The sequence below is a fragment of the Methylotenera sp. genome (assembly GCF_036401095.1).
Taxonomy (GTDB): Bacteria; Pseudomonadota; Gammaproteobacteria; order Burkholderiales; family Methylophilaceae; genus Methylotenera.
Map to the genome: position 1 here is coordinate 1 of NZ_DASWWA010000012.1, position 115,343 is coordinate 115,343.

Below are 115,343 nucleotides of genomic sequence, written 5' to 3' on the forward strand. Positions count from 1 at the left end.
CGCCAGTGGCGCTGATGTCGCCAAGGTCAAAGCCAACTGGGGCTTGGCTGAAGGTGAAGGTGACGTTAGATACGGTGTCTGCCACGTTGAGGTTGGCGTCAACGATGTTGACCACGACGCTTGGGCTGTTGGTGTCTACGACACTACCAGTGCCAGTCACACCGCCGATTTGATTGAGAGTATCCGCAAAGCTGTTACCGGATAATGCTTGATCATTTGGTGCCGCAGCACCAAACTCGTAAGCAAATCTGAAGTTATTTAGGTCATCGTTAATTCTGAGTAAATCAACAAAGCCGAAACCGTAGCTATTAGAGGAGCCACCGCCCGGACCTGCAGCAGTTTCTTCTAACACATCACTAATATCTTTGCCCTCTTCAATCGCCTTAACCACAGTATCGATGGTAGCAACATTAATTGAGGTATCCAGGGTTGCAGGCACAAACGCCTCTACAAGCTCATCGGCAAAAGCAACCAGTTGCTCAGCGCCAATATGGATAACCTGCCCATTCGCTAATTGCAAGTCGACTTCAACACCAGCACCTGTTTTAATCGTATCTGCAGTCTGTATGTTGTCGCCTAATCTCAAATCACGCTGATTGCCGTTATTTGAGATTAATGACGCAGTACCTGTCATTGCAATGATTTTGCCGATTAATGCCATGTTAATATCCTAAGAAATATTAGATGTTGCCGTTAAACTTTTATGCGTTATTTAGCATTAAACACCTTACGTTAGCTAAAACATATTGTACTAATGGCCAATACAGGTAAACGCTAGCTAAGCAACTATAAAAATCCAAGTCAGTTAGGGTATGATGCCTAAAAACCGATGTCGTAGCGACATTAAATTTGGGAGTATGCGTGGCTGGTAACACCAACAAAACATTAGGCACACTAAGGTTGCAGCTATGCATCGCTGTGCTGATGTCTTTGTCATTGTTTGTCAGCTATATTGCAGCAGAAGGCTACGACTTCAATAAACTTGCTACCCTAGCAAAACAAAAATATGGCGATGAAGCAGCTAACGACTTTTTAGAGCTGCAGCAACTCACCATCACACTCAAAAACGCAAGCGAAGCCGAAAAACTCTCCAAAATTAATAACTTTTTTAACCAAAAAATCATGTTTGCAGACGATGCGAATGTATGGGGACAATCGGATTACTGGGCAACACCACTGGAGTCTTTAGGTTTACATGCAGGCGACTGTGAAGACTTTAGCATTGCCAAATATGTGTTTCTAAAAGCAGTAAATATCCCCAATGACAAACTAAGACTCACCTACGTTAGAGCTGATCTTTTAGAAAATAATAGAAAAGTGGTCAAGGCACATATGGTGCTGAGCTATTATCCAACACCGCAATCAGAACCACTCATTTTAGATAACCTAATACCTCAGATATCCCCAGCATCAAACAGAAAAGATCTATCGCCGGTGTTTAGCTTTAACGATAAGGGGCTGTGGGTGGGCAATAGCGCAAAACCAAAATCAGACTCCCAATCTAACTTATCAAGATGGCGAGATGTGCTAACACGTATGCGCGCAGATGGAATTGAATAAATGAAAGTAAGGATGAATTTATGTCATTAATTAAACAACTATGGTTAGCTATTATTTTAATTTTAGCCTTAGCGTCTAGCGGCAGCTTTGTTTTGAGCACACTATCCAGCAAGCAATATTTAGAAATGCAGCTACAGATGAAAAATAACGATAACGCAGTCACACTCGCGCTATCGATGACGCAACTACCCAAAGATCCAGTCACGCTGGATCTGCTACTTTCTGCACAGTTTGACTCTGGCTACTATCAATACATTGCCCTGCTGGACGCCAACGGCAAGCCGCTAAGCGAACGTGTAAATAAAAACCTTAAAACCCACGCACCACAATGGTTTATCAATGCAATTCCACTGCAAGTGGAACCAGGCATCGCTGATATACAGGAAGGCTGGACACAATTTGGCACACTAAAACTAGAAAGCAACACTACTTTTGCCTACAACAAGCTTTGGGATTCAACCATACAAATTGCACTATGGGTGCTGCTCATCGGCTTAATCAGCTGCTATTTGGGTGGCCAATTACTTAAAAAAATCCTAAAGCCACTGGATGATGTAGTAGACCAAGCACAGGCGATTGGTGAAAGCCGGTTCATTATGATTAATGTGCCTAAAACAAAAGAGTTTAAGTCCGTGGTCAACGCCATGAACACCCTTTCCAACCGTGTGAAAAAGACTGTCACTGAAGAGTCTGCACGCTTGGAAGAACTCAGATTTGATAATAACTATGACCATGTAACCGGCCTAATGAACCATGACTACTTTGTTAAAAAGGTTAACGCCAGCATCAGTCATGAAGAATATTTCAATGAAGGCGTGATGGTGATTACCAGAATACTGAACATCGCTGAAATTGACCAAAAACTGGGTTACAAAGAAACCAACCAACTGCTAAAAACGATTGCGGATGCATTACAGCAATTATGCGAGCAAAATCCTGCGCTATCGGCCAGCCGACTAAGTGGCGCTGATTTTTCAGTATTCTCCAATCAGCCAGCAGACTGCTACAGCCTTGGCGCCAGTATTAACAGCGTGTTTGAGAAAGTAAGCAATATTACCGGCCATGATATCTTGGTCAATTTCCTTACTATTTCAGCGCGCATTACTAGGTCAGACACTGCCGAATACATCATTAACTCGGTACATCACGTACTAGATGACATCGGCACTGAAGGTAGTAACAATTTACATGTCATCAACTCCGGTGAACTTAATCAATATCAAGACCACAACTTACAAGAGTGGAAAAACCTGCTGACTTCAGCGTTGGATAACAAAAGAGTCAAACTAGAAAGCTATGCTGTGGTTAACCAAGTGGGCGATTTAATCCACTACGAATCACCCGTCAGGTTACAGCTTGCAAGCGATGGAAAATGGTTTTGCGCAGGCGAGTTCATCACATGGGCAGACAAGTTAGATTTAATTAATCGGGTAGATGAACTGGTATTACAAACAGCGGTTAACTCGCTAGCGCATGGCGCCATGCCTATCGGGCTTAACATATCGGCCAGCGCTATCTGCAACCCTACCTTTATTGATGCTGCAATGACAACGATTAAGCAGCAAATTCAAATTGCAGATAAGCTGTATTTTGAGGTGCCAGAACAAAGTGCTTTTGATCATTTGCCAGAGTTCAGAAAGTTCTGCATCGCAGTAAAAGCGCTGGGCTGCAAAGTGGGTATCGAACATGTGGGCACACGCATCTCACGCTTGGGTGAGCTACATGACTTAGGCTTGGACTACATTAAAATCGACGCTTCGGTGATTCGCGATATTAATAAAAATGAAGCCAATAAAACCCTACTCAGAGGTCTGTGCATGATTGCACACTCAATTGGCGTCATTGCTATCGCCGAAGGCGTGCAAAACAATGATGAGATTAACGCACTGAAACTGCTGGGGATTGATGGGATGACAGGCCCTGGCATTACCCTCTAGACAAAACGAGCCGAGATTAAAGCAACGCTAGAGTTGGATTACACCTAGTACCTAGTGCTTGGCCTAACCCAGATTTAGTCCAACTCCAAATTGGGCGTTGCTCGGCCACTTCAAAACCAACAGCGGCTAATCTGGCACCAGAGCTAGTGCGTATTGAGCATTAACGCCAATTGCAGCCTATCTTTAGCGCCTAAGCGCTCAAAAGTTGCCGCCAAATGCGCCTTAACGGTGCGTTCAGTTATATTTAGCAGCTTCGCCACCTCTTTATTACTCAAGCCTTTTGCCACCTCAACCGCCACTTCGCGCTCACGGCTGGTCAACTGCTCAAGCAGCCCATTGACGTAAGCCGGCTGGTTCCCTGCCAACTTAGTAGAGGTCTCAATCAGACGTAGCAACAACTCCTGCCCCAACCACAAACCACCATGGCCAATAACAGTCTTGATTTCCTTTAACATCGCAGGCGGTGAATAAGCATGCGCATAACCCACTGCCCCTGCACTTAATGCAGCAAAACAATCAGCTTGATTAGGTGTATTTGCCAACACCACAATCTTTGCGGATGAAAATTGATTGGCAATTTTGGTAATCATGTGACTCAAGCGGTCCGGCTTATCTTCATTCACATGTAACCAAAATACTACCCCGTCATGATCCGCGGTCACGTCATCAAACTTTTGGCTCCCTGCTACAAACTCTTTAACAATTTTTGATTCTGGAAATGCATCAACCCAATGACTAATGCGTTCAGATAAATTAGTAACAAATATATCCCGCATCTATCTCTCACTGAAAGCGTATGACTTTGCTTTTAAAACTGGTTTTAATAAGTAGGAAAGTATGGTTTTTTTACCAGTCATAATATCAACTTGCGCTACCATCCCCGGGATAATCGGCAGACCTTTCCCAAGGCTGGATTTAAGCGTACGCACACGCACTATATAATAGGCATTGCCTTTTTCATCGACTATAGAGTCTGGTGAAATATTTTCTACTACCGCCTCTAATGCTCCATAAATCGTATAGTCATAAGCAGTCAATTTAACTACGGCTGGCTGTAGCAAGCTAATAAAAGCAATGTCCTTAATCTGTATTTTAGTCTCCAAGATTAAAGCATCATCCGTTGGCACCACCTCCAACACCTCTTTACCGGGCTGAATCACCCCACCCACTGTATTATAAAAAAGACGGCTTACTTTACCGTTCACTGGCGATTTCAGGATGGATTGATTGACTTTATCCTTAAGCGAAACACTCACCTCAGAAACACTGTTCAAACGTGCAGTAATATCATTTAACTCAGTACGCACCTTGCTTTGAAAAGTCTGCTGCACTTCAGAAACTTTACGCTTTGCCTCACCAATCGCACTTTCAATTCGGCCAATCTGGGCACGTGCTTGGTCAATATCACCTTTTGCTTTATTCGTTTCTCGTTCCAGTTTTAAAATATCAATCTCAGATACCGCCCCGCTCGCTAACAAAGGCTTATTTGCTGCAAGCTCTCGTTTTGAAGACTCATAATTCTTTTCAGCAATCTCTTTGCGGAACTGCACCTCAAGCAGCTCTTTTTCACGCTGTACCATCTGATCACGCGCAATGGCAATGGCAGACGTCAACTCATCCTTACTGGAGTTATATAGCGCATATTCCTGATCATAAGTTTCAGGCACTTCTTTACGCACCTCATCTGGCGGATTAAAGCTAGTACCCTCAGCCAGTGCTCGCAACCTATATTGCTTAGCTAAGTAAGCCAGATACTGAGATTGATTCTCCCGCAGTGAAGACACTGCACGCGTTTCATCAATACGAATCAATGGCGCACCAACCGCAACCGACTCCCCTTCACTCACTAATATCTCTGAAACGATGCCGCCATCTAATGATTGAATCACCTGCACTTGCTTAGATGGAATCACGCGCCCATCACCGCGCACCACTTCATCTACCCGAGCAAAGAATGCCCACAATACTAGCAACAGCATCATGGCCGCAATCGTATACAGCAGTAGCCTGGCCCTCACTGGTGTCTGCTCCAAAATAACCAAGTCAGCCTCTTCGTGCCAAGGTAAGTCTTCTTTGGTTTCAGTCGGCGTCCATTTATCTAAAAAGTAATAAATAGGCTTAGTCAGCCAAGTTTGGCTCTTAAGAAAATGATTAATCGTCCCTAACTTTTTAAACAAGTCTTCACTCATAGCGCTTTACCAATCTTGCCGTTTCTTAATGCGTCAGTCACTTGTTCTTTTGCCCCATCGGCAACTATCCGTCCGGAGTCAATCACAATGATGCGATTTACCAATGCGTAAAGCGATGAGCGGTGTGAGATTAACAACAATGTCTTGTCCTGACTATTTTCAGCAAGACGCATCTTAATCGCATCCTCACCTGAGTGATCCATGGCACTGGTAGGCTCATCCAATAACAAGATTGCTGGCTTGTTAATAAACGCACGCGCCACCCCAACCCCCTGCCGCTGCCCGCCAGACAGGGTTTCACCACGCTCACCAATCAGCATATCAAAGCCTTTAGGATGAGAGTTTACAAACTCATCAATGCCACCAATCCGCGCGACAGCAATCACTGCAGCATCATCCACATGCGGTGCAGAAATCGTTAAGTTGTCGCGCATAGAGCCGTAAAACAATTGCGTATCCTGCTGCACATAACCAATACTGCGCCGCAACTCCGCCGGATCAATCTGGCGCGCATCTATGCCATCAATCAGCACAGCCCCTTCTGTGGGCTGATACAAGCCAAGAATCAACTTGTGTATGGTTGACTTACCAGAACCCATACGCCCAAGAATCGCAACATGTTCGCCTGCTTTAATTTTGAAGGAAACTTTAGTGAGCGCATTGCTTTCAGCACCCGGGTAACTGAAAGAAACCTCTCTAAATTCAATATCGCCATTAAACCCCGGTCTGGACAAAAATGTACTGTCGGCAGGACGCTCTACTGGCCTTTGCATAACTTCATCAAGAGAATTTAACGAGGTTGCGGCATTATGGTACTGCGTTAACAAACCTGCAGTTTGTGCAATTGGTACCAAGGCACGTGATGCCAGCATGGTAGAGGCAATCAAGCCACCCATGGTCAGTTCACCATTAATCACAAGATAAACACCCAGAATCACCAAGCTAACGGTGATTAATTGCTGCATGGTCGCCGCGCCATTGTTAATTGATGACGACAACAAACGTAACTTGCTAGAAACCTCGGTTAAGAAATGTGCGCTATGCTCCCATTTACGCTGCATATAGCCTTCAATCCCTAAAGCCTTAACCGTCTCCAAGCCCACCAAACTCTCAATCAAAGTAGCGTTTCTGGTGGCACTGGCACGGTACATGGTTTCAGATAAGTCATGCATTTTGGTTTGCACGCTAAATGAGTAAATAAGAATCACCACTGCACCTAGCAGGACAGGAATAATCATCGGCCAGGAAATCCAGGCCATCACCCCGATAAAGATCAAACCAAACGGAATATCAATCAGGGTAGTAATGGTGGCAGAGGTAATGAAATCACGCACAGTTTCAAACGAGCGTAAATTAGAAGCAAAAGACCCTACAGAGTTTGGCCGCTGCTCTAAACGGATGCCCAGCACCTGCTCCATAATACGTGCGGTAAGCTTAATGTCGATTCGGGTACTGGCCCAATCCAGAAAATAACCGCGCATGGTACGCAGTACCAAATCACCAATAAATATCAGTGAAATACCGAGCGCCATCACCCACAGGGTTTCTGTGGCGCGGTTAGGCAACACACGATCATAAACATTCATGGTAAAAAGCGGCATGGCTAATGCAAACATATTGACCACAAATGCTGCCACCATGATATCTCGGTAAATACGGCTATTCTCGGCTAGAGAGCCCCAAAACCAGTGCCTTACAGTTACCTTGCCCACGCTAGGCGCACGCTGATCAAAAGTAAACCTGAGTTTAGCAACAATAAAATAGCCAGCACTTCTGGCCGTTAGTTCGTCCAGCGGCACTAAAACCTCAGCATCACCTAACTCGGGGAAAATAACGCCTGCGGACTTGTTCTCAAGATTTACATTGGTTACCACGCAAGCTTCATCATCTTTTAACAGCAAAATAGCTGGTAAAAACTCTTGCCTGGTTTTATCTAATGATTTTTTTAGAATGGTTGTAGCTAAATGCACACGGCTTGCGGAGCGCTTTACTAATGCTGGCGTCATTTTGCCATCACGTAATGGTAACCCTGCAACTAGTGCATCACGTGAAGTAGCTACACCATGCAAACGACAAACCAAGAATAGGCTCTCTAGTAACGTATCAACAACACCATCGCTAGCTAACTGGCTCACATCATCCTGGCGCATGAATTCACTTTCTTAGAATCAATTTTGATTACATTATGCAACGAATATACATATCGTACTAAGTATTAAGCGCTCACTACAATAGAAATAATGTTAAATATTATTAATTTCCAGAAAAATAAGCACCTATCCATTCGGATAGTTGACAACAAGTAAGCGTATTAATTTGGTCACTACTGGCATTTAGTGCATTTCAATAATGTTATTCAGCATCAGGCAAACGTACGCCAAGTGAGAGTCACACACCCTTTTTTTGCTGCTCAGCCAGTTCTTTCAGAAAATCAGCTATATCCCACTCACAACCACCGCAACCCGAAAGCGCGCCAGTCCATTGAGAGATTGCATCCATATCCATCCCGCGCTCAAAGTACTTTTGCAGTTCACCACGCGTGGTGCCACTGCACTGACACATAACCTCATCTGCGGCGCTTTCATTCGGTGCATTCATAGGTGAATATAGATTCAAAACTTTGTTGATTGCTTAATATTGTAACACTAGGCAGTTTAACGCTGAGTAGGCGTGGAGTGAAGATAGTTGAGCTGATTCAGGATTAAATTCAGAGGCGTAAAAACAAAAACGGCGAATACATGACTGTATTCGCCGTTTTGCAGATGGAGCGGGAAACGAGGCTCGAACTCGCGACCTCAACCTTGGCAAGGTTGCGCTCTACCAGCTGAGCTATTCCCGCGATAAATCTATGCTAAAAATACTGGAGGCGCGAGCCGGAGTCGAACCGGCCTAAACGGCTTTGCAGGCCGCGGCATAACCGCTTTGCTATCGCGCCATTTCTAGCATTATTACTATACATCAAAAGTATTGAGCTTGATTAAACAATCTAAAACCATACTTTTTTAAAACTAAAACGGCGAAGCTATTATGCATTCGCCGTTTAATATTTGGAGCGGGAAACGAGGCTCGAACTCGCGACCTCAACCTTGGCAAGGTTGCGCTCTACCAGCTGAGCTATTCCCGCGTCGTTGTTACGTTGTGTCATCGTTAAGACAGGCGCCATTATAGAGAGTTTGAAGATATCGTCAAGTACTAGTTATGCATTTTTTATTAAATTATTGTCGCTTAATTTTCGGCATGGCTGCACGCAAATAATAAGCCATTGATAGCAATGTTAAAAATGCCGCAACCACGATTAACACCTGCCCAAATAATTTTGTAGGGAATGTGCCTACGTTCGCAATCTCAATACTGTCCCAATACAATAAAAACAAAATTGCTACCATTTGCACGGCTGTTTTCACTTTACCTATCATGGCAACACCCACGCTACTACGCTGCCCTTCGCCCGCCATCCACTCGCGCAATGCGCTAATAGCAATTTCACGGCCAATAATAATCAATGCCACTACCGCGCCCACGCGCTCAAACTCAACCAATACAATTAATGCCGCCGCCACCATTAACTTATCAGCAACCGGATCTAAGAATGCGCCAAATGATGAAGTTTGATTAAGCCTGCGTGCTAGGTAGCCATCAAGCCAGTCGGTAAATGCCGCCACGGCAAAAATAGCAGTCGCGGTCAAATTAACCCAATGTGCAGGAATCGCCCCAAACGCGTGTGGATTGGTAGGCAAATAAAAAATAACCACAAATACTGGTATCAGTAAGATACGAAGCCATGTCAGCATGGTTGGAATATTGCAAATCATATAGTTAATCCCAAAAAATAACGATTTTCAGCGGCAGCTTAATGCAATTCGCCATATATTTTCTCAGCCAAACTTTGGCTAATGCCTTCAACACTGGCAAGTTCATCAATACTAGCATTTTTTACCCCCTCTAAACCGCCAAAACGGGTAAGTAGCGCTTTACGGCGTTTTGCGCCTATCCCTTCAATATCCTCTAGGCTTGAATGCAACCTCGCTTTAGCACGTTTGGCTCTATGCCCAGTGATAGCAAAGCGATGTGCTTCATCGCGAATCTGCTGTAGCAGATGCAGGCCTTTGTTGTCTTTTTCGAGATTAATCATCTCACCGGTATCAGAGAAAATCATAGTCTCCAGACCGGGCTTGCGGTCCTCGCCCTTGGCAATACCTACCAGCAGGATATCATCCAGCCCAACTTCGGCCATGACTTCAATCGCCACGCCAAGTTGCCCCTTGCCACCATCAATAAACACCAAGTCTGGACGCTTACCCTCACCCGCCGCTACTTTTTTGTAGCGCCTGGTCAGTACGTCACGCATCGCCGCGTAATCATCACCCGGGGTAATGCCAGTAATGTTATAGCGGCGGTACTCGCTGTTTTGCATATCGCCGCGGTCAAACACTACACAGCTGGCAACCGTGGCCTCACCCATGGTATGGCTAATATCAAAGCACTCCATCCGCTCGGTACTATCAGGCAGGCGCAATGCCTCACGCAACGCAAGCAGCTTAGCCTCCTGATTGGCAGAAGTCGCGGCACGCTGCCCCAATGCCAGGTCTGCATTGGTCTGTGCCATTTTCAGCCACACGCGCTTGTCCCCGATAGGATTGGTATTGATTTTTACCTTACGGCCAGCTTGCTCGCTTAATACTTCTTCAATCAGTTCGGTTTCGATTTTGACGCCAACCACAATCAATGGCGGCGTGTTTTGGGCAACATAATGCTGCGCCAAAAAGGCTTGTACGGTGGTCTCTAATGTTTCGCCATCGGTGTTTTTGGGCATATAACTGCGGTCACCCAGGTGACGTCCGCCACGAATCATCACCAAATTAACACAGTGTTGCCCTTGTAGCTCAGCCCCGGCAATTACATCTGCATCTGATACGTTAAAGTCACTGACAAACTGCTTAGCCTGCACCTGATGCAGCGCTTGGATCCGGTCTCTAAACACAGCCGCTAGTTCGTAATCTTGCTTAGCCGCAGCAGTATTCATCTGCTCGGCAATGGTGTCGATCACCTCGGTAGTCTTACCTTGCAGAAACATTGCGGCCTGATGCACATCATTACGGTAATCTTCTGCAGAAATCAAGCTTACACATGGCGCCGTGCAGCGCTCTATCTGGTGCTGCAAACATGGGCGGCTACGATTAGCAAATACCGTATTCTCACAAGTGCGCAATTTAAAAACCTTTTGCAGCAATTGAATACTCTCACGCACCGCCACCGAGTTAGGAAATGGCCCAAAATACTGGTTACCTTTGCGTTGCGCGCCACGATGAAATGCCAAGCGAGAATACTCATCACCAGTCAGCGTAATATAGGGGTATGACTTATCATCGCGAAATAACACGTTATAACGCGGCATTAGGCCTTTAATCAGGTTGTTTTCCAGCAACAGCGCTTCTGCTTCACTGCGCGTCACTGTGGTTTCTATACGCGCAATATTGCTTACCATCACGCGTGTGCGTGGGCTAGGTAAGGTCTTATTAAAGTAGGAGGAAACGCGCTTTTTGAGGTCTTTGGCCTTGCCAACATAAATAACCTCATCGCTAGCGTTAATCATGCGATAGACGCCCGGCAGGTTGGGCAAGTTTTTTAGAATGGGCTTAGCATCGAACATGAGCGTATTTTACAGCCCATTAATTGAATTGGATTAATCAATCACGGTAAATATTACAAAATGAATATTTACCGTCATCATCAACCCAGAGGTGAATTACTCTGAGATCTTTTTAATATTTTCTAAACCTGATTTAAAGATATCTAAAATCGCGGCTTTTGCTGCTGCATCATCTTGGCCAGCCGCACCTGGATTTGCTGGGTCTTTACGTTTAAAGTTTGCACTCCAAACCACGGTTGCTTTACCATCGGCACTGGTTTTAACTTTTAAAGTTGCACCATATTCACGTACCGGCAATACGCTTTCTGTGATTTCATACTTCATGGTTTTAGCATCAGCATCAAAGCTAGTCAGTACTTCATTAATTTTGCCGCCATCTTGTGTAGTTAATACACGAGTAGCTCCAACTTCTGTAGCTTTTCCGCTGGTAATTTCAGTTTTTGCAATCGCTGGATGCCAGTGCATATCGGCAAAGCTGCCTACCGTTGCCCATACTTTATCCGCTGACGCATTGATTTCGATACTTTCTTTCACACGGATTGTTTCATCAATCGCAGCAGATGCTTGGTTTGTAAACGCAAACAATGAAACCAACATTGCTGTCATAAATTTACTCATAAAAACCTCGAAATATTATTATTTAAGAATGCGCCCGCCAAAAGCGAGCGCACAAGAATATACATGATTATTAAAACCATGGGGGACACAACATGATTGATGCATACAAAAGCATGCCTGATATGACAAGCAACAGTTGTAGCGACTACCTAACGGAAACAGCTTTAGGCATCTAACAGTTCGCCTGCAATGGCCCAATCTTCATAAGCAACCTCTTCAAACGTGATATAGGTATAAGATTTTGGTTTATGTGCAACGCGTTCTAATGTTTCGGTGATTTCTTTAGCGATTTGCGCTTTTTGCTCACGTGTAACTTCACCAGCTAATTTGATGTTCACATATGGCATGCTTCATTCTCCTTTATTTGATAAAAGTTTAGTGCACTTACTAATAATTTTTACGAGAACTACCTACAAAAAACCACGAGCTACTGAAAACATGCGCGCCGGTTGCGACTAAGGTCACGCAATCAATTTAATGCTCGTGATCGTGATGATGTTCGTGGTCATGTGCGTGTTGATGATATTTAGTCAGCTGACCTTTTAAGGTTAACCAAATATCTCGCAATAAATTTAAAGTCAGTATCAATAACAACAATGAAATTAATAATGACAAGATAGGGTCAATCAACATCCAGCCCGTAAAATAAATCACCACCCCCGCGGCCACTGCCGCAACAGAGCCTAGCAAGTCGCCTAAAACATGCAGAAAGGCAGCGCTATTATTCAAGCTCTCGCCATGATGATGCGCTTGATGATGCAACTGTTTGGCCACCACCAGATTAACGATTAAACCAATACTGGCAATAACGATTAAACCAAAACCCTGCACTTGATGAGGCTGCTGGAATCTAGTGATTGCCTCAATCACAATAAAAATCACTACCAGCAACATAGCAACGGCATTGATGATGGACACAACCAGCTCTGCATAGCTCACACCAGAGCGGTGGCGCGCAACATTGGCACGCTTACTCATTACCGATGCTATCCAAGCCAAGCCAAGTGCGGCAACATCAGAAAACATATGCCCGGCATCACTTAATAGCGCTAGTGAGCCGGTATACCAGCTACCAACAGCCTCTACGATTGCAAAAATGAGAATAAGTAAAAATGGGACGAAGTAATGATCGTGATCATCGTGGTTGTGGTGTGTAGATGTATTCATAAGCTAAATGCTAACCCAAAAATCTGGGATAATGTCGCCTTATCACAATTTTTCATGATTCTATGCTCAGTTACCGCCACGCATTTCATGCAGGCAACCACGCCGATGTACTTAAGCATTACGTACTAGGTTTAGTGCTTGCCCATACCGCACAAAAAGATAAACCGTTTTGGTATATAGACAGCCATGCCGGTGCAGGCATGTACAGCCTGCACCAGGGGTACGCCACCCAAAATGCAGAGTTTGAAGCAGGTATCAGCAAACTCCTGTCTGCGCCAAACCTGCCGCACAGCCTTGCTGATTACGTTGCTAAGATTAAATCATTTAATACCAGCAATACGCTGGAGTTTTACCCAGGCTCGCCCATGGTGGCTGAATCACACATGCGAGCAGATGACAAAATGCGCCTGTTTGAACTGCACCCTAGCGATTATGAATTATTGTCAGATAACTTTGAAGGCTTTGGCAGACAAGTAAAAGTAGAAATGCAAAATGGCTTCAAAGGTCTAAAGTCATGCTTGCCACCACCGCCGCGCCGCGCGGTAGTATTGATAGACCCGCCTTATGAAGATAAGCAGGATTATCTATACGTTGTAGACGCAATTAAAGACAGCGTGAAGCGTTTTCCTACTGGCACTTACATTATCTGGTACCCGTTATTGCAGCGCCCGGAGCCCGCAGAGATGTTAGATAGCCTACTAGCATTGAACTTACCTAACTGGCTACATGTCACTCTCTCGATTGAGGCGCCCTCAGCTGAAGGCTTTGGCATGTATGGCAGCGGTTTATTTGTGATTAACCCACCATGGACCCTACCTAACACTTTGGCAGAAAGTATGCCGGTTTTAACTGAACTACTGGCACTGGATGCGACCGCCAATTTCACGCTAGACAGCCAGATTGAGTAAATTTATCCTTAATCTAACTGCTACAATACATCCACGTTTTAAGTAATTAATTTAAAGGCTTTTACTAATGCAAGAAAAAACAAAACAACATGCGACCGCCTACAAACAAGGCAGCATTATGACTAATATTTTATTTGGTAGCCGCTGGCTACAATTACCGCTGTATTTGGGCTTAATTGTGGCACAGGCGGTATATGTGTTCTTTTTTGGTGTAGAACTTATTCACTTGGTAGCAAGCGCAAATAAAATCGTTGAAGCAGATATTATGCTAATCGTATTGGGTTTGATTGACGTAGTGATGATTTCAAACCTGCTGATTATGGTGATTGTTGGCGGTTATGAAACCTTTGTGTCGCGCCTTAACTTGGAAGGCCACCCGGATGAACCAGATTGGCTATCTCACGTAAATGCTAACTTATTAAAAGTAAAACTGGCGACTGCTATCATCGGCATTTCATCCATTCACTTACTCAAGACCTTTATCAATGCGCAGAACCTGTCTGATAAGGTTTTGATTGCACAAACCGTGATTCACATGACGTTTGTGCTTTCTGCGGTGGCAATTGCTTATATCGACAAGCTCATGGCGCATCCGCAACCAGCCGAGCACTAAATCACTAATAGAGCAGCACCACTCTCTGTGGTGCTGTTTCTACCTGCTGTACAGTAAACTTGTGTACGGTAATCGTTTTCTCATTTTCAGTTTCCACGCTAACTCGCCACTCACCCGGGGCTAAATTGCTCTTGTAGGTGTAACCTCTAAAACCCTGGTAACGTCCCCCTGACAAATCAAAACCAATGCGTGACTGCGTCACCCAGCCTAGTTTTTTATCATAATGTTGCCAGCGGTGATACAGCTTTGCCTGCAAGCCAGGCGGCGCAAATATAGAAGAAAAACAATACACGCGCTGCCCTGCTACCATTTCTAAATCATTGCTGGTTTTACGCCAGAACACCCACCATGGGGATGCCTGCTGCGATAAGCGATATTGACCATTAGCTTTTTCTAACTCAAATGCCACCGCCACATCACGCTTGACCAAAGGCACGGGCGGAATCATATCCACCGCATAAGCCAACATAAGTAAGGCTGCAATTGCGCCAACAGGCTTGATGCTACCCAAATGATTAGGCGTTTTTTTATACAGCCAAAACGCCAAGCTGGCACCAAGTAGCGTACTTAAGTAAAACCAGATTGCATGTATGCTGCCCAATATAAACGGCAAGGCAAAGTTAAACAGCAGCATGGCACACAAGCCAAACATAGACCAACTCAGTGTGAAACGCTTGTATTCACTTTCTAAAAACTCATTGGCTACCAGCAATGCAGCCAGCGCCAATGACATCAGCCATGCAAGCCAATGACTAGAGCTTTTAAAATACAAAATAAATAAAGCACTGAACAAGCTACCAAATAAAAACTGCAACAAAAAGTAAGGTAGGCGTGGTGAATAATGCTTTTTAAATACAGATACAAGCTTACTCGAGCTATTTTCAAGTGGGATCGGGCGGCCAATCAGGTACAGAATCACCGCTGCGCAAAACAGGTAGCCAGCAAATATCCATAAATCCAAGGCGGCGACATTACGGCCTATGGTTAAGGCATCCCAGGCGAAACCACCCACAAAGAATACGGCAGGCATGATATCGGCAACTTTACGCACATGGCGCATGGCAGTCTGTACCCAAGCTATATTGGTTAATTGACTAAACATATAAAAAATATCAGAAAAAAACGAATAGACTTACAGAAAATGGCCGATTACATAGCCAATAATAATACCAATGATTAACGCTATGGTTAACCCACGGTAGGTGAGTACATCTTTTGAATAGCCGCGTTTAATTGCGACAAATGAAACAATATAACCAATAGCATTCAGTAGCCAAATGATGGAGAGGCTTAGCACCTTGACAATCAAGGGGCCGACGACAGGTACCAAGCCAATAACACCTATAATCCAAACAAATACGTTAGACACTACACCAAACAGCAGGACACCAGCCGCCACCGCTTTTGCGTCCCAGCCAAAATACCAGGCAGCACAGATAACAGCCACCAGCAACAAACTTAGCGGCAACATGCGCTTCCATGCGCCACGTTGAGGTGGCGGCGTGATGGTCTTCGGGTCAAAAATCACCCGGTTATCCTGCGGCAGCGGCTTAGTCATGCGAGTAGTTTAGTCATGTAGCGGTGATTATTGCTGAACCAACTGAAACAAGCAACCTAGTATCTTAGCTATCACTTAAACTTGCTCAGTGATAGGAATAACTTTTTTACCATTAGAAAGTGCTTCTAAAGATGGCGTGTAATCTGTCATTTGGTCAAAATTCAGGTATTTGTAAATTTCAGCCGTGTTAGCTAGTTTGTTGCCTACGGTGTCTAAATACTCTGCATGTGTCGGCATACGGCCTAGCTTGGCACAAACCGCAGCCAATTCAGCAGAACCCAAGTACACGCGAGCACCTCTACCCATACGGTTGTCAAAATTACGCGTACTGGTTGAAAACACCGTGGCTTTATCTGCCACACGCGCTTGGTTACCCATGCATAATGAGCAGCCTGGCACTTCTGTCCTGGCACCGGCAACGCCAAACACAGAGTAAACACCTTCATCACGTAATTGCGCTTCATCCATCCGGGTTGGTGGTGCAATCCATAAACGCGTAGGAATACCGCCTGAACCTTCTAATACTTTAGCCGCAGCACGATAGTGACCAATATTCGTCATGCAACTGCCGATGAACACTTCATCAATTTTATCGCCCACCACAGCAGTTAGTGGCTTAATGTCGTCCGGGTCGTTAGGGCAAGCGACTAATGGCTCAGTAATGGTGTTGAGGTCAATTTCAATCACGTGTGCGTATTCAGCATCTTTATCAGCCTCTAATAACTCAGGCTTAGCCAACCAAGCTTGCATGCTGGCGATACGGCGTTGCAATGTGCGTGGATCTTGATAACCATTTTCAATCATGTTTTGTAGCAACACGATATTTGAAGTCAGGAACTCAATCACTGGCTCTTTGTTTAATTTCACGGTACAACCGTTAGCGGAGCGCTCGGCTGAAGCATCTGCAAACTCAAACGCTTGCTCTACTTTTAAATCTGGCAAACCTTCAATTTCCAAGATACGGCCGTTAAATACGTTCTTCTTACCTTGTTTACCAACCGTTAAAGTACCTTCTTGAATCGCAGCGTAAGGAATCGCATTCACTAAGTCGCGCAAGGTAATGCCAGGCTGCATTTCACCTTTAAAACGCACTAATACAGACTCAGGCATATCTAATGGCATCACGCCCATAGCTGCAGCAAAAGCTACCAAACCAGAACCTGCCGGGAATGAAATACCGATTGGGAAACGTGTATGTGAGTCGCCGCCGGTACCAACAGTATCAGGCAACACCATACGGTTTAACCATGAGTGGATCACGCCATCGCCCGGGCGTAAACTAACGCCACCGCGGCTGCTCATAAATTCTGGCAAGCTGTGCTGTAATTTAATATCCACTGGTTTTGGATAAGCTGCTGTATGACAGAAGCTTTGCATAACTAAATCTGCACTAAAGCCCAAGCACGCTAGTTCTTTAAGCTCGTCACGTGTCATACCGCCAGTAGTATCTTGTGAACCAACCGTTGTTGCCTTAGGCTCACAATAAGCACCTGGGCGCACGCCTGTACCTTCAGGCAAGCCACATGCTCTACCCACCATTTTTTGCGCCAGCGTATAGCCTTTGCCGGTATCTTTTGGTGCGATTGACTGAATAAACAAATCTGATGCTGGCAAACCTAGCGCATGGCGCGCATTGGTGGTTAAGCCACGGCCAATAATCAATGGAATACGACCACCGGCACGCACTTCATCCGGCATGGTGGTTGGTGCTAATTCAAATGTGCTAATCACTTCACCTTGCGCATTTAATACCTGACCTGCGTAAGGTTTAATCGTGATGACATCGCCTGTTTGCATTTTTGACACATCACATTGAATCGGCATCGCGCCTGAGTCTTCTGCAGTGTTAAAGAAAATTGGCGCAATTTTAGTACCTAGAATCACACCGCCAGTGCGTTTGTTCGGGATGTTAGGAATATCATTACCCATAAACCACTGTACGGAGTTAATGGCTGATTTACGTGATGAACCGGTACCGACCACGTCACCCACATAGGCTAGTGGCAAACCTTTTTGTTTTAAGGTCTCAATCGTTTTTAAGCCATCAGGCATTTTAGTCACTAGCATCGCTTTTGCGTGCAGTGGAATATCCGGGCGGCTCCATGCTTCTTGGGCTGGGCTTAAATCGTCGGTGTTGGTTTCACCATCCACTTTAAATACAACCACTTTAATTTCGTCAGCCAATTTTGGCACATTGGTAAACCACTCTGCATTTGCCCAAGACTCGATGAGTTTTTTAGCATGCACATTGCCTGCCTTCATTTTTTCATCAACATCATGGAATGCATCAAACATTAAAATCGTTTGCGACAAGGCTTTAACCGCAGCATCTGCCATAGCTGGGTTAGTCGCAGATAAGTCTAACAAACAGACCAAAGCCTGCACATTGTAGCCACCCAGCATTGTGCCCAATAAGGCCACCGCTGCTTCAGCGCTAACTAAAGGTGATACAGCTTTACCGTGCGCAATGTCTGACAAAAATGCTGCTTTCACATAGGCAGCCTGATCCACACCTGCTGGCACACGATTTTCAAGCAAATCAACCAACAGTTTTTCTTCACCCGCTGGCGGGTTTTTGAGCAGTTCTACAAGTTGTGCGACTTGTTCAGCTGTTAATGGTAATGGAGGAAGTTGTTGTGAAGAACGTTCTTGTACGTGCGCTGCATAGGCTTTTAACATAACGATTTTCTGCTTAGATTCTAGTTAAATAAAATTGTGTTTATTATAAACTAGCTTAACTTAATGTTGATTGATGCATGTGTGATGATTCATGCATTTGTAATGATTAGCGCACTTTCACCGTGCCTGTCACATACAAAATCAAACTATCCGCCAAACTAGTTCGTTAATTGCGATGCCCCTGCGAAAGGGGTAGCGCAGCTCGTGCCTTTAAGCGAAGCTTCAAATCTTTCTAAAACTTCACTTTCATAGCCCTTGCCATGCTTGAGCTCTAAAAAAGCACGCACCTCGCTGGCATCGGCGAATCCGTTTTTATCGGTATCCATCGACACTACGTTTTCTTCAACGGTGGGGCCTGTATAGCGGCCCTGGGTGTCGGTCAACACATCAAGGACAGTAGCGGCATGCGTAGGCATTGCCGCCGCTAAACCAAACATCAAGCCAGCTATAACACCAGCCAAGGTCATCGGTCTCAAGGTAAACAGCCTAATTTTATGTGATTTCATCAACTTACTCCTCGTACACGAGTTAAGAGTAAAAATTTAGAGAATAATTCACTCAGTCTATCACCTAACTAATTATTCACCACTGGCAATTGCTCATTAGGCTGGATGAACCGTAATCACCTCACCAGACATTTTGCGCTGTGCTATTTTTTGCTGCCACTCGGCAGGGCCGGTGGTATGTACTGAGCCGCCACGGCTATCAACCGCAACCGTTACCGGCATGTCTTGCACGGTAAATTCGTAAATGGCTTCCATGCCCAAATCGGCAAATGCCAGCACTTCGGCTTTCTTAATCGCTTTGCTTACCAAGTAAGCTGCACCGCCCACTGCCGTTAAATAAACCGAGCGATGCTTAGCGATAGTTGCAATCGTTTCTTCGCCGCGCTCAGCCTTACCCACCATGCCTAACAGCCCGGTTTGGCTGAGCATGGTTTCTGTAAAGTCATCCATACGCGTAGCCGTGGTTGGGCCTGCTGGCCCTACGGCCTCATTACCCACTGCATCCACAGGACCCACGTAATAAATAAAGCGATTGATAAAGTCTATTGGTAGCTTTTCACCATTACTCAGCATGGTCACCATACGTTTATGCGCAGCGTCCCTACCAGTGAGTAACTTACCGCTTAGCAGCAAGGTTTGCCCTGGCTGCCATGCTTCAATTTCTTGCTGCGTAATCGTATCAAGGTTAACCCTTAACGATTGTGCACTTGGCGCCCAATGCACATCTGGCCAATCATCCAAACTTGGGGCTTCCAGCACGGCTGGGCCGCTGCCATCCAGTTCAAAATGCACATGTCGTGTAGCCGCACAGTTAGGAATAATCGCCACCGGCAAGCTGGCCGCATGCGTTGGATAATCTAGTATTTTCACATCCAGCACGGTAGTTAATCCACCTAAGCCTTGTGCGCCAATCCCCAGATTGTTGACCTTTTCATAGATTTCCAGCCTTAAAGCATCAATTTTATTCTGCGCGCCGTTTGCTTTCAGCTCGTGCATATCAATCGGCGCCATCAGTGATTCTTTAGCCAATAACATCGCTTTTTCAGCGGTACCGCCAATACCAATACCTAACATACCAGGCGGGCACCAACCGGCGCCCATGGTTGGCACTACCTCTAATATCCAATCAACAATGCTGTCGTTCGGATTAAGCATGGCTAATTTTGCTTTATTCTCACTACCGCCGCCCTTAGCCGCGATGCTCACTTCAACTTTATCACCAGCCACCAGCTCTACATGTACTACAGCTGGGGTGTTGTCTTTAGTATTGGCACGCTTACCAGCCGGGTCGCTCACAATTGAGGCGCGCAGCTTATTTTCAGGTAACAAATAAGCACGACGCACGCCCTCATTTACCATCTGCTCCAATGAAAGCTCAGCATCAAAACGTGCATTCATCCCTACTTTAACAAACGCCACCACGATGCCGGTATCCTGGCACAAGGGGCGCTTACCCTCAGCACACATGCGTGAGTTAGTGAGAATCTGCGCAATCGCGTCTTTTGCGGCTGGAGATTCTTCCTGCGCATACGCTGCGGCTAACGCATGGATAAAATCGGCTGGGTGGTAATAAGAAATATATTGCAAAGCATCTGCAATGCTCGCAATAAAGTCCTCTTGTTTAATCGTAGTCATCGTGTTGATTTTGCTGTGGCAATGGTTGAGTTGATATCTTTACGTAAGATTTTACCATTCTTAGTGCGTGGAAAATCTTTTGCCAGATAAACCGTTTTGGGCGATTTGTAAGCCGCCAGGTGCTGCTTACCAAAATGCAATAAATCATCCGGTGTGATGCTGGCCTCTGGTTTCAATATCACATAAATCACCACCAGCAGCTTATCTTTCTCGATTTCCTCACCAATGGCAGCGCAATCCGCCACATCCGGATGGCCTTTATACACGCGCTCAATTTCATAAGGTGAAACACGGTAGCCAAAGCTTTTAATAATGTCGTCTTTGCGCCCTAAGAACCAGATGTAACCATCCGCGTCATATTTCGCATAATCTCCGGTAAAGAAGTAGCCATCATGCTTGTATTTAGCGGTTTCTTCATCCAGATTCCAGTAACGTAAAAACAAGCCGGGGTCGGTATCCGTTACGCAAATCATGCCCTCTTCACCCGCTGCTACAGGCTCGCGCGTATCTGGATTTAATAATTGAATATCGTGGCCAGGCTGCGGAAACCCAGCAGAACCAGCGCGGATAGGACGGTACTTGCTTTGTGATAAGTAGTATGAAAACTCACTCATACCAACCGCTTCGTAGATATCCAAACCAAAACGCGCACGCCATTGGGTTAGCACTTCATCAGACAAGTGCTCACCTGCGCTCATATAGTGGCGCATACTAGGCAACTGCTCTTTGGCTGTGGTCGTTTTTTGTAAAATCTGGCGGTAAATAGTAGGCACGCCAATAAAGATAGTCGCTTGATGTTTTTGGATTAAATCCAGCCATTTTTGCGCATCGTTTTTACCCTCATGCACAATCACAGTTTTACCTAAATACAAAGGATCCATCAAACCGGTACCTAGCACATAGGTCCAGTTAAACTTACCTGAGTGCATGATTCTATCTTGAATCTGCTCACTATAATTAAACCAATACTGCGCTGCGGGCTGACGTCCTAATAAGGCACGATGTGCGTGCAGCACCCCCTTAGGGTAACCAGTGGTCCCTGAGGTATAGACCAAATAAGCAGGATCTTCCGCTTTAGTGATGGGCATATCTTCTACTGCGCCTACACCTGCCATCGTCAGCTCAAGGTCATGCACCGCCAGTTTACTAGGTGCAATTGCCTGTGTTAGTTGCGTTAAAAGTACATGTTTTAAGTTTGGCGTACTACCCAAAGCACCTTCTAGCTGCGACTGCATCGCACTCCATGCGGTAGCATCTGTCACCAACACCGCAGCCCCTGAATCTTTAGCCAAATAGGCCACTTCTTCAGCAGTGAGTAAAGTAGATGTAGGCACTGAAATGGCGCCCATCTTCATAGCGCCCAAAAAGGCGATTGGATAATCTAAACTATTGGGCAAACGAATTAATACACGATCGCCAACTTTAACACCTAAATCGCGCAAAACTTGTGCAAATAGGTTAGTTTTAAGCGCCAGTTCTGCAAAAGTAATGGTTGAGGTACCTAACGCATCATCTTCTACAATCATGGCAATTTCATTGGCTTGCGCAGTGCCTAGATGCTTATCAGAACAAGCGACACCAATATTAAAATACTCTGGAATTTGCCAATCCCACTTTGGAAAGTCAGTCAACATTATAAAAGCACTCCATATGGCCAGTTTTCTCGCACAACCTGTGCAGGTAGTAGTTGTAAAACATGTAAAGCAAATTCCATATCGCTGGATTTCAGCGCGCGTAATGCATGCGCCCTTAATAATGTTTGCAAGGCTTTACCAAACATTGGCGGATCCAACATCTCGCCTTCAAACTTAATCGCGCCGCCCAGTAAGGCATCCGCCTCAATCGCCGCCTTCAAAATACAGACTTTTTGTGCAATTTCAGTTGGGGATGGCGTGTAGGCAGTTTTACAAAGATGTATATGTCCCGGGTGTATCACTTGCTTGCCAGTTAAGCCCATTGCAGCCTCTTTACAGGCATGTTTGTAAACTACGCGCGACTCATTATCGCCATGCAAATCAAGCCAGCGGCGCACATCATGCGGCTCAAGATATTTCTCCGGCATAGGGCTGGCGCCGATTAAAGTTTCCACGCCACCAATCACTCCCTTACCGGCGATACGCGCTTCAAACATCAATGTGTTCATGTAGAACTGCAACTCTTCAATCCAGTTTTCAGGCGTAATTTGTATACCCATCGCTTTTGAGAAGTCATGAATACCAAACACCACATGTTTAACCGTGCTGTACTGCATTAAATCTGGTGCTATTTTTAGCGACTTAGGGTGCTCAATAATAGGCTGAATCGTAATATGCGGATTAACACTCAATAGGAAACTGGATAAATCACGCACCTCTGCCGCACCATACGCCTCACCTGCTTTGGCCAACATCACAACATCAATATAGTCGCCCATGTCACGCACCAATTGCATATCTTGCTCGTACTCATCGGTTCTAAACGAGTTTGCGCGGATAGCCACCGTGACACGCTCATTAGTTTTGCGCAGCAATGGCAGCTCTTTGCGCAACAGATCACGGCTCATGGCCTTTTGTCGGCAACCGTCTTCTAAGTCAAAAATGAGTGTGTGCGCTTGTGTAAAGTGCGCATGTTTTTTCATGCGCGCAGCAGCCTGCTCCATGTCTTCATAAATACCCAGACTAGGCGCGTACTTCACCGGCGGATAATATAGCTGGATGCCAGGCCAATAGTCGCCCAGCGCTTTGGCGTCAAAAGTGATTGGCTCTTCACCTATATGCATCATCATCTTATTCAGCCTCCTGTAGTTTGCTTGATTCTGGTTTATTTAATCGGGCAGTTTTAATTTTATAAATCATGGCGTTTCTTGCAGTCTCCTGTGCCCCCAGTGCCTTACCCATGGCACTGGTATTATTAATCAGCATCCAAAAGTCATTGTCTGGCAACGCGAGTAGCGCATCGAACACTTGCAGCTCTTCTAAGGTCAATGCGTCGTAGTGATGTTGTACAAAGTCTTGCAGCACAATATCCAGCTCTAGCAAGCCCCTTCTGCAGCGCCATGCAAAGCGTCTTTGTTCTGCATCTCTCAGGTTTTCTGCATTCATCATCATGCCACCTCAAATCGCCTTAATCGACACCGTTTTTTTCGTGGCTTTTGCCTCTTTTGCCCGCTCAATTTTTAAATCTTTAATGCTGGCAATTGCTGCATTAGGGTTAAGTTTTTTCGGGCAAACGTCTACACAGTTCATAATGTTGTGGCAACGATACAAGCGGTATGGGTCTTCCAAGTTCTCCAAGCGCTCAGCCTCTGCCTGATCGCGTGAATCGACGATAAAGCGATAAGCCTGCATCAAGCCGGACGGCCCGACAAACTTGTCAGGATTCCACCAAAAACTAGGACAAGCCGTGGTACAGGCGCCACACATAATGCATTCGTACAAACCATCTAGTTTTGCGCGGTCTTCTGGGCTTTGCAGGCGCTCGGTTTCAGGCAGTGGGTCATCGTTAATCAAATAAGGTTTGACTGAGTTGTAATGCTCAAAAAACTGCGTCATATCCACTACTAAATCACGAATCACCGGCAAACCTGGCATCGGCCTAAGCACCACAGGCTGCTCAAGTTCAGATAACTTAGTAGTACAGGCAAGGCCATTCTTACCATTGATGTTCATGGCATCACTGCCACACACACCTTCGCGGCATGATTTACGCAAAGACAAAGTATCGTCGTGCTGCTTGATGCGAATCAGTGCATCCAGCAGCATTTGGTCCTCATCTTGCAAGTCAATGTCATAGTCTTGCATGTAAGGCTTTTTATCCGTGTCCGGGTTGTATCTGTAAATAGAGAACTTCATATCAATAAACCCTCGCTTTAGGTATAAATGGCTCTACAGTTAATGGTTGCAAACGCACCGGCTTATAAAGCAGTTGATGGTCTTTTTTATAGTAAAGTGAATGTGCTAACCAATTTTCATCATCACGCTCAGAGAAGTCCTCACGCGCATGCGCACCGCGGCTTTCTTTACGGTTGTTGGCAGCATGCATAGTTGCTACTGCCACTTCTATCAGGTTATCCAGCTCCAAAGCCTCGATGCGCGCGGTGTTGAACACTTGGCTCTTATCTTTAATTTCAATACGCTTAACACGTTCGGCAATCTCATTGATTTTAGCCACACCATCTTGCAGCAAGTCAGGAAACCTAAATACGCCACAATGCGTTTGCATGGCACTACGCATAGCTGCGCCTACCTCGGCCACATTTTCACCATTGGTTTGCTGGTTTAAGCGGTTAACCCGAGCTAAAGTTTTTTCAGCCGCATCGCTAGGCAACGGCTTGTGCGCTTGGTTTAAAGCAATCTGCTTCACCATTTGGTCGCCAGCGACTTTACCAAACACCACTAAATCCAATAATGAGTTAGACCCCAGGCGGTTTGCACCGTGCACGGAAACACAGGCACACTCACCCACAGCGTACAAACCGTTCACAACCTTCTCGCCGCCATCAACCGGCTCAACCACCTGCCCGTCTAAATTGGTGGGAATACCGCCCATCATGTAATGCGCTGTCGGCACAATCGGAATCGGGGCAACCACTGGGTCCACATTGGCAAAGGTTTTAGCAATTTCACGGATACCCGGCAGACGTTTGTTAATCAACTCTTCGCCCAGATGGTCAAGTTTTAAGTACACGGCATCTTTATTTTTACCTACACCGCGGCCAGCTTTGATTTCCGTAGCAATTGAGCGTGAAATCACATCGCGGCTTGCCAGGTCTTTGGCATTAGGCGCATAGCGCTCCATAAAGCGCTCACCTTCTGAGTTCACCAAATAGCCGCCTTCACCGCGCACGCCTTCGGTAATCAACACGCCAGCATGCAGTACGCCCGTAGGGTGAAATTGCCAGAACTCCATATCCTGCAATGGTAGGCCGGCACGTATCGCCATACCCAAACCATCGCCGGTGTTAATAAAGGCATTGGTACTGGCTTGGAATATGCGCCCTGCGCCACCTGTAGCTAACAGCGTTGTTTTAGCCTGTATCACATGAATATCGCCAGTTTCAATTTCCAGCGCAATCACACCCAGCACGTCGCCATCAGCGTCGCGAATTAAGTCCAGTGCAAACCACTCTACAAAAAACTGCGTATTTGCACGAATATTGCGTTGATACAAAGTATGCAGCATGGCATGGCCGGTTCTATCAGCCACCGCACAGGTGCGTGAAATAGGTTTTTCACCAAAGTTTTGCGTCATGCCGCCAAATGGGCGCTGAAAAATCTTGCCGTTTTCTAAACGGTCAAACGGCATGCCAAAATGCTCAAGCTCAATAATCGCTTTTGCAGCGTTTTTACACATAAACTCAATCGCATCCTGATCGCCCAAGTAATCAGAACCTTTAATCGTGTCGTACATATGCCAAAGCCAGTTATCACCGGACACATTACCCAAAGCAGCTGCGACTCCGCCCTGCGCCGCCACCGTGTGTGAGCGCGTAGGAAATACTTTGGATAGCACGGCAACCTTGACGCCAGCTTCTGCCAACTGCAATGAAGCACGTAAGCCTGCGCCGCCGCCGCCGACAATCACTGCGTCAAACTGATGATTTTGTATATTCATATGAGACTTAAAGCTTCCATAAAATAATGCATACCCAGCACAGGTAAGCAATCAACAATATATCTACCGTCACTTGCAAAACCGCGCGCAACTTCAGGTTAAACACGTAATCTTTGAATACATCACGCACCCCAAGCCAAGCATGTGTAAACAAGCTGGCAAAAAACACTAGGGTTAACAGGCGCCACCACCAAGGTGACATTAAATTCAGCCATGATGCATAGTCGTGTGGCTGCTTGATTGCCAACATGAGCAACATCAGCATTAAGTAAATCACCATCATCACCGCCGAAATACGCTGCGTTAGCCATAAACGCATGCCCGGATATTTTTTTGTTAGTAGTTCTATCAACATAGCAGTGATTGTTACCAAATATAATATGCAAAACCAAGCACAGAACAGGCGCCTAATACCAATACAATGCGACTAGAAAATTTGGCTTTATTCAATGTAGTCATCCAGTGCACGTCTTGCCCCAAATGCCTTAACCCTGCATACAAGTGGTGAAAGAATGGCCAGGAAAAACCAATTAAAATCAGCTTTAACGTCCAGTGCCTAAACATTGCACCCAACTTATCAAAATTTGACTCGCTACTCAGTGAAGTTTGCAGCGCCCAAATCAATGCTGGAATCAACAAAAATAGCACCATGCCACTCATACGATGCAAAATCGACACCACAGCATTGATAGGCAAGCGAATCGTAAATAGATTAAGATTCTTGGGCCGATTGCGAATTGGAGTTTTCTTAGCCACTTATGCTGCCTCAGCTACTGCTTTTGATACACGCGCTAACAAGCGCGGATCAAAGGGTTTAGGAATAATATAATCTTTGCCAAACGCAAGTGACTGCAGATTGTAAGCAGCTAACACCTCGGCGGGTATCGGCTCACGTGCAAGCTCACTTAAGGCATGTGCTGCGGCAATTTTCATCGCCTCTGTAATTTGTTTAGCCTTGGCATCTAAAGCACCTCTAAACAAATAAGGGAAGCACAGCGCATTATTGACCTGATTAGGAAAGTCACTGCGCCCGGTTGCCATCAATACATCACCACGTATGGCATGCGCTACGCTTGGCAGCACTTCTGGGTCTGGGTTTGCCAAAGCAAAAATAATCGGGTTCGCCGCCATATCATTGATTAAGTTGGCATCGAGTGCATTTTTAGCGGAAACACCAATAAATACATCCGCGCCCTGCATGGCATCTGCCAGTGTTTTTACTGCGCTCGGCGCAATGGCAAGTTCTCGATTATTGTCATGCAGGTCTGGTCGATTCGTGTCTAAAACGCCGGTTCTATCCACCATGGTAATATGGTTAGCGCCCATGCTTTTCATCAATTTGGCACAAGAACAGCCGGCAGCACCCGCACCGAGGAATACGATTTTTGCCGTTTCTATGGCTTTACCTTGCAAGGTCAGCGCATTAAGTAGCGCTGCAGCAACGATCACTGCTGTCCCGTGTTGATCATCATGAAACACCGGGATATCCAAGCGTTTTTTCAGCTCATTTTCTATATAAAAACAGTGTGGTGCAGCAATGTCTTCTAAATTAATACCACCAAAGGTCGGGGAAATATTCACTACGGTTTCAATAAACTCATCAGGTGTTTTTGCATTCACCTCAATATCAAACACATCAATACCGGCAAAGCGTTTAAACAATACCGCTTTACCTTCCATTACCGGCTTGCTCGCCAACGCACCCATATTACCGAGACCCAACACCGCAGTACCATCGGTAATCACCGCAACTAAATTACCTTTATTCGTGTACTTATAAGCATTGCTTGCATCCGCATGAATTTCACGTACTGGCTCGGCAACACCTGGCGTATAAGCAAGCGACAAATCATCTTGAGTAGTACAAGATTTAGACGACTCCACACTCAACTTCCCTGGCTTGGGAAATTGGTGGTAATCCAGCGCGCGTTTTTTTAGGTCATCCATTTTTTGCCTTTTTACAACTCACAGTTGTCTAAATTCACAATTATTAAAACACTTACTCAAGCTCACTCATGTAGTGATGATCATCGGTCAAACACAAGCCCAGGCGCCATTCCATAGGTTTATCACCATAGGTAAATGAAACGCGCTCTATACTGAGTAAGGGGTAACCTTCTTTTAAACCCAAGGCTTTTGCCACCTCTTGATTTGCGGCAACCGCTTTAAGGCGCTCTTCCGCACGAATCATGCGCACACCAAATTGTGACTCATACATGCTGTACATAGAGCCGTTGCACTCTTCCACCTTATTGCCATTAAGCCCTTTAAACGGCACGGCAGGCACAATTAGGTGATCGTAAATCAATGGTCGACCAGAGAAAGTGAGCAGACGCTTTACTTCTATCGTGGCCGCACCAGCTTTAATCTCTAATATCTTAGCGATATAGGCATCTGCTTTTGATTTCACACACGAAATCAACTCGTTCTGTAGCAACTCTTTCTTACCATCAACTGCTGTCAACCTTAAAAATCTAAGCTTAGTCACCTCTTCACTGTGCGTAGCAACAAAAGTACCCTTACCTTGTCTGCGAATTAAAATATTTTCAGCAGACAAGCTATCAATTGCCTTACGCACCGTGCCTTGACTTACCTTATAACGTGCAGCCAATTCCACTTCACTAGGAATCACATCCCCTGGCTTCCACTCCCCGCCAATCAAACCCTGCGTGATTAAGACTTTAATTTGATCATATAAAGGTCTATAGCTTGGTGAACTCAATTGCTTATCCATAATTTCACAACCTATGTATTTTAGTTAACAGCAATATGCTTAATTTCCATGGTTGAATTTATATCATGTCAAATAAAATTAGTCTAGCATTTTATATCTTATATAAGACATAAGATAAATGTTGACACTTATTTAATTTCATCTATATAATCAAATCAACATTTTTATAAAGTCATATTGATTATGGAACATCTCATCCGTCCAAGGCGCTCCGTGCTATATGTACCGGGCTGTAATCAACATTATCTTGATCGCGCACGTACATTGGCAGCTGATTCTGTCATATTGGATTTGGGTGACCCTATCCTGATCGATGCCAAAGAGCAATCTAGAGCTAATGTAGTTGCCGCAATTAAACAAGGCGGCTATGGCTCTAGAGAAGTAGTCGTGCGCGTGAACAACCTTGATTCAATCTGGGGTCACGATGATATTCGTGCAGTAGCAAATATCGGTGCTGATGCGATTTTGTTCCCTAATATTGAGTCACGCGAAGACGTATTAAAAGCACAACAATTACTGGATGATGCAGGCGGACATAATGTGCCGATGATGGTGATGATAGAAAGCCCGATTGCAGTGCTAAATGCAAAAGAAATTGCCGCGGCATCCGATCGCGTCATCTGTATTGTGATGGCAACTTCAGACCTTATCTCACAGCTGCACGCCCATGTTACCCATGAGCGCGTGGCGATTTTAACCTCATTATCCTTGGTGATTTTAGCCGCACGTGCTTATGGTAAAGCCGTGATTGACGGCATTACCAGCGACTTTAAAAACATGCATTCTTTTGAATACGCATGCAGAATTGGCCGCGATATGGGCATGGATGGAAAGTCCTTGGTACACCCTGCACAAATTGCCTACTGCAATGACGCATATACACCAAAAGCGACAGAGGTAGCCAACGCAAGGCTCATTATCACAGCGCTAAAAGAAGCGAATGAAGCTGGCCGCGGCACTGTGGTAGTTAACGACAAATTAGTAGAACATCACCACATTAAAGCAGCACAACGCTTAATTAAGCTACATGAAGCAATTATCGAGCTTGAAGAAGAATACATATAAATGGCGACTATTATGCAATCAAATAAAACATCATCAGGCCGTTTTTTTGAGCACTTCACGCTCAATGAAGTGATTAATCACGCCACGCCGCGCACCATTACTGCAGGCGATGTAGCACTCTATATCGCACTCACAGGTAGCCGCAATCCATTGCATTGCAGCGAACCTTTTGCGCAGAACTTGGGGTATCAATCCGCACCAATTGATGATTTACTCACGTTCCATATTGCTTTTGGTAAAACCGTCCCCGATGTTTCCGTAAACGCGGTAGCAAACCTAGGCTATGCCGATGTGCGCTTTTTACAGCCAGTATATGTGGGTGACACACTAAGCACATCTAGCCAAGTGATAGGGCTTAAACAAAACTCTAACGGTAAAAATGGCGTGGTTTATGTACACTCCACCTCTGTTAACCAGCACCAACAGCCGGTTTTGAGCTGGGTACGCTGGGTAATGGTGCATAAAAACGACACTAATGCACCAGCACCGGAAACCACAATTCCGGAGTTGCCGGCATTTGTAACAGCAGAGCAGCTAAGCATACCCGCACACTTAACAGCTAACCGCTTTGACCAACAAGCGACCAACGGCCAGTTTTACTGGGAGGACTATCAAGCAGGCGAACGCATCAACCACGCGGCCGGTATGACCATTAACGTCAGCGACCACTCACTGGCGACGCGCCTGTATCAGAATAATGCACGCCTGCATTTTGATGCACACCTAATGCAAAGCTCAACCTTTGGCAAACGCCTGGTATATGGTGGCATTGTGATTTCAGCATGCCGCGCACTGTGCTACGAAGGCCTGGAAAATGCCATCAGCATTGCGGCGATTAACGCAGGCACTCACGCGAACCCAAGCTTTGCTGGCGACACCATCTACACTTTCACTGAAGTGCTTGATAGCTGGGAGCTACCTAACAGAAGCGACATTGGTGCGCTACGACTGCGCATGGTTGGCATTAAAAATATGAATTCAGCAGATTTAGCAGAAACCAAGCAATTTAACAGTTACCACCCCAATGTAGTACTTGATCTTGACTACACCGTACTCATGCCTCGCAAAGGAAACAAATAATGGCTGTGACTTACAAAAAACACCCGAATGAAGCACTATTTGGCGGAGAAAAACCATTTCCGCTAATTCCTGCCTGCGAGCATTTTGCTGGCAGCGAGAAGCTCATTTTAAAAGCACTATCACTACAAGATAGCATAGGCGCGGTATTTGATATCACTTGCGACTGTGAAGACGGCGCTGCATCAGGCCAAGAGCGCGATCACGCAGAGATGATTGTGCGTGTATTAAATTCAGACGCCAACAAACACAAAATGGCTGGCGCGCGTATCCATGACTACACCCACCCTGCATGGAAACTAGATATAGACATTCTAGTGGCAGGCGCAGGCAAGGTTCTGTCATATATCACCATCCCTAAATGCACCAGCATTGAACAAGCACGTGAAATGATTGAATACGTTCAGGCAGTAGCTAAAGAGAACCATATCAACCGTGTGATTCCTATCCATATACTGATTGAAACCCATGGCGCACTCAAACAAGTGCATGAAATCGCCGCCCTGCCTTGGCTACAAGTATTAGATTTCGGCCTGATGGACTTTGTGAGCGCACACCATGGCGCCATCCCAGCCAGCGCGATGCGCAGCCCGGGCCAGTTCGAACACAGGCTGTTAGCACGCGCAAAATCTGAGGTCGTCGCCGCCGCACTCGCCAATGGCGTGGTGCCAGCGCACAACGTCACGCTGGATTTAAAAAATGTAGAAACAACATTGAGCGATGCCAGCCGCGCACGCAATGAGTTTGGCTTTATGCGGATGTGGAGCATATACCCGACACAAATTCAGGCGATTGTCGATGCAATGAAACCTAATTTTGATGAAGTAATTGATGCAGCCAATATCCTGCTTGCCGCACAGCAAGTGGAATGGGGCCCAATTCAATACGCTGGCGAATTACACGACCGTGCAACCTACCGATACTTCTGGGAAGTACTGCAAAAAGCCAGATTAACCAAGGTTGAGATTCCAGCAACGGCGGTTGAAGCATTTTTTTAACGAACCTCAGCCTCTCAAACATCCACAAAACAGCTATCAGCAGCTACCCAAGCTGATAGCTGGGGCTTGAATACCACCTCACGCCAGCATGGTAATACTGCGTGATTAAATGAACTGAAGGAAATCAGCAACATGAATAAACAAGCAACTGCAGGTACACGTTTTAGAGCCGCCTTAAGCGCAGAGTCACCTTTACAAATCATCGGTGCCATCAACGCTTACCACGCCCTGCTCGCCACGCAAACTGGTTACAAGGCTTTATATTTATCCGGTGGCGGAGTTGCTGCAGGCTCACTAGGTATTCCGGATTTAGGCATTTCGACCCTTGAAGATGTGCTGATTGATGTGCGTAGAATTACTGATGTTACTGAGACACCATTACTGGTGGATATCGACACCGGTTTTGGCGGCGCATTCAACATTGCACGCAGCATTAAAAGCATCATTAAAGCCGGCGCAGGCGCAGTGCATATTGAAGACCAAGTGCAGGCCAAGCGCTGCGGCCACCGCCCCAACAAAGCGATTGTCAGCCAAGCGGAAATGGTAGACCGCATTAAAGCCGCTGTTGATGCAAAAACTGACCCAGATTTCGTGATTATGGCACGTACCGATGCGCTAGCCGTAGAAGGCCTGCAATCCGCAATTGACCGTGCCTGTGCCTGTGTTGAAGCTGGTGCAGATATGATTTTCCCGGAAGCAATTACTGAACTCAGCATGTACCAACAGTTTGCAGATGCAGTGAAAGTGCCGGTACTCGCCAACATTACCGAGTTTGGCTCCACGCCACTATTCACCGTAGACGAGTTACGCAGCGCGCACGTGAGCATGGTGCTCTACCCACTTTCAGCATTCAGAGCCATGAATCAGGCTGCGCTAAATGTGTACCAAGCCGTACGCAAAGACGGCACACAAGCCAACGTAGTCAACACTATGCAAACGCGTGCAGCACTGTATGAACACCTGAACTATCACGCTTACGAGCAAAAGCTGGACGCATTATTTAAGGGAGAAAAGTAGCATGACACAAGCCACCACTACTCAAGAACCTAAAAAGAAAAAAGGCGTAGCACTTGCCGGCATTTCAGCTGGCACCACTGCTATCTGTACCGTTGGTCACACCGGTAACGACCTGCATTACCGCGGTTACGACATTATCGAATTAGCTAAATCTGCGACGTTTGAAGAAGTCGCCCACTTACTGATACATGGCGCACTACCTAACAAAGCAGAGCTAGCGGCATACCACCAAAAGCTGAAGAAGTTACGCGGCCTACCGAATGACTTAAAAAAAGTATTGGAACATATACCAGCTAATGCACACCCTATGGATGTGATGCGCACCGGCTGCTCTATGCTAGGTACACTAGAGCCTGAAGCAAGCGACCGTAATACTGAGGGCGCAAAAGATTTGGGCGATAGGCTAATTGCCTGTTTTGGCTCAATTTTGATTTACTGGTACCACTTCAGCCACAACCAAAAACGTATAGAAGTAGAAACTGACGAAGATTCGATTGCCGCGCATTTCTTACATTTACTACATGGCAAAAAACCTTCAGATTTACACATCAGCGCCATGAATACATCGCTCGTGCTGTATGCAGAACACGAATTTAACGCTTCTACCTTTACAGCACGCGTAGTGGCGGGTACTTTATCCGACATGTATTCATGCATTACCGGAGCAATTGGCGCACTACGTGGCCCTAAACACGGCGGTGCCAATGAGGCTGCGATGGAAATCATTGAGCGCTACAAAACTGCAGATGAAGCCGAAGCCGACATCATGCAACGCATGGCACGCAAAGAAATCATCATTGGCTTTGGTCATCCGGTATATACCATTGCCGACCCTAGAAACGAATCTATCAAAGCTGTTAGCCGCAAGTTATGTGAAGATAACGGCAATATGACGCTATTTGATGTTTCCGCGCGTATTGAAGAAACCATGTGGCGCGAGAAAAAAATGTTCCCTAACTTGGATTGGTACAGTGCATCCAGCTATCACATGATGGGCATCCCTACCGGCATGTTCACCCCAATTTTTGTAATCTCACGCACCACAGGCTGGGTTGCGCATGTGATTGAGCAGCGCATAGATAACAAAATTATCCGTCCAAACGCTGAATATATTGGACCTGAGAATCGCCCCTATGTGCCGCTGGAGCAACGCTAACCCTTAACTCTGTCATTTCCGCGAAAGCAAAATCCATATTTTTATCCTCCGTTTAAATATGGACTCTACTTTGGTGGAAATGGCGAACCCAATTAAATTACTTTCATATTAAAGGTCCTAAAACATGTCGTCGCACATCTCAAACGCCCGTCCCGCACCAGACCAAGTCATTGTTGACATTGCTAATTACGTTGCAGATTTTGAAATCAATAGCGACGAGGCATACGACACCGCACGCAATTGCCTGATGGACACCTTAGGCTGTGGATTTGAAGCTTTGGATTACCCAGCTTGTACCAAATTGCTCGGCCCAGTTATTGCTGGCACTGTGGTGCCTAATGGCGCAAAAGTGCCAGGCACTAACTTCCAGCTTGACCCTATCCTGGCCGCATTCAATATCGGCGCCATGATCCGCTGGTTAGACTTTAACGATACTTGGTTAGCTGCGGAATGGGGCCACCCATCTGATAACCTAGGTGGCATTTTGGCGGTAGCAGATTATATGTCGCGCAAAAACATTACTGAAGGCAAAGCACCGCTCACGGTAAAAGACGTGCTCACAGCCATGATTAAAGCGCATGAAATTCAAGGCGTACTCGCACTTGAAAACAGCTTTAACCGTGTGGGTTTGGACCATGTAATTTTAGTAAAAATCGCCTCTACCGCAGTGGTGACCAAGCTACTAGGCGGTAATAAAGAAGATATCATTAACGCTGTTTCTAACGCGTTTGTTGACGGCCAAAGCCTACGTACTTATCGCCACAGCCCGAATACCGGCTCACGTAAATCTTGGGCGGCAGGCGATGCCACCTCACGTGCGGTCAGACTGGCGTGGATGACGATGCAAGGTGAAATGGGTTACCCATCAGCGCTCACCGCAAAAACCTGGGGTTTCTATGACGTATTATTCAAAGGCAATGCGTTTAAATTCCAACGCGCTTACGGTTCTTATGTGATGGAACAAGTACTCTTCAAAATTTCGTTCCCAGCAGAGTTCCACGCACAAACAGCGGTGGAATGCGCATTACAGCTGAATGGCGAAGTAGGTAGCCGCTTACAAACACTAGAGCAGATTGCTGAGATTGATAAGATTGTGATTACCACTCACGAGTCTGCAATCCGCATCATTGATAAAACTGGCCCGTTAGATAACCCAGCTGATCGCGACCATTGCATTCAGTACATGGCAGCCATCGGCCTATTAAAAGGCAACCTGACAGCGCAAGACTATGAAGATGAAGCCGCGGCAGACCCACGCATTGACGCGATTCGCAGCAAAATGAGCTGTGTAGAAAAAGCAGAATACACGCGCGACTACCTGGACCCGGAGAAACGCTCGATTGCTAACGCGATTCAAATCTTCTTTAAAGACGGTACCAGCTCAAGCAACATTGCAGTCGAGTACCCTATCGGGCACCGCCGTCGCCGTGGTGAGGGCATCCCTGAGTTGGTGAAAAAATTCAAAATCAATCTAGCACGTAGATTTGATGCGAAGAAACAAGCAGAAATTTTAGAGTTATGCTTAGCGCAAAACACACTAGAAACCATGCCTGTGAATCAGTTTGTAGATATGCTCTGGCAGGGTTAATTCAAGGTTAATAATAGATAGGCGGGCGAAATCACCAATTTTGCCCGCTCTACCTTAAACTTGCCAATCAATCGGCTCTTCACCGCGTTTTTTCAGGTATTCATTGATACTCGAGAATTGGTGATTACCAAAAAAACCTCGATGCGCCGACAACGGTGATGGATGCACAGACTTCAGCACCAAATGTTTTTTCGGGTCTATCATCTCACCTTTTTTCTGCGCATAACTGCCCCACAGTACAAACACTAAACCTTCCCGATGTAGGTTTAAAGCCGCAATTGCCGCATCAGTAAACGCTTCCCAGCCGCGCTTCTGGTGCGAGCCAGCATTTGCCATTTCTACCGTCAGTGTTGCATTTAATAGCAGTACACCTTGGTTTGCCCAAGACGTTAAATCACCTTTGCCCCGCATTTTAATGCCAAGGTCACTTTCAATTTCTTTGAAAATATTAAGTAACGAAGGTGGTAATGCGACGCCTTCCGGCACTGAAAAGCTCAAGCCATGCGCCTGCCCCACTCCGTGGTAAGGGTCTTGCCCGATAATCACCACGCGCACCTTGTCAAACGGCGTGTGATTGAAGGCATTAAAAATCAATGGGCTAGGTGGAAATATGGTCTTACCAGCGGCTTTTTCCTGCTTTAAAAAAGCACGCAGTGATTGCATGTAGGGCTTATCGAGCTCGTCACCTATCATAGATTGCCATGAAGGGTGAAGTTGGCCAGGTTTTTCTTGAGACATGTGTTAAGTGTGAGGATTGATGGAGATTAGCCCATTATAGACCGAAATTTACGTGCATTTTGCATGACCGATACAAGCTGGTTTACACACCACACGACTAATCAATTGATACAGGAAGCACGGAATAAGTCGCTGGGTGGGACTATGTACAAGGTGCACATAACACTGCAACCTAGATAGTATGCGCTATACAGCTAGATTGCGAATACTGTGCAATAAAGCAACTCGCCCGAGTAGATACTTATTGCCTTGTTTGCTATGAAAATAAAAACTTTTTGCCCCACTCTACTACTAAGGTAAAATAGCACTTTTATAAAACGCTCATTTCTTTTTGCTATGTCACTTACAACACTAAACGCACTCTCTCCCCTTGATGGCCGCTACCAATCTAAACTTGACGCTTTGCGTCCTTATTTTAGTGAATATGCGCTGATTAAACACCGCGCATGGGTAGAAATTGAGTGGCTGAAAGCACTGGCGGGCGCACCGGCATTGGCAGAAATCGCTCCATTTAGCGCTGAAACCATCCAAGAGTTAGATGCTGCTATTACCAATTTCAGTGAAGCAGATGCTTCACAAGTGAAAGCGATTGAAGCGCGTACCAACCACGATGTAAAAGCATTGGAGTACTGGCTAAAAGAGAAGTTTGACAGCAACACTGAAGTAAAAAAAGCCAGTGAGTTTATTCACTTTGCCTGTACCTCAGAAGACATCAATAACCTATCGCACGGCTTGATGCTTAAAACCGCGCGTGACAGCGTGATGTTACCATTTTTGAATAATCTGATTGCTCGTTTAACTGAATTAGCTGAGCAATTGGCTGACCAACCGATGCTATCACGCACGCACGGCCAAACTGCATCACCAACCACCATGGGTAAAGAGTTAGCCAACGTGGTATATCGCTTACAACGTCAGCAAAAACAATTAGCTAGCAATGAAATTCTTGGCAAAATCAACGGTGCCGTTGGTAACTTTAATGCACACTTATCTGCTTACCCGGATTTCGACTGGGAAAGCTTCGCAGAACGTTTTGTATCATCATTGGGTCTGACCTATAACCCAATGACCATACAAATTGAGCCACATGACTACATGGCAGAGCTATACGATACCTTAGCCCGTATCAATACCATCTTGATTGATATCAACCGTGACATCTGGGGTTATATCTCTGTAGGTTACTTCAAGCAAAAAGTAAAAGCGGGCGAAATTGGTTCATCCACCATGCCGCATAAAGTTAACCCGATTGACTTTGAAAACAGTGAAGGTAACTTAGGTTTAGCGAATGCAGTGTTGCGCCATATGGCAGAAAAGCTACCAATTTCACGCTGGCAGCGCGATTTAACTGACTCTACAGTATTGCGTAATATGGGCGTGGCTTTTGGCTACGCCTTATTAGGTTACGACTCTTGCTTACGTGGTTTAAACAAGCTTGAAGTTAACACTGCACGTTTGGATGAAGACTTAAACAACAGCTGGGAAGTTCTAGCCGAGCCGATTCAAACGGTAATGCGTCGCTATGGTATTGAAAATCCGTACGAGCAGCTAAAAGAACTGACTCGCGGCAAAGGCGGCATTAACCAAACGTCATTACACGCGTTTATCAGTGAATTGGCTATCCCAGCGGATGCAAAACAAGCCTTATTAGCACTAACACCTGCGAGCTACACAGGTAAAGCAGCGGAGCTTGTAAAAACCATTAAGTGAGTTTAAATGCATGTAAATATTAATGATAAAAGGGCTTCTGAATTTGACTAGAAGCCTGATCATCTACATAGCGTTATTGTGTTGGGGGGTGCTTGCGTATGCTGATAACGCAAGCTACCAGATAGAAATCGAAGCCCCTAGCCCGTTAAAAACTCTGTTAGAAAATCATCTCGATATCATTAAGTGGCGTACCAATCCACGCATGTCGCCCAACGAGTGGAAGCGGCTGTCAGCTGAAGCGCCTAAGCAAATCAAAGAGCTCCTAGCAACCGAGGGCTACTTTTCACCGCAAGTGAGTGTTAAGTCTACGCAAAACCAACTTGAAAGCCTCACCGTACTTTCAGTTAACCCTGGTACGCCTACCCTAGTTGGCAGCGTCAATATCAAGTTTTTGGGTGACATCACACAGGCGCACCGAGGCCTGCCCAATGAGCAACAGCTGCGTGAAGAATGGCCGCTACCGGCTGGCGCACAGTTTCAACAGGACGCTTGGACCGCGGCAAAGCGAAGCCTACTAACCAAGTTATTAGTCAACCGTTACCCAAACGCGATCATTACTGACACCAAAGCCAGTATTGATATACAGCAAAATACTGCAGCACTAGAGATTACGGTAGATAGCGGCAACACTGTACATTTTGGTGAACTACAAATCGAAGGCCTGCAACGCTATCCGGAAAGTATCATTCACAACCTAAACCCGATTAAACCTGATGAGGTGTATAGCCAGTCACAACTGCTCACTTTTCAAACCCGCCTGCAAGAAAGTGGCTATTTCCGCACAGTAGAGGTCACCGCTGATAGCAAGGCGGCACTTGCTAGCCAACAGCAGGCGCCTATTAAAATTAAAGTAGATGAAAATAAATCGATTAAGGTCAGCACCGGCGCCGGCTTTAGTACCAACACAGGCGCGCGTACACAGCTGACGGTAGAGCACCTAAACGTATTTGACCGTAACTGGCGCATGACATCCAGCCTCAGGTTAGAACAAAAACTACAATCATTATCCGGTACGATACGGCTACCCACCACGGCAACCGGCTATCGCGACAGTGCTAATATCGCAACCACCAGAACCGAGATTGAAGGGCAAACAACCACGGTTACGCAAGCCGGCGTGAAGCGCGCATGGGGCTCACTCAAACGCGAGCAATACGTTGGTGCCAATCTGTTAGCAGAGCACGTTAATCTGGATAATGCCGATTCCTCTGACAATTACGCGGCCACCTTAGGTTATGGCATTACACTGAGACGCACAGACAATAACCTCAATCCTACGCGTGGTTATTTATTCAATGCGCAGTTTAATGGTGCCCCCTTGGCATCACTTGCTAGCGGTACTTTTTTGCAAAGCTACTTAAAAACACAAGCCTATTACCCTATCACTAAAAGCACACAGTTAATCGCCCGTGCCGAACTCGGCATGGTGCATGGGAAAAACAGCGCACCCGCTACTTTCCTATTTCGTGCGGGCGGCGACCAGTCGGTACGTGGCTATGGCTACCAGAGCTTAGGCGTAACTGAGGGCGATGCAATCGTCGGTGCACGCTACCTTGCCACAGGCAGCATTGAAGTGATTCAATGGCTAACGCCAGAATGGGGCGCGGCAATCTTTACCGACTTTGGTAATGCAGCAAACAGCCTTAAAGACCTAAAACCAGTGTACGGCTATGGCTTAGGTGCAAGGTGGAAAAGCCCTGTAGGCCCGATTGGTGCTGACATTGCCTATGGTCAGGAAACTAACGACTACCGCATGCATTTTAATATCGGGGTGATATTCTAATGGCACGCCGTTACTTACATATTTTGCTGCTTAGCATCAGCTTACTGCTGTTTTCACCCGCGCATAGCGAGATGCCCATTAGCGTTAGCACCAGCTTAGATAGCTTCAGCCACGATTTAGATAATATCCACCTGAAACTGGAAAAACTCAGTGCTCACTGGCAGCTTTCACCCTTTGGCGATGGCAAACTGGTGGTTGAGCAATTAAAAGCCAAACGCCTAGTCATCACCATTAAAAACAACGATGGTGAATCTGAGCAATCGCCACTGCCCAAGCGCATTAATCTGCCATTTCCTATCTCGGTACTACAATCCGAAATCAGCGAAGTAGTGATTGTCTCGCAAGATGAGCGACAAACCTTTCACAACGTAAAATTAGCATTTGAGGGTAACGCTAACTCGCTAAAACTCAACGTGCCGCATGCACAAACCCCCTGGGGAAATGCCTCAGCACGCATTAATATCAATGCCAGCAGACCCTTTACACTAAAAGGTGACCTCTCACTAAAAAACGCCGAGGCGCCCAACCCTTATGACTTGAGCGCACAACTAAGTGGTGACCTTAACAAGCTCAACATTGATACCAGCGCTTGGTTGACTTCACAAAATGGCAAACTCAGTCTGTCAAAATCTGAGAGTGAACAAGCGGCGGCCAAACTCCTGATACATGGCCAAGTTGAGCTGAATCATGATTATGCAATCCATGTACATAGCCAGCTTTTAGAGTTACGTCCCGAACGCTTAGGCAACTACCCTGCAGCCAAGCTTAATTTAGATTTAACGCTAGCGGGAGCACTTAAACCCACGCCTAATGCAACGCTCAACCTCAGCAGCCATGACAGCAATTGGCAAGCCCAGCCTGTTTCTGTCTCCGCCAATGCGCAACTCACAGCCAGCGCGCTAGAGCAGCTCACATTCGAGCTGGGTGTTGCCGCCAATAAAGTTAAAGGCACTGGCAACATTAATACACAAAACACCCACTTAAACTGGCAGGCAGACTTGCCAGACCTTGCGATATTTTCCCCAACATTGGCCGGGAAAATTAGCGCGAATGGTGCAATTGATGGTGCACTGGATAGCCCCTCGCTTAATATCAAATTGCTTGGTGAGAAACTACGCTTGGCAGATGACTTGCGGATAAATGAGTTAACAGGTGATGCCACCATGATGACTGGTGATAGCGGCACTATGGCTGCAAAATTTCTAGCAAATACCATTCAATACGGTAGTAATGCGCCATTTAATGGCAACATCACCCTAAATGGCACACAGGCAAACCATACAATCACCATTAACGCTGATAGCAAAGATGCTAAATTACAAAGCACGCTAAAAGGCGGGCTTGCTTTAAATGCACTTTCACTAAAAAGACAGTGGCAAGGCTTATTGCAGCAACTGGATTACTCTGGGCTAACCCCAGTTAAACTCAAAGCACCGGCAACCCTTAGTGCGGATGCTGACAGCATCACCCTCACACAAGCTAAGCTGATGCTAAATCATGGCGACATTAATATCGAGCAGCTCGCGCTAGGCAACGGAAAACTGGCCAGCAAAGGCACGTTAACGCAATTAAGCCTGAGCGACTTACCACCCGAGCTATTACCATTACCTAGCACGCTACAAGGCAGCCCAAGTTTTTCAGGAGAATGGGTGATAGAGACGCAAAGTACAATTAATGCTCAGCTTGCATTATGGCGCGACAGCGGTGACTTCACATTAACAAAGCCAGATGGCAGCACACAACCATTGGGGCTATCAACCGCAAAACTGACGCTTAATGTGGTGAATAATGCACTGCGTATCGAAACGGATATTGATGGTAAAAACTTGGGCATAATCAGCGCAAAACTTGCAAGCCAGCTCACAAAAACAGAAGCAGGCTTTAGCCTACTGAACAACGCGCCACTGCAATTTTCTGCCAGTGCCAAACTCAACACATTAGCCTGGCTACCCATGCCCACAACCCTAATGGATGCAGACCTAGATGGGCAAATCACACTAGCCGTATCTGCTTACGGTACCATGGCACAGCCTAACCTGAGCGGCACGCTCAATGGCAACAATATCAACTTCAACCTACCATCAGAAGGCATTCAGCTCAACAACGGTTTTTTCCAAGCGCACTTTGAAAATAATCAATTGCAAATCGAACAAGCCATCTGGCAAGGTGGCGCAGGCAAACTGAGTGCTAATGGCTGGATACGCTTTGAACAGGGGCAACCCAAAGCAGAACTCAGCTGGAATGCAGATCAATTTAGCATATTCTCCAGAGCGGACCGTCTGCTAGTCATTAGCGGCACAGGCAAAACCATCCTTGCTGACAACCTGCTTAGCATTTTAGGTGACTTCACGGTCAACAATGGCCTAATAGAAATGGCGCAAGAAGATACCCCTACGCTAAGCGATGACGTGATTATCTTAGGTGAAGCCACGGCTAAAAAAGAGCCGTTATTACAAATATTGCTGAACGGACTACGTATTCAACTCGGTGATGACTTTACCTTACGCGGGCGTGGTCTGGACGCAAAATTGACTGGGGCGTTAACACTGACCGGCCGTACCGAATACAGGCCACACACAGAAGGCAGTATTGCCGTTTCTAAAGGTACGTTCATGGCTTACGGCCAAATACTCAATATAGAGCGCGGCATATTAAACTTTAACGGCGTGATGGATAACCCTGGTCTAAACATCCGCGCCATGCGCGATAGCAAGCCCGTCAATGCAGGCGTTGAAATTACAGGGAGCGCATTAATCCCTGAAATTAAACTGGTTTCAGACCCTAATGTGCCGGATACCGACAAGCTAGCATGGCTAGTGCTAGGCCATGGCACGGAGCAGGCAGGTAAAACTGACTTTGCAATACTCTCGCTAGCAGCAGGTGCCTTATTCTCACAAGGGCAATCCGTTCCATTACAAAGCCAGATAGCCCGTGCTGCTGGGCTGGATGAATTCAGCTTTGCTGGCGGCGATGCAGAAAACGCCTCTGTCACCCTGGGCAAGCGACTCAGCTCGCAGCTTTACTTAAGCTATGCCAAAAGCATTAGCGGCCTACAAGACATTGCCAGACTCACCTTCAATATCACACCGCGCTGGGCACTACGCGCCGAAGCCGGCAATGAAAGTGCTGTCGATGTGTTATATACTTTCAGCTTCAAATAATCAGATTAATCTCATGAGCGAAATCCTAGTCCTATACTATTCTCAAGGTGGCGCAGTACGCGAAATGGCGCAGCTGATTGCTCGCGGTGTGCAAAGCGTAGATGGCGTTAAAGCACGCATCCGCACCGTCCCTAAAGTATCAGCAAATTGCGAAGCAACCGAATCTGACATTCCAAGCACAGGTGACCCGTACGCAGAACTGCAAGATTTAGAAGAATGCATAGGCGTAGCGTTGGGCAGCCCTACCCGTTTTGGCAATATGGCAGCACCGATGAAGTATTTTTTAGATGGCACCACCAGCTTATGGTTAAAAGGTGCACTATCGAACAAAGCGGCAGCTGTATTTACCTCTACAGGCTCGATGCATGGCGGCAACGAAACCACACTCCTCACCATGATGCTGCCGTTAATGCACCATGGCATGATCATGGTAGGTTTACCGTACTCAGAACCTGCGCTGTCTGCCACCACAACTGGCGGCACACCTTACGGTGCAAGCCATATTGGTGGCACTATGGATGACAAACCTATCAGCGATGATGAAAAAAAGCTATGTATCGCTTTGGGTAAGCGCCTTGCGGAAACCGCGCTAAAACTAGCGAGAAAACTTTAAACCATGAGCCAGCTACCGCTAGAAGCAAGACAGTTTTTAAGAAGTACTCGCACTGCCATACTATCAACCCATTCAGCAAAGCTTGAAGGCTACCCGTTCGGCTCGGTTGCACCATTTGTGTTAGACCACCAATGTCAACCCATCATATTGATCAGCAACATTGCAGAGCACACCAAAAATATCGCAGCCAACCCTAAAGTATCACTACTGGTATTTGCAGGGGCTGAAGACCTACAGGCAAATGCTAGACTTACCCTACTCGGTACTGCGCATGTCATCAATAAAAATGAAGATGCTGACTTACGCGCGCGCTATTTGCGCTACCTGCCGCAAGCCAGCGGTTACTTTGATATGCATGATTTTGCTTTTTATCGCATCCAAATTGAAACCTGCCGCTATATTGCAGGTTTTGGCAAAATGGGCTGGCTATCCGGCAGCGACCTGATGACAGACATGCCGGCTAATTCACAATTGGCAAGTCAGGAAGCACACATCCTCAACCACATGAATACAGACCATTCTGATAGCCTGATTGCCTATTGTCGGCACGTGCACGGCGTAGAGGCCACGCAAGCAACCATGCTAGGGATTGATTGTGACGGATTTGATGTTGCCGCGATTGTTAACAACCAAACCATGACATTGCGCTTAGCATTTGCAACACCCATCCATGACGCACAATCCGCACGCGCCGCCTTGGTCAGCCTTTCAAAATCAATCAACGCTTAATTCAAACCTGAATCAACCTTAACGTAAGTAAACTCCAACGTGAATAAACCTCAAATGATACAAAGACTCCAGCTAGGCGCTTCTGTTAGCCTTATCGCGCTCATCCTATTAACCCTAGCCTGGGAGGCTGTATTAGCGCCATTAAAACCGGGCGGCTCATTACTGATATTCAAAGTGCTACCGCTACTACTGCCTTTATTCGGCATTTTAAGGGGCAAGCGCTACACCTACCAATGGTCATGTATGTTCATTTTGTTTTACTTCACTGAAGGCGTAGTGCGCGCATGGGCTGATGTGGGAATCTCCGCCCAACTTGCGTTAGCAGAAGTCATCCTGACTATCTTATTTTTTACGTGCACGATTTTTTATGCCAGGCTGACACGCCAGGCGCCACAAAACAGTGTAAAAAACCCATAAACACACATAAGTTTTTACATAGATACCGCGCCAAACATACTGTCTTCTACTATAATTTAGCCATGAAAATACGATTTATAAGCTACGCATGAAAATACTGCTCTCAAACGATGATGGTTATTTCGCACCAGGATTAAATATCCTAGCAGAACATATTGCAAAAATTGCAGATATTACCGTGGTTGCCCCTGAAAGAAATCGCAGCGGTGCCAGCAACTCACTTACGCTTGACCGCCCGTTAAGCGTAAAAAAAGCATCTAACGGTTTTTTCTATGTAAATGGCACACCAACTGATTGCGTGCATATTGCACTTACAGGTTTGATGGATACCATGCCGGACATGGTCATCAGCGGCATTAATGATGGCGCTAATATGGGCGACGACACCATCTACTCAGGCACTGTAGCTGCGGCGATGGAGGGCTACCTGCTTGGCATCCCTTCTATTGCGGTTTCCATGTCACAGCATAACTCTACCCACTTTGAAACGGCAGCACGCGTTGCCGTGGAGCTGATTCAGCATTATCAAAAAAACGGGTTCAGTGCGCCTACACTGCTTAATGTAAATGTACCGGATATTCCTTACGATGCATTGCAAGGACGCACAGTAACGCGTCTGGGTAAACGTCATAAGGCGGAGCCCGTGGTACAGCTTAAAACACCACGTAATGAGACAGTTTACTGGGTTGGCGCTGCAGGGCAACCTAATGATGGCGGTTTAGGTACTGATTTTCATGCTGTTGCAAATCAGCAAGTTTCGATTTCACCCATTCAAGTTGATTTAACCTGCCACGCACAGCTGAATGACATCAAACAATGGTTATCTAGCTAATAATACTGGAAATAAAATCGTGGCATTAATCAAATCATCGCAAGCTGGCATCGGCATGACATCGCAACGCACGCGTGACCGCATGCTTAATCGACTGCGTGAGCAAGGTATTAAAGATGAGGTGGTGCTCGCAGCCATTGGCAGCACAGCGCGCCATATTTTTGTTGACGAAGCCCTTTCGATTCGCGCCTATGAAGACGTATCTCTGCCAATTGGCTTTGGCCAAACCATCTCGCAACCGTATATCGTTGCCCGCATGTCTGAACTACTACGCAACGGCCAGCCTTTAGAAAAAGTGCTGGAAATTGGCACGGGCTGCGGCTATCAAACAGCCGTATTATCTAAACTGGCTAAAGAAGTTTACTCTGTAGAACGCATCCGCCCTTTACTGTTAAAAGCGCGCGATCATCTACGCAAGCTTAAATGCATTAACGTGAAGTTAGACCATGCAGACGGCAATATGGGCTTAGTGCAGCTAGCACCATTTGATGCCATTATCGTCACCGCTGCGGCAAGTCACATTCCGCCAGATTTGCTAACACAGCTAGCAGTTGGCGGCCGTTTAGTTATCCCAGTTGGCACTGATGAACAAATCTTGTACCTAGTAGAGCGTGTGTCTACAAATGACTACCGTCAAACGCAGCTGGAGCCTGTAAAGTTTGTTCCCTTACTCGGCGGCACCACCTCACAATGAATGCATCACGCTGTTTTATCATCTTATTGATTTCATTGCTGAACTTTGCATGCAGCACAACCCAAGCACCGGTGATTGACCGCATACCGCAAGCAAAATCGAATAAACCACAAACCAAAGCTGCTACCCACAAAGCAGGTACAGACTGGCGTCCAGCAAATTACGTGGTCAAAAAAGGCGACACCCTGTATAGCATAGGCCTGGAGCATGGTTACGACTATAAAGAAATTGCTCAGGTTAATAATATCAGTGCACCCTACGTGATTAAAATTGGGCAAACCCTTAAGTTTGCACCTTTAAATGAATCTGCAGTCACGACAGAACCTAGTGCACAGCGTAGCGCAGCACAAGATAATAACAATGGTGTGATCACTTACGGGATTGGCGCTGATAATGCTCCAGAAGCAAGCAGCAACACGCAAGCACCTCCTGTAGCAATCAGCATTAGCGAGCCCAAAGCACTACGGGAGCCATATAGTGATGCAGCTTACAAACAGCCGCCCCCAGTTGCAAAGACCATTGCCAGTACGCCTGCCTCCACTGCTAATACCGTTAAAAAACCTATTGCAGAAAAAGTAGCGGATAAACCAGTAGTCGAATCAAAACCTGAAGTTAAGCCAAGCGAGCCAGTTGCCGAAGCAAAACCTAAGCTGGAGCCCACAGGCACATTTACCTGGGCGTGGCCTACCAAAGGCAAGGTGATTGCCAACTTTAACGATGCAGGCAATAAAGGGATAGATATCTCAGGCAAAATGGGGCAAGCCGTGCAGGCTGCTGCGCCTGGCAAAGTCATTTATAGCGGCTCCGACTTACGCGGCTATGGTAAGTTAGTGATCGTAAAACACAGCGCCACCTATTTGTCTGTGTACGCAAATAACAGCCTGATTTTGGTCAAAGAAGGCCAACAAGTGACTAGCGGCCAAAAAATTGCAGAAATGGGCGATACTGACAGCAATACAGTAAAACTACATTTTGAAATCAGGCAGCAAGGTAAATCTGTAGACCCAATGAAGTTTCTCAGTGCAGACTAAATAAGCGTCTTAGGAGCAAAAAATGGCAAAGCAAGAGCCTAACAAGTATCTTAAAAATAAAGATATTAAACCGGAGAGCAAGGCCAGTGTACTGACTGCAACGGTACGCATGGGCCTTATGCTTGTGGGCATTATTGGCCTAGCTTTGGAGCTGTTTCGTGAAGATGGCTGGCTTTCCACCATAACGAGCAAGCTGTTTGAATCCACCACCAGTATGCTGATGATTCCGGTCATCATTTTGGCATTATGGCTACTGAACAAGTGGGTCAGCTCTCCGAATAAATCAGAAACCAAAAAAAGCGGTGACTTGCCTATGTACTTCATGATGGCAGTTGGTGTATTTTACTTAGTCAGGTTATATACAACAGGCTCTTTTTAACGCCATGCCCATAATTAAGGTGACAACACAATAAAAAAGCGGCTCTAGAGCCGCTTTTTTATTGTAACTGCCAAGATGCTAGCGATTAGTTAGCTGCCTGCGCCTGTTGTTTGTAGTACTCACGCACAGGTGTCATATCAAAATCACGTGCCCATTTGATAATTTCATCAAATGCAGGAGCGCCAATTTCACCCACTTGCGCGTGGATACCAGCTTGTTCGCGAATCACTAAAATGCCTGGAATTTGCGTTACTTCAAAATACTCGCCGATTTCAGGGTCGGCTTCAGTATTGACCATACCAAATACGATGTCTGGGTTTTTCTCTGCCGCAGCTTCAAAAGTAGGCGTGAAAGCAACACATGGATCACACCACTGTGCCCAAAAATCAACAATCACAAAAGGATTGTTTTCTATTGTTTCTTTAAAATTAGCTTTGGTAAGTACAATAACTGCCATAATTTTGCCTTTAATTGAGTAAGGTAACGCCTAAAAATAGCAGTTTATCAGAAGCCATATCTTTCGTTAAGTTTTAGATTCGCAATGCGACTATTCACTCAAACCTGGTACTGGCTTACCCCATGTTGCACCAAAAAACAGCTCAGACAGAGGCTTTCTAGTACGCGGTGCGGTTTCCCTTGCCAAAGTATCACCTTCTAGAGTGGCAATATCCGCTTGGTAACCAACAGACATCATTGCCATCAAAGTGTACTGCTCTGGGATATTGAACGTAGCGCGTGCTTTATCAGGGTCAAAACCACCCATCTGGTGCGCCATTAAGCCCATGCTTGATGCTTGTAAACATACGTTCTCTGCTGCCGCACCGGTATCGTATTGCGCCCAGCGATTAGGCTTTTGGTTATGGCCAAACAAGGTATCGGCACATATCAACAATAGTAATGGCGCATCTTTCACCCAAGCCTGATTGCCTGGCACCAGACACTCAAACGCTTGCTGCCAACTGGCAGCATCTGTATTTTTATCCCAAACCACAAAACGCCAAGGCTGATCACCAAAGCAAGAAGGTGCCCATCTTGCAGCCTCTAGCAAAGCAATCACTTGCTCCTGCGTCACGCCTTTAGTTGCATCATAGGCGCGCCCGCTCCATCGGTTTGCTAGCGTGTTATCAATGGTTACTTGTGTAATGGCCGGGTTATGCATATTTAATTTATTCCTCAATAAATGGGTAGTCGGTGTAGCCTTTTTCGGCACCACCATAAAATGATGATGAATCCGCTTCATTTAGTGGCGCATCTAGTTTAAAACGCGCAACTAAATCAGGATTTGCGATAAATGGTACACCATATGCCACTACATCTGCATGACCATTTGCAATCACCGCATTGCCTCGAGCTTTATCGTAAGCTAAATTAGCCATGTATCCGCCTTTAAATAGCTTGCGTAACGCAGCAAAATCAAACGGATCAGATAAACCACCACCGTGAATACCACCCTCGACCACGTGTAAATACGCGAGGTTAAATTGATTTAGCGCCTCTGCTACATAATTAAACAGCGCTTGCGGGTTGCTGTCTTGCATATCGTTAAATGGATTAACAGGTGAAATACGCACTCCAACTTTATCTGCACCAGCTACATCCACCACAGCCTTAGTGACTTCTAATAGAAGCCGTGCGCGATTTTCATAACTGCCGCCGTACTGATCTGTGCGCTTATTAGTGCCATCACGCAGGAACTGATCCAGTAAATAACCGTTAGCCGCATGTATCTCTACACCATCAAACCCTGCGGCCAGCGCTGCTTTCGTCGCATGCACATAATCAACAATGATGCCTGGAAGCTCGTTCAGTGCCAATGCGCGCGGCTCTACATAATCTACCAAACCTTGATAGGTAAAAGCCTGCCCTGCTGGTTTAATGGCAGATGGCGCAACTGGTAGCGCACCATCTGGCAGCAGGCTAGGATGAGAAATGCGGCCTACGTGCCAGAGTTGAATCACAATCTTGCCGCCTTTGGCGTGAACCGCGTCGGTAATCTTTTTCCATCCGGCAACTTGCGCATCGGTATAAATACCAGGCAATGCTGGGTAGCCGTGTGCCATGGCTGAAATTGGCGTAGCTTCTGTGACAATCAGCCCAGCGCTAGCGCGCTGCTCGTAATAAGTAACGTTTATAGGCTGAGGCACACCCTGCGCTCCTGCTCTGTTACGCGTAAGCGGTGCCATTACAATACGGTTGCTCAATTGTATACTGCCCAGTTTTACTGGGCTAAATAGATCTAATGCCATGCTTTACTCCTAGCTAATGTTAAATATCTCAATTATTTTTTTGGCTTATCGGCTGCAGGTTTTACCGCTTCGATCAATAAGGTAATCTCAATGTCGTCACCGACTGGGCTGTTAGGTTTTACCCCCCAGCCAAAACCGTAATCAGAGGCTTTCAGTGATGTTTTTGCCTCAAAACCACTACGCTCGCCACCCCAAGGGTCGTTACCAAAACCTAACACTTTAAACGGCAAAGAAATTTCTTTAGTCACCCCATGCATGGTGAACTTACCCGTTATCACGCCTTCAGTTGCGCTTTTGGCCTCAATTTTGGTGCTAACAAAACTCATTTCAGCAAACTTCTCTACATTCAGATAATCTTTTTCTTTAATGTGTGCGTCACGCTTGGCAAGCCCGCTATTCACGCTCAGCACATTAATTTTGGCATCTACAGATGAATTGGCTAAGTTATCAGCGTCAATCAAGATATTGCCTGTAACATCGTTAAAAGTACCGGACGCCTTTGCTACCACATGGCGTACACTCCAGTTAGCAAAGCTATGTGCTGCATCAATCTTATAAGCAACCGGTGCCGCAATCGCTGCACTCATCCCTGAAAATAGCGCACCCAGTAATAATGCAGTCGTTTTTACATGTATGTATTTCATATGCTACCCTTTGTTTGAATCTGGTTTGTTAATTTAATCTTGGTTTGTTATCACAATATTTATTGACACCAGTTACTTCAATTGATATTCAAATACCACTTAAGCCCAGACCTAATTTCAGCCTAAAGATTCACATTAACACGATGTTAATGTTATATGCCAAGTTAATATTCAAGTTTATTGAATAATTAACAGCATGTTATTACTAATATCTTTATACTAATAGCTAATAATTTTGCACGTCTTATTCAAATAATCTGACCAAGATTGAGTACCAGTTATGTCCACTAAATTATCGCTAGAGTCGCTTGAGGTATTAGATGCTATTGCGCGCAAAGGCAGCTTTGCTGCCGCTGCAGAATCACTGTTCCGTGTACCCTCAGCCGTTACCTATACAGTCAGAAAATTAGAAGAAGACTTAAACGTTCAGCTCTTTAACCGTAGCGGGCACCGGGCGGAGCTCACTTTAGCCGGCGCAGAGTTACTTAAAGAGGGACGCAACCTACTCAATGCCGCGAGTGAGTTGGAGTCAAGGGTAAAACGGGTGGCAAAAGGTGTAGAAACCGAGCTCACCATCGCCGTCAGTGATTTATTTGACATCACCAGCATTTACCCAATATTAGATAAGTTCTACAGCCAGAATTTCGGCACCAGAATCAAACTCACACAAGAGGTATTTGGCGGTGGCTGGGATGCACTGATTAGCGGCCGCGCTGATATCACTTTAGGCAGCCCAGGTGACACACCGCCGGTCAACGGCTTTACCACAAAGCCCATCGGCTCGATGGAGTTTAGTTACGCTGTTGCACCGCACCATCCACTAGCCACGATACCAGACCCGCTACAAGACCAGGACATTATTCGCCACCGTTCTATTTCAGCTGCAGATAGCTCGCGTAACTTACCGCCAAGAACTGCAGGTATATTATCCGGACAAGATGTGCTGACTCTGCCCAACATGCACTTCAAACTACAGGCACAAATCGCGGGGCTAGGTGCTGGTTATATCCCCAGAAAAATTGCAGAACATTATGCAAGTAAAGGTCAACTCATTATCAAGCAAGTGGCAAAGCCCAAGCATGAGGTTATGGTCTTTCTTGCCTGGCGTAGTGATGGTGGCAAAGCGCAGCAGTGGTTTATTAAACAATTCCAATTACTGAACATAAATGATATTTTATTATCACCAGCACAATGAGAGACATAAAGATGTCACAAGAACAACTGCCAAAGAATTTCGCGCGCATCAACAGCTTTGCAATCAAAGCCATGCAATGGCTTAACGGATTTGCCCATATCATTATTGGCTTAGCACTCGCCACTTCAGTCATTATGTTTACCTGGCTATTTTTTAAAGATGTGTTTGCAGCGGCTAATGCGCATAACTTGGTACATGGCTTTTTACATGCGCTTGGTACCCTGATGCTGCTATGGTCGATCTCTGCACTTATCTCTGCAGAAATACGCTACTTGCAAGGCAGCAAACTGCAGGTAGAAACTTTTGTTGAAGTTGTACTCGTATTGTTCTTACGTAAGCTCATTGTTATGCCGGTGCAAGACGCCTCACCAACCACAGAAGAGATTACGGTATGGGTGGGTGGTGCATTTGTTTTAGGCTTGGTTTACGTATTAGTGCGCTGGGCTCAAAAACAGCAAGACTAAGCACCTGTGACCACCTGAAAAAATTAATCAACATGACAACTAGTATCATAAACACGACCGAACAAGACCAAGCCTTCATGAACATCGCGCTCAGTTTGGCAAAAGAAGCCGCCCTAGCCGGTGAAGTGCCAGTGGGCGCAATCGTAGTGAAAGATGGGGTAATTATCGGGCGCGGCAGCAACGCGCCTATAACACTGCATGACCCAAGCGCACATGCAGAGATTCAAGCCATGCGCGACGCCGCTCAGCACTTGGGTAACTATCGCTTAGTAGACTGCACACTGTATGTCACATTAGAGCCGTGCGCGATGTGTGCCGGCGCAATACAGCACGCACGCATCGCCAAACTGGTATATGGTGCCAGTGACCAGAAAACAGGCGCTTGCGGCAGTGTAATCAACCTGATGGCTGAGCAAAAGCTCAACCATCACACTACGGTCGCTAGCGGCTTACTGGCGGATGAATGCGGCATGATGTTATCTAACTTTTTTTCTGAACGCCGCAAACAAGCAAAACTGCAGCGCCAATAAAAAAACCCGCCGAAGCGGGTTTTTTAAAATCTAAACGTATGTACTAACGCAAAACGTATTAATCGTTACTGCCCATCAAGCCCATTAACAATTGCAACAAGCTAGTGAACAAGTTGTAAATGCTTAAGTACAAACCTAATGTTGCCATCACGTAGTTAGTTTCACCGCCGTTAACGATACGGCTAACGTCATAAAGAATAAAACCTGAAAACAGAACCACACCAACTGCAGACATCGCAAGCGCCATTGCCGGGATTTGTAAAAAGATATTAGCTAATGAAGCAACAATCATTAATACAATACCCACCATTAAAAACTTGCCCATAAAGCTAAAGTCTTTTTTGGTAGTGGTAGCAATACCAGCCAAGGTCATTAAGATGATGCCTGTGCCGCCAGCAGCTAAGCCTACGATTTGTGCGCCATTGCTTAAATGCAGTGCATGCTGAAGGATAGGGCCAAGCAACATACCCATTAAGAATGTTAAGCCTAATAAAATCACCACACCTACACTGCTATTACGGTTAGCTGCAATCGCTGCAAACAAGCCGTACATTACTGCCATTGCGCCAATCGCGAACATAAATGGATGCTGTTGTGCAATAGAAAAATTAATACTCATACCAATAAAGGCACCAATCACTGTTGGGATCATGGTCAAACCCAACAACGCGTATGTATTACGCAGAACTCGATTAGTAGCTAACTCGGTCGATTCTGAACGACCTAGTACTGGAGTGTTATCTAACATTGTTTATTTCCTTATAATTAAAAATACACCTGAAGCTAAGATACCGATTTACGCATTAAGTTTCAAGGCTTTTGTTAAGCGAACAATTCACCTTCTACAACACCCACCTGCGCAACTTGATGTAGCGCGCGTACGAAATCTGCACTTTCATGCAAGGCATCCATAGATAACGGGTGTTTATGTCCATGCATACGTGCCAAGCGGCTCAGGCTTTGTGCAGAAATAGTCCAGCTAAGGTTATCTAACAACTCATCTGCCATGGCAGGCTGGTTACACAGCAGCACCATATCGCAGCCAGCAGTAAGTGCCGCCAATGCTCGCGTAGTTACATCACCGCCTGCTGTAGCAGCCTCCATGCTTAAATCATCACTAAAAATCACACCATTAAAGCCTAGGCGTTCACGCAGTATTTTTTGCAACCAGCGCGGGGAAAAACCTGCAGGCTTGTTATCCACTTTAGGGTAAATCACATGCGCTGGCATAATTGCCTGAATGCCATCATCAATCAACATTCTGAACGGCTGCATATCGTGTTGTGCGATTTGGTCAAACTCACGTTCATCTACTGGCATACTCACGTGAGAGTCAGCCACCACAAAGCCATGCCCAGGGAAATGCTTACCTACTGCCGGCATCCCGCCTTTTTTCAAGCCTTGCATCAATGCATAGGCTAAATCGCTAATTGCTTGCGGGTTTAGGTGAAAGGCACGGTCACCAATCACTAGGCTATCGCCATAATCCATATCCAGCACTGGGGTGAAGCTAAAGTCCACGCCATGTGCTCGTAATTCTGCGGCCAGAATCCAGCCAGCTTCAGTGGCTAACTCTTTAGCCTTTTTAGGGTTTTTATCCCAGATTTTGCCAAACTCACGCATCGGCGGGATTTTGGTAAAACCATCTCTAAAACGCTGCACACGGCCACCTTCATGGTCCACCGCAATCAGCAACGGCGGCTGACGCACCGCGTGTATGCTTGCAGTCAGCGCCTTAAGCTGGGCATTATTTTCGTAATTACGCTTAAATAGAATCACACCACCAACCAGTGGATGCTTTAAACGCCGAATGTCGTCATCGGTTAACTCTGTGCCGACCACATCTATCATCACTGGACCTAAACTCATGCTACCTCTTTCTTAATCGGTTTTTCTAACATCTAAAGCGTCACGCAGATAGTCTCCGCCTAGATTAATCGCTAAAATCAAACTCATCAAGCATCCACCTACAATCAACACATAATGTGGCGCTATCAGCATATAACGTACGGCATCTCTCAACATCGCGCCCCAAGAGGCATCCGGCGCCTGAATCCCTAGGCCCAAAAACGACAGACTCGCCTCGGCAATCATCACACTCGCTAAACTGTAAGTGGCTTCTACCACCAAAATTGAGGCCAATAACGGCAATATATGCCGAAACAGCAAACGTGGCACACCTACCCCCAATGACTCAGCCGCGAGTACGTGCTGACGATGGCGCAAACTCAATGTTTGCCCGCGGGTCAGCCGCGCGTAGCTCACCCAGCCAGTCAAGCACAGCACTATCATTAAATTACCTAACCCTGGCCCCAGCACCGCTGCAAACGCAATCGCCAGCAAAATACCGGGGAATGCCAAAAAGATGTCGGTAATCTGCATTAAGATTGCATCTACCCTACCGCCGTAAAAGCCAGCCAGTAAGCCGATAAACACACCTATCGCCATGGTCACCGCAGTCACAACCAGCGCCACCCAAAGTGACACCTCAACACCGCTCAACACTCGTGCAAAAATATCACGACCCAAATCATCGGCACCGAACCAGTGCTGCATGCTTGGCGCTTGTAAAATCACATTCAGGTCAATCGTATTGGCATCAAGCTGCAGCAGGTTCTTCGCCAGCACAGCAAGTAGCCATAGCGCTAAAATCGAGTAGGATAGAAATTTCATCGAGTTAACTTACCCTTTAGTTCTGCTACGCATGACGCACTCTAGGGTCGGCTAGTCTGTATAAAATATCGGTAAACAGGTTCACCAGCACATAGCTTAAGGCCACAATCAGCACGCATGCCTGCGTAACAGGGTAATCACGCTTTTCTATACTCTCGACCAGCAAGCGGCCAATGCCATCCCAGCTAAAGATAGTTTCAGTAATCACAGTGCCGGCAAGCAAGCTACCCATCTGCAAACCCACAATGGTAATAATCGGCAATAAAGCAGCGCGCAAGGCATGGCGCAAAATCACGGTTTGCTCACTTAAGCCTTTAGCACGCGCAGTGCGTATGTAATCATCGTTTAACACTTCCAGTAAGCTGGTACGTGTCATCCGCGTCAAAATAGCGCTTAACCCAAACCCTAAGGTAATGGCTGGCAAAATAATAGATGTACCTGTATCCATACCACTCACTGGCAGCCAACCTAACCATACTGCAAAAATCAGCATTAGCACTGGTCCCAGCCAAAACGCAGGCATTGCAGATAGACGTACAGAAACAATAGTCACCACAAAGTCTTGCCAGTGCCCGGCTTTAAGTGCTGCAAACACGCCCAGTGGCACACCTATCACAATGCCAATCAGCAAAGACAACAATGCCAACTTTACGGTTGCCGGATAGCGCGCCTTGATTAACTCAACAATCGGTGTGTGCGTATGTATGGACTGCCCAAAATCTCCCTGTATCAGCTTTGCCACATAGAGACCAAACTGCTGAATCAACGGCTGATTCAACCCCAAGTCTGCACGTAATGCTGCGCGGTCTGCCATATTTGCAGACTCACCTAACATCACATCGACAGGGTCACCAGGCACCAGATGAATCAATAAGAAAGTAAGCAGCAACACGCCAAAAATGACGGTCAACAGACTGGCTAAACGTTGGACGATACCCATCAGGACTTCTCGTCAAACCAATGGGGATAACTCATGAGCGACAGACACACTAAACTGGACATATGCATTAATCAGTAATCAGCACGCTGGTGCCAACTTCAACCAAATCGAACAGCTCGATGATATCTACGTTGCGCATACGGATGCACCCATGCGACTCTGGCTTGCCTACGGCAACACTATCAGGCGTGCCGTGGATATAAATATAACGCTGCATGGTATCTACATTACCTAAGCGGTTTTTGCCAACTTCGCGGCCAGACAGCCACAAAATACGTGTCAGTATCCAGTCCCGGTCGGGGGACTCCGCCATCAATGCAGGAGTGCAAATTTCACCAGTGGGCCTACGCCCAACAAACACAGTATTTACGGGTTGATGACTACCAATTTTAGCGCGAATCACATGCGCGCCGATAGGCGTGCAGCCGCTATTTTTCTCGCAGCCTACGCCATTAGCCGCACTGGAGATCACGTAGCTCGCTTTAACTGTGCCTAGTGCATCCAGCAACGTCAAGCGCTGCTGCGAAATAGAAATATTAATCTGCATAAGCGCTTATTGTAGCTAAATCATCCCAATTACCATCTGGTTTTGGCGCGTAGTTGCTAATTTTTTTATTCAGCACCGCAAACTGCCCCTCATACCATAATGGAATGTACGGTAGCTGCGCGTGTACCCGTTGCGTAGCGCCTTGCCAATCTTCTTTTTCCAGCAGGCTATCTAATTTCATATCAGAGAATCTGCCGCGATTAAATCCATTTGGCGGCACGCTATTGGTATTAAACGCCTTAGCGTAGATTTCAGGGGTTTTAATGCCAACCCAAGTTAAGCCATATAGCTGAAAATTACCATGCTGCACATCTTCAAAGAAGGTACCCCAGTCTAAGCTACGAATTTCCAGCGCAATCCCCGCGGGGCGCATCTGCGCCTGCAGTATCGTTGCAATCCGCACGCGCTGTGCATCGGTAGAGGTTTTATAAACCAACTTTAGCGGCAAGCTGACCCCTGCCTCACGCAGTAGCTGCTGAGATAACGCAGGGTTGTAATCATAAGCAGTAAGGCTGGCATTACCTGCATAATGCTCAGGCGGCAAAATTGCACCTGCAATACGCGTGTGGTTAACCATCACCTTCTCAATCAATGCGGGGCGATTAATCGCATGCGCAATGGCTTGCCTTACTTTAAGCTGACTTAATATCGGGTCTTGCGTGTTTAAACCTAAATATGAATAGTTAACACCGACGCTGGTCTTTACCGTGACTTCCGGCTTGGTTTGCAAATACTTGACCAACTCTGCCGGTAGCTCGCCCTGTAGCAAATCAGTCTCGCCACGCAGCAACTTCAACACGCGCACGGTCGGGTCTTTTACTTCACTCAGTGTGATGATTTGGCCATCGGCAACTCTACGCAGTACCAGTTTGTTATTTTTCTCAACAAACGCCAGCGGCCCATTGCCTATTGGGTGACTTGCAAAGTCATGCTGCTGCTCAAGTAGCGGTTTAGGCATAATCCCAATAATCAACTTGGCTGCAAAGTGCGGGTCCGGCTGTTTAAGATAAAAAGTTAAGCGGTCTTGGTCATGCACCACGATACTTTTGATATTCGCATATTCAGCACTGAGTGGGGACTTTGCTAATTGCGTAATGGCATCATAAGTGGCTTTCACATCATCGGCATTGAGCGGTAGTTGGTTATGAAATGGCGCACGCGGAGATTTTAACGTGATGAGATATTCAGTAGTGCTCAGCATCTGCCAAGTAGCCAGTTTAGGGCTAGGCTTAAAGTGCTGATCAAAATCCACCAGAGGTTGGTAAATCAAGCGAATCACGCGTTCAGAGGCAGCATCGGTAGCAATGCGAGGATCTAAATTCAATGGCGCTTGAGACAGCGCAAAATGAATAGGCTGACGGGTATTACCATGCTTATTTTCATGCTTGCTTTCAAACCCACAGGCACTCAACTGCAAAACGCAAATTAGCAATAAAACGTTAAAAAATCTCATGCGCATCAGTTTACTTGATTTATAAAAATTAGGATTCAAGCACACGCTAAAAAGGCAGACTTTAATGTAGGGTCGATCAGAAAATATTGCATTTTTAGCCCCTCAATCACCGCCGATTTGATTTGCATCAAATGCCATTGCCTCAAGCTGCGACAAAATGCCACGTGTAAAACTAGCACTAAATTATCAATAGCACCTTGGGGGAGAACTAAATGCAAGTCTCGCATTCGCAATCAAATACGTACAACGACTCAGTTGTACGGCAATTTTCTATCATGGCCGTGGTTTGGGGCGTGGTCGGCATGTTGGTGGGCGTAATTATCGCCGCACAACTTGTTTGGCCTGAACTTAACCTGGGCTTACCTTGGACCAGCTTTGGCCGCTTGCGTCCACTTCACACCAATGCAGTTATTTTTGCATTTGGCGGCTGTACTTTATTTGCTACCTCATACTATGTGGTGCAAAGAACCTGCCACACCACACTATTTTTACCATCATTGGCTAAATTTACATTCTGGGGTTGGCAAGCAGTGATTGTAGCAGCGGCTATTTCATTACCTTTAGGTTTTACCCAAGGTAAAGAATACGCAGAGCTAGAGTGGCCAATTGACTTACTGATTGCAGTGGTTTGGGTTTCTTACGCGATTGTGTTCTTTGGCACTATCGGTACACGTAAAGTAAAACACATTTACGTAGCAAACTGGTTCTTTGGCGCATTTATCCTGACAGTTGCTTTATTGCACATCGTTAATAGTGCTGCAATGCCTGCCAGCTGGATGAAATCATACTCAGCTTACGCTGGCGTACAAGATGCAATGGTGCAATGGTGGTATGGCCATAACGCGGTTGGCTTCTTCTTGACTGCCGGCTTCTTGGGCATTATGTACTACTTCATTCCTAAGCAAGCTGACCGTCCTGTGTACTCATACAGCTTATCTATCGTGCACTTTTGGGCATTGATTTTCACTTACATGTGGGCGGGTCCTCACCACTTACATTACACAGCGCTACCTGACTGGACACAATCATTAGGTATGGCGTTCTCCTTGATTTTATTAGCACCAAGCTGGGGTGGCATGATCAACGGCATGATGACTTTATCTGGCGCATGGCACAAATTGCGTACAGACCCTATCTTGCGCTTCTTAATCGTTTCATTGTCTTTCTACGGCATGAGTACGTTTGAAGGCCCAATGATGGCGATTAAAACCGTTAACTCACTTTCACACTACACAGACTGGACCGTGGGCCACGTGCACTCAGGTGCTTTAGGCTGGGTTGGCTTGGTTTCTATGGGCGCGCTCTACTACATGGTGCCACGCTTGTTTGGTCAAAAACAAATGCACAGCATCAAGGCAATTGAGCTGCACTTCTGGCTGGCAACAGTGGGCATTGTGCTTTACATCGCAGCGCTTTGGATTTCTGGCGTGATGGAAGGCTTAATGTGGCGTGCTATCAACACTGACGGCACATTGACTTACACCTTTGTTGAATCAGTTAAAGCCAAACATCCTTACTACATTATCCGTATGTTAGGCGGCCTACTATACCTCAGCGGCATGACCATCATGTTGTGGAACGTTATTAAAACAGCAACCAATGGCAAAGCTGCTACGGCGACCATTCCTGCCGTTGCTGCTCACGCTTAAGGAACCAATCATGTCAAATCAAGATACAAATACTGGCTTCAGCCACGAAAAAATTGAGACCAACAACTTCCTGATGATCGTACTGATCTTGGTGGTAGTTGCCTTTGGTGGCTTGGTGGAAATTGTACCGTTGTTCTTTCAAAAATCTACCACAGAACCTATCAAGGGTTTAGAGCCGTACTCAGCGGTACAGCTGGCCGGCCGTGACATTTACATTCGTGAGGGCTGCTACAACTGCCACTCACAAATGATTCGTCCATTCCGTGCCGAGACCTTGCGTTATGGCCACTACTCAGTAGCTGGTGAGTTTGTTTACGACCACCCATTCCAATGGGGTAGTAAACGTACCGGCCCAGATTTGCACCGTGTTGGCGGCAAATATAGCAATGAATGGCAACGCATACATTTAATCAACCCACGCGACTTAGTGCCGGAATCTATCATGCCGGCCTACCCTTGGCTTGAAACCAACAAAGTGGATGCTAACTCGCTAGCGCCTAATATGCGGGCATTACGTGCAGTAGGTGTGCCATACACAGATGCGCAAATCTCTAGCGCAGCGGATGAAGCAAAAGGCGTTTCAGAATTAGATGCAGTGATTGCCTATTTGCAAGTGCTGGGCACGCACCTTAAATAGTCTAAAAATTTTAATGAATAAGGAGCTATACCATGGATATCAATACGTTACGAATTATTGCCACGATTGCTAGCTTTGCCGTGTTTCTAGGCATCATGGTATGGGCTTGGAAACGCCGCAATACATCAGAATTTAAAGATGCAGCTAACCTGCCCTTTACTCATGATTAAAGTTTAAACGTCTAAATAAAAACTTTTTAAAACTTCATCACAGAAGTTTAGAGGAAAACAAAATGAGTGACTTTACCAATAGTTTTTGGCCAATATTTATTACGGTAATCTCTTTGGCCGGCGTATTTGGTTGTGCATTATTACTATGGCTGACCAGCAAAATTAAAGCGAGCAGCCCTAATGGTGACAATACAAATGGCCATGTATGGGATGAAAACCTACGTGAAATGAACAACCCGTTACCACGCTGGTGGGTATGGATGTTTATTATCACCATCGTGTTCTCATTGTTTTACTTTGTGTCTTACCCTTCACTGGGTGCGAATCCAGGCAAGCTAGGCTGGACACAAACAAAACAATACGAGCAGGAAATGGCAGTAGCCAACGCAAAAATCGCCCCGCTTTATGCAAAATTTGCGGCAATGCCGATTGATCAGTTAGCCAATAACAAAGAAGCCAAAGCCATCGGCGAACGCTTGTTTATGAACAATTGTGCGCAATGCCACGGCTCTGACGCACACGGTAGCAAGGGTTTTCCTAACTTAACGGATAACGATTGGATTCATGGCGGCAGCCCTGAAAAAATCACCGAAACCATCACCAATGGCCGTATTGGCATGATGCCGCCAATGGCAGCTGCCGTAGGCAATGAAGAAGACGTGAAAAATGTTGCCAATTATGTGCTGAGCATTTCAGGCAGCAAGCATGACAGTGCACGCGCTGCATTAGGTAAAGAAAAATTTGCAGCTTGTGCTGCCTGCCACGGCGCAGAAGGTAAAGGCAACCAAGCGATTGGTTCTCTAAACTTAACCGATGGTATCTGGTTACATGGTGCTGGTGAAGAGGCAATTATTAAACGCATTAATCATGGCATTACCAACCAAATGCCGGCACAGTCAGCTAAGTTCTCACCTGAGCAAATTCATGTATTAACTGCTTATGTGTGGGGATTATCTAACAACGCTAATCACCAATAAAAGCTCTATTTATTCACATGAAAAGCGCAACTAACCCGAAGGCCTTACCAACTGCAGATGCCAAAAAACAGGCCACTGTGATTCATTTGTATGCTGCGGCGGAAAAAATATATCCGCGCAGCACCTTCGGGTTTTTTACCAAATGGCGCTGGGCCATGATATGGCTCACCCAAATTGTTTTTTACGGCATGCCCTGGTTAGAATGGGGTAACCGCCAAGCCTTATTATTTGATTTAGAAGCTAAACGCTTCTATATATTCAACCTAGTGCTATACCCGCAAGATCTGATTTACCTCACTGCGATTCTTATTATCGCTGCACTATCGTTGTTTCTGTTTACGGCGATTGCCGGCCGCCTATGGTGTGGCTACGCCTGCCCACAAACCGTTTATACCGAGATGTTTCTCTGGATTGAAGCAAAAATTGAAGGCGACCGTGCCGCCCGCATCAAGTTAGATAACGCCAGTTTATCAAGCCGCAAGCTGCTCAAAAAAGGCAGCAAACATTTTGTATGGATAGCGCTGTCACTATGGACAGGCTTCACCTTTGTTGGATACTTTTCCCCCATCCGTGAATTAGGCTCTGCCGTTGTTAACCTAGGCCTAGGGCCATGGGAAACATTCTGGATTGGCTTTTATGGCTTTGCCACCTATGGCAATGCCGGTTTTATGCGTGAGCAAGTATGTAAATATATGTGCCCTTACGCCCGCTTTCAAAGCGCCATGTTTGATGATGACACTTTGGTTGTCACATACGATGAAGCACGCGGCGAGCCGCGTGGCAGCCGCTCACGTAAAGCAGATTTAACCAACCAAAACATAGGCTCCTGTATCGATTGCAGCATGTGCGTACAGGTATGCCCTACCGGCATTGATATACGCAAAGGCTTACAGTACGAGTGCATTGGCTGCGGTGCGTGCGCCGACGTATGCGACACTGTCATGGACAAGATGGGCTATGCCCGTGGCTTAATAAAATACTCTACGCAGACCGCCATCGTTAAAGGCTGGTCACATACGCAGATGCTAAAGCGTATTTTACGCCCACGTGTAATGATTTATGCGGCAGCGCTAGTGCTGCTAGTAATCACGTTATGCACCAGCTTATGGTTACGCGCACCATTTAAGGTAGATGTGATTCGTGACCGTGGCGTCATGGCACGCTTAGCTGAAGGTGGCATGCTGGAAAATGTATACCGCCTGCAAATTATGAATGCCACTGAATCTGCACAGCACTATCAATTGAGCGCCACTGGGCTAGATGGTCTTGTAGTGCAGTCTGATGTACTTGATGCCAACCATACTGTAGTGGTCAATGCAGCTGAGACTCGCGGAGTACCGGTAAGACTGCAAATTCCAGATGGTTCAGTCAAATCTGGGTCACATGCAGTGACATTCAGCATCCATGCGGTAGAGGATGACGCCACCGTTACCGAAAAATCCATATTCCTAGTACCTAGATAATGCACATCGCAATCACGCATGTTATTTACAGCAAGCAGAGGCAATCATGAACTACATCAACAGCAATGACTTAGATACTGAAGCGCCATCCAAAGCATGGTGGCATTATGGCCACATGTGGTTAGTGGTAGGTGGGCCACTAACCGTGGTGGTAGCATCATTTGTCACCCTCTACTTTGCCGTTAAATTGCCAGACCCGGTAGTTGATGCAGATTACTACCGCAAAGGGATTGAAATTAACAAAACATTAGAAGGAAGGCACGATGGCTTAGTGCCAGCCATTCAAGGGCGCAACCATGCGGCTACTGGCATAAAGCCAAATCAACCTTAATGCCGATATAGCTTAAGCTCAAGCTATCAAAAAAACTAGCGCAACAATCCAGCTCGCCACGCTGATGGTTATGTAAGCTTACACCCAAAATTTCCAGTAATTACTTGTGTTTCTTTTTGTAACTATGCTGCAAAAAGAGCACAATAATAAAAACGGCAAATTAAATATACGCAATGTGTTTAGGTCATGAAGAAACCGCTTAATTGGGGAGAACAACATGCAAGCCATTAGCCATATCGTTGTAGGCACTGACTTCTCTGCAGAAGCAGACTTAGCGGTGCATCGCGCAGCCTCAATCAGCAAAGCACTCGGCGCCAAACTACACCTGATCCATGTCGTGCACCCACTAGATTTATACGCTGGCTCTGAGCTCTCGTTCAGCTTTCAAACTCACTATCAACAAGCACAGCAAGAAATAGTGAAAAACCAAATTGATACAATGGCATTTAAACTCCGAGAGCAATTTAATATCACCGTAGAAGCCGCAACCCGCATAGGTCGTGCACATACTGAAATCTCCAACTATGCAGAGCAAGTTCATGCCGGGCTGATTGTGGCAGGCGCGCAAGGACAGCACACCTTAGTCGATAAGCTATTGGGTTCCACCAGCGCTCGGCTCATGGCAGTTTCAAAAAGCGCTATATTGATAGTTAAGAACAAAGATATCACTACACCACCATACCGTCATGTGATCGCCGCGGTAAACTTCCTGGCTGGTGCAGAAAATGTACCAGCAATGACCCGCACGATTGCGCCGGATGCCCAAATTGAAGGCTTGCTGATATTTGACACCAATCAGGAAGCACATATGTATAAAGCTGGCATGAACGAAACCCTGTTGCAGCAATACCGTACTCAGGCACTGGCAGATGCAGACCATAAGTTAAGTGCTATTTTTAATGAACAAACACTTGGTAAAAAAGCATCAAGAACCATACTTTCGGGCTACCCATCACAAAGCATTTGCAACCATGCAGAAGCACAACATTCGGACTTGATCGCGCTAGGTAAAAATGAAAAAAGTGGCCTTGAAAACTGGCTGCTGGGCAGTGTGAGCAAGGGCGTTGCTTACGCTGCAGAGTGTGATGTGCTGTTGGCAAACTAAAGTACAGCTACATGCAATCTAGGGTTGAAATTCAACTTAAGTAGATAGTGCTTAACTTGTTCTTTGTGCACAAAACTTGGTTGGGTTAAGAACGGGAGTTATGTATTCTCAGTAAATAAAACCACCAAAAGTGTACTAAATTTAAAACAAGTTGCGTCCGCACTTGCAGTTCATTACTATACGAGCAGAGCAATGCTTAACTATAAGATTTAAAAAGAAAAATAACATGTCAAAATCAACATCCACAATATTATTATACGGATGCGTGTGTCCGTATAATAACTGTTAGGCAAATATGAATAAATCTCTGCGCGTTTTGCTCTGTGTCCCAATTGCCTTGATGGCTGGCTGTAACTCCGAAAGTGAGTCATTCACGCTCTATCGTAATAGCATCATGGACGAAAACATGCGAATCCATGTTGCATCTTTCAACGCTACAGACGGAGAAATTTATAACAAAGGCAATTGCGAACAAGCTCAGCTGTTATTCCAAGCTCAACCGGGTGTAAAGACCAAGTTTTGGTGTGAAAAGGGAGCGTTTAGAAAATGAGCGCGTTGCCTAACCCATCCATCAAGCGGGACGTGCTAAAGCGCGCCCCTTATGTCAAACGTTAGGCCCGAGGTTGGCACTCATCGGAGAGGTAAGTCATGATCATTCAACAATCTAAAGCAACGTTAGCAACATCGGTAACGGACAATCTTTTGTTCAAACGGCAAACTGTCGCCTCTCCGGTGGAAAAAACTACCGACACAACGACTATTTCACAAGCAGCCCAGGAGCGCCTCGCCGCTGAAAACGCGAGTGACCTCAACAATCCCAACTCCACCAATCTGTATCGAGTGGAGGGGCCGGTCTATAGCATTGAAGAAATGGTGAATAGCAAAGGTAGGCCGCTGATTGCCGTAAAAATGACGGAAGCCCAAGTCAACGAGGTCAAGCTCAGGGAACAACAAGAGAAGGCACGCGAGAACGTCAATTTCAATTACGCCCAAGCTCATCAATATCAGCCCATTGGCCAGGTGATCGTCAATGGAAAACTCATTGCAACGGTTTCTGACGCTGGTACCGTCGAGTCGCCTCAGGTGATACCCAACCTGAGTGAGCAGTCCTTAAGCCCAGCGGACAGACTTACCGAAATTGCTCGCGCTGTAAAAGGGGAAATCATCTACTCCAACTTTTTGCCTACCATGGGCGGCTGGATGGGACCATCAGCCCCAGAATCGGCGCTTCCTCCTATCACTGCACGGAGTATGAGCGAAATACTTGAACAGGAAATCGCTCCGGCCATGGAAAAAAAGATTGCTGAATGGGAAGCACAGACTGGGAAAACATATCCTCGTCCCACTTAGAGATGGGACGGTATATTGATCACTACGTTGAGGTGCCCAACTCATCGCTCAACCTCACTTCCTTCGGTCTCTGAACGCTCCGCGATAAAGCCGCGTAGCACCGGTTAGCTCTACATTAGGCCATTAAGTATGCATCTTGCTTCAATCTACTGGTTGGTAACTTTTTGTTTCATTTTGTCTCTCACGGCAAGCGCCGAGAGTTTTCAACCTTACGAAGCCGGCGCATACCCCATTAAATCTCGGATTCAAACTATTAATAATTTAATCAAGGCCATAGATGCGCGCTTAGCAGCTCAAGATATTTCATCAGAGGAGAAGCAACTGCGTTTGAACTGCTTGGAACAATACTCTGCTGAAAAAGAGCAACTGGAAGCAGGCCTTGAAGCCGGGAAGAAAATTAGTCAATTACCTGGGATTACATACCTCAGTGAGGCTGCCGAGCATGAGTGTGCCAAAGGCCTAACCCGTCATTCAAGCTAGGCTGTGGGCTTGCCCTAAAGAAGTAACACATCACTCCAACTTTGGGCTGCCCATGCATGTTACACAGACAAGATATCTGTGATGGTACTTTTGCACGACTTCATAGGCTATATGAATTGAGCTAAGGGCTCACATACACAGTGATACCACACTCTCTGATACGCTGCGCCACGGCTTCTAGCCACTCAGCAGGTAAGCGTGATAGTCTATCCACTTCAGCCTGCTCTGAACGCCGCGCCAACCCATAAAGATGCACACCTTTAATCACGTCCTTTGCCTGGCTGATCAAGACCAAATAATCGCTTATATCGGCTTCGCTTGGTGGCACGCCATCTAACGAGAACATGCAGGTTTGTATAAAGGTTGGGCAAGCCTCTGCACATTGCCTCAAACGCTCTAAGTGGCTTTCTGGGTTCAAATTCACGTCATTCACACGTGCAATAGCAGCTTTAGAGCCACCATCCACCTTAAACCAAACTTCGCCATTCAGTTGTGCCAGATGCTTCATGCTCTCCAGCACTAAAGGCTTATCCATCAAACTGCCGTTGGTGATCAGTCGCACTTTAATTTTGCCTAGCAGGTCAAAATCCCGCAGTACGTTTTCTACCAATGTCAGCACTTGTGGAAACTCTTTCGCGCTAGTGGGCTCGCCATTACCAGAGAATGCAATGTCTTTAAGCTGACGGTCGCCTTCTTGGACATGGCGCTGCATAAAGTCACCATGCAGCAGGTCATGCAAAAAGCCTCGCAGTTCTTGCTCTAATACATCCAACTCGATTGGCGGCGGTGACCCACGGGTCAGGTTAGGCACATTGCAGTAGATACAACGCCAGTTACAGGCATTGTTGACATTCAGGTTAACGCCGACAGACACGCCACCAGCGCGCCGTGAAATCACCGGGTAAATATACTTAAGCCCGACGACATCACGGTTATGATCGGTGGTGGTTAGATGAATTTTTGTGGTCATGCAGGAATTATTACTTTTAAATTGCAAATGACTTAAAGCGCGTCATTAAAATACGTGAGGCTTTACAATAAAGTCTGCGGATTGAATATTTTTTTCAGCGCGTCTGGCGCCAAAATCTTAACGTAACGCTGTTTTACTTCAATAATGCCATCTTCACTAAACTTAGAAAAAGCACGGCTCACTGTTTCTAATTTAAGGCCCAGATAACTGCCGATTTCTTCGCGCGTCATCCGCAGCACTAATTCAGATTGTGATAAACCGCGGGCATGCAAGCGCTGCAAAAGGTTGAGCAAAAATGCTGCTAAACGCTCTTCCGCACGCATATTGCCTAGCAACATCATCACGCTATTCTCACGCACAATTTCACGGCTCATAATTTTGTGTACATGTCTTTGTAACGCAGGTAACTCGCGCGACAGGTCTTCTACCGTGGCAAATGGCATCACGCAGACTTCTGCATCTTCTAGCGCCACCGCGTTGCAGTTATGGCGGTCACTCACAATACCGTCCATGCCAATAATTTCACCCGCCATTTGGAAGCCAGTCACTTGCTCACGGCCATCTTCACTGGTCACACAAGTTTTAAAAAAACCAGTCCGTATCGCATATAGCGAAGTAAACGTATCGCCGCTATTAAACAGCAACTCCCCCTGCTTAACTCGGCGGCGCTTTTCAACCACTTCATCAAGCCTTTTCATTTCTTCGACATCAAAGCCCACAGGCATGCACAGCTCGCGCAGATTGCAGTTAGAACAAGCGACTTTAATGGCTTCTAGATTTAAAACAGGTTGCATACTGTGCCCACTCATACGATTTCATTAAATATACCGCTTTCGGCAGTTTGCCGCCAGTGAATTAAATAATCGTCACTTCATAATTATCTTTTGATGTGCATCAAAGGCTTTTGCTTACAGTGATGGCAAAGTATAGGCCTGTAGTTTGCCCTGTAAATATTAGGTTTTCATCGTAAAAAGAATGCGCTGTAGCTAGGCGAACTGCAGCAAAGCACCTCATTTTAGGGTTCAATTAAACGCCATAGTGCGGAGTGCATTTTATATTTACAGGATAAACCAAACGGTTTAGGAGTCACAATCATGGTTGCCAACAATACAATCAACTTTCCTAGCAATCAGCCAGCCAATAAACAGGCTGAAGCAAAAAGCACGGTGCCGACGCTAACCCCAGAAACCTTACAAAAGTTTGACGTTTCCGGGCCTAGATACACATCTTACCCCACGGCAGACCGCTTTGTTGAGGCGTTTACCGAGGATTCTTATAAGCAGACACTGGCACAGCGCAGAATTGGCGGCTTAACACTGCCGCTCTCTATTTATGTGCATATTCCATTTTGTGAGTCACTGTGCTTTTTCTGTGCATGCAACAAAATAGTGACCAAGCATCACGAGCGTAGCGTAGAGTATTTAAGATACTTAAGCCGTGAAATAGATTTACATATTGAACACTTGGGCGCAGGTCAAACCATCTCACAACTGCATTTAGGTGGCGGCTCACCTACATTTTTCAGTGATGAGGAACTGAGTGAACTGATGGCGATGATACGCCGCAGCTTTGTGTTAGCCCCGAATGGCGAGTATTCAATCGAGGTTGACCCTCGCACCGTGAACGAACAGCGCTTGGCACATTTAGCCTCACTTGGTTTTAATCGCCTAAGTTTTGGGGTGCAGGATTTTGACCCGGAAGTGCAAAAAGCCGTGCATCGCATCCAGCCGGCAGAACAAGTATTTTCATTAGTTGAGTCTGCACGACGCTTGCAGTTTGATTCAGTCAATGTGGATTTGATTTATGGCTTACCTAAGCAATCACCGGAGTCATTCTCAAAAACATTGGCACAAATTGTAGAACTTAGACCAGAAAGAATTGCACTGTATGCTTACGCGCATTTACCAGAGCGCTTCAAACCACAACGCAGAATAGACACTTACGAGCTACCTGCAGCATCTGCAAAAATCGCGATGCTATCCAATGCCATTGCTACATTCCTTAACGCAGGTTACGTGTATGTAGGCATGGATCACTTTGCCCTACCTACTGACGCACTGGCAATCGCAAAGCGCCAAGGTAGACTGCATAGAAACTTCCAAGGCTATAGCACACAACCAGATTGCGACTTAATAAGCCTGGGTGTTTCTGCCATTGGCCGCGTAGGCGCAACTTACAGCCAAAATGCAAAAACATTAGAAGAGTATTACGACTACCTTAATCAAGGCAGATTTCCTATCGTGCATGGACTGGCATTAACCCGCGACGACCTAGTGCGCCGTGCGGTCATCATGGCCATTATGTGCCAAGGCGAGTTGCAATATGAGGCTATCGAGCTTGCCTACATGATTAACTTTAAACAATACTTTGCGAATGAACTAGAAGCTCTTAAAGAGCTGGAAAAAACTGGCATGGTCACGTTAGATGAAAACAGCCTGCAAGTGACCGATTTTGGCTGGTTCTTTGTACGTGCTGTAGGCATGGTGTTTGACCGCTACCTGCAAACCGACCGCAATCGCGCCAGATTCTCAAAAATCATCTAAATTATTATCTAGCTTAACTATTTAAATCTCCAAAACAAAAGCCTAGCTAAAGTAGCTAGGCTTTTGTTTCTCAAGCATTTGTAATCCATAGCAAACTACAAGCTGCATATTAATTTTCACTGCAAACTTAAGAGCCAACTTACTCATAACGCACACCATACTGCCGTAAATATGCATCGATGGCAAAGCCTACCTGCAATAAAAAAAGCCCCTGCTACATGTAACAGGGGCAAACGTGGAGGCTTACAAACTTGTTATATGACTGAGATTAACTCATCACTATAATTTTAGAATTTTTTACCGATACCGATACCAAATACCCATGGGTTGATGTCTAGTGAGTCAATTTTTGTCCAGCCACTTGCTGTCTTCAATTTAACTGTTGTATCAATCGTCACGTATTTAACGTCCGCATTGATCAACCAGCCGTCTTTCAAGTTAACATCAACACCCGCTTGTAATGCATAACCCCAGCTATCGTTATCCACTTTGATTTTTGAGCCAGCTAGAGCACCTTGTCTAATGTTAAGTTTTTTATCCAAGAAGTTAGTGTAGTTAATACCAGCACCTACGTATGGATCAATGGTTTGGTCAGGATTAAAGTGCCATTGTGCAGTCAATGTTGGTGGCAAAGCATCTACGCTACCCAATAATTGATTACCAACGGTTGCGTTGGCATCACCCTTGATACTCACATCATGTTTAGAGCCAGTCGCCAAGATTAATTCAGCCGCGATGTTTTTTGTGATGTAGTAAGAAATATCCAACTCAGGAATCGTGTGGCTATCTACAGACAACTCAGCGCCTGGTGACATTACGTTAGCTACGTTTTTGTTAACAGTTTTACCCAACTTACTATCTTCATTTGGGCTAACATTAGCAGCACGTACACGCACTACCCAGTCACCTGCCTCTGCTTGCGCTAACATTGGGGCAAATACAGCAGCGATTGCTAACACTAATACTGACTTTTTCATCTTTTACTCTCCACTTAAATTAAATTAACTAATGCAAATTCGATGGACGAATTATATTGAGCTAATTTCAGAGGCATTTTGATTTGCATCAAGTGAAGCGCTGCTAGTAAGAAATTGTTGCCGTTTTACAACGGCAACTTGAGATGTATATCAGTGTTTAAGCGTAAATAAAGCGATAGACTCAACATGCGCTGTGTGCGGAAACATATTAATGACGCCAGCTGCCTTTAATTGGTAGCCTTTTTCATTAACCAACACACCCGCATCCCGTGCCAAAGTGGCAGGGTTACAAGAGACATAAACGATAGACTCCGGTTGATTGCTAGTATCTAGTGCTTTAACCAATTCAAACGCACCATCACGCGGTGGGTCAACCAGCCACTTATCAAAGCGCCCTAAACCAGTTAAGGCTTCCGGTGTCATTTTAAACAAGTCAGCTACGCCAAACTTAACGTGATTAATCGCATTTAACTGCGCGCTCTCATTGGCACGCTCAACCAGATTAGCCAAGCCTTCTAAGCCCAACACCTGCGCACCGCTGCGTGCGATAGGTAGCGTAAAGTTACCGATACCACAGAAAAAGTCGGCAATCTTCTCATGTGCCTGTGGTGCAAGTAACTGCATGGCGCGGCGTATCATCACTTGATTAATTTGCGGGTTCACTTGCGTAAACTCGTTCGGCTTGAACGGATAAGTTAAATCAAATTCCGGCAGGCTATATTGCAACTGACTGCCGCCTGATGGATAAAACGGCTTGATAGTATCTGGGCCTTTAGTTTGCGTCCAAACCTGCACGCTATGCTCATCTGCAAATGCTTTAAGCCGTGTTTCATCCTGTTCGGTTAACGGCCCCATAATGCGCAGAATCAAGACCACCACAGACTTGCCGGTCTGCACATTTATGTCTGGCTCACCCACCGCTAATTCGATTTGCGGTAATTTATCTCGAATGCTTAGTTGCACGATCAAATCTTGCAGTGGAGCGATTAATGCAGAAACTTCTGGCACCAATACTTCACAGCTGTTCATATCTGCAACAAAGCGAGTTGATTTTTCATTAAAACCAACCAATACACGCTGTTTTTTCTCTACATACTTAACGCTTAAACGTGCCTTGTGGCGATAACCCCAAGTTGGGCCATAGAGTGGCGGCAGCATATTTTCAGCTTTTACTTTGCCGATATGCCATAAATCGCTCTCTAGCAAGCGCTGTTTGGTAGCCACCTGGGCGGCAAAATCCAAATGTTGCAATTTACACCCACCACACACGCCAAAGTGCGGACACTTGGGCGTTACACGCTGGTTGGACTGTTTTAACACTTCCACCACATTCGCTACTTCGTAGCTAGGTTTAATGCGTTGTGATTGGAAAGTGACTTTCTCGCCTGGCAGTGCGCCATCCACAAAAATCGTTTTACCCTCAAAATGGGTAACGCCACGTCCTTCTTGGTCTAGTGATTCAATCACAGCAGTTAGGATTGGTGCTGGTACATTTTCAGCTTGCGCCTTATTTCTTCGTTTTCTCATAGGTTAAATTTTACCGCAGAGCTTGTATTAGAGGAAATTATCTTATTTTGCTAAACTAGAATCGGATACGCAAAGTAGCGCTCATCCTAAAAAAATGAAGTCACAATAAAAAACGTTCCGCTTAATGCACCAACAATAAAAATAAGGAAATCAACATGCTTCCAGTTAGATCTACCCTGCGACTCTCAGCACTAATCTCGTCTTTAGTACTCATCGGCTGTTTTTCACCGCAGACACGCGCACCCAGCGTCAACAACGCAACCACCGACGCTGAAACAAAAAAGCAGCAGGAACTCGTTGTTGAAGACTACATGAGCAACTATAAAAAACTGCAAAATGTTTCTTCACGCATTATCACTAACGGCACGGATTTATGTGGCGAAAAAACATCCGGCTACTATGGGTTTAACTATTGGAATCAAGATGGCTTTAAACCCGCTTGGAAAGAAATCACCAAGTCTAAATACAACTTGGATGAAAAATTTAAGATTCTGCACATCGTAGAAAAGTCTCCCGCTGAAAAAGCTGCTCTTAAAGAAGGTGATGTTTTAGTTTCTATTAACCACTGGCTAGTACCGGTAGGAAAAGATGCAGACAAACAGCTAGCGCAAAAACTTGCTGAGCAAGCGAAGAGCCTAGGCCCTGTAGAACTCGCCGTGTTAAGAGATGGTGCAGAGCAAAAAGTATCCATCACACCTGTGAAATCGTGCGACTTTCAAGTGCACCTATCCCCTGATGACACCAAGAACGCTTATGCCGATGGCAACAATATTGTAATGTACAAAGGCATGATGGATTTCTTCAAAACCGATGAAGAAATGGCACTAGTACTCAGCCATGAGCTTGCGCACAATGCGATGAAGCACATCGATGCCAAAAAGAAAAATGCAACCACCGGTGGAGTTCTAGGCTTGCTACTGGATATTGCCGCGGCGACTGCAGGCGTAAATACCAATGGTGACTTTAGCCGCATGGGTGCTGGCATTGCTGGTAATGCGTACTCGGTTGAGTTTGAGCAAGAGGCAGACTATGTAGGCCTATACATCATGCAAAAATCCGGCTTTAACATTGATAACGCAGCCGGTTTCTGGCGCAGAATGGCAGTGAATAACTCGCAAGCCATTACCATTAAATCGTCGCACCCTACTACACCACAACGTTTTGTAGCTATTGAAGAAACCGTAAAAGAAATTAAAGGGAAAATTGAAAAGGGTGCAGCACTGACCCCTGAACTTAAGAAATAGCGATTAAAGCAATAACCACCAAATAACGACAAAAGAGCTAATAGGTATGGTCCTATTAGCTCTTTACTGTTTACTCTTGGGCACTCTATTACAGACTATTTCCAAGCAGCCAAAAACTCTGGCCAATGCGGTGCGGTGTAGCTTGATAAAGTATCGCGCACTAGCTCGATTTCTGCGGCATAAGCCTCAGGTGTCAAATGGCCGCGCATCAATTGGAACCTCAAATAAACCAGATGTGTGTTGGCCACATCAGTTTCACAATAATCTCTGATTTCAGCAATCTTGCCTGCTTTATACGCATCCCAGACTTTGCTGCCATCCATGCCTAATTTACCTGGAAAGCCACACAGCTTGGCTAAATCGTCTAACGGCGCATTGGCACGCGCATTAAATATCGCCATCACATCCATCAAGTCTAAATGACGGGTGTGATAGCGGCTGATATAGTTGTTCCACTTAAACTCTTTATCGTCTTCGCCCAAATCCCAATAGCGACTGGCATTGATGCCATGAATCAAGGCACGGTAATGCAGCACCGGCAAATCGAAGCCACCACCGTTCCAAGAGATAATTTGCGGCGTATATTTTTCTATGCCATCAAAGAAGCGTTGAATAATTTCAGCTTCTGTTGAGTCCGGGTCACCCAGTGTCCATACTTTAAAATGTTTACCTTCACGCAACGCGCATGAAATCGCGCAAATACGATGCTGATGTAAAGGTAAAAACTCCGTGCCATTTTGTTGCCGGCGTTGATGCAAGGCAATATTCGCTACATCTTCATCCGAAATGTCAGTGGGTAAATCCAATAAGCTGCGGATACCATCGGTATCAGGAATAGTCTCAATATCAAAAACTAAGGTAGGGGTCATGTCTGGGCTTTATTAAAATCGTAAGAAAACTCGGGGTAAAGCAAACGCGAAATAAATGAATCTCGATTACTTTTTGGTCCAGCCGCCTGCACCCTGCACCCACCATCCGCCTTGCGCTTTATCAATCCAACGGCTTGCAAAAGTGTTTTGAATTTCAGCCTGCCATTCTGGATGACCGTTTGCTGTCGCAATTTCCTGGTACAGCTTAGCGCGGTCTGCATTCTCCGCCGCTACTACCCCATTTAAGCCTGCACGCTCTTTAAGCGGCACAGCATTGGCATCGCGCACTGCAATCAAACCATCTTTGGTCAGGCCAATAGCGCCACTTGCATAGTGTGAAGCCAGCTGGGCGTGACGCGCTTGCATACTGCCCTTAATCGCTGAAATTGCCGGGGTGTTTACTTCTAAATCTGCGGCAGCTACCACCACTTGGCTTGCAATCATCACCACTAACAACAAAGCGCTGAATAATATTTTTTTCATCATCATTCCTTCAATTCAATCTTTTATTTGCTTAAATTTAAGCCGTGCTTCAATTTACTTAGGCTCTACCGTATTGGTGTTTGGTTTCTCGGCGCCATTTTTAAGCTGCCATACATCGTCAATAATTTTATCGGCGGCTTTTTCTGCGGCGGCTGCCGGGAAATAAATGTTAATGGTGACGCAAGCGGGTAAAACACATGCCAGTACCAAGGCGATCGACCAGTTTTTCATTACCTATCCTTTATCATTGATATATGTTGCGTTAAAACTATTTAAATTCACTGAGCTTTTGATTGTGCATCACATTTATTGCAGCATATATACACGATGCTAACTTACTACTTTATCGTATCACTTTAACGCACAACGGCCTTACTGTTGCCATCAATCACGCGTTCAATACGCGCTAACAGCTCGCTCCAGCCTACGGTCTGATTGTACCCCATCACTGTAATCGCAGGGATACCACTTCCTTTAACGATGATGTACCCATGTGCGGTTGACTCCACGCCGCCCATTTCACACACATCATTGCGCAAGCGGCAGCTCAGGCCCATCTTGCCGTAATTAAACTGCTGAAAAAAACGTAAAAAACTACGCTGTACCGCAGCAGCCGCGCCACCGCCACCTAATGCCGAAATATTCTCTACCGCGCGTTGTGAAATCTTCTTTGGATATTTGCCCGGGCTACTCTGTATCCGCGCATCAAAAGTCACCGGCTTCCAGTTTTGCAGTTCCAGGCCTTTAATATCCCCATCCAATTTACCTTCAATCGCACCAAATGAAAATGTGCGGGTAAGCTCGCCTAGCTCTAAATTCCTTAGGGCAATATCCGCATTCAATTTAGGTGCAATACCCAAGGGCGTATGCATAGTTAGTTGCGTGACCGTGGCTGTACCATTAAACACATTGAGCACTACGCTACCATCCGTCGTGAGTATGCCGCCGCTATAGGTCACCAAAGGGATTTGCGCTGACGCCTTACCCAACATCCGTGGCAGTTTAAGCTGCGTACTAAAATCCTCCATCGAGATTGGCTCCAACTTGGCGCTCAAATGCCAGAACCATTCATTGTGCAGACGCGTTGCCGATAGATTAGACAAACTTAACGCACCATCTAACACCGGCAAGCGGATGCTAGGCGCAGTAATTGCGTAACGATTCACCTCTGCATTAATTTCAGTTTTGCCTAACGGCAAATTGAGCAAACTGCCGCGTGCATAACTCAAGCGTACCGAGTTTGATGCCTCGTAACTCCATGGGATATTTGCATTGAGCTGATAAAACGCAAACTTATTATTAATATCCACCACATCGACATCATTCAGCTGCAAATTGAAGGATTGCAACTCTGTGTTTTTCACTTTAAGTTGCAATGATGCGCTGCCATCGATCGTGGCGTTATTAAATGCGGTATTGCCTAGCAATGGTTTAAACAGTAACGGGTAAGCCGCGCCAAGATCTAGTTTCGGCAATTTGGCATTTAAATCCAGTAATTTAAAGTCACTGAGGCGCAGCGCACCATCCGCATCCAGCTCGCCCACACGGTTAATTTTCAAATGCGCTTGATTCACCTCTAGCACATCATCCCTTAACGTGCCGGTTGCCTGTAACGCATGGCCACCGCTTTCAATATAAAAAGGCTGCCAGTACACTTCGCCAGTTTGCCAATCCACAAAGGTCTGCCATTGCCAGCCTTGCGCCTCGCGTTTTAATGCTATCGTCATTGCACCGCTCAGCTTTTCAGCGGCATGTAACCCCGCTTCATCACTAAAACTACCGCCCTTGAGGTACAGCGCGGCATCAACATCTAATTGATTACGATGAAATAAGCGGTTGATATCCAGATTAAAAGGTAAATCCACACGTGCGCTTTTTAAGCGTCCATTGTCACAGCGCACAGCCTCAATGCTGCGGCGCTTTGGCAGATTGCAGCTAAGGTCTAACTGCGTCCACTCATTCTGTTTGCCCTGCGCATCTGCTGGTTTTATTGCCGCATGCAGCGTAACACTAGGTTGAGGCTGACTCAGCTGAAGCTTTAACGCAATATCTTTAGCATCGCCCATCGCATGTTCAAGGTGCCCAACACTGATAGAAACCTCAGAAACGGCATGTGCAGTAATGCTATAGCAGATTAAACAGCAAATACCGACAATGCGACCAAGCGCGCTCATATCGGGTAAGCTACGACGGATAAACACCTGTAGAGAGGTAACGATCACCTCTGTCACACACAATGCTCACAATCACAGCATTTTCCACACGCTTAGATAACTGCAAGGCAGCATACAAAGCACCGCCGGATGAAATACCGGCAAATATACCTTCCATCGTGGCTAATTTACGTGTGGTATCTTCTGCATGCTTCTGGCTCACGTAAATCAGTTCATCTACCGCGCTGGCATTGTAAATACTAGGGAGATACGCTTCTGGCCATTTACGGATACCAGGGATTTGCGCCCCTTCTTCAGGCTGTACGCCCACAATTTGAATGTTAGGGTTCTGCTCTTTCAAAAAACGTGAGGTACCCATGATGGTGCCGGTTGTGCCCATGCTAGACACAAAATGTGTAACTTTACCTTCAGTATCGCGCCAGATTTCAGGGCCAGTACCTTCATAATGTGCCAATGGATTGTCGGCATTGCCAAACTGGTCCAGCACTATGCCTTCGCCTTCTGCCTGCATTTTCATGGCAACATCGCGCGCTAATTCCATACTGCCGTCTTTAGGGGTCAGCACTAGCTCTGCACCATAGGCCTTCATGCTTTGGCGGCGCTCTACGCTTTGGTTATCCGGCATCACCAATATCATTTTATAACCACGCATTGCCGCGACCATTGCCAGCGCAATCCCGGTATTGCCACTTGTGGCTTCAATTAAAGTGTCGCCCGGTTTAATCTCACCGCGGGCTTCTGCACGCGTAATCATTGAGTATGCAGGTCTGTCTTTCACTGAACCGGCTGGGTTATTACCTTCCAGCTTCAATAAAATAGTATTACTGGTTTTTCCCGCCATGCGTTGCAATTTCACTAATGGCGTATTGCCGACGAAGTTGTCTATCGTTTTGTACATTCAATAAATTCTCTGCTATTTCACATCTGTTGTAATTTAGATTTACTTTTTGCTATTTAATTTAAGCAAATACACGGCATACGCGCCAAAACCAATAAAAGCGATAAGTGACATCTGCGGAATGGTCAGCCCTAAAAAGGTCCAGTCAATCGCGGCGCAATCACCAGTGCCTTTAAACACCAGCGTCAATGCTTTTTGTAACGGGAAGTTTTCAAACATGTAATCAAAGCCCACGCCACAGTCTGCAATCATTTCTTCTTTATGCGCTTGTATCCACCAATGGCGAATTGCCACCCCCGCGCCGCCCAATGCCGCTAACACCTGAAACATTGATTGCAACTTCAAGCACTTAGGCACCAACGCCGCCACTAAAAACAAAACGCCTAGCGACATAAACACTATGCGCTGTGAGATGCACAACGGACAGGGCTCCAGGCCAAATTTCGTTTGTATCCACAGTGCCAGCCCAACCAATGCAAAGCAGCCCACAAAACCAATGAAATAACCTGTTCGACCAATAAGAATTTTATTTAGCATGATGTCCGTCACGATATAATCTCAAAAAATCATTTTAACGGATTAAGCCCATTTTGACAGACTTCGCAGCAAATTTATCTCAGGAAGGCAGCTCCAACGCTAAAGTGCTGTCTGTCAGCGAACTTAACCGTATGGCAAAAAACATTTTGGAACAAAGCTTTCCACTGTTTTGGGTTTCCGGCGAGGTATCTAACTTTACGCGCGCGGCCAGTGGCCATTGGTATTTTTCACTCAAAGATGCTGGTGCACAGGTGCGCTGCGTTATGTTCAAGGGCCGTAATAGTTACGTTGATTTCACCCCACGCGAAGGCGATAAAATCGAAGCGCGCGCGACTGTCACTTTATACGAGGCTCGTGGCGACTTTCAGCTTACGGTAGAGTTTGTGCAACGTGCAGGGCTAGGCGCATTATTTGAAGCGTTTGAAAAACTTAAAAGAAAGCTCAGCGCCGAAGGGCTGTTTGATGCCAGCATCAAGCGCGCCATCCCCAAACACCCCAAACAAATTGGCGTGGTAACCTCTGCCGATGCCGCCGCGTTAAGAGATGTGCTCACCACACTTAAACGCCGCATGCCTAATATCCCGGTTATTATTTACCCTACCCCAGTACAAGGCAAAGGCGCTGCACAGCTTATTGCCAATGCAATCAGCACCGCGCATGAGCGCGCCGAGTGTGATGTACTTATTATTTGCCGCGGCGGTGGCAGTATTGAAGACTTATGGCAGTTTAATGAAGAAATCGTCGCACGTGCAGTTGCCAACTGCAGCATCCCAACCATTAGCGGTGTTGGGCATGAAACCGACTTTACCATCTGCGACTTTGTGGCCGACATTCGCGCGGCAACGCCTACTGCTGCCGCAGAACTGGCAACGCCATCACGTGAAGATATGTTGAATAAAACCAATCAGTTAAAGTTACAACTGGCAAAAAATATGCAATTTGTGCTTAATCAGAAATCTCAAGCTTTAGACTACCTGGCGCGCAGGCTGATTTCACCATCACAGCAAATAGCACAGCAAAAAACTCAAATCACGCAGTTGGCTTCCCGTTTAAATAACAGTATCAATCAGCAGTTGCGAGGCAAACAACAAACCTTGTTACGCCTACAGCAGAATCTTCAACATCTAAACCCTAAAGCAGTACTCACCAGAGGGTATGCGCTAGTGCAAACTAAAACCGGGGCGATTGTCAGCTCTAGCTCACAACTAAAAAGTGGAGATGAAGTGATGTTAACCCTAGGTGTTGGCTCAGCCGAAGCAACGATTCAAACAATTAGAAACGAATAAGGTATTCGCTAATACATAATGCATAAACGCACAAAATTTCACCTCTGTGCGTTTTAAGTTGTCGCTAGTTACTAGCGAAATTGATAATAGATTATTTGCCAATCTGATTGCCGATTACACCACCAACTGCTGCACCACCGACTGTGCCTAATGCACTACCTCCAGTAAGTACAGCGCCTGCAACGCCACCGACGCCAGCACCAATTGCCGTACTTTTATCACGAGCGGACATACTGCTACAGCCGACCGTGCTTAATACAACAAAGGCGATCATTAAATTGGCTACATACTTATGTGTTGTGTTCATCACTTAGCCTCTTTTCTTACATTTCTAACAAGAATTATTGTTATAAAAATACTATTAGAATGTGTGACTAAATGAGATTCCACTCAAACAGTGTCACTAAAATCTTAATTAAATCAAACAATCACTGAACGCACGATAGTTTGTACCAACTCAGCTTACTGAGTATCAAACATTAACGATGTGGCGTCTGTACGCTAAAGCGCATTGCGTAAAATAACCGCATGGCACACACCGCGTCAGTCCATGGTTGAAGCAACCACGCACGTAACATCTTGTGAGGCTCACTCAATACGTCCGTAGAATACTATTAAGACTAATCAAGCCTGGACTACGAATTGATGAGCACCATCAGGCTGTTAAGAGTGAGTTTGGTAGACTACTTCCATTAATGATGCGACTGCAAAACAATGCATCCTTAATGGAGTAACTGTTTGTTTATTCAGAATTAGTTAACGACGCCCCATGAGCAAACCAACCACTACTCCTAGACTAGCGGCAAACCCAATAACGCGCCAAGGATTTTCATGTACATAAACGTCCGTAGCTTTAGTAGCGGCTTTTACATTTAGTAAAACATCGGTTTGCAGATCGTCCAACCTAGCCCGTACTCGTTTTAGTGATTTTTCTGATTTATCACGTATTTCTGCGAGCTTTTTATCGCCTGTGTCTACTGTTGCGGCCAATAAGGCCTCAGCATCAAGCATCACCTCTTTAATCTCGCCGACCAATTGATTTGAATGAAACTGATTAGAAAAATTATCCATATAGCACCCCATTAATATTCAAAGATCATCTGCATAAGCCCAGCAAGACAACACCGGACACCCTAGAAAACTGCTAAACCAGCGCAAAACAGCTATGATTAGCGACTAGCAGGTTAGTCACCTTCGTTTAATTGCTAGCAATTTAGAGATGCATGATTAAAACCAGACTTAAAAATAAATAGCATGGAATTAGTTGCTCACGTTTATTAAAGCTGTTTTTTTGAAGATGCCGCACAACCAGCACGGCGACAGCAATCAAGAGCAGCCAAGACTATCGCAATCTTTTCAAGCACTCTGATACTCCTAACTCCAATCTTAAAGTTAAGCTCTCATCAGTTAGTTAGTTTTTAAGTGCATATCATTTTTTACTGACTTCACACCATTCACTTTTCTTGCAACATCAACGGCTTTGCAAATGTCTGACTCAGAACTCACAAAACCACTTAGTTGAACAACACCTTTAAAAGTCCCCACATTAATCTCAGCTGATTTTAGAGCTTCATCATTCAATACGGCAGCTTTTACCTTAGCAGTAATCACACTATCATCGATATACTCGCCTGTTCCCTCATTTTTAGCGGTCGATGCACAACCTACCAAAGCTAGCAGTGCTGCTGCAAGAATTATGTTCACTATATATTTCAGTTGTTTCATCGCTTATATCTCCATGTTAATTAAACATCGCCATACACGCCCAGTTGAATCAACTAAAGATTAATAACCTAACATGCAAAAACTCAGCGCTGACACTATCAAAATCAAGTTACTCACTTCAGTTCACTAAAGTATTTAAATCATCCACTTATTCATTGATGATTCTCTGTGCATTAGCACACACAACACCTCTTAGCCTTTTTAAAATGCGTGCTACCCACCAAAAACCTATTGCATCTCAGATAATTATTGGTTTCATACGAGAATTGACTGATAATAGCCACCTCAATTATTAGCATGCAATCAAACGACAATGTCATCAGCTTCTGGTAGTAACACCAATCGCTCTGCACTTACGCTTGCAGCACTAGGCGTAGTTTTTGGCGATATTGGCACAAGCCCACTCTATACCATCAAAGAAGTGTTTTCAGTTGGCGTACACCCGGTACCTCTGACTGAAACCAATATGTTTGGTATTTTATCGCTCATTGTATGGGCGCTAATTATGGTGGTATCGGTGAAATATGTCGCATTTGTGATGCGAGCTGATAACCGCGGCGAAGGCGGCATTATGGCGCTGCTAGCACTTGCCAGCCGCAACGTCGCAAACAATCCAAAAAAACAGCGCAACATCATGCTATTAGGCATTTTAGGTGCTTGTATGTTTTATGCTGATGGCATTATTACACCGGCCATTTCAGTACTATCAGCAGTAGAAGGTTTGGAAGTTTCCGCACCGATTCTGCACCCGCTTATCCTCCCGATTACCCTTGTCGTATTATTTCTTTTATTCTGGGCACAAAATAAAGGTACCGCACTGGTAGGTGCCTTCTTTGGCCCCATCATGTTGATATGGTTTAGCACCCTTGCCGTATTAGGCATTCATGGCATTATGCAATACCCGGCCATCATCAATGCGCTCAACCCGATTTACGCTATTCATTTCTTCCAGTTAAGCCCTTGGATCGCCTTTGTGGCATTAGGCGCAGTCGTGCTGGCGGTAACCGGCGCTGAAGCACTCTATGCCGACATGGGGCACTTTGGGCGCTTTCCGATTCGTATGGCATGGTTTGGCTTTGTATTGCCGGCACTTATTCTGAACTATTTCGGACAAGGCGCACTTGTACTTAAAAACCCAGCCGCAGTAAAAAATCCTTTTTACTTGCTTGCACCTGAGTGGATGCTATTTCCGCTCATCATCTTAGCCACTATGGCTGCTGTGATCGCTTCGCAAGCAGTAATTACCGGCGCATTTTCCGTATCGCGCCAAGCATTGCAGTTGGGATTTTTGCCGCGCATGCACGTATCGCACACCTCTGAAAGCCAGCAAGGGCAAATCTACATGCCACGTGTCAACTGGGGGCTAATGATTGCGGTGATGGTGCTGGTCATCGGCTTTGGCTCATCAGGCAACTTGGCAGCAGCCTACGGTATTGCCGTGACCGGTGATATGGTGATTACAACCCTACTGGCTGGCATCGTGTTCCACAACCTATGGGGCTGGAGCAAACTACGCACCGGTGCATTGGTTGCATTATTCTTAACGGTTGATATTGCTTTCTTTAGTGCCAACGTACTTAAGATTCCTGATGGCGGCTGGGTGCCGTTAATCATCGGCGTGGTCATTTTCACTTTGATGATTACCTGGAAAACTGGCCGCAACATGCTATACAAGCATCTTAAAAATGAAGCCATGGCGTTAGACCCTTTTATTGAAGCGATTAGCGCACATCCGCCGATGCGCGTTGCAGGCACTGCATTGTTCATGACCCCTAACCCAGAGGGCGTGCCACATGCCATGCTGCATAACCTGAAACACAATAAAGTACTGCATGAGAAAGTTGTGATTCTGACAGTGAAGTTCTTAGACTTCCCGCGCACCGTACCTAGCGACCGCGTTAGCGTTGAAGTATTACCGCATGAGTTTTACCGTGTGACTGTGCAGTACGGGTTTAAAGACGAGCCAGACTTACCAAGAGACCTAGCACTGTGCGCAGAAAAGGGCTTGGTACTGGAGGCAATGGATACCTCTTACTTTATCGGTAAAGAAATTTTAATTGCGCATGAATCACCAGAAATGGCTTACTGGCGCAAAAAAATATTTATTGGGCTATTCCGCAGCGCAGAAACCATTACCAATCAGTTTAAGCTGCCGCCCAACCGTGTGGTTGAACTTGGGACGCAAGTCACCTTCTAACGTTAGTCAAGATGTACTATTGTTTACTTTAGCGCATTGCATTCAACCAAACTGCATGCAATGCGTTACTGCTTAGACCCACGCAAACGGATTAATAAAAATGACACATCTATTCAGATTCAAACAGTCCAGCCTTATTATCTCAGCAGTATTCATGGCTTATTTAAGCGGCTGCGCCACCACCACCCAAGACAGCGTATCAGGGGTAAAACGCACCCAATTACTGCTACTGCCTGAATCACAAGTCACCACCATGTCGACCCAGGCTTACACCCAAACATTACAAGAGGCTGAAAAGAAAAAAACGCTCAATGCCAATAAAACTCAGCTTGATCGTGTACGTAAAATCTCCAATCGGCTCATTGTACAGGTAGGCGTGTTTAGGCCAGATGCAACCCAGTGGAAATGGGAAGTCAATGTAGAACACAATGACGAGCTTAACGCGTACTGCATGCCTGGCGGAAAAATCATGGTATATACCGGCCTGATGGATAAGCTAAAAGCGACAGATGATGAGTTAGCTGCCGTGATCGGCCACGAAATCGCCCATGCACTGCGTGAGCATGGGCGTGAGCGTATGTCGCAAGCATACGTGCAGCAGTTTGGCTTACAGGCACTAGGTGCGGTGCTATCTTCCAGCACTGGCGCTGTTGTTGGCAATGCATCGATGCAGGCTGCCAGCATGGGCTCACAACTATTTTTTGCGCTACCTAACGGACGCGAACAAGAGCGAGAGGCTGATAAAATTGGTCTAGAGCTTGCCGCCCGCGCTGGTTACAACCCAGATGCAGCCGTCACTTTGTGGCAAAAAATGGAAGCGCAAGCTGGTTCTACCCCGCCAGAATTTCTTAGCACCCACCCTGCCAGTTCAAGCCGCATTGCAGAGTTACGCGCGCTAGCGCCTAAAGTTAGACCGCTATACAACGCAGCAAAAACTGGCAAGTAAGCAACAGAAATAGCGATTATTTAGAGCGCACAGCGTCAGTTGTGCGCTTTATTTTTGGGCTATTCTCCTGTTTGAGTTAAAATGTCGCATTAATTAATTTACCAACTTATTCAAAATCAATAGAGACTTTTATGGATCCACGTCAAAGCATTATCGAAGCAGCGTTTGAAGACCGCGCTAACATCAACCCAGGCAATGCATCTGCTGAAATCAAATCTACTGTAGCTTCTGTGCTTGCAGATTTAGATAGCGGCAAACTACGTGTAGCTAGCCGTGTAGCTGATACACAACAATGGGAAACACACCAATGGTTGAAAAAAGCCGTATTGCTTTCATTCCGTCTAAAAGACAATGAGTTAATGGACGATGGCGTAACCAAATATTTTGACAAAGTGCCACCTAAATTTGCAGATTACACAGAAGAAGACTTTAAAGCTGGTGGGTTCCGCGTAGTACCTAACGCGATTGTACGCCGTGGTTCGTTCATTGGTAAAAATGCAGTATTGATGCCTTCATACGTGAACATCGGCGCTTACGTTGGCGAAGGCACAATGGTAGACACATGGGCGACTGTAGGTTCATGCGCTCAAATCGGTAAAAACGTACACTTGTCAGGTGGCGTTGGTATTGGTGGCGTATTAGAGCCAGTACAAGCTGGCCCAACCATCATTGGTGACAACTGTTTTATCGGCGCTCGCTCTGAAGTGGTTGAAGGCGTGATTGTTGAAGACAACTGCGTAATCTCTATGGGTGTGTACATTGGCCAATCAACTAAAATCTACGACCGCGAAACAGGCGAAGTATTCTACGGCCGCGTACCAGCTGGTTCAGTAGTAGTTTCAGGTAACTTGCCATCAAAAGACGGCAGCTACAGCCTTTACTGTGCAGTGATTGTGAAAAAAGTAGATGCTAAAACACTAGGCAAAGTTGGCATTAACGAATTACTTCGTGGTATTTAAGCTTTTAAGAGAGCCCAAAATACAATGCTCACGCTTTATGGCATTCCCAATTGCAACACCGTAAAAAAAGCCCGCACTTGGCTGGATGAAAACGGTGTTGCCTATACGTTTCATGATTTCAAAAAGTCAGGCATTGATGCAGTAACGATTCAGCAATGGCTGACACAATACCCTTGGGAAAAACTTATCAACCGCGCTGGTCTTACTTGGCGCGGGCTTGATGATGCAACCAAATCCAGCATTACTGACAACACGGCCGCCACGGCACTCATGCAAGCTAAAACCTCAGTGATCAAACGACCTATTTTAGTCAACGATAATAAAATCGTAGGCTTAGGCTTTGATGAAACTTTATACAGAGAAACCTTCCTACCATGAGCACTACTTTAGAGTTAGCCATCGACCTCCTGCAACGTCAATCTAACACGCCGCTAGATGCTGGCTGCCAAGAACTGATGATTTCACGTTTAGAACCATTAGGTTTCAAAATCGAGCGTATGCGCTTTGGTGACGTTGATAACTTTTATGCACGCCGCGGTACAACCGCTCCATTGCTAGTATTTGCTGGGCACACCGATGTAGTACCGACAGGCCCATTAGATAAATGGCATACACCGCCGTTTGAGCCAACTATTAAAGACGGCATGCTCTACGCGCGCGGCGCGGCTGACATGAAAACCTCTTTAGCTGCGTTTATCACCAGCATTGAAGCGTTTGTGGCAGAAAACCCAAACCACCAAGGCTCTATCGGCTTGCTGATTACTTCTGATGAAGAAGGTATTGCGGTTAACGGTACGGTCAAAGTGATTGAAGCACTAAAAGCGCGCGGTGAGTTGATTGATTACTGTATCGTTGGCGAGCCAACCAGCAACAAAAAAGTCGGTGACATGATTAAAAATGGTCGCCGCGGCTCACTCTCTGGCAATTTGGTGGTTAAAGGTATACAAGGCCACATTGCTTACCCGCACTTGGTCAAGAATCCGATTCACCTAGTAGCACCTGCCATTAAAGATATGGTGGAAACAGTATGGGACAACGGTAACGAGTACTTTCCGCCCACCTCTTGGCAAATATCCAACATGAATGGCGGCACTGGTGCTACTAACGTGGTACCAGGCGAAGTAGAGATTTTATTCAACTTCAGGTTCTGCCCAGAACTTGATGGCGCAGGTAGCACAGATCAAAACCTAAGAAGTCGCGTACACGCGATTTTAGACAAGCACGCACTAGAGTACAGTTTAGAGTGGGAATACTCTCCACCTTACATTACGCCACGCGGCAACCTTGTAGAGGCCATTTCTGGTGCGATTGAGCAGGCTTACGGCATTACGCCTGAGCTCTCAACCACAGGCGGCACCTCGGATGGACGCTTTATTGCAGACATCTGCAAACAAGTGATTGAGTTCGGGCCGCTCAATGCCACTATCCATAAACTCAATGAATGTGTAGGCGTTGCAGATATAGAGCCACTGAAACAAACTTATCAATTAACCATGGAAAAGCTTTTGAAATAGCCCACTAACATGGCAGCTTAATCAAAGCCTACCTGTTTAAACGTGCTATACAATGGCTGACAAAACAATGACCTACAATCAAGAAACTACCGAACTGCAAACGATCCGTGACTGGCTCAGATTTGCCGTGAGCCAATTTGAAGTCTCCGATATTTTTTACGGGCACGGTACAGATAACAGTTACGATGAAGCGGTATGGCTCATCATGGGGGCACTACACTTGCCGCTAGATACACTTGATAACTTCCTGGATGCAAAGCTCACTAACAGTGAACGCAGTAAACTCGCCAGCTTTGTAGAACAACGCATCACCAAACACACACCCACCGCCTACCTGCTGAAAGAAGCTTGGTTGCAGGGCTTCAAGTTCTTTGTTGATGAACGCGTACTGATCCCACGCTCATTCATCGCTGAATTATTAGTAAGCAACGGCCTAGCACCTTGGATCGAGTTCCCAGAGCTTATCAACAATGCGGCTGACATTTGCACGGGTAGCGGATGCTTAGGCGTACTATTAGCCGAGGCATACCCAGATGCAGCAGTAGATGTGATTGATATTTCACAAGATGCGATTGATGTATGCAATATCAACATCAATAGTTACGGTTTACAAGACCGCATTACCGCCATTAAATCTGATATGTTCAGCCAACTTAAAGGCAAAAAGTACGACTTAATCATTAGCAACCCGCCATACGTGGATGCACCATCTATGGCAGCGCTACCAGCAGAATATCGTAACGAGCCACAGTTGGCGCTTGGCAGCGGCGATGCAGGCCTAGACCATACGCATACCATTTTGCGTGAAGCGGCAAACTACCTGACTGAAGATGGAGTACTGGTTGTTGAAATCGGCCACAACCGTGATGCAGTGCTAGATGCTTACCCAGACTTGCCATTTACATGGCTAGAGGTATCCTCAGGTGATGCTTTTGTATTCTTACTCACTCGAGATCAATTAGTAGCGCTGTAGCAACTGCGGCTAAATGCCTATCCAAGAATCGGCGGCAAGCAAAAGTATACTTGCCGCCGCATTAATCTACCTTCTGCCGCACACCGCGCGAATATAACAAACACTTCTGTAATTAGAGGCTAGATTCAGAATAAATACAGCCAGTCGCACATTGCGATTATAATTCGGCAGTATTCGCACTCACCGTAACATAAAAATGTGGCGTAATGCGAGTGCCAGTCGCAATCTCGACTCAACAAACTAACTATATATACAATTACCAGCAAGGTTAACCCATTTTGAACGACACCCCAACAATCAGCTGGCAAGAAGCTAGCAAAACAAAAACCAGCGTATGGCACTCTGAAAATGCAACGCCTGCTCCAAAAAAAGTACAGGTTGCAGACGATACCATTAAAGCTGATGCTGCTTACAAGCTATGCTGCGAAGGCACAGCACTGCTATGGCGTGGTGACTTTCAAAATGCAAAACAGTTGATGCAGGCCATCTCGCGCAGAATTGATCGCCCAGGTAAAAAACCTAAAAAAGCACCGACCAATATGACTGAGGCGTTTCACTTGCATCGCCAAGCTCAATCGCAAAAAGCCCGCATCTTAGGTATGCTATTGCTGGAAGTCAGCGTTGGCTACCATATCAACCTACGCCGTGCGCCAGATATCAAAGCCGCTTGCGAACATGCCTATGGTAAAAGCACGCAATCATTTGTGGTGTCTTTACGTGAGATTCTAGGTTTAATCGGCGCCTATGAGTGGAGCAAAAATGGCGTGGAAATTAACGTTATCAACAATAAAATCCACCCGAGCTACGGTGTGTTTTCACCGATTCGTGGTGAATACCTAACGCTAGTAGATACCGCACCATTACCTACCCCATGCACTACAGCATTTGACATCGGTACTGGTACCGGCGTACTGGCAGCGATACTGGCAAACCGTGGTGTAAAAACTGTTATCGCAACCGATAACGCACAACGCGCCCTAGACTGCGCGCAAAAGAACATCAATCAACTAGAGATGAAAAATGCAGTGACAGTGCTCAATGCAAACCTATTTCCAGATGAGTCATACGGCAAAGCTGATTTAATTGTATGTAATCCACCATGGTTACCGGCAAGGCCAAGCTCAGCGCTGGAGTCTGCAATCTACGATGAAAACAGCCAAATGCTAAAAGGTTTCTTAAATGGTCTTAAAGCGCATTTAAACGATGCTGGTGAGGGCTGGCTGATACTTTCAGACTTTGCTGAACAATTAGGCTTAAGAACACGTGATGAACTACTGGCATGGATAAGTGCAGCAGATTTTAAAGTAATTGATAAAATGGACACCAAAGCATCGCACAACAAAACACTGGATGCCAGCGATCCATTACACGCTGCAAGGAAAGCAGAAGTGACCTCATTGTGGCGCTTAGGTAAAGCTTAAAGGCAACTTATACTACTGCAAACATATTGCGCCCTAGTGCGCATTAGTACTCTAAAAAAATGGCTAAAGAACAAATCTTTAGCCATTTTTTATGCTTACAATCAAACCAGACAAACAAATATTATTAAAGTGCTGCCTATAATTTGAATAGTTAAAAGTTCAATAGTTAAAAATCAAACTAACCGCGCCCGCGATTCCTATCACTTTTCTTCTGCATCTGTGGCGCGTTTAAATCACTGGTCTGGCGCACACGACGATTAGCTGCTGGTTTTCTTGGTGCAGGTTTCTTAGCAGCTGTGCCACGTGCTGAATCCGGTTTACCTCGATAGCCTTTAGCCTCACCTTCAGCGGCATCACGCGGCGGTCTATCCAACGCACTCACACGTTGCTTGCGTACTTTTGGCGTAAACACTGCGGTTGATTTTAATTTTTCACGTTGCGTTAATTGGCGTAACGGTGCTTTTGGCACTGGCAAGTCTGCCCACTCCAATAAACCTACAACCTCTTTTTGCTCTAGCTTCAGCATTTTGCCGCGTTTAACACGTGGTGGTAGATTTACTGGACCAAAACGCACGCGCATCAAGCGGCTTACTGGTAGTTGGAATGCCTCAAACAGCCTACGCACTTCACGGTTACGGCCTTCACGCAAAATTACCTGATACCAGTGGTTTGCGCCCTCGCCGCCTTGCGGGATGATGCTGTCAAAGTTTGCAGGACCATCTTCCAGCTCGATACCCTCTTTAAGCTGAGCGATCTGGCCTTCTGTCAGTTCACCAAAAATACGTACCGCATACTCACGCTCTACTTCATAGCGTGGGTGCATAAATCTGTTTGCAAGTTCACCTGATGTTGTGAATATCAATAAGCCACTGGTATTCATATCCAAACGGCCAATGGCAATCCATTTACCATGCTTCACTTTTGGCAATTTATCAAACACGCTGGCGCGACCTTCCGGGTCGTCCTGGCTCACGATTTCACCTTCTGGCTTATGGTAAATCAATACTTGTGGTAACTCAGGCTCGAACGGTAAGCGTAACGGGCGGCTATCCAAGCGCACCACATCATGCTCAGTCACGCCAGCGCCTACCTCGGCAACTTTACCGTTAACGGTCACACGTCCGCTCGCAATCAGCTCTTCCATATCGCGGCGTGAACCCAAGCCAGCCAATGCCAATAGCTTGTGCAAGCGTTGCGTTGGTGCGGCAGGCGCATCTGGGTCAACGGCAAGCGGTGTGAAATTGGTGGTTGGTCTGCGTACGGGACGTTGCGGATCGCGTTGTTGCTTAAAAGGACGTGCCATGATTATTCGCTAATTTGATTGAATAATGCAATTTTACCGCAGATAAAGTAAATCGCAGTGGATAAAATAGATTTATCACCAGTGATGACAGTGATAGCCACACTTAGGGTTGCGCTATTGTGATTATTTTATTGAGATTTAGTTACTTAATCTGCTAGCTTTAGGTTTACTAGCTCTAGGTTTGCCGACTGTTTTATTTGCAATCCAATCTCAAAACCCAATGGTATCGGGCAAGTTTACTTAGACACGACTGTTATGCCTCAGGCTGCGCAAATACTTCCATCGGCGGCAACTCATCTAAAGAACGCAAGTTAAAGTCATTCAAAAAATGCTTAGTAGTTGCGTATAAAGACGGGCGCCCCGGTACCTCACGTTGACCAACTACATCCACCCAGTCACGCTCCTGTAGTTGACGCATGACATTAGGGTTAACTGCCACGCCGCGAATCTCTTCAATATCGCCGCGTGTTACCGGTTGACGATAAGCAATAATAGCGAGAGTTTCCATCACTGCACGCGAATATTTCGCCTGCTTTTCCGGGTGCAAGCGCATTAAATATGTCGTATATTTTTCACGTGCCTGAAAACGGTAGCCAGAAGCCACCTGCACCAACTCCATGGTGCGCTCTGCCCAGTCCTGCTTTAGTTCATCGAGCAGCATACGCAACGTTGCACGTTCCATGCGCTCAGTAAATAAGCGTAGCATGTCATCTAAAGACAATGGCTGGTGTGATGTGAGTAAAGCTGCCTCCAGCACATTTTTTAATTCACGAATATTACTGGCTTCAGTCATCGCTGTTGATTTGTACATATATCGGTGAAAAAGCCTGCTGCTGCGTAATGCGTAACAAACCTTCGCGCGCAAGCTCCAGTATTGCCAGAAAACATACCACTAATTTTGGAATGCCATCATGGGCAATATCAAACAGCTCGCTAAATTCCAGCATACGTGCAGATTGTAGGCGGCGCAGAATCAGGCTCATATGCTCACGTACCGAAAGCTCTGCACGCCCTACCTTATGATGCTGAAAATGGCTAGCCCGCTTCAACACATTGCGCCATGCCTCAGTTAGGTCATCCAAACTGACTTCAGGTGGCTTCACTAAACTAATTTGCTCAAAATAGGCGCTAGCAACGCTAATGCCATCACCAACTTTGGGCATTTCATCCAGCCGCTGTGCCGCAAGTTTAATGGCCTCATACTCCATCAAGCGTCTCACCAACTCAGCACGCGGGTCATCTTCTTCTGCGATTTCTGCCGGTTTAGGCAATAACATGCGTGATTTGATTTCAATCAGCATCGCCGACATCAGCAAATAGTCCGCGGCCAGTTCTAGCTTGATGGCACGCATTTTTTCTACATATTCCACGTACTGACGGGTTAAGTCCGCCATCGGAATGTCTAGAATATCTAAATTATGCTTACGAATTAAATATAGCAACAAATCCAGCGGGCCTTCAAAGGCATCTAGATAAACCTCCAACGCATCGGGCGGAATATATAAATCCTTAGGCAGGGTTGTGAATTCCTCACCCTTAATCTTTGCATTGCGCTGGGTTTCTATCACAATATCGCGCTAGCTATAATTCAACCCCATCGCATCACGCACATCACGCATGGTTTCACGTGCTAGCTTTCTTGCACGCTCGCAACCATCGGCAACGATGCTTTTCACTAGCGTTGGGTCTTCTGCATACTCTGCAGCGCGCTCTTGAATCGGTTTTAGCTCTTTAAGCACGCCCTCAATGACTGGGCCCTTGCACTCGATACAGCCGATACTCGCACCTCTGCAGCCAGTCTGCACCCAATCTTGGGTAGATTTGTCTGAGTAAATTTCATGCAATTGCCATACTGGGCACTTTGCAGGGTCACCCGGGTCAGTACGACGGATACGCGCAGGGTCTGTCGGCATGGTTTTGATTTTTTTCGCAACGCTATCTACATCTTCACGCAATGAAATCGTGTTGTTGTAAGATTTAGACATTTTCTGGCCATCTAAGCCCGGCATTTTTGATGCAGGGGTTAACTTGTAGTCTGGCTCAATCAGAATCATCTTGCCGCCTCCCTCAAGGTAACCCAGTAGGCGCTCTTTATCGCCCATGCTCATGCCTTGCTGTTCTTGAATCATCGCACGGGCTGTTTCCAAAGCTTCTTCATCGCCGCTTTGTTGGTAGGCGGTACGCATTTCTTGGTACAGTGAACCACGCTTACTGCCTAGTTTTTTAATGGCGGCTTCTGCTTTTTCTTCAAAGCCTTTTTCTTTGCCATAAATATGGTTAAAGCGACGCGCAATCTCGCGTGTAAATTCAATATGCGGGATTTGGTCTTCGCCTACAGGCACTTGTGTTGCCTTGTAGATTAAGATATCGGCACTTTGCAGTAATGGATAACCTAAAAAGCCATAGGTTGACAGATCTTTACTAGATAGTTTTTCTTGCTGGTCTTTATAGGTAGGTACGCGCTCTAACCAGCTTAATGGGGTAATCATTGAGAGCAATGTATGCAACTCGGCATGCTCAGGCACACGAGACTGGATAAAGATAGTCGCACTTGCTGGGTCTACCCCGGCCGCTAACCAGTCAATCACCATTTCCCACACGCTTTCTTCAATCACTTCCGGCGTATCGTAATGCGTAGTTAACGCATGCCAGTCGGCAACAAAAAACAAACATTCGTGCTCATGCTGCAAGCGTATCCAGTTTTTCAACACACCGTTGTAGTGCCCTAAATGCAGATTGCCTGTAGGGCGCATGCCCGATAAAACGCGTTCTATTGCCATGTGATGAAAAACCCTAAATTAAATATGTGCTTATTATACTAACTATGCTGGCAAAGCCAATCACCCAGTGCTTACAAAAGATTACTCAACAACCCGCCTACTAGGCTAATTAATGGCTGCAGAATATTACCGAGCACACCAGTAAATAAAAGTACGATCAAAATAACAAAACCATACGGCTCTATTTGGGCAAACGGACGCGCCAAACGGTAAGGTAGCAAACTCACGGCAATGCGCCCGCCATCCAATGGCGGCAACGGCAATAAATTAAGTACCATTAAAACCAGATTAATCTTGATACCAGCCTCAGCCATTAGCGACAAAGGGTAAGCCATCGAATCAGGTGCAAACGCAGCATATTTAAGCGCCAACACCCAGAATACAGCCATCACAAAGTTTGAAGCCGGCCCAGCCGCGGCCACCCAGAGCATGTCTTTTTTAGGGTTACGCAAGCGCCCAAAATCTACAGGCACAGGTTTAGCCCAGCCAAATAAAATACCACCAAGCATGATTGTTAATGCAGGCAGCACAACTGTACCAAACGGATCAATATGCTTTAACGGGTTGAGCGTGATGCGCCCGGCATTAAAAGCGGTCATATCGCCAAAGTATTTTGCCACATAGCCGTGCGCCGCTTCGTGCACAGTAATGGCAAAAATCACAGGCAATGCATAAACTGCTATTTTTTGTATGATGGTTAGTTCCATATATCGCTCTACTATAGGTATGTTCTTGGTCTATCTTACGGGTATGTATTTTGGGCGGATGATTAACCCAATCAATCAAAATCTTATTTGCCCACTTGAACTTACCACGGTTAAAAAGAAAACGGGCTTAAATCACCCAAGCCTTCACGCACCAGCACCGGCGTATCACCAGTTAAATCAATCACAGTAGTTGCGCCAACCTCGCAATGCTCTACTTCAATCACTAAATCCACCACATGCTCCAAGCGCTCACGAATTTCCCACGGCGCCATCAAAGACACATCTTCTTCATGCGGTAGACTCAAAGTCATGCTAAGTAGCGGTGTATCAATTGCCTCTAACAAGGCCTGCACCACAGGATGCTGCGGCACGCGGATGCCGATGGTACTGCGTTTAGGATGCTGCAATTTGCGTGGCACTTCACGCGTAGCATTTAAAATAAAAGTGTAAGCACCCGGAGTGTTGGCTTTAAGTAAACGGAACTGGCTATTACTCACCACCGCGTAATTACCTAGCTCACCCAAGTTACGGCACATTAAACTGAACAAATGTTTATCATCCACCGCCCGTATCTGGCGAATCCGTGCCTGAGCATCTGCATACCCAAGCATGCAACCCAAGGCGTAGCCTGAGTCTGTAGGGTATATAATCACACCGCCTTTACGTAAAATATCCGCGGTTTGTGCAATTAGACGTGCTTGAGGATTATTTAAATTAATATTAAAAAATTGCGACATGTATGCCTATTTTTCTATTGGTATTGATCTGATGGCAATTGCACATGAGGCCAATCTTGCCATACGGGGATACAGCCACTAGGTAACGCTGGCAACCGCCCCATTTCCATAAAGCTGATGCCTTTACCGTGATAATCAGACCCTTGCGATGCCTTTAACCCAAACAGTTGTGCATATTTTGCATATTCAACATACTGCGCACCGGTGTGGCTGCCAGTCACCACCTCAATCGCGGTGCCGCCCAGCCCCCTAAACTCCTCAAGCAGCAATAACATATTGGTACGGCGTATATCATAACGCCCAGGATGCGCCAAAACCGCCTCGCCACCGCTATTCACAATCAAACTCACGGCTGACTCCAAATCCATCCATTGATGATCAACAAAACCAGGCTTACCTTTGACTAGAAATTTTTTAAATACTGATTTTGTATCTTTGGCATACTGATGCTCCACCAGAAACCGTGCAAAATGCATACGCGTCAATATACTTTGCCCCGCTTTGGCAGAAGCCCACTCAAAGCTGCCATGAATACCAGATTTCTCTAACCCGGCCGCCATCTGCTTGGCTCTCTCTAAGCGGCCTTGCCGCACTGCAGCCAATCCAGTCTTGAGCACCTCATTCTCCACATCGACATTTAAACCGACGATATGCAAAGTGCGTTTTTTCCAAGTCACTGAAATTTCCACACCGTGGATTAATTGAATACCATGCAAGCTAGCCGCTTGCTTTGCTTCAGGCAAGCCGCTTATATCATCATGGTCAGTCAGCGCAAGCACACTCACCCCATGCTGCGCCGCATGTGCAACAAGCTCGGTTGGAGAAAGTAAACCATCAGAAATATTGGAGTGTGAATGTAAATCTATCATTAAACCATTGGTCATTAACAGCTTGCGCCAGTTCAACCCCTAAGAAAACACCTGATTAAACTAATCATGTATTTCACATCAACTAAAATTACGCCTTGCAGGCGAGTAACTATAATAGCAAAATAGCACATCGAGCCAAAGAATTGTTTGGCGCCTGTAGGCCGTAAGTTTTTATTTACAAAGAGTGAATATGAAGTTTCTGTTTGATTTGTTCCCCGTTATTTTGTTTTTTGTTGCTTTCAAATTTTTTGGTATTTTCACCGCAACCGCCGTGGCCATCGTTGCCACAATCGCGCAGATTGTTTATGTCAAAATCAAACATGGCGTGGTTGAAAAAATGCTGTTAATCAGCGGCGTAATTATCACCGTGTTTGGCGGCGCTACTTTATTACTTAAAGATCCAACCTTTATACAATGGAAGCCCAGTATTTTATACTGGCTATTTGCAGCGGGCTTGCTGAGTTCCCAGCTCTTTTTTAAGAAAAATCCAATGCGCAGCCTCATGGAAAAACAGGTTAAGTTGCCGGATAACGTTTGGTCTGCCCTTAACGTTGCCTGGGCTTTACTGTTCACCGCTCTAGGCTTTATCAACCTTTATGTGGCGTTTAACTACTCACAAGATACTTGGGTAAACTTCAAGCTGTTCGGCATTACCGGCATTATGTTTGGCTTTATTATTTTGCAAACCATTATGATCAGTAAATACCTACCAAAAGAAGACGATAAAGGGGATGCTCAATAATGTGGTACGCAATCATGGCCGAAGATACACCTAACAGCTTAGAAAAACGTTTAGCAGCACGACCCGAACACCTAAGTCGCCTGCAAGACTTGCAAAATGCAGGCCGCCTCCTGCTTGCGGGCCCGTTCCCAAGCATAGACAGTGAAGACCCCGGCCCAGCAGGGTTCTCAGGCAGTTTAATTGTGGCCGAATTTACAAGCCTAGAAGAAGCTACCACTTGGGCAAACAAAGACCCATTTGTCACCGCTGGTGTTTATCATCAAGTGACAGTGAAACCTTTTAGAAAAACACTACCCTAAGTAGCACTTACTGAGCATTAATAATCTAAAAATGATTGACCAAATCAAAACACGTTTACAGGCGTTAGACCCGATCGCACTGGATTTAATAGACGAAAGCGCGCTACATGCAGGCCACCAAGGTAATGGCGGTGGCGGGCATTACAAGCTCAATATCACTAGCTCGCATTTTTGCGGCAAATCACAGATAATGCGTCATCGCCTTGTGTATCAGGCGCTGGCAGATTTAATGCCACATAAGATTCACGCACTCAGCATTCATGCAATTGCAACAGATGAAGTTTAAAATACGTCACAAATTTATTACCTAAATTTAATACTTAAGGATGTTTTACTAATGAAATTCACACAAACATTAATTGCCGTTGCTATTTTATCGATGACTCCATCAGCATTTGCCGCTGATGCGCTAGCAACAGTGAATGGCAAGCCTGTGAAACAATCACTCTATGATGTAATCGTCAAAGATGTGACTGCTAACGGCCAAAAAATTGATGCCAACACCAAAGCAGCAATTATTGATGAGCTTGTCAGCTCCGAGTTGGTGTACCAAGAAGCGCAAAAATTAGGCCTGGATAAACAACCTGACTTCCAAGCACGTGAGGAACTAGGCAGCCGCAAACTACTAACTAGCGTTTTCCTGCAAGACTACGTTAAAAAACATCCGGTTTCAGATGCAGATACAAAAGCTGCTTACGAGAAATACAAAACCGCATACGGCGACAAAGAATACAGCGCGCGCCATATTTTAGTTAAAACCGAGGCAGAAGCTAAAGACATCATTGCCCAACTAGGCAAAAGTGGCGATTTTGCAAAACTTGCCAAAGAAAAATCATTAGATCCTGGCTCTAAAGAAAAAGGCGGCGATTTAGGCTGGTTCTCACCAGCGACAATGGTAAAACCATTTAGCGATGTAGTAGCTAACCTACAAAAAGGCGCAACATCAAATAGCCCTGTGCAAACCCAATTCGGCTGGCATGTAATTAAACTTGTAGACACACGCCCTGCGCAGCCACTGCCTTACGAGAAACTAAAAGATGGCTTACAAAAGAATCTGCAACAACGTAATCTAGAAAAACTAATGAGCGACTTACGCGCTAAAGCGAAAATCGACATTAGCAAGTAATTAAAAGGCTGTAAAAAAGGCTCCAGTAATGGGGCCTTTTTCATCTGTAACTGCCGCCATCTGTACTAAAAGTTATTGTTCACTAGGCGTTATTTTTCGACGACTGCCTGCACTTTCTTTTAAATTATGCGATAATAAGAATTGTTATCATCTGTAAAATGCATCCTTTAATCTATATGCAATTTTTATCACAATTAAAAGCTGGTCAACGTGCGGTTATCTCAGCGATAGAAGCTGAAGACTCTTTGTTTCACCGCCTCACGGCGCTGGGATTTCGCGTAGGCAAGCCTTTAAGCATTATGCGCCGCGCCAGTTTTAACGGCCCGATCCATGTGCGCCTTGGCACAACAGATGTCATTCTGCGTGTCACTGAAGCTGACCGTATTCAAATCAACGCAATATAAAGTTAATTAAATGAAGCGTATTGCGTTACTCGGTATGCCAAATACTGGAAAATCCACGCTATTCAATCGCATTAGCGGTGCCTCTGCGCGCGTAGGCAACTGGCCAGGCATTACAGTCGATTTGCTAAGTGCCAAAATTCTGCTCGGTGGCAATATTGTAGAGCTAATTGATTTACCAGGTATTTATGACCTGCATGGTTTCTCAGAGGATGAACAAGTCGTTAGACATTTCATCACTAACAACCCAGTCAACTTACTGGTGGTACTACTCAATAGTACGCAAATTGACCGCCAGCTATCGCTACTGCTACAAATTAAAAAACTGGGCTTTCCTATTGTGCTTGCGCTCAACATGGCTGACGAGGCAAAACGCGCAGGAATTACTATTGATGCAGATGGCTTAAGTCAGACCTTAGGCTTACCTGTTATTCAGATTAGTGCAAAATATGGCGACGGCCTGCCAAAAGCCTTAGCTGCCGCAACTGCCATTATTAATCAGCAAGACACTACAACTAACCCGCAAAGCATCAGCCTGATGCTAAAAGAAGAGCATGAGATTGAGGATGAGATGCATGAGCTGATTCAGCACCATGTACAGATTCCCACCACGCTTACGGACGATGTGACCGATAAAATAGACAAAGTGTTATTGCACAAATGGTTGGGTTTACCGCTATTTTTTGCTGCAATGTTTTTACTGTTTCAATTTATCTTTGCAGTGGGTGCGCCGATACAGGACGGCTTAGCATGGCTATTAGACCTACTACGCACTGAGTTGCTTAACCCACTATTTACCAATGCACCTACATGGTTAAGCGGTCTGATGCTAGATGGTATTTACAATGGCGTAGCCACTGTTGCCGCATTTGTACCTATTATTATCTTATTTTTCTTAGTCATGTCGATGGTAGAAGACAGCGGCTATCTATCTCGTGCAGCGTTTCTTATGGATGCCATCATGGCAAAAATGGGGCTGGACGGGCGCAGCTTTGTCATGATGCTGATGGGCTTTGGCTGTAACGTGCCAGCCATTATGGGTACGCGTATTATGCGCTCACGCAGCATGCGCCTACTCACTATGCTGGTTATACCGCTGTCATTATGCTCAGCCAGAATGCAAGTGTTTATCTTTATGATTGCAGCGCTGTTCAGCCCTAGCCAAGCACCGTTAATCTTATTCTCGCTATACGTGATGAGCTTTTTCACCATGTTTTTAACTGCGCTCTTATTTCAAAACCAATATAAAAATACCGAGCCGTTTATTTTAGAGTTACCGCCTTATCGCTTCCCTACCCCGCGTCAGATTGTGTTGCGCGGCTGGCACGAGGTAAAACACTTTTTAAACCGTGCAAGCAAGTTTATTGTACTGGGCGTAGTGCTAGTATGGCTATTGACCAACTTCCCAAGCAATGTAGCTCCTGCAAGCATCGACACCTACGCAGGGCAAATCGGTGTATTCTTCACGCCGATACTAGACCCTATCGGCATTAATCACGAGCTTGCCATTGCCTTAATTTTTGGCTTTGTGGCTAAAGAAATTGTGGTGGGTGCACTGGCAGTCATTTACGGCCTGCAAGGCGATGCACTCATGGCGCAAATGGCAACGCAAATCGACTGGGTACAAGCATTAAGCTTTATGCTATTCACTTTGATTTACACACCATGCCTATCTACGATTGCCACGATTAAAAATGAATCGAAAAGCACCGCATTTATGTGGCTATCAATTGCATGGTCTTTAGGTCTGGCATGGGTGATTAGCTTTATCTTCTACCAAAGCGCACGCTTGCTAGGGTACTAACCCTGCTTGCTCTCTCAGCTTTGGCTTAAAAACAGCTACACTCTCAATCAGTCATCCTATTGATAGCTGATTGAGAAACTCACACCCCATAAAACTAAACAAGCTTACAATGTGAAATTAGCCATTTAGCCTAACCTTCAGCTGCATTGAGTCGTGAAAAATCCATCTAAAATTGTAAAGTCGCCTAAAGTTGCCATTATCGGCGGCGGCCCTGCTGGGCTGATGGCAGCTGAAACTTTAAGCTTAGCGGGCATCCATGTAGATTTATACGATGCAATGCCAAGCGTAGGCCGAAAATTCCTGATGGCAGGCAAAGGTGGTATGAACATCACTCATTCTGAGGCGCCAGTACCGTTTCTCTCACGTTATGGCGCGCGCCAAGCACCAATTGCCCCTCTATTAGATGCAATGAGCCCACAAGCGCTGCGTGAATGGATACACGCACTGGGCATTAATACTTTTGTCGGTACTTCTGGGCGCGTATTTCCAACAGAAATGAAAGCCGCACCGCTATTACGTGCATGGTTACATCGCCTACGTGAGGCTGGGGTTAATTTTCATATGCGTCACCGCTGGACAGGCTGGGACAATGGCAAACTAAAGTTCAGCACGCCTGACGGAAGCGTTACCTGTGAGGCGGATGCAGTTATATTTGCCCTAGGTGGCGGCAGTTGGGCACGACTAGGCTCCGATGGCGCTTGGGTTAATTTATTTAGCAATCATGGCATAGCCGTATCTCCATTAAAGCCAGCCAATTGTGGCTTTAACACAGATTGGAGCGAGCACTTCACCTCTCGCTTCGCTGGCTCTCCGCTTAAGACTATCGCAATATCAATGCTAGATAAAGATGATCAGACCCAGCGCAAGCAAGGCGAATGCATGATTACGGAAAATGGGATAGAAGGCGGCTTGATTTATGCACTTTCTGCCAATATCCGTAACATGATAGACACCTGCGGTGAAGCCACCATCCATTTAGATTTATTACCTGACATATCACTGGATCAGGTGCTTGCTAACGTAAGTCACCCGCGCGGCTCACGCTCGCTATCTAGCCACCTCCAAAGCCGACTTGGCATCAAAGGTATCAAGGCTGGTTTATTGCGTGAGTTAGTATCGGCGCAAGACTATACAGACCCTGTTAAGCTTAGTAACGCCATTAAAACGCTGCCGCTCAGGCTAACCTCAGCACGCCCAATTGATGAAGCGATTAGTAGTGCTGGTGGGGTTGATTTTGAAGGCTTAAACGAACAGCTGATGATAAAGAACTTGCCTGGTGTGTTCTGTGCCGGAGAAATGCTGGACTGGGAAGCGCCTACTGGCGGCTACCTGCTAACGGCGTGTTTTGCATCTGGCCGCAGTGCAGGACTCGGGGTAATAGACTGGCTAAACGCCAAGCGCTCACATTGATTGGCTAAAAGCAATGACATGTTTAGACGGCATATTTAGCATAAAGTCCATATCATGCCCGAAACATGAAATAAACTGCCCCCATCAAACAAAGCCCAGCCCATAAGAAATCAAGCTTCATCGGCTGCTGCATATAGAAAACCGCAAATGGGACGAATACCGCTAATGTAATTACCTCTTGCAGTATCTTCAGCTGCGCGAGTGACATCAGGGTGAAACCAATGCGGTTTGCCGGTACCTGAAATAAATACTCCAACAGTGCAACACCCCAGCTTAGCAGTGCGGCAATGATCCAGGGTTTATTATTGAGATTTTTTAAATGAGCATACCAGGCAAACGTCATAAATACGTTAGAAATGGTAAGTAGCAGGATAGTTTTAAAAATGACAGGCATAAAACCAGTTGAGCGTAAGTAAGGCTAAAGTAATCAAATAACGATTACACGATGTGCCAGATTGCAGGGCAAGCTTAGCAACCAGAGCAAAACATGCCCCCACGCTCTACATTGCCCAGCTTAGTACTAAACAGCTGCCTCGCCTGTTTCACCAGTTCTGATACGTACCACTTGCTCTACGTTACTTACAAAAATCTTACCATCACCGATTTTGCCAGTATGTGCAGCATTAATAATGGCATCAACCGCAGACTCAACAATGGCATCAGCAACTACTAACTCTAATTTAATCTTAGGCAGGAAATCAACCACATACTCAGCACCGCGGTATAGCTCTGTATGTCCTTTTTGACGACCGAAGCCTTTAACCTCTGTCACGGTTAAACCATTTACACCAATTTCAGATAAAGCTTCACGTACTTCATCTAATTTGAATGGCTTAATAATCGCTTCGATTTTTTTCATACCGGCAAACTCCTAATAGTATTTAACTTTTATAATTTTATTGACGACTGCTTTGATGCATTTGCTTTAAATTCTTCAGTGACGCTACCAACATCAATCGATGCTGATTTCATATTAGCCTAGTTTAATCTAGTTTTCCAATATTCGTTCAGCTTTGCAGTGATCGGGTAACGTCTGTCCTTACCAAACCCTTTGTCTGTAATACGCACACCCACTGGCGACTGCCTGCGTTTATACTCATTACGATCAATCATCGCAATCACCCGATTAATATCGGCAATCGGGTAGCCTAGCGCAACAATATCAGCTCGAGACAAATCATCTTCGACATAAGCTTCAATAATGCCATCTAACACGTCATAAGGCGGCAAGCTATCCTGATCGACCTGATTAGCCCTCAGCTCTGCAGAAGGTGGGCGTGTAATGATACGCTCAGGAATCACTCTGGAGAGCTCATTACGATACGCACATAAACGATAAACCAAGGTTTTAGGCACATCTTTCAACAAAGCAAACCCACCTGCCATGTCGCCATACAGCGTGCAGTAGCCAACGGCCATTTCACTTTTATTGCCGGTTGTCACCACGATACTGCCAAATTTATTGGATATTGCCATCAGCAGCATGCCACGTATACGCGCCTGCAGGTTCTCTTCTGTAGCATCAAACGGCATATCACCAAACTGCGGCGATAATACGCTTAAATAATTATCGTACAGTGGCTTAATTGCAATCTCGCTGTACTCTACACCTACCAGGTCAGCCATTTCGCGCGCATCATTCACGCTCATATCGGCAGTAAACTCAGATGGCATCATCACCGCATGCACTTTATCTGCGCCTATAGCATCTACCGCCAACGCCAAGGTTAAAGCAGAGTCTACGCCACCGGACAGGCCAATGACCACACCCGGAAACCCATTTTTATTAATATAATCGGCCAATCCTAATTTTAATGCGTTATACACCATGGCTTCAAGTGACAGGCTTTGCGTAACTTCCCCATAGATGGGCTGTGCATGTTCAAACTCAATCACTTCAAGCTGGGACTCAAATGCATCTAACTCGGCAACGAGCTCGCCCTGCGCATTTAATACGAAAGACGCGCCATCAAACACCAGCTCATCTTGGCCACCAACCATGTTGACATAAACCACTGGCAAGTTATTTTCTAATGCACGTTGTCTTAACACCTCAAATCGGGTGCTTTGTTTTTTCATGTGGTAGGGTGAGCCATTCATTGCAATTAATAACTCTGCGCCTGCCACCTTCGCCAATAATGCTGGCTTTTGTTCCCACACATCGGCACAAATTAAAAGGCCGACTTTAACACCGCAATGATTAAACACCAGAGGCTCTGAGCCAGGCGTGAAATATCGCTTCTCATCAAACACGCCATAATTGGGCAATGCTTGTTTATGATAAGTGGCAACAATGCTACCACCTTCCAAGATAGAGGCCGCGTTAAAACACTGATCACCTTGCTGATGCGGATGCCCCACAATTACTGTAATGTCCGGCAGTTGCTTGGCAAGTGCAGCAAGCACATCCTCGCAGGCCAACAGAAAGTCTGGGCGTAATAGTAAATCTTCTGGAGAGTAACCACATAAGGAAAGCTCGGGCGTTACCACTAAAGTTGCGCCCTGCTCTTTGGCCATAGCAGCATAAGAAACGATTTTTTTTGCATTGCCGGCTAAATCTCCGACAATACAGTTGATTTGCGCAATTGCAATTTTCATTGATGAATGACTACTTTAATTAGATAAAAACAAATCGCCTAGGCATCAGTAGCTACCGCCAGCATCTTTAATCAACTTAACGATTTCAGTATGTTGCCCTTTAAGCGCGTACACCAAAGCCGTTAATCCATACTGATCTTTAGCTTTCACTTTTGCCTGATGATCAAGCAGCAATTTCACCATTTCAGCATCACCATTATCAACTGCGATATGCAGCAACGGGGTACCTTGTGAATCAAGATTATTCACATTGGCGCCAGCCATCACCAACACTCTTACCACCTCAATTTTTGCCTTTTTAACCGCCCAAGTGAGCGCAGTCCACTTGGTTGAATCTTTCTGATTTACATGCGCGCCATGTTTAAGTAAAAAATCCACGACTGGAGCATGCCCTTCGCGTGCAGCAATCATCATTGCAGTAACGCCAAAGCCATCTTGCATACTGACATCGGCTTTGTTCTCCAACAATACTCGCACTGTTTCAACATCACCGCTTTTGGCCGCATGCATTAATACCGTTTTGCCATCATCGCTTTTAATATTGACATCGGCACCGTACTTAACCAGCAAAGCTACAGTTGCAGAATAGCCAGAAGAAGCAGCTAAGCCAAAAGCACTCCAGCCTGCGCCATCTCTTGCGGCCGAATTAGCACCTAGCTCCAGTAGTTTTTTAACTGTAGCAACGTGATTCTTTTTCGCTGCATACATTAAAGCAGTCCAGGCATCGTTGTCCTTAGCGTTAATATCGGCACCTTTGGCAACAAGCGCAGCAACCACATCCGCATTATCTTTACGAGCGGCATACATCAAAGCAGTAATGCCCTCTTCGTCTTTGATATTAGGATTAGCGCCACTCGCCAGCAACGCATTGACCGTGGCAACATCACCCTTTGAGGCTGCTGTCAGCAAATAAGCAATATCCTCTGCTGCATAAGCCAGCGGCAGTGCCAACAAGCCTGTGAGCAATAGGGTAAATAAGCGTATAGCCAATGTTTGCATAGGTTTCACTAAGTAATCGCTCTCTTAACTTAAAGATTTTTCTGACACATCGCTGCCAGCACAGCCTCACCCAAACCTGCAGGTGAGCTTGCAACTACCGCACCTGCAATTTCCAAGGCGCGAATCTTATCTGCTGCTTTACCGCTACCGCCAGAAATAATCGCACCGGCATGACCCATGCGTTTACCCGCTGGCGCAGTTTGGCCTGCAATATACGCAGCTACTGGCTTACGCACATTGCTTTTAATAAACTCGGCCGCGGCCTCTTCATCAGAGCCACCGATTTCACCCACCATAATAATGGCTTCGGTTTCAGGGTCGGCTTCAAACATCTCTAAGCACTCAATAAAGTTAAGCCCTTTGATAGGATCGCCACCAATACCCACACAAGTGCTTTGACCCAAGTTCAATGCAGTGGTTTGATGCACCGCCTCATAGGTAAGCGTACCTGAACGTGACACCACGCCCACTTTGCCGCGCAAGTGGATGCTACCTGGCATAATGCCGATTTTGCATTCATCCGGTGTAATCACGCCTGGGCAGTTTGGCCCGATTAAACGCGTACCATTAGCTTTCAATGCTGCTTTTACATTCAGCATATCTAAAACTGGGATACCTTCAGTAATACAGATAATAAGCTCAATACCTGCATCGCTAGCTTCTAAAATAGAGTCCGCCGCAAATGCCGGTGGTACATAAATAACACTAGCATTAGCGCCCGTAGTACGCACAGCATCACGCATGGTGTTAAATACTGGTAGGCCCAAATGTAACTGCCCGCCCTTACCTGGAGTAACACCACCCACCATTTGCGTGCCGTAAGCCAGAGCCTGTTCAGAGTGGAATGTACCTTGTTTACCGGTAAAGCCTTGGCATAGCACTTTGGTATTTTTATTGACTAAGATACTCATGCTACCACCGCCTTCACTGCTTGCTGTGCAGCATCAGTTAAACCTTCAGCCGAAATAATATTAAGCCCGCTTGTTTGTAACATTTTTTTACCTAAATCCACATTCGTACCTTCTAAACGCACAATCACAGGAATTTGCATACCGACTTCACGTACCGCGGTAATAATGCCCTCCGCGATAATATCGCAGCGCATAATGCCACCGAAAATATTCACCAAGATGGCTTTTACATTGCTGTCAGCCAAAATAATTTTGAACGCCTTGGCCACGGTTTCGGCAGTAGCACCACCACCCACATCCAAAAAGTTTGCAGGCATGCCGCCATGCAACTTAATCAAATCCATAGTCGCCATTGCTAAGCCAGCACCGTTCACCATACAGCCGATATTGCCGTTAAGCGCGATATAGTTTAAGCCGGCATGGTGCGCAACAGCTTCTTTACTGTCTTCTTGGCTCCAATCGCGTTGCTCAGCTAACGCTTTTTGGCGATACAAAGCATTGTCATCTACGCTCATTTTGCAATCTAGCGCATACAGTTTACCGTCAGTCGTCACCACTAATGGGTTAATTTCCAACAAGGCTAAATCATTGTCTTTAAACAAGCGATACAGGCCTTTTAACAGCTTGGTGAAAGCCCCAATTTGATCACCACTTAAATCGAGCTTAAACGCTAAATTACGTGCTTGGAAATCCACTAGACCATTGAGTGGATCACAGACCTCTTGCAAGATTTTCTCTGGGCTAGTGTGCGCAATTTCTTCAATATCCATGCCACCTGCCACTGACGCCACCACCACCACGCGCTCTAATGTTCTATCTACCAGCATAGACAAATAAAGCTCGCGTGCAATAGGCAGTGTTTCCTCAACCAACACTTGATTTACTGGTTGCCCATCTGGCGCATTTTGATAAGTAACTAGCGTTTTGCCTAACAACTCACCCGCAACGTTCTGTGCTTCAGCAGCAGACTTCACCACTTTAACGCCGCCTGCTTTACCACGGCCACCGGCATGTACTTGTGCTTTTACTACCCAGCCATCACTGGCGATTTCAGTAGTGACACCTACCGTTTCTTTCGCAACTGCAACAACTTGACCGCGAGGCACAGGAATGCCGTATTTTTGAAGCAGCGTTTTCGCTTGATACTCATGCAAATTCATAAAAATAACTCGATTTAAAGGTTATGCACATTTTCTCGCAATTCAGAGAAATGCGCTAGCAAAGTAATGTAAGTTGATGCCATTAATGAAGTGGATAGTCGAGTGTATAATAAAACTTTACGTTCAGATTGTTTACTTATGCGTTTAGTTGTTCAAGGCAAGGCCATTACTTTTGCACATTTAGCTCATATTCACCAACTCTGCGCCTCTAGCGTGCAATTTGTTCAAATCGCGCAACATGGCTACTACCTGGCCAACCAGTCTGAAATAAATCCATCCGTTCAGCAGTTTTGTGCAGAGCAAAAAATAGACTGCGCATATGTACAAAACGACCAGCTGATTCAACATTATGGCTTGTGCGTGATGGATATGGATTCCACGCTTATCAGCATTGAGTGCATTGATGAAATTGCCGATATGGTTGGCTTAAAACCGCAAGTGGCCGCCATTACCGAGCGTGCCATGCAAGGCGAGTTAGATTTTGCACAAAGCCTGCGTGAGCGTGTGGCATTACTCAAAGGCTTGCAAGAGTCTGACCTGATGCGCGTGCTGAACGAGCGCTTGCAACTTAACCCGGGTGCACAGCAGTGGATAGATAACTGCAAGGCGAACAATATCACCACACTATTGGTATCTGGTGGCTTTAACTTCTTTGCAGACCGCGTCAAGGCGATGCTAGGGCTGGATTACGCCGTTGCCAACACCTTGGAAATTATTGATGGCAAGCTCACTGGTAAGATTTTAGGCAATATTGTAGACGCGCAAACCAAGGCGGATGAGTTAGTGAAACTGCGTGACCGTTTAGGCCTAAGCGCAACACAAACTATTGCGATTGGCGATGGTGCAAATGACCTTAAAATGATGTCTGCAGCCGGTGTTGGGATTGCTTACCATGCAAAACCAGTGGTGCAGACACAGGCTAGCTATGCTCTTAACTATATGGGCTTAGACGGCGTGATTAATTTATTCGCCAGCTAAACATCACAACAGCGCCAGCTCGGCTTCGGTAAAGCCAGCTTTGCGCCTAGCTTCTAAATTAAAAGGCTTACGCAAAGTTGGTGCGCTGTACTGCTGCGCCAGTGTTGCATAAGTGGCTATTGGCTCTAATTCACGTTTGTTACACAGCCAATTAAACCAAACATTCCCTATCGCAACATGGCCAATCTCGTCGCGCAGGATAATATCCAGAATTCCCGCCATATCAATATCACCAATTTGCGCAAACTTATTTCTCAACGATGGGCTGGCATCTAAGCCACGTGCCTCCATGGTGCGCGGCACCAATGCCATTCTTGCCAACACGTCATCTTGCGTGCGTGCCACCATTTCCCACAGGCTGTCATGGCCAGTAAAATCGCCATACTGGTAACCTAATGTTTGCAGATGTGCATTGAGCAAACCAAAATGATAGGCTTCTTCAGCTGCCACTTTTAACCAATCTGCGTAATACTGCTGCGGCATACCTGCAAAGCGCCAAACTGCATCCAGAGCTAGATTGATCGCATTAAACTCAATATGCGCCAAGGCGTGAATCAATCCAGCGCGCCCCTCCGCGGTGCGCATGGAGCGCTTACCTACCTCTAGTGGAGACACCAACACTGGGCGCTCAGGACGACCCGGAATTGGCTGGCTGGACATCAGCTCACGCTCGGCATCCAACTCTAAAGCGCCCAACTGCCATGATTGATACAGCGCGGTAACTGCGCTGGTTTTGTGTATAAGCTGACATTCAGCCAAGCAGTTAAGTGCCGCCTGCCTTAACTCTTGCATTGAAACGTTCCGTTCATAAAGCTTGTGGTCATGAGGCTTGTGGCCTGTTAGTAATGATGCGATGTTGCTGCTGCTTTAGCGTGATCCAAGGGAATAAAGTCCAACTCACCCGCCTTCATATCAGGTACCAATAAATAACGCTCATCCTTGGTAATCGCGATATCTGCCGCAGACTGATAGCCGGCTTTGAGCAGATGCACATCCCCCATTAAATTCACGCTAAAAACTTTGCCATTTTTCCAATCACTCACAAACATCACACCGCTAGAGTGATGCACCACGCCATCGCCGCCACCAAAGCCTTCTGCTAGGTCTGATAGTTCTGCAGTAGATGTGTTCAAGCTATATAGCACGCCAGAAGTAAAATCCACATAAATCAGGTTGTTGCCAGTATCGTCTGCCAGTAAGCCATTGGGTGCTTTTACACGTGCATCCTGAGTGTCTTTAATCAACAATTTAACTTCACCACGCGGGCTGATTTTATAAATCGCGCCGCCTTTGCCTGTATTAAATAAATCACCGCTGTCGCTCACATACAAGTTGCCTTGCAAGTCTGCCTCCAGATCGTTCAAGAAAAGCGGCACTGCAGGAAACGCCTCAGCCGGCACAAAAATGCTTACAGAGGGATTGGTTGTTTTGACATTGACCTTGAGTATCTTGGTTTTATCAGCTACGTATAAATAATCACCAATAATTGCCAAGCCCTTAGGGTCATCTAAATCGCTGGCAAACACGGTGACATTACCTTGAGGATCTACCACACTGATGCGCCCATCACCATCTTTACCAAACTCATTAATTTCGGAAATAAATATTCTGCCATCCTTCGCCTGCACAGCAGATTCAGGTGTTTTTAATCCTGTAATTTTTTTAGCTACATACTTTAAATTGGCAGATTGGTGCACAGGTGCTGCTTGATGTGGCTGAGTAGATTGGCAACCTAGCACTAAAGCGCCCGCTGCTATTAGCAAACTAATTTTGGTATATTTTATTAACATTTTTAACCCTAACTAGAGATTATATAAATGACTAGCAGTACTAATAATTAATAGTACTAGCGAAAAGAAAAACGAACGCTAAAACGACATTACTCGTATTTTTTTGGTTGGGAACAGCGTTACCATTGCGCAAGGCGATTTATCGGTCTGATATTGCTGAGATTTATTGTTAATGTGGCTATTGATATTTGCCTGTAAAGCGCTATCTGCCTGCATTTTAGCAACTACATCGGCTATCGCACCAGCGTATACTTTTTCAATGGAAGCCTCGGCCTGCATGTGCATGTTTAAAAAACCACGCACTTGTGACTTACCAACATACTCACCAATGTGTTCACCCACGCCTTTATAAACGTCAGCCGTTACTTCACCAAAAAACAATTGTACTTGTGGGTTATAAAATAATTTAGGTTGTAACCATACCAAGGCATTACCAGATTGATTGCTTTCACACATACCTACATCACCATAGGCCTTAGTGAAAGTTGAAAGCGCTACCTTCTCCACTACTGGACCTTGGTAAAACCAGTAATCTTGATACGGACTCCACAACCTGATAGGGTTGCTATAATCCACAGGCTGTATATACATCAGCAACTGTGATGAGCCTTGAGTAGCTGCCGGCTCTGCCGCATAAGCATTAACGCTGCTGCCGATGGCTAACAACGCGATTAATTTAATTACATTCATTTTCATCCAGTTTTCCTACTTCGTTTTATAACTAATGCGGTAAATAATATTCGCCTTATCGTCCGACACATAAAGCGCGCCATCTGCCCCGACTAATACATCGACCGGCCTGCCCCACACTTGTTGATTAGACAGCCACCCGGTGGCAAAGTCTTCCACTGCCAGCGGCTCATTGGCCTTGAATTTTACTCTAACTAACTGGTAACCAGCAGGCTGTTTACGGTTCCATGACCCATGTAACGCCACAATAGCATCTGCTTTATAAGCTGACGGCCAATTGGTTTTGTCTAAAAAGCTAATGCCAATAGGTGTGGTATGTGCTTTAAAGCTCACAACAGGTGGTTGCGTGGTATTGCAGAAACCAGCGGCACCCTTAAAGTTTGGGTCTTCAAACTGCGTACCAACTTCCTTATTGCCACCCCAGCAATGTGGCCAACCATAGTGCTTACCTGCCTCAATCTTATTTAAATGCTCAGGTGGTAATTCATCATTCACAGCCCCACCTTGCGTACCACTGCGGTTATCCGCACCATTATTGGTAGCGTACATAGCACCAGTCGACGGGTGCCATGCAAACCCCTGCGAGTTACGTAAACCACGCGCAAATATGGCAGACTGCTGGTGTCGACCCAAAGTAGTTAATGCCCCTGCCGGCTTACCCTCTATCGTGTATCTGAGCATAGTCGCCCGCATCGGCTCATTTTCTATACAAACATTACAACTCGAGCCTACGTTGATATACAAAAAACTATCCGGCCCTAACCTAATGTTTTTAAGTGTATGCCCACCAGTAGGGAGATTGCTAATAAAGGCTTGCGGTTTAGACCAACCCTCACGCTCAAGCGTCACTCGCACCACACCATCCTGATTGGCAATTAACAAGCTATCACCAACAAATGCAAGCCCCTGAGGCGCATTTAGATTCTGAGCAACTGTAATCACTTCATCGGCAACGCCATCCCGATTACGGTCTGGCAGCATTAGCACTCGATTACTGCCGACAGCAGATACATAGAGATTACCTTTTGCATCCAGCGCCATCATCCTAGGGGCAGACAACTGCGCACCATTTTTGGTATTAAAATCAGCAAACATCTCAATTTTAAAGCTATCAGGCAACCGAATATCGGCCAAATCAACGGCGAAAGCTGGCTGCACAGCCAAGAGCGTTAAAGCAGCAAGCAATCCTATATATTTTTTAACTGTAAAAATAAGCACTCCCAAACATGCTTCGCATTAAATATCATTCTCTTACCGCAGATAAAACCCACAAGTTAAGTCAGCACATCAGACCATATATTGTGTGCCCAAGCCTTGGCATAAGCGCCCTCTTTATCTGAAGGGGCGAGCGAAACACCGCCACCTTCCGCTGACACCATGATTTTTTTTGCAGCATCGTATCGATACACATTGGCTACATGCATAGCCTGCTTGTCATCAACAAAGCTGTAGCAGGTGTTGGCAAATACCGGTGCAGGGTCGGGACCTCTACCCTGCATTAACTCCACAATCGCACTCGCACAAACCCGGGCTTGTGACGTTGCCATATGTGCCGACTTAGGCAAGCCTGAAGCAACGCTATCGCCAACCACATGCACATTAGGTACTAACTTAGACTCATAGCTTAAAAAATCAACCTCGCACCACGGATAATCAGACGCGAGCAAATTTGCCATCTGCGCTGGCTTACCCGCACGTTGCGGAGGAATCACATTCAACACATTAGCCTTGACCCGCTCAAACTCGGTACTCACAGTTTTAGTTTGCACATCTACGGACACAATTGCACTATCAGGGCGATAATCAATCATGCCGGCATAATTGTTAGCCCAAACTTTAGTAAACAGGCCTTTTTTAGAAGTAATTTCAGCATTCGCATCCAGCACAATAATCTTGCTTTTAGGCTTGTGCGCTTTCAAATAATAAGCCACTTGGCAAATGCGCTCATAAGGTCCCGGTGGGCAACGGTATGGCGCTTTAGGGATCGTGATCACAAATACACCACCATCAGGCATTGCCTCTAACTGCTGACGCAAATTAACGGTTTGCCAGCCGGCTTTCCAGGCATGAGGAATCTGCTTTTGCGCTTCAGCGGTTTGCAACTGAGGTAAACGATCGTAAACAAAATCTACGCCTGGCGCCACGATTAAACGGTCGTAACTGATTTCGCCGCGCTGCATGATCACTTTTTTAGCATCGCTATCCACAGCGGTGACGGTATCTTGCACCCACTGTATGCCATGATGTTTTTTCAGCAAATCATAGCCAAAGGTCAGGTCGCCTATCTGCTGGCTGCCACCTAATACTAAGTTACTCAGCGGACAGGACACAAACTGTGGTAACGGCTCTATGACCACCACCTCAATGCTGCCCATACTCCACATACGAATATATTTAGCGGCACTGGTACCGGCATAGCCACCACCAATCACAACCACACGGCCTATCGGTGGCTTTTTACCCATCGCGACTGCATGTGGGGTAACCGCCAAGGCACCCAGTACGCCTACAGTCTTAATAAAATTACGGCGATTAAAATCAGCTGTGTTACTCATCCTGCACCGCCTTTAGTTTTTGTGGTTCTGGCATGGTGTGTTTCTCAGGTTTCTGGCGTGAGAAATAATCTGCAAGTTGCTTAATTTCATCTAGCGTCAAGCCATTTGCATGTCGGTGCATCACCGTAGCTGGGCGCGTGCCTTTACGAAAATCAAGCAAGCGTTGCTCTATATAAGCTTTATCTAGCCCCGCAAGTACGGTTGCGTCAAACTCAGCATTGGTTTTCACCGCGTTACCATTGGTGCCGTGGCACGCTGCACAAGATGCTGCCAATGTTCGAGTATGCAAACCCTGCTCTACATAAACAAAATCCTCAGCAGCCCTGCCCGGTGTGGGCAAAACAACTGAGGATATCAGTATTAAATTTAGAATAAATGTTTTCATGGGCTCTGTATCTTTTTGTTAGGAACACCACTACAAATAATCAAACTTACAACTACCAAGCTATCTATAGCACCAGCCTATAATGACCAGTGCCGAGATAGCAAGTTCAAGTGATTAGAAACACTTTTCTTCTAAACAGCCATCATCTTTCACGCCAAGTGAAGTAAGCAGTTCTACCATTTTGGTATTACCTTCATCACGTACAGCGCGAATAATAGAAACATCAGCACGCATTTTAATATTAACGTCAGCACCTTTAGCCGCTAACAATTTCACCACATCTGAATATCCACCAAACGCTGCCATATGAAAAGCGGTGTTTTTGCTGATTGGGTGTTGATAGTTAAGGTCAGCGCCACGATCAATCAACAACTCAACAACTTTAAGCTGACCTTTAGTTGCAGCAATTTGTAATGCAGACCAGCCGAAAAACTTGTCATTTGGTTTAGCATCAGTATCCAGATACTTTTTAACTAACTTCACGTTACCATCACGCAAAGCCTCGGTATAGCGCATATGGTCATCATCGCTCAGTTCTGCCATGGATGCGATTGGGTAAAACAAGGCTAATGCTAAAACAAGTGTTCTAAAAAAATTCATGCTGCATTTCTCCAAAGTCATTTATTAAAATTTTTGTCACTATTAAAACCGTACAGACCAAACCTGTT

General features: G+C 45.9%; 118 protein-coding genes and 3 tRNA genes. 50 read left to right on the plus strand and 71 right to left on the minus strand.

Annotated elements, in window-relative coordinates:
• On the minus strand, positions 1–661 hold a 661-nt coding region (locus VGD82_RS07845), incomplete at its 3' end, for a retention module-containing protein (protein WP_331019870.1).
• Positions 662–861: 200 nt separating this feature from the next.
• Here VGD82_RS07845 and VGD82_RS07850 point away from each other — a divergent pair.
• Complete coding sequence (locus VGD82_RS07850; RefSeq protein WP_331019871.1) at positions 862–1,560, plus strand: transglutaminase-like cysteine peptidase; 699 nt, start codon at positions 862–864, stop codon at positions 1,558–1,560.
• A 20-nt stretch (positions 1,561–1,580) separates the two neighbouring features.
• Positions 1,581–3,497, plus strand: a complete 1,917-nt coding sequence (locus VGD82_RS07855) for a bifunctional diguanylate cyclase/phosphodiesterase (RefSeq protein ID WP_331019872.1) — start codon at positions 1,581–1,583, stop codon at positions 3,495–3,497.
• Between the two features lie 143 nt (positions 3,498–3,640).
• Here the strand turns inward: VGD82_RS07855 and VGD82_RS07860 are convergent, their stop codons facing one another.
• The 12 genes from VGD82_RS07860 to VGD82_RS07915 form a co-directional block, all read right to left on the minus strand.
• A complete protein-coding gene (locus tag VGD82_RS07860) occupies positions 3,641–4,273 on the minus strand; it encodes a response regulator transcription factor (RefSeq protein WP_331019873.1) in 633 nt (210 codons plus the stop codon).
• A complete protein-coding gene (locus tag VGD82_RS07865) occupies positions 4,274–5,686 on the minus strand; it encodes an HlyD family type I secretion periplasmic adaptor subunit (protein WP_331019874.1) in 1,413 nt (470 codons plus the stop codon). It lies immediately after the preceding gene.
• Positions 5,683–7,836: a type I secretion system permease/ATPase gene (locus VGD82_RS07870; RefSeq protein WP_331019875.1), complete on the minus strand. Its 2,154-nt coding sequence runs from the start codon at positions 7,834–7,836 to the stop codon at positions 5,683–5,685. Before VGD82_RS07870 ends, VGD82_RS07865 begins: the two co-directional genes overlap by 4 nt.
• Positions 7,837–8,074: 238 nt before the next feature.
• The gene (locus tag VGD82_RS07875; protein ID WP_331019988.1) at positions 8,075–8,284 is read right to left on the minus strand and encodes a (2Fe-2S)-binding protein; all 210 of its coding nucleotides are present in this window, start codon (positions 8,282–8,284) and stop codon (positions 8,075–8,077) included.
• Positions 8,285–8,449: 165 nt separating this feature from the next.
• Positions 8,450–8,525: transfer RNA gene (locus VGD82_RS07880), tRNA-Gly, on the minus strand.
• Positions 8,526–8,547: 22 nt separating this feature from the next.
• Positions 8,548–8,621 (minus strand) — tRNA-Cys (locus VGD82_RS07885).
• Between the two features lie 113 nt (positions 8,622–8,734).
• Positions 8,735–8,810, minus strand: a tRNA-Gly gene (locus tag VGD82_RS07890).
• A gap of 91 nt (positions 8,811–8,901) precedes the next feature.
• Entirely contained in the window at positions 8,902–9,498 is a 597-nt protein-coding gene (gene pgsA, locus VGD82_RS07895; protein WP_331019876.1) for a CDP-diacylglycerol--glycerol-3-phosphate 3-phosphatidyltransferase, read from the minus strand.
• Between the two features lie 38 nt (positions 9,499–9,536).
• Positions 9,537–11,336: an excinuclease ABC subunit UvrC gene (uvrC, locus tag VGD82_RS07900; RefSeq protein WP_331019877.1), complete on the minus strand. Its 1,800-nt coding sequence runs from the start codon at positions 11,334–11,336 to the stop codon at positions 9,537–9,539.
• A 96-nt stretch (positions 11,337–11,432) separates the two neighbouring features.
• Complete coding sequence (locus VGD82_RS07905; protein WP_331019878.1) at positions 11,433–11,954, minus strand: SRPBCC family protein; 522 nt, start codon at positions 11,952–11,954, stop codon at positions 11,433–11,435.
• 164 nt (positions 11,955–12,118) lie between these two features.
• Positions 12,119–12,301, minus strand: coding sequence for a tautomerase family protein (locus VGD82_RS07910; protein WP_015831720.1), 183 nt, complete (start codon positions 12,299–12,301; stop codon positions 12,119–12,121).
• Positions 12,302–12,428: 127 nt separating this feature from the next.
• On the minus strand, positions 12,429–13,121 hold the full coding sequence (locus VGD82_RS07915) for a cation diffusion facilitator family transporter (RefSeq protein WP_331019879.1): 693 nt from the start codon (positions 13,119–13,121) through the stop codon (positions 12,429–12,431).
• A 62-nt stretch (positions 13,122–13,183) separates the two neighbouring features.
• On the opposite strand from VGD82_RS07915, the gene VGD82_RS07920 reads away from it, so the two are divergent.
• Both VGD82_RS07920 and VGD82_RS07925 read left to right on the plus strand, forming a co-directional pair.
• Positions 13,184–14,029, plus strand: a complete 846-nt coding sequence (locus VGD82_RS07920; protein WP_331019880.1) for a 23S rRNA (adenine(2030)-N(6))-methyltransferase RlmJ — start codon at positions 13,184–13,186, stop codon at positions 14,027–14,029.
• 67 nt (positions 14,030–14,096) lie between these two features.
• Positions 14,097–14,642, plus strand: coding sequence for a TIGR00645 family protein (locus VGD82_RS07925; RefSeq protein ID WP_331019881.1), 546 nt, complete (start codon positions 14,097–14,099; stop codon positions 14,640–14,642).
• Between the two features lie 4 nt (positions 14,643–14,646).
• Here the strand turns inward: VGD82_RS07925 and VGD82_RS07930 are convergent, their stop codons facing one another.
• The 14 genes from VGD82_RS07930 to VGD82_RS07995 form a co-directional block, all read right to left on the minus strand.
• Positions 14,647–15,744: a DUF2914 domain-containing protein gene (locus VGD82_RS07930; protein WP_331019882.1), complete on the minus strand. Its 1,098-nt coding sequence runs from the start codon at positions 15,742–15,744 to the stop codon at positions 14,647–14,649.
• A 30-nt stretch (positions 15,745–15,774) separates the two neighbouring features.
• On the minus strand, positions 15,775–16,200 hold the full coding sequence (locus VGD82_RS07935; protein WP_331019883.1) for a hypothetical protein: 426 nt from the start codon (positions 16,198–16,200) through the stop codon (positions 15,775–15,777).
• Positions 16,201–16,275: 75 nt separating this feature from the next.
• Complete coding sequence (gene acnB, locus VGD82_RS07940) at positions 16,276–18,879, minus strand: bifunctional aconitate hydratase 2/2-methylisocitrate dehydratase (protein ID WP_331019884.1); 2,604 nt, start codon at positions 18,877–18,879, stop codon at positions 16,276–16,278.
• Positions 18,880–19,037: 158 nt separating this feature from the next.
• On the minus strand, positions 19,038–19,385 hold the full coding sequence (locus VGD82_RS07945; RefSeq protein ID WP_331019885.1) for a hypothetical protein: 348 nt from the start codon (positions 19,383–19,385) through the stop codon (positions 19,038–19,040).
• A gap of 96 nt (positions 19,386–19,481) precedes the next feature.
• Positions 19,482–21,020 carry a fumarate hydratase gene (locus VGD82_RS07950; protein WP_331019886.1) on the minus strand — a complete coding sequence of 513 codons (1,539 nt, stop codon included), beginning with the start codon at positions 21,018–21,020 and terminating at the stop codon, positions 19,482–19,484.
• Positions 21,017–22,654 carry an acyl-CoA synthetase gene (locus tag VGD82_RS07955; RefSeq protein WP_331019887.1) on the minus strand — a complete coding sequence of 546 codons (1,638 nt, stop codon included), beginning with the start codon at positions 22,652–22,654 and terminating at the stop codon, positions 21,017–21,019. Before VGD82_RS07955 ends, VGD82_RS07950 begins: the two co-directional genes overlap by 4 nt.
• A complete protein-coding gene (locus tag VGD82_RS07960) occupies positions 22,654–23,784 on the minus strand; it encodes an HpcH/HpaI aldolase/citrate lyase family protein (RefSeq protein ID WP_331019888.1) in 1,131 nt (376 codons plus the stop codon). Before VGD82_RS07960 ends, VGD82_RS07955 begins: the two co-directional genes overlap by 1 nt.
• A gap of 1 nt (position 23,785) precedes the next feature.
• Positions 23,786–24,106, minus strand: coding sequence for a succinate dehydrogenase assembly factor 2 (locus VGD82_RS07965; protein ID WP_331019889.1), 321 nt, complete (start codon positions 24,104–24,106; stop codon positions 23,786–23,788).
• Between the two features lie 6 nt (positions 24,107–24,112).
• A complete protein-coding gene (locus VGD82_RS07970) occupies positions 24,113–24,850 on the minus strand; it encodes a succinate dehydrogenase iron-sulfur subunit (RefSeq protein WP_331019890.1) in 738 nt (245 codons plus the stop codon).
• Position 24,851: 1 nt separating this feature from the next.
• The gene (gene sdhA, locus VGD82_RS07975; protein ID WP_331019891.1) at positions 24,852–26,612 is read right to left on the minus strand and encodes a succinate dehydrogenase flavoprotein subunit; all 1,761 of its coding nucleotides are present in this window, start codon (positions 26,610–26,612) and stop codon (positions 24,852–24,854) included.
• A gap of 7 nt (positions 26,613–26,619) precedes the next feature.
• Positions 26,620–26,967, minus strand: a complete 348-nt coding sequence (sdhD, locus tag VGD82_RS07980; protein ID WP_331019892.1) for a succinate dehydrogenase, hydrophobic membrane anchor protein — start codon at positions 26,965–26,967, stop codon at positions 26,620–26,622.
• A gap of 11 nt (positions 26,968–26,978) precedes the next feature.
• Complete coding sequence (sdhC, locus tag VGD82_RS07985; RefSeq protein WP_331019893.1) at positions 26,979–27,368, minus strand: succinate dehydrogenase, cytochrome b556 subunit; 390 nt, start codon at positions 27,366–27,368, stop codon at positions 26,979–26,981.
• Positions 27,369–28,559 (minus strand): malic enzyme-like NAD(P)-binding protein, encoded by a 1,191-nt coding sequence (locus tag VGD82_RS07990; protein ID WP_331019894.1) that lies wholly within the window; start codon positions 28,557–28,559, stop codon positions 27,369–27,371. It abuts the gene before it with no gap.
• A 52-nt stretch (positions 28,560–28,611) separates the two neighbouring features.
• Entirely contained in the window at positions 28,612–29,346 is a 735-nt protein-coding gene (locus VGD82_RS07995) for a GntR family transcriptional regulator (protein ID WP_331019895.1), read from the minus strand.
• A gap of 183 nt (positions 29,347–29,529) precedes the next feature.
• Between VGD82_RS07995 and VGD82_RS08000 the strand changes: the two genes are divergently transcribed.
• The 6 genes from VGD82_RS08000 (at position 29,530) to VGD82_RS08025 (ending at position 36,247) form a co-directional block, all read left to right on the plus strand.
• Positions 29,530–30,411, plus strand: a complete 882-nt coding sequence (locus tag VGD82_RS08000; protein WP_331019896.1) for a CoA ester lyase — start codon at positions 29,530–29,532, stop codon at positions 30,409–30,411.
• A gap of 12 nt (positions 30,412–30,423) precedes the next feature.
• Positions 30,424–31,491, plus strand: a complete 1,068-nt coding sequence (locus tag VGD82_RS08005) for a MaoC family dehydratase (protein ID WP_331019897.1) — start codon at positions 30,424–30,426, stop codon at positions 31,489–31,491.
• A complete protein-coding gene (locus VGD82_RS08010) occupies positions 31,491–32,486 on the plus strand; it encodes an HpcH/HpaI aldolase/citrate lyase family protein (protein WP_331019898.1) in 996 nt (331 codons plus the stop codon). The genes VGD82_RS08005 and VGD82_RS08010 overlap by 1 nt, the downstream gene beginning before the upstream one ends.
• Before the next feature lie 132 nt (positions 32,487–32,618).
• Positions 32,619–33,503, plus strand: coding sequence for a methylisocitrate lyase (prpB, locus tag VGD82_RS08015; protein ID WP_015831697.1), 885 nt, complete (start codon positions 32,619–32,621; stop codon positions 33,501–33,503).
• A gap of 1 nt (position 33,504) precedes the next feature.
• A complete protein-coding gene (gene prpC / locus VGD82_RS08020; protein ID WP_331019899.1) occupies positions 33,505–34,659 on the plus strand; it encodes a bifunctional 2-methylcitrate synthase/citrate synthase in 1,155 nt (384 codons plus the stop codon).
• 124 nt (positions 34,660–34,783) lie between these two features.
• Positions 34,784–36,247 (plus strand): bifunctional 2-methylcitrate dehydratase/aconitate hydratase, encoded by a 1,464-nt coding sequence (locus tag VGD82_RS08025; RefSeq protein WP_331019900.1) that lies wholly within the window; start codon positions 34,784–34,786, stop codon positions 36,245–36,247.
• A gap of 54 nt (positions 36,248–36,301) precedes the next feature.
• Here the strand turns inward: VGD82_RS08025 and ung are convergent, their stop codons facing one another.
• The gene (gene ung / locus VGD82_RS08030; RefSeq protein ID WP_331019901.1) at positions 36,302–36,985 is read right to left on the minus strand and encodes a uracil-DNA glycosylase; all 684 of its coding nucleotides are present in this window, start codon (positions 36,983–36,985) and stop codon (positions 36,302–36,304) included.
• A gap of 336 nt (positions 36,986–37,321) precedes the next feature.
• On the opposite strand from ung, the gene purB reads away from it, so the two are divergent.
• The 10 genes from purB (at position 37,322) to VGD82_RS08080 (ending at position 48,334) form a co-directional block, all read left to right on the plus strand.
• On the plus strand, positions 37,322–38,695 hold the full coding sequence (gene purB / locus VGD82_RS08035; RefSeq protein ID WP_331019902.1) for an adenylosuccinate lyase: 1,374 nt from the start codon (positions 37,322–37,324) through the stop codon (positions 38,693–38,695).
• 43 nt (positions 38,696–38,738) lie between these two features.
• Complete coding sequence (locus VGD82_RS08040) at positions 38,739–40,478, plus strand: autotransporter assembly complex family protein (protein WP_331019903.1); 1,740 nt, start codon at positions 38,739–38,741, stop codon at positions 40,476–40,478.
• Positions 40,478–43,639 carry a translocation/assembly module TamB domain-containing protein gene (locus VGD82_RS08045; RefSeq protein WP_331019904.1) on the plus strand — a complete coding sequence of 1,054 codons (3,162 nt, stop codon included), beginning with the start codon at positions 40,478–40,480 and terminating at the stop codon, positions 43,637–43,639. Before VGD82_RS08040 ends, VGD82_RS08045 begins: the two co-directional genes overlap by 1 nt.
• 13 nt (positions 43,640–43,652) lie before the next feature.
• On the plus strand, positions 43,653–44,252 hold the full coding sequence (gene wrbA / locus VGD82_RS08050) for an NAD(P)H:quinone oxidoreductase (protein ID WP_331019905.1): 600 nt from the start codon (positions 43,653–43,655) through the stop codon (positions 44,250–44,252).
• 3 nt (positions 44,253–44,255) lie between these two features.
• Complete coding sequence (locus tag VGD82_RS08055; RefSeq protein ID WP_331019906.1) at positions 44,256–44,981, plus strand: HugZ family protein; 726 nt, start codon at positions 44,256–44,258, stop codon at positions 44,979–44,981.
• Positions 44,982–45,035: 54 nt separating this feature from the next.
• Positions 45,036–45,398 (plus strand): DUF2069 domain-containing protein, encoded by a 363-nt coding sequence (locus tag VGD82_RS08060; protein ID WP_331019907.1) that lies wholly within the window; start codon positions 45,036–45,038, stop codon positions 45,396–45,398.
• Between the two features lie 88 nt (positions 45,399–45,486).
• The gene (gene surE, locus VGD82_RS08065) at positions 45,487–46,230 is read left to right on the plus strand and encodes a 5'/3'-nucleotidase SurE (protein WP_331019908.1); all 744 of its coding nucleotides are present in this window, start codon (positions 45,487–45,489) and stop codon (positions 46,228–46,230) included.
• A gap of 55 nt (positions 46,231–46,285) precedes the next feature.
• Positions 46,286–46,924, plus strand: coding sequence for a protein-L-isoaspartate(D-aspartate) O-methyltransferase (locus tag VGD82_RS08070; RefSeq protein ID WP_331019989.1), 639 nt, complete (start codon positions 46,286–46,288; stop codon positions 46,922–46,924).
• Positions 46,921–47,955, plus strand: coding sequence for a peptidoglycan DD-metalloendopeptidase family protein (locus tag VGD82_RS08075; RefSeq protein WP_331019909.1), 1,035 nt, complete (start codon positions 46,921–46,923; stop codon positions 47,953–47,955). Before VGD82_RS08070 ends, VGD82_RS08075 begins: the two co-directional genes overlap by 4 nt.
• A 22-nt stretch (positions 47,956–47,977) precedes the next feature.
• Positions 47,978–48,334, plus strand: a complete 357-nt coding sequence (locus VGD82_RS08080; protein WP_331019910.1) for a hypothetical protein — start codon at positions 47,978–47,980, stop codon at positions 48,332–48,334.
• 85 nt (positions 48,335–48,419) lie between these two features.
• Here VGD82_RS08080 and VGD82_RS08085 read toward each other — a convergent pair whose 3' ends face one another.
• The 4 genes from VGD82_RS08085 to VGD82_RS08100 form a co-directional block, all read right to left on the minus strand.
• Complete coding sequence (locus VGD82_RS08085) at positions 48,420–48,791, minus strand: thioredoxin family protein (RefSeq protein WP_331019911.1); 372 nt, start codon at positions 48,789–48,791, stop codon at positions 48,420–48,422.
• Positions 48,792–48,881: 90 nt separating this feature from the next.
• Positions 48,882–49,493: a nitroreductase family protein gene (locus VGD82_RS08090; protein WP_331019912.1), complete on the minus strand. Its 612-nt coding sequence runs from the start codon at positions 49,491–49,493 to the stop codon at positions 48,882–48,884.
• A gap of 7 nt (positions 49,494–49,500) precedes the next feature.
• Entirely contained in the window at positions 49,501–50,580 is a 1,080-nt protein-coding gene (locus VGD82_RS08095) for an alkene reductase (RefSeq protein WP_331019913.1), read from the minus strand.
• Between the two features lie 32 nt (positions 50,581–50,612).
• On the minus strand, positions 50,613–51,224 hold the full coding sequence (locus VGD82_RS08100) for a YceI family protein (RefSeq protein WP_331019914.1): 612 nt from the start codon (positions 51,222–51,224) through the stop codon (positions 50,613–50,615).
• A 280-nt stretch (positions 51,225–51,504) separates the two neighbouring features.
• Here VGD82_RS08100 and VGD82_RS08105 point away from each other — a divergent pair, with 280 nt between their 5' ends.
• The 3 genes from VGD82_RS08105 to tadA are packed head-to-tail and all read left to right on the plus strand — an operon-like array spanning position 51,505 to position 53,413.
• A complete protein-coding gene (locus VGD82_RS08105; RefSeq protein WP_331019915.1) occupies positions 51,505–52,419 on the plus strand; it encodes a LysR family transcriptional regulator in 915 nt (304 codons plus the stop codon).
• Positions 52,420–52,430: 11 nt separating this feature from the next.
• A complete protein-coding gene (locus tag VGD82_RS08110) occupies positions 52,431–52,883 on the plus strand; it encodes a phosphate-starvation-inducible PsiE family protein (RefSeq protein WP_331019916.1) in 453 nt (150 codons plus the stop codon).
• 32 nt (positions 52,884–52,915) lie between these two features.
• The gene (tadA, locus tag VGD82_RS08115; protein ID WP_331019917.1) at positions 52,916–53,413 is read left to right on the plus strand and encodes a tRNA adenosine(34) deaminase TadA; all 498 of its coding nucleotides are present in this window, start codon (positions 52,916–52,918) and stop codon (positions 53,411–53,413) included.
• Between the two features lie 58 nt (positions 53,414–53,471).
• Here the strand turns inward: tadA and VGD82_RS08120 are convergent, their stop codons facing one another.
• The 6 genes from VGD82_RS08120 to VGD82_RS08145 form a co-directional block, all read right to left on the minus strand.
• Positions 53,472–54,161 carry a Bax inhibitor-1/YccA family protein gene (locus tag VGD82_RS08120; protein ID WP_331019918.1) on the minus strand — a complete coding sequence of 230 codons (690 nt, stop codon included), beginning with the start codon at positions 54,159–54,161 and terminating at the stop codon, positions 53,472–53,474.
• A gap of 74 nt (positions 54,162–54,235) precedes the next feature.
• The gene (nagZ, locus tag VGD82_RS08125; protein WP_331019919.1) at positions 54,236–55,282 is read right to left on the minus strand and encodes a beta-N-acetylhexosaminidase; all 1,047 of its coding nucleotides are present in this window, start codon (positions 55,280–55,282) and stop codon (positions 54,236–54,238) included.
• 12 nt (positions 55,283–55,294) lie between these two features.
• Positions 55,295–56,086 (minus strand): ABC transporter permease, encoded by a 792-nt coding sequence (locus VGD82_RS08130; protein WP_331019920.1) that lies wholly within the window; start codon positions 56,084–56,086, stop codon positions 55,295–55,297.
• Between the two features lie 25 nt (positions 56,087–56,111).
• On the minus strand, positions 56,112–57,026 hold the full coding sequence (nikB, locus tag VGD82_RS08135; RefSeq protein ID WP_331019921.1) for a nickel ABC transporter permease: 915 nt from the start codon (positions 57,024–57,026) through the stop codon (positions 56,112–56,114).
• 67 nt (positions 57,027–57,093) lie between these two features.
• The gene (locus VGD82_RS08140) at positions 57,094–57,573 is read right to left on the minus strand and encodes a L,D-transpeptidase (protein WP_331019922.1); all 480 of its coding nucleotides are present in this window, start codon (positions 57,571–57,573) and stop codon (positions 57,094–57,096) included.
• A complete protein-coding gene (locus VGD82_RS08145) occupies positions 57,563–59,026 on the minus strand; it encodes an ABC transporter substrate-binding protein (RefSeq protein ID WP_414684480.1) in 1,464 nt (487 codons plus the stop codon). Before VGD82_RS08145 ends, VGD82_RS08140 begins: the two co-directional genes overlap by 11 nt.
• 212 nt (positions 59,027–59,238) lie before the next feature.
• On the opposite strand from VGD82_RS08145, the gene ccoN reads away from it, so the two are divergent.
• The 9 genes from ccoN to VGD82_RS08190 all read left to right on the plus strand — a co-directional run bounded on the left by ccoN (position 59,239) and on the right by VGD82_RS08190 (position 67,188).
• A complete protein-coding gene (gene ccoN, locus VGD82_RS08150) occupies positions 59,239–60,675 on the plus strand; it encodes a cytochrome-c oxidase, cbb3-type subunit I (protein ID WP_015831669.1) in 1,437 nt (478 codons plus the stop codon).
• A gap of 10 nt (positions 60,676–60,685) precedes the next feature.
• A complete protein-coding gene (gene ccoO, locus VGD82_RS08155) occupies positions 60,686–61,312 on the plus strand; it encodes a cytochrome-c oxidase, cbb3-type subunit II (protein ID WP_331019924.1) in 627 nt (208 codons plus the stop codon).
• 32 nt (positions 61,313–61,344) lie between these two features.
• The gene (locus VGD82_RS08160; protein WP_015831667.1) at positions 61,345–61,482 is read left to right on the plus strand and encodes a cbb3-type cytochrome oxidase subunit 3; all 138 of its coding nucleotides are present in this window, start codon (positions 61,345–61,347) and stop codon (positions 61,480–61,482) included.
• Between the two features lie 62 nt (positions 61,483–61,544).
• Complete coding sequence (gene ccoP / locus VGD82_RS08165) at positions 61,545–62,459, plus strand: cytochrome-c oxidase, cbb3-type subunit III (RefSeq protein WP_331019925.1); 915 nt, start codon at positions 61,545–61,547, stop codon at positions 62,457–62,459.
• A gap of 17 nt (positions 62,460–62,476) precedes the next feature.
• The gene (ccoG, locus tag VGD82_RS08170; RefSeq protein WP_331019926.1) at positions 62,477–63,922 is read left to right on the plus strand and encodes a cytochrome c oxidase accessory protein CcoG; all 1,446 of its coding nucleotides are present in this window, start codon (positions 62,477–62,479) and stop codon (positions 63,920–63,922) included.
• Positions 63,923–63,968: 46 nt separating this feature from the next.
• Positions 63,969–64,253 carry a FixH family protein gene (locus VGD82_RS08175; RefSeq protein ID WP_331019927.1) on the plus strand — a complete coding sequence of 95 codons (285 nt, stop codon included), beginning with the start codon at positions 63,969–63,971 and terminating at the stop codon, positions 64,251–64,253.
• Between the two features lie 217 nt (positions 64,254–64,470).
• Positions 64,471–65,358: a universal stress protein gene (locus tag VGD82_RS08180; RefSeq protein WP_331019928.1), complete on the plus strand. Its 888-nt coding sequence runs from the start codon at positions 64,471–64,473 to the stop codon at positions 65,356–65,358.
• 648 nt (positions 65,359–66,006) lie between these two features.
• Positions 66,007–66,708, plus strand: coding sequence for a hypothetical protein (locus VGD82_RS08185; RefSeq protein ID WP_331019929.1), 702 nt, complete (start codon positions 66,007–66,009; stop codon positions 66,706–66,708).
• A 129-nt stretch (positions 66,709–66,837) separates the two neighbouring features.
• Positions 66,838–67,188 carry a hypothetical protein gene (locus VGD82_RS08190; RefSeq protein ID WP_331019930.1) on the plus strand — a complete coding sequence of 117 codons (351 nt, stop codon included), beginning with the start codon at positions 66,838–66,840 and terminating at the stop codon, positions 67,186–67,188.
• A gap of 121 nt (positions 67,189–67,309) precedes the next feature.
• Here VGD82_RS08190 and VGD82_RS08195 read toward each other — a convergent pair whose 3' ends face one another.
• Together VGD82_RS08195 and fnr are read right to left on the minus strand one after the other, a co-directional pair.
• Positions 67,310–68,158 (minus strand): radical SAM protein, encoded by an 849-nt coding sequence (locus VGD82_RS08195; RefSeq protein WP_331019931.1) that lies wholly within the window; start codon positions 68,156–68,158, stop codon positions 67,310–67,312.
• 62 nt (positions 68,159–68,220) lie between these two features.
• Positions 68,221–68,952, minus strand: a complete 732-nt coding sequence (gene fnr / locus VGD82_RS08200) for a fumarate/nitrate reduction transcriptional regulator Fnr (protein WP_331019932.1) — start codon at positions 68,950–68,952, stop codon at positions 68,221–68,223.
• 300 nt (positions 68,953–69,252) lie between these two features.
• Between fnr and hemN the strand changes: the two genes are divergently transcribed.
• Entirely contained in the window at positions 69,253–70,701 is a 1,449-nt protein-coding gene (hemN, locus tag VGD82_RS08205) for an oxygen-independent coproporphyrinogen III oxidase (RefSeq protein ID WP_331019933.1), read from the plus strand.
• Between the two features lie 287 nt (positions 70,702–70,988).
• Here the strand turns inward: hemN and VGD82_RS08210 are convergent, their stop codons facing one another.
• Complete coding sequence (locus tag VGD82_RS08210; RefSeq protein ID WP_331019934.1) at positions 70,989–71,678, minus strand: OmpW/AlkL family protein; 690 nt, start codon at positions 71,676–71,678, stop codon at positions 70,989–70,991.
• A 150-nt stretch (positions 71,679–71,828) separates the two neighbouring features.
• Positions 71,829–73,205 carry a 23S rRNA (uracil(1939)-C(5))-methyltransferase RlmD gene (gene rlmD / locus VGD82_RS08215; RefSeq protein WP_331019935.1) on the minus strand — a complete coding sequence of 459 codons (1,377 nt, stop codon included), beginning with the start codon at positions 73,203–73,205 and terminating at the stop codon, positions 71,829–71,831.
• A 155-nt stretch (positions 73,206–73,360) separates the two neighbouring features.
• On the opposite strand from rlmD, the gene VGD82_RS08220 reads away from it, so the two are divergent.
• A complete protein-coding gene (locus VGD82_RS08220; RefSeq protein WP_331019936.1) occupies positions 73,361–74,449 on the plus strand; it encodes a M48 family metallopeptidase in 1,089 nt (362 codons plus the stop codon).
• A 95-nt stretch (positions 74,450–74,544) separates the two neighbouring features.
• Here VGD82_RS08220 and VGD82_RS08225 read toward each other — a convergent pair whose 3' ends face one another.
• From VGD82_RS08225 to VGD82_RS08250, 6 genes are all read right to left on the minus strand, one after another.
• Complete coding sequence (locus tag VGD82_RS08225; RefSeq protein WP_331019937.1) at positions 74,545–75,318, minus strand: 3'-5' exonuclease; 774 nt, start codon at positions 75,316–75,318, stop codon at positions 74,545–74,547.
• Between the two features lie 66 nt (positions 75,319–75,384).
• Positions 75,385–75,801, minus strand: a complete 417-nt coding sequence (locus VGD82_RS08230; RefSeq protein WP_331019938.1) for a YdbL family protein — start codon at positions 75,799–75,801, stop codon at positions 75,385–75,387.
• Positions 75,802–75,855: 54 nt separating this feature from the next.
• Positions 75,856–76,032 (minus strand): hypothetical protein, encoded by a 177-nt coding sequence (locus VGD82_RS08235; RefSeq protein ID WP_331019939.1) that lies wholly within the window; start codon positions 76,030–76,032, stop codon positions 75,856–75,858.
• A 125-nt stretch (positions 76,033–76,157) separates the two neighbouring features.
• Positions 76,158–78,032 carry a hypothetical protein gene (locus VGD82_RS08240; protein WP_331019940.1) on the minus strand — a complete coding sequence of 625 codons (1,875 nt, stop codon included), beginning with the start codon at positions 78,030–78,032 and terminating at the stop codon, positions 76,158–76,160.
• Complete coding sequence (gene cysM, locus VGD82_RS08245) at positions 77,986–78,873, minus strand: cysteine synthase CysM (protein WP_331019941.1); 888 nt, start codon at positions 78,871–78,873, stop codon at positions 77,986–77,988. Before cysM ends, VGD82_RS08240 begins: the two co-directional genes overlap by 47 nt.
• A gap of 42 nt (positions 78,874–78,915) precedes the next feature.
• On the minus strand, positions 78,916–79,410 hold the full coding sequence (locus tag VGD82_RS08250; protein WP_331019990.1) for a disulfide bond formation protein B: 495 nt from the start codon (positions 79,408–79,410) through the stop codon (positions 78,916–78,918).
• A 53-nt stretch (positions 79,411–79,463) separates the two neighbouring features.
• Between VGD82_RS08250 and xseA the strand changes: the two genes are divergently transcribed.
• Positions 79,464–80,696, plus strand: a complete 1,233-nt coding sequence (xseA, locus tag VGD82_RS08255; protein WP_331019942.1) for an exodeoxyribonuclease VII large subunit — start codon at positions 79,464–79,466, stop codon at positions 80,694–80,696.
• Positions 80,697–80,787: 91 nt separating this feature from the next.
• Here xseA and VGD82_RS08260 read toward each other — a convergent pair whose 3' ends face one another.
• The 3 genes from VGD82_RS08260 to VGD82_RS08270 all read right to left on the minus strand — a co-directional run bounded on the left by VGD82_RS08260 (position 80,788) and on the right by VGD82_RS08270 (position 82,421).
• Positions 80,788–80,970 carry a glycine zipper 2TM domain-containing protein gene (locus VGD82_RS08260; RefSeq protein WP_349256908.1) on the minus strand — a complete coding sequence of 61 codons (183 nt, stop codon included), beginning with the start codon at positions 80,968–80,970 and terminating at the stop codon, positions 80,788–80,790.
• 482 nt (positions 80,971–81,452) lie between these two features.
• Positions 81,453–81,767, minus strand: a complete 315-nt coding sequence (locus tag VGD82_RS08265) for a DUF883 family protein (protein ID WP_331019944.1) — start codon at positions 81,765–81,767, stop codon at positions 81,453–81,455.
• A gap of 336 nt (positions 81,768–82,103) precedes the next feature.
• Entirely contained in the window at positions 82,104–82,421 is a 318-nt protein-coding gene (locus VGD82_RS08270) for a BON domain-containing protein (RefSeq protein ID WP_331019945.1), read from the minus strand.
• A gap of 313 nt (positions 82,422–82,734) precedes the next feature.
• On the opposite strand from VGD82_RS08270, the gene VGD82_RS08275 reads away from it, so the two are divergent.
• The 7 genes from VGD82_RS08275 to VGD82_RS08305 all read left to right on the plus strand — a co-directional run bounded on the left by VGD82_RS08275 (position 82,735) and on the right by VGD82_RS08305 (position 90,431).
• Positions 82,735–84,618 carry a potassium transporter Kup gene (locus VGD82_RS08275; RefSeq protein WP_331019946.1) on the plus strand — a complete coding sequence of 628 codons (1,884 nt, stop codon included), beginning with the start codon at positions 82,735–82,737 and terminating at the stop codon, positions 84,616–84,618.
• Between the two features lie 100 nt (positions 84,619–84,718).
• Positions 84,719–85,564 (plus strand): M48 family metallopeptidase, encoded by an 846-nt coding sequence (locus tag VGD82_RS08280; RefSeq protein ID WP_331019947.1) that lies wholly within the window; start codon positions 84,719–84,721, stop codon positions 85,562–85,564.
• A gap of 131 nt (positions 85,565–85,695) precedes the next feature.
• Entirely contained in the window at positions 85,696–86,523 is an 828-nt protein-coding gene (gene dapD / locus VGD82_RS08285; RefSeq protein WP_036299941.1) for a 2,3,4,5-tetrahydropyridine-2,6-dicarboxylate N-succinyltransferase, read from the plus strand.
• 24 nt (positions 86,524–86,547) lie between these two features.
• Positions 86,548–86,901 carry an ArsC family reductase gene (locus VGD82_RS08290; protein WP_331019948.1) on the plus strand — a complete coding sequence of 118 codons (354 nt, stop codon included), beginning with the start codon at positions 86,548–86,550 and terminating at the stop codon, positions 86,899–86,901.
• The gene (gene dapE, locus VGD82_RS08295) at positions 86,898–88,037 is read left to right on the plus strand and encodes a succinyl-diaminopimelate desuccinylase (RefSeq protein ID WP_331019949.1); all 1,140 of its coding nucleotides are present in this window, start codon (positions 86,898–86,900) and stop codon (positions 88,035–88,037) included. The genes VGD82_RS08290 and dapE overlap by 4 nt, the downstream gene beginning before the upstream one ends.
• A gap of 67 nt (positions 88,038–88,104) precedes the next feature.
• On the plus strand, positions 88,105–89,010 hold the full coding sequence (gene prmB / locus VGD82_RS08300) for a 50S ribosomal protein L3 N(5)-glutamine methyltransferase (protein WP_331019991.1): 906 nt from the start codon (positions 88,105–88,107) through the stop codon (positions 89,008–89,010).
• Positions 89,011–89,288: 278 nt separating this feature from the next.
• Positions 89,289–90,431, plus strand: coding sequence for a class I SAM-dependent methyltransferase (locus VGD82_RS08305; RefSeq protein WP_331019950.1), 1,143 nt, complete (start codon positions 89,289–89,291; stop codon positions 90,429–90,431).
• 178 nt (positions 90,432–90,609) lie between these two features.
• Here the strand turns inward: VGD82_RS08305 and VGD82_RS08310 are convergent, their stop codons facing one another.
• The 7 genes from VGD82_RS08310 to VGD82_RS08340 all read right to left on the minus strand — a co-directional run bounded on the left by VGD82_RS08310 (position 90,610) and on the right by VGD82_RS08340 (position 96,842).
• Positions 90,610–91,734, minus strand: a complete 1,125-nt coding sequence (locus VGD82_RS08310) for a pseudouridine synthase (protein ID WP_331019951.1) — start codon at positions 91,732–91,734, stop codon at positions 90,610–90,612.
• Between the two features lie 253 nt (positions 91,735–91,987).
• Positions 91,988–92,527: an SMC-Scp complex subunit ScpB gene (scpB, locus tag VGD82_RS08315; protein ID WP_331019992.1), complete on the minus strand. Its 540-nt coding sequence runs from the start codon at positions 92,525–92,527 to the stop codon at positions 91,988–91,990.
• Positions 92,520–93,305, minus strand: coding sequence for a segregation and condensation protein A (locus VGD82_RS08320; protein ID WP_414684486.1), 786 nt, complete (start codon positions 93,303–93,305; stop codon positions 92,520–92,522). Before VGD82_RS08320 ends, scpB begins: the two co-directional genes overlap by 8 nt.
• Positions 93,306–93,311: 6 nt before the next feature.
• A complete protein-coding gene (locus VGD82_RS08325; RefSeq protein WP_331019952.1) occupies positions 93,312–94,514 on the minus strand; it encodes a tryptophan--tRNA ligase in 1,203 nt (400 codons plus the stop codon).
• Positions 94,515–94,585: 71 nt separating this feature from the next.
• On the minus strand, positions 94,586–95,221 hold the full coding sequence (locus VGD82_RS08330; protein ID WP_331019953.1) for a site-2 protease family protein: 636 nt from the start codon (positions 95,219–95,221) through the stop codon (positions 94,586–94,588).
• Between the two features lie 110 nt (positions 95,222–95,331).
• Positions 95,332–95,958 carry an L-threonylcarbamoyladenylate synthase gene (locus tag VGD82_RS08335; RefSeq protein WP_331019954.1) on the minus strand — a complete coding sequence of 209 codons (627 nt, stop codon included), beginning with the start codon at positions 95,956–95,958 and terminating at the stop codon, positions 95,332–95,334.
• A gap of 14 nt (positions 95,959–95,972) precedes the next feature.
• Complete coding sequence (locus VGD82_RS08340) at positions 95,973–96,842, minus strand: PHP domain-containing protein (protein WP_331019955.1); 870 nt, start codon at positions 96,840–96,842, stop codon at positions 95,973–95,975.
• A gap of 175 nt (positions 96,843–97,017) precedes the next feature.
• Between VGD82_RS08340 and VGD82_RS08345 the strand changes: the two genes are divergently transcribed.
• The 7 genes from VGD82_RS08345 (at position 97,018) to VGD82_RS08375 (ending at position 102,609) form a co-directional block, all read left to right on the plus strand.
• Entirely contained in the window at positions 97,018–97,569 is a 552-nt protein-coding gene (locus tag VGD82_RS08345; RefSeq protein WP_331019956.1) for a septation protein A, read from the plus strand.
• Positions 97,569–97,868, plus strand: a complete 300-nt coding sequence (locus VGD82_RS08350; RefSeq protein WP_331019957.1) for a YciI family protein — start codon at positions 97,569–97,571, stop codon at positions 97,866–97,868. Before VGD82_RS08345 ends, VGD82_RS08350 begins: the two co-directional genes overlap by 1 nt.
• A gap of 31 nt (positions 97,869–97,899) precedes the next feature.
• Positions 97,900–98,154, plus strand: a complete 255-nt coding sequence (locus tag VGD82_RS08355) for a BolA family protein (RefSeq protein WP_331019958.1) — start codon at positions 97,900–97,902, stop codon at positions 98,152–98,154.
• 51 nt (positions 98,155–98,205) lie between these two features.
• Complete coding sequence (locus VGD82_RS08360; protein ID WP_331019959.1) at positions 98,206–98,994, plus strand: peptidylprolyl isomerase; 789 nt, start codon at positions 98,206–98,208, stop codon at positions 98,992–98,994.
• A 176-nt stretch (positions 98,995–99,170) separates the two neighbouring features.
• The gene (locus VGD82_RS08365) at positions 99,171–99,398 is read left to right on the plus strand and encodes a FeoA family protein (protein WP_294840147.1); all 228 of its coding nucleotides are present in this window, start codon (positions 99,171–99,173) and stop codon (positions 99,396–99,398) included.
• A 10-nt stretch (positions 99,399–99,408) separates the two neighbouring features.
• Entirely contained in the window at positions 99,409–101,199 is a 1,791-nt protein-coding gene (gene feoB / locus VGD82_RS08370; RefSeq protein WP_331019960.1) for a ferrous iron transport protein B, read from the plus strand.
• Positions 101,200–101,352: 153 nt separating this feature from the next.
• Complete coding sequence (locus tag VGD82_RS08375) at positions 101,353–102,609, plus strand: TIGR03862 family flavoprotein (RefSeq protein WP_331019961.1); 1,257 nt, start codon at positions 101,353–101,355, stop codon at positions 102,607–102,609.
• 52 nt (positions 102,610–102,661) lie between these two features.
• Here VGD82_RS08375 and VGD82_RS08380 read toward each other — a convergent pair whose 3' ends face one another.
• The 6 genes from VGD82_RS08380 to sucC form a co-directional block, all read right to left on the minus strand.
• Positions 102,662–103,003, minus strand: coding sequence for a DMT family protein (locus VGD82_RS08380; RefSeq protein WP_331019962.1), 342 nt, complete (start codon positions 103,001–103,003; stop codon positions 102,662–102,664).
• Positions 103,004–103,129: 126 nt separating this feature from the next.
• Positions 103,130–103,468 carry a P-II family nitrogen regulator gene (locus VGD82_RS08385; RefSeq protein WP_135279016.1) on the minus strand — a complete coding sequence of 113 codons (339 nt, stop codon included), beginning with the start codon at positions 103,466–103,468 and terminating at the stop codon, positions 103,130–103,132.
• Between the two features lie 119 nt (positions 103,469–103,587).
• Complete coding sequence (locus tag VGD82_RS08390; RefSeq protein WP_331019963.1) at positions 103,588–105,207, minus strand: NAD+ synthase; 1,620 nt, start codon at positions 105,205–105,207, stop codon at positions 103,588–103,590.
• Between the two features lie 45 nt (positions 105,208–105,252).
• The gene (locus tag VGD82_RS08395) at positions 105,253–106,206 is read right to left on the minus strand and encodes an ankyrin repeat domain-containing protein (RefSeq protein WP_331019994.1); all 954 of its coding nucleotides are present in this window, start codon (positions 106,204–106,206) and stop codon (positions 105,253–105,255) included.
• 29 nt (positions 106,207–106,235) lie between these two features.
• Positions 106,236–107,117: a succinate--CoA ligase subunit alpha gene (gene sucD / locus VGD82_RS08400; protein WP_331019964.1), complete on the minus strand. Its 882-nt coding sequence runs from the start codon at positions 107,115–107,117 to the stop codon at positions 106,236–106,238.
• Complete coding sequence (gene sucC / locus VGD82_RS08405; protein ID WP_015831623.1) at positions 107,114–108,277, minus strand: ADP-forming succinate--CoA ligase subunit beta; 1,164 nt, start codon at positions 108,275–108,277, stop codon at positions 107,114–107,116. The genes sucD and sucC overlap by 4 nt, the downstream gene beginning before the upstream one ends.
• Positions 108,278–108,415: 138 nt before the next feature.
• Between sucC and serB the strand changes: the two genes are divergently transcribed.
• Entirely contained in the window at positions 108,416–109,255 is an 840-nt protein-coding gene (gene serB, locus VGD82_RS08410; protein ID WP_331019965.1) for a phosphoserine phosphatase SerB, read from the plus strand.
• 3 nt (positions 109,256–109,258) lie between these two features.
• On the opposite strand, the gene VGD82_RS08415 is transcribed toward serB, so the two are convergent.
• The 7 genes from VGD82_RS08415 to VGD82_RS08445 all read right to left on the minus strand — a co-directional run bounded on the left by VGD82_RS08415 (position 109,259) and on the right by VGD82_RS08445 (position 115,275).
• Positions 109,259–110,047, minus strand: a complete 789-nt coding sequence (locus VGD82_RS08415; protein ID WP_331019966.1) for a ferritin-like domain-containing protein — start codon at positions 110,045–110,047, stop codon at positions 109,259–109,261.
• Positions 110,048–110,094: 47 nt separating this feature from the next.
• Positions 110,095–111,045, minus strand: coding sequence for an SMP-30/gluconolactonase/LRE family protein (locus VGD82_RS08420; protein WP_331019967.1), 951 nt, complete (start codon positions 111,043–111,045; stop codon positions 110,095–110,097).
• 78 nt (positions 111,046–111,123) lie between these two features.
• Positions 111,124–111,741 carry a hypothetical protein gene (locus VGD82_RS08425; protein WP_331019968.1) on the minus strand — a complete coding sequence of 206 codons (618 nt, stop codon included), beginning with the start codon at positions 111,739–111,741 and terminating at the stop codon, positions 111,124–111,126.
• A gap of 9 nt (positions 111,742–111,750) precedes the next feature.
• On the minus strand, positions 111,751–112,953 hold the full coding sequence (locus VGD82_RS08430; RefSeq protein WP_331019969.1) for a PQQ-dependent sugar dehydrogenase: 1,203 nt from the start codon (positions 112,951–112,953) through the stop codon (positions 111,751–111,753).
• A gap of 56 nt (positions 112,954–113,009) precedes the next feature.
• Positions 113,010–114,290 carry an NAD(P)/FAD-dependent oxidoreductase gene (locus VGD82_RS08435; protein WP_331019970.1) on the minus strand — a complete coding sequence of 427 codons (1,281 nt, stop codon included), beginning with the start codon at positions 114,288–114,290 and terminating at the stop codon, positions 113,010–113,012.
• Positions 114,283–114,675, minus strand: coding sequence for a c-type cytochrome (locus VGD82_RS08440; RefSeq protein WP_331019971.1), 393 nt, complete (start codon positions 114,673–114,675; stop codon positions 114,283–114,285). Before VGD82_RS08440 ends, VGD82_RS08435 begins: the two co-directional genes overlap by 8 nt.
• 114 nt (positions 114,676–114,789) lie before the next feature.
• A complete protein-coding gene (locus VGD82_RS08445; RefSeq protein ID WP_331019972.1) occupies positions 114,790–115,275 on the minus strand; it encodes an ankyrin repeat domain-containing protein in 486 nt (161 codons plus the stop codon).
• Positions 115,276–115,343 lie beyond the last annotated feature (68 nt).

Coding starts and splice junctions, on each gene's coding strand:
- VGD82_RS08435 (WP_331019970.1), bottom strand. CDS start 114,290: ATGAGTAACACAGCTGATTTTAATCGCCGTAATTTTATTAAGACTGTA.
- VGD82_RS08260 (WP_349256908.1), bottom strand. CDS start 80,970: ATGATCGCCTTTGTTGTATTAAGCACGGTCGGCTGTAGCAGTATGTCC.
- acnB (WP_331019884.1), bottom strand. CDS start 18,879: ATGTTAAAAGCCTATGCAGCGCACGTACAAGAACGTTCTTCACAACAA.
- VGD82_RS08025 (WP_331019900.1), top strand. CDS start 34,784: ATGTCGTCGCACATCTCAAACGCCCGTCCCGCACCAGACCAAGTCATT.
- VGD82_RS08415 (WP_331019966.1), bottom strand. CDS start 110,047: ATGCAAGAGTTAAGGCAGGCGGCACTTAACTGCTTGGCTGAATGTCAG.
- VGD82_RS07875 (WP_331019988.1), bottom strand. CDS start 8,284: ATGAATGCACCGAATGAAAGCGCCGCAGATGAGGTTATGTGTCAGTGC.
- VGD82_RS07995 (WP_331019895.1), bottom strand. CDS start 29,346: ATGGATAAGCAATTGAGTTCACCAAGCTATAGACCTTTATATGATCAA.
- VGD82_RS08360 (WP_331019959.1), top strand. CDS start 98,206: ATGAAATTCACACAAACATTAATTGCCGTTGCTATTTTATCGATGACT.
- cysM (WP_331019941.1), bottom strand. CDS start 78,873: ATGTACAAAACGATAGACAACTTCGTCGGCAATACGCCATTAGTGAAA.
- VGD82_RS07935 (WP_331019883.1), bottom strand. CDS start 16,200: ATGACTAAGCCGCTGCCGCAGGATAACCGGGTGATTTTTGACCCGAAG.
- VGD82_RS08100 (WP_331019914.1), bottom strand. CDS start 51,224: ATGAAATACATACATGTAAAAACGACTGCATTATTACTGGGTGCGCTA.
- ccoN (WP_015831669.1), top strand. CDS start 59,239: ATGCAAGTCTCGCATTCGCAATCAAATACGTACAACGACTCAGTTGTA.
- VGD82_RS07990 (WP_331019894.1), bottom strand. CDS start 28,559: ATGGATGACCTAAAAAAACGCGCGCTGGATTACCACCAATTTCCCAAG.
- surE (WP_331019908.1), top strand. CDS start 45,487: ATGAAAATACTGCTCTCAAACGATGATGGTTATTTCGCACCAGGATTA.
- ccoG (WP_331019926.1), top strand. CDS start 62,477: ATGAAAAGCGCAACTAACCCGAAGGCCTTACCAACTGCAGATGCCAAA.
- VGD82_RS08385 (WP_135279016.1), bottom strand. CDS start 103,468: ATGAAAAAAATCGAAGCGATTATTAAGCCATTCAAATTAGATGAAGTA.
- VGD82_RS08325 (WP_331019952.1), bottom strand. CDS start 94,514: ATGGCAATAGAACGCGTTTTATCGGGCATGCGCCCTACAGGCAATCTG.
- VGD82_RS08340 (WP_331019955.1), bottom strand. CDS start 96,842: ATGACCAATGGTTTAATGATAGATTTACATTCACACTCCAATATTTCT.
- dapD (WP_036299941.1), top strand. CDS start 85,696: ATGGATCCACGTCAAAGCATTATCGAAGCAGCGTTTGAAGACCGCGCT.
- VGD82_RS08270 (WP_331019945.1), bottom strand. CDS start 82,421: ATGAAACAACTGAAATATATAGTGAACATAATTCTTGCAGCAGCACTG.
- VGD82_RS07910 (WP_015831720.1), bottom strand. CDS start 12,301: ATGCCATATGTGAACATCAAATTAGCTGGTGAAGTTACACGTGAGCAA.
- VGD82_RS07860 (WP_331019873.1), bottom strand. CDS start 4,273: ATGCGGGATATATTTGTTACTAATTTATCTGAACGCATTAGTCATTGG.
- VGD82_RS08395 (WP_331019994.1), bottom strand. CDS start 106,206: ATGCAAACATTGGCTATACGCTTATTTACCCTATTGCTCACAGGCTTG.
- ung (WP_331019901.1), bottom strand. CDS start 36,985: ATGTCTCAAGAAAAACCTGGCCAACTTCACCCTTCATGGCAATCTATG.
- VGD82_RS08195 (WP_331019931.1), bottom strand. CDS start 68,158: ATGACCACAAAAATTCATCTAACCACCACCGATCATAACCGTGATGTC.
- VGD82_RS08080 (WP_331019910.1), top strand. CDS start 47,978: ATGGCAAAGCAAGAGCCTAACAAGTATCTTAAAAATAAAGATATTAAA.
- VGD82_RS08355 (WP_331019958.1), top strand. CDS start 97,900: ATGATTGACCAAATCAAAACACGTTTACAGGCGTTAGACCCGATCGCA.
- VGD82_RS08075 (WP_331019909.1), top strand. CDS start 46,921: ATGAATGCATCACGCTGTTTTATCATCTTATTGATTTCATTGCTGAAC.
- VGD82_RS08420 (WP_331019967.1), bottom strand. CDS start 111,045: ATGTTAATAAAATATACCAAAATTAGTTTGCTAATAGCAGCGGGCGCT.
- VGD82_RS07920 (WP_331019880.1), top strand. CDS start 13,184: ATGCTCAGTTACCGCCACGCATTTCATGCAGGCAACCACGCCGATGTA.
- VGD82_RS07870 (WP_331019875.1), bottom strand. CDS start 7,836: ATGCGCCAGGATGATGTGAGCCAGTTAGCTAGCGATGGTGTTGTTGAT.
- wrbA (WP_331019905.1), top strand. CDS start 43,653: ATGAGCGAAATCCTAGTCCTATACTATTCTCAAGGTGGCGCAGTACGC.
- pgsA (WP_331019876.1), bottom strand. CDS start 9,498: ATGATTTGCAATATTCCAACCATGCTGACATGGCTTCGTATCTTACTG.
- VGD82_RS08105 (WP_331019915.1), top strand. CDS start 51,505: ATGTCCACTAAATTATCGCTAGAGTCGCTTGAGGTATTAGATGCTATT.
- VGD82_RS08445 (WP_331019972.1), bottom strand. CDS start 115,275: ATGAATTTTTTTAGAACACTTGTTTTAGCATTAGCCTTGTTTTACCCA.
- VGD82_RS08110 (WP_331019916.1), top strand. CDS start 52,431: ATGTCACAAGAACAACTGCCAAAGAATTTCGCGCGCATCAACAGCTTT.
- sucD (WP_331019964.1), bottom strand. CDS start 107,117: ATGAGTATCTTAGTCAATAAAAATACCAAAGTGCTATGCCAAGGCTTT.
- VGD82_RS07915 (WP_331019879.1), bottom strand. CDS start 13,121: ATGAATACATCTACACACCACAACCACGATGATCACGATCATTACTTC.
- VGD82_RS08085 (WP_331019911.1), bottom strand. CDS start 48,791: ATGGCAGTTATTGTACTTACCAAAGCTAATTTTAAAGAAACAATAGAA.
- VGD82_RS07945 (WP_331019885.1), bottom strand. CDS start 19,385: ATGAAATCACATAAAATTAGGCTGTTTACCTTGAGACCGATGACCTTG.
- VGD82_RS07925 (WP_331019881.1), top strand. CDS start 14,097: ATGCAAGAAAAAACAAAACAACATGCGACCGCCTACAAACAAGGCAGC.
- VGD82_RS08000 (WP_331019896.1), top strand. CDS start 29,530: ATGGAACATCTCATCCGTCCAAGGCGCTCCGTGCTATATGTACCGGGC.
- VGD82_RS07960 (WP_331019888.1), bottom strand. CDS start 23,784: ATGATGATGCATATAGGTGAAGAGCCAATCACTTTTGACGCCAAAGCG.
- VGD82_RS08290 (WP_331019948.1), top strand. CDS start 86,548: ATGCTCACGCTTTATGGCATTCCCAATTGCAACACCGTAAAAAAAGCC.
- hemN (WP_331019933.1), top strand. CDS start 69,253: ATGGTTGCCAACAATACAATCAACTTTCCTAGCAATCAGCCAGCCAAT.
- VGD82_RS08310 (WP_331019951.1), bottom strand. CDS start 91,734: ATGGCACGTCCTTTTAAGCAACAACGCGATCCGCAACGTCCCGTACGC.
- VGD82_RS08280 (WP_331019947.1), top strand. CDS start 84,719: ATGACACATCTATTCAGATTCAAACAGTCCAGCCTTATTATCTCAGCA.
- VGD82_RS07930 (WP_331019882.1), bottom strand. CDS start 15,744: ATGTTTAGTCAATTAACCAATATAGCTTGGGTACAGACTGCCATGCGC.
- ccoP (WP_331019925.1), top strand. CDS start 61,545: ATGAGTGACTTTACCAATAGTTTTTGGCCAATATTTATTACGGTAATC.
- serB (WP_331019965.1), top strand. CDS start 108,416: ATGCGTTTAGTTGTTCAAGGCAAGGCCATTACTTTTGCACATTTAGCT.
- VGD82_RS07865 (WP_331019874.1), bottom strand. CDS start 5,686: ATGAGTGAAGACTTGTTTAAAAAGTTAGGGACGATTAATCATTTTCTT.
- sdhD (WP_331019892.1), bottom strand. CDS start 26,967: ATGTTGATAGAACTACTAACAAAAAAATATCCGGGCATGCGTTTATGG.
- VGD82_RS08145 (WP_414684480.1), bottom strand. CDS start 59,026: ATGAGATTTTTTAACGTTTTATTGCTAATTTGCGTTTTGCAGTTGAGT.
- uvrC (WP_331019877.1), bottom strand. CDS start 11,336: ATGTTCGATGCTAAGCCCATTCTAAAAAACTTGCCCAACCTGCCGGGC.
- VGD82_RS08130 (WP_331019920.1), bottom strand. CDS start 56,086: ATGAAATTTCTATCCTACTCGATTTTAGCGCTATGGCTACTTGCTGTG.
- VGD82_RS08230 (WP_331019938.1), bottom strand. CDS start 75,801: ATGAAAAAAATATTATTCAGCGCTTTGTTGTTAGTGGTGATGATTGCA.
- VGD82_RS08185 (WP_331019929.1), top strand. CDS start 66,007: ATGATCATTCAACAATCTAAAGCAACGTTAGCAACATCGGTAACGGAC.
- VGD82_RS08425 (WP_331019968.1), bottom strand. CDS start 111,741: ATGAAAATGAATGTAATTAAATTAATCGCGTTGTTAGCCATCGGCAGC.
- dapE (WP_331019949.1), top strand. CDS start 86,898: ATGAGCACTACTTTAGAGTTAGCCATCGACCTCCTGCAACGTCAATCT.
- nagZ (WP_331019919.1), bottom strand. CDS start 55,282: ATGAGTTTAGGTCCAGTGATGATAGATGTGGTCGGCACAGAGTTAACC.
- fnr (WP_331019932.1), bottom strand. CDS start 68,952: ATGCAACCTGTTTTAAATCTAGAAGCCATTAAAGTCGCTTGTTCTAAC.
- VGD82_RS08010 (WP_331019898.1), top strand. CDS start 31,491: ATGGCTGTGACTTACAAAAAACACCCGAATGAAGCACTATTTGGCGGA.
- feoB (WP_331019960.1), top strand. CDS start 99,409: ATGAAGCGTATTGCGTTACTCGGTATGCCAAATACTGGAAAATCCACG.
- tadA (WP_331019917.1), top strand. CDS start 52,916: ATGACAACTAGTATCATAAACACGACCGAACAAGACCAAGCCTTCATG.
- VGD82_RS08090 (WP_331019912.1), bottom strand. CDS start 49,493: ATGCATAACCCGGCCATTACACAAGTAACCATTGATAACACGCTAGCA.
- VGD82_RS08160 (WP_015831667.1), top strand. CDS start 61,345: ATGGATATCAATACGTTACGAATTATTGCCACGATTGCTAGCTTTGCC.
- VGD82_RS08365 (WP_294840147.1), top strand. CDS start 99,171: ATGCAATTTTTATCACAATTAAAAGCTGGTCAACGTGCGGTTATCTCA.
- VGD82_RS08380 (WP_331019962.1), bottom strand. CDS start 103,003: ATGCCTGTCATTTTTAAAACTATCCTGCTACTTACCATTTCTAACGTA.
- prpC (WP_331019899.1), top strand. CDS start 33,505: ATGACACAAGCCACCACTACTCAAGAACCTAAAAAGAAAAAAGGCGTA.
- VGD82_RS08210 (WP_331019934.1), bottom strand. CDS start 71,678: ATGAAAAAGTCAGTATTAGTGTTAGCAATCGCTGCTGTATTTGCCCCA.
- VGD82_RS08225 (WP_331019937.1), bottom strand. CDS start 75,318: ATGACCCCTACCTTAGTTTTTGATATTGAGACTATTCCTGATACCGAT.
- VGD82_RS07855 (WP_331019872.1), top strand. CDS start 1,581: ATGTCATTAATTAAACAACTATGGTTAGCTATTATTTTAATTTTAGCC.
- VGD82_RS07970 (WP_331019890.1), bottom strand. CDS start 24,850: ATGAAGTTCTCTATTTACAGATACAACCCGGACACGGATAAAAAGCCT.
- sdhA (WP_331019891.1), bottom strand. CDS start 26,612: ATGAATATACAAAATCATCAGTTTGACGCAGTGATTGTCGGCGGCGGC.
- rlmD (WP_331019935.1), bottom strand. CDS start 73,205: ATGAGAAAACGAAGAAATAAGGCGCAAGCTGAAAATGTACCAGCACCA.
- VGD82_RS08220 (WP_331019936.1), top strand. CDS start 73,361: ATGCTTCCAGTTAGATCTACCCTGCGACTCTCAGCACTAATCTCGTCT.
- sucC (WP_015831623.1), bottom strand. CDS start 108,277: ATGAATTTGCATGAGTATCAAGCGAAAACGCTGCTTCAAAAATACGGC.
- VGD82_RS08440 (WP_331019971.1), bottom strand. CDS start 114,675: ATGAAAACATTTATTCTAAATTTAATACTGATATCCTCAGTTGTTTTG.
- VGD82_RS08005 (WP_331019897.1), top strand. CDS start 30,424: ATGCAATCAAATAAAACATCATCAGGCCGTTTTTTTGAGCACTTCACG.
- VGD82_RS08265 (WP_331019944.1), bottom strand. CDS start 81,767: ATGGATAATTTTTCTAATCAGTTTCATTCAAATCAATTGGTCGGCGAG.
- VGD82_RS08350 (WP_331019957.1), top strand. CDS start 97,569: ATGTGGTACGCAATCATGGCCGAAGATACACCTAACAGCTTAGAAAAA.
- prmB (WP_331019991.1), top strand. CDS start 88,105: ATGACCTACAATCAAGAAACTACCGAACTGCAAACGATCCGTGACTGG.
- VGD82_RS07955 (WP_331019887.1), bottom strand. CDS start 22,654: ATGTTGACTGACTTTCCAAAGTGGGATTGGCAAATTCCAGAGTATTTT.
- VGD82_RS08330 (WP_331019953.1), bottom strand. CDS start 95,221: ATGGAACTAACCATCATACAAAAAATAGCAGTTTATGCATTGCCTGTG.
- VGD82_RS08345 (WP_331019956.1), top strand. CDS start 97,018: ATGAAGTTTCTGTTTGATTTGTTCCCCGTTATTTTGTTTTTTGTTGCT.
- VGD82_RS07905 (WP_331019878.1), bottom strand. CDS start 11,954: ATGAGTAAATTTATGACAGCAATGTTGGTTTCATTGTTTGCGTTTACA.
- purB (WP_331019902.1), top strand. CDS start 37,322: ATGTCACTTACAACACTAAACGCACTCTCTCCCCTTGATGGCCGCTAC.
- scpB (WP_331019992.1), bottom strand. CDS start 92,527: ATGACTGAAGCCAGTAATATTCGTGAATTAAAAAATGTGCTGGAGGCA.
- VGD82_RS08120 (WP_331019918.1), bottom strand. CDS start 54,161: ATGTTAGATAACACTCCAGTACTAGGTCGTTCAGAATCGACCGAGTTA.
- VGD82_RS08045 (WP_331019904.1), top strand. CDS start 40,478: ATGGCACGCCGTTACTTACATATTTTGCTGCTTAGCATCAGCTTACTG.
- VGD82_RS08250 (WP_331019990.1), bottom strand. CDS start 79,410: ATGCTAAATAAAATTCTTATTGGTCGAACAGGTTATTTCATTGGTTTT.
- ccoO (WP_331019924.1), top strand. CDS start 60,686: ATGTCAAATCAAGATACAAATACTGGCTTCAGCCACGAAAAAATTGAG.
- VGD82_RS08095 (WP_331019913.1), bottom strand. CDS start 50,580: ATGGCATTAGATCTATTTAGCCCAGTAAAACTGGGCAGTATACAATTG.
- VGD82_RS08190 (WP_331019930.1), top strand. CDS start 66,838: ATGCATCTTGCTTCAATCTACTGGTTGGTAACTTTTTGTTTCATTTTG.
- VGD82_RS08275 (WP_331019946.1), top strand. CDS start 82,735: ATGTCATCAGCTTCTGGTAGTAACACCAATCGCTCTGCACTTACGCTT.
- VGD82_RS08335 (WP_331019954.1), bottom strand. CDS start 95,958: ATGTCGCAATTTTTTAATATTAATTTAAATAATCCTCAAGCACGTCTA.
- VGD82_RS08235 (WP_331019939.1), bottom strand. CDS start 76,032: ATGAAAAACTGGTCGATCGCCTTGGTACTGGCATGTGTTTTACCCGCT.
- VGD82_RS08060 (WP_331019907.1), top strand. CDS start 45,036: ATGATACAAAGACTCCAGCTAGGCGCTTCTGTTAGCCTTATCGCGCTC.
- prpB (WP_015831697.1), top strand. CDS start 32,619: ATGAATAAACAAGCAACTGCAGGTACACGTTTTAGAGCCGCCTTAAGC.
- VGD82_RS08140 (WP_331019922.1), bottom strand. CDS start 57,573: ATGCAGATTAATATTTCTATTTCGCAGCAGCGCTTGACGTTGCTGGAT.
- VGD82_RS08055 (WP_331019906.1), top strand. CDS start 44,256: ATGAGCCAGCTACCGCTAGAAGCAAGACAGTTTTTAAGAAGTACTCGC.
- VGD82_RS08175 (WP_331019927.1), top strand. CDS start 63,969: ATGAACTACATCAACAGCAATGACTTAGATACTGAAGCGCCATCCAAA.
- VGD82_RS08070 (WP_331019989.1), top strand. CDS start 46,286: ATGACATCGCAACGCACGCGTGACCGCATGCTTAATCGACTGCGTGAG.
- VGD82_RS08180 (WP_331019928.1), top strand. CDS start 64,471: ATGCAAGCCATTAGCCATATCGTTGTAGGCACTGACTTCTCTGCAGAA.
- VGD82_RS07950 (WP_331019886.1), bottom strand. CDS start 21,020: ATGACTACGATTAAACAAGAGGACTTTATTGCGAGCATTGCAGATGCT.
- VGD82_RS08390 (WP_331019963.1), bottom strand. CDS start 105,207: ATGAAAATTGCAATTGCGCAAATCAACTGTATTGTCGGAGATTTAGCC.
- nikB (WP_331019921.1), bottom strand. CDS start 57,026: ATGGGTATCGTCCAACGTTTAGCCAGTCTGTTGACCGTCATTTTTGGC.
- VGD82_RS07965 (WP_331019889.1), bottom strand. CDS start 24,106: ATGATGATGAATGCAGAAAACCTGAGAGATGCAGAACAAAGACGCTTT.